The organism is Limosilactobacillus urinaemulieris, assembly GCF_932750685.1.
Lineage (GTDB): Bacteria > Bacillota > Bacilli > Lactobacillales > Lactobacillaceae > Limosilactobacillus > Limosilactobacillus urinaemulieris.
On sequence record NZ_CAKOBX010000003.1, the window covers coordinates 1 to 115,343 of the forward strand.

The following is a 115,343-nucleotide window of genomic DNA, read 5'->3' on the forward strand; positions in this document are numbered from 1 at the left end:
ATTTAAATTAAAGAAAAGTGGGATTACCAACACTAAAACAGTTAATGTCGGTAATCCCACTTGACTAAGCGTAGAAAGAAGTAGATCAACCAGATATTATAATTCTGTTCTTACTTAGTTCGTCCTTTGCGACTAGCTGACTGATTAAACAAGAGATAAACTGCCTTAGTGGCAATCGTTTGGACAATGAGAACCATTGCCGAACGGACTAAATTCTGTTGCCATTTGCGCATTATTATTCAGCTCCTTTATTATTCCCTGATTAACGGTTGTTGAGCACTTAGCCGTAATTCATAAGCTAGATGCTTCGGATCGGTTTGATCTTTGATATAGACGATTCCACGTTTAACGAACCCCATCTTTTCACCTAATTTTTGCATTGGAACATTTTTTAAATGCGTATCATAACGAAAATTGCGGATTCCCTGAAGAATTCCTACCGAGATAAGATTGGCCAAAAATAATTTACCTAAATGGCGGTCGCTTACTCGTCGATCAATTGTTAACCGATGAATAATTGCATACGGTTCATCCGGACCCTTCCATTGTCCTGCGGTAATTTCATCATAACTTTGTTCGGCTTGAAACTGAAGAACCGCGGTGCCAACAATATGATCATCATCAATCAATAACCAGTTATTGCCATTTTGGATATCATTCTTAAGGGTTGCTAACTCGGGGTGTCCATCCTGCCATTGCGGGTTATCATGTAACTTTAATACCTGTTTTGCGTCTTCAATCAGAGCTTCAACATTAAATAAATCCGCTTCTTGTGCTCGACGAATGTAAGTTGCCATTATTCATCCCTTCTTTCCAGTATGACCACGTGTTCTGACTAATAAAAATGAGAATACAATCAGCATTTCAATATCCGCAGTATAGCATGAAGGCTGTGAAGAATATGTGAAGTTACCGTCTCCACAACCATTCTTTAGAAAAAGAAAAGACTTTTGACAACGGTTTAATCTAATAATTTAAAATTAAGAATTGACAAATTAAAATGAGAATGTTTTAATAAAAGCATCATTTAACGAAGGGGAATAATAATATGACTACTCATACATTAAATACTAAGTATTATAACTATGCTCGTCAGCTTTAATGTCTGCATTGTAATGGTGCGGACAAGCTTGTTCGCACCTCAGCATGGTTGTATTTAATGTACCATTGCTAGGTGATCGTCTAGCAATGGTGGTCATTAGGATTATCTCATCTTTCTCAAAAAGCCACTAATCTAGGTTGAGCATTGCTTGTCTGCTAGGTAGTGGCTTTTTATATTGAAAGGGAGAAAAATAATGAGTTTATTGAAGAAAAAGAATGACAATACCGAGCCCCAATTTAGCTTTGGGGAAAGCATCCTCGTCCTTGTTGGTATTCTATGCATTCTCGGTTACTTAATTATTATTAAGAAACAGGAACCGCAAGCACCACTATTTATATCATTTATGGTATTGGCACTTTACGGTCACCTCAGAGGTTTTAAGTGGCAAACCGTCATGGACGGAATGCGGGAAGGTCTACGTGCCGGAGTTGATCCACTAGTAATTTTCCTGTCAATCGGGGTTCTGATTGCCACCTGGATTTTTTCTGGAACCATCCCCACAATCATGTACTTCGGCTTTAAAATCATCTCGGTGAAATTCTTCTTACCAACCGTCTTTATCGTCTGTACCTTAGTCGGAGTTGCTTGCGGAAGTTCATTCACGACTGTTTCCACAATGGGGATTGCCTTTATCGGGATCGGTGCTACATTACAAATTAATCCTGGCCTCACCGCCGGAGTAATCGTTTCCGGTGCCTTCTGCGGTTCTAATATTTCTCCGCTTTCTGGGACCACTAACCTCGCTGCGAGTGTCGGTGAAATTAGTATTTACAAGCATATCCAATCGTTACTAACGACTGATATTCCTGCTTGGGCAGTCTGCTTAGTCCTTTACACATTTCTTGGCTGGAATTCTAAAAATGTCAGCCTGAATACGGTTCATCAAATGATGAATGGGCTCGCTAATGGCTTCTGGATCTCCGGATGGGCATTACTCCCCGTCCTGCTCCTGGTTATTCTAGCCATTTTTCAGGTTCCGGCGATTCCGTCACTTGGTTTTGGCTCCCTCTTTGCCATTGTCCTTGGATGGTTGCACGCTCCAAGTACGAATATCTCTTTAATCACTAAGACAATTATGACCGGTTTCGTCTCCCATACCGGGAACAAGACCATTGATACCCTGCTTTCCAAGGGTGGAATCTCCAGTATGCTGACTTCACTAGCTTTGATTGTCTTTGCTCTTGCCCTCGGTGGTCTCCTGATCAAGTTCAATATTATCAGCACGATTATTAACCACCTTACCGGAATCGTTAAGACTCCTGGTCGGTTATCACTCGCAACAGCAATCACCTGTATCGGCGTTAACCTCATGGTTGGTGAGCACTACCTGGCAATCATCCTTCCTGGACAATCATTCTTACCGTCATTTGATCGGCTTGGTCTAAAGCGGGTTGACCTAACCCGGATCCTTAATGATGCTGGAGCCGCGGTCAACGCAATTGTCCCTTGGAGTGTTTCCGGCGTCTTTATTGCAACGACCCTGCAGGTTAACCCGCTTCAGTTTATTCCTTGGGCTTTCTTCCCCTTCCTGGTAACAATCTTTACGGTAGTTGCCGGAATGTTAGTCAAGGTTCCCCAAAAGCAGAGCGTTATCGTTCCCGAATAATAAATACTCATTAGAAATAATAAAATTGAGGTATAAAAAGCACCTCCTAGTACTCGGATTAACGAATACTAGGAGGCGTTTATTTTTGAAGGGATATGAACCCGATCCTAAATTTTAGTGTTTCTTCTTTCTGTATCCAGCCAAGCCAAAGATACTTGCAAGACCCGCGAAGAGGAAGCCAAGTGTAGATGCCTTCTCGTTTTCTCCATTACCAGTTTGTGGTAATTGACGAGCCTGAGTAGTTCCATTGACATGGTGAGCAATCTGAGAAGAAAGCGATTGATCATTAGCGATGTGTCCAGAAACGTGGTTATTAGCCGCCGGAACAGCATTGTTCTCACCTGAATTACCAGGTTGAGCAGGCTGATCTGGAGTAGTCGGCTGACCAGGTTTTTCTGGGTGATCAGGTGTTACCGGATGATCTGGATTTACTGGATGATCCGGATTATCTGGATGATCAGAACTCTCAGCTTCTACATAAATCGTTACTGTACCATTGCTGATTACAATCTGGGTTGGGAGACTTTGCCCTTTTGCCAGTTTGTAACCCGCTGGTACCTTAAGACTTACCGGCTGCGTTTGATTGAGTTTACCCTTGTAAAGTTGACTAACAACTACTTTACCAGTTGCCTGGTCAACGAACCGAACAGTTTCAGTGGCGTCTTCCGTTACAGGTGGGGTCACTGAGTTTGGCTTGTAAGTGATCGTGATGCTTACTGGTTGAGTTTGATCAGTTACCGTCACTTCATCAATCGAACTAATTGGTTGATCGTCTTGTTCAATCTGAGCAGTGTAACCAGCTGGAACATCAACTGGGTATGCATCCCAATTACCTGTCGTCCAATCACTCAAATTAGTCAACTCACCAGTTACTTCATTGTAAGTTGCCGTCCGAGTAATTGTTGCAGACTGGTTAATCGTCTTAGTTCCACCAGGCAACTTATCAACGATTTCCCGGTTAATGGTCTTACTCAAATCGTGATCCTTAAACCAATTTAGATTCTTAGGATCTGGGTTAGTATCCGGCTTTGTTGGATCAACTGTGATTGTCTTTTCAACCAAGTGAATGACAATGTCGTTATTTCCATCAGCCTTAAATGTGTAGCTAGTAGGTAGCTTTTGACCTGGAGCTAATTCGTAATGAGCTGGAACTTCAACATTAGTAATGCTGATAGTTCGACCAGTTACACCAGTTTCAGTAATGGTTGGACCAACTTGACTGCCATCCTTGTCATCATCAACAAACTTGATGTTTACTCGTTGCTCGTTAGCAGTGTAAGTAACAGTGATTGTCCTGTCCCTATCCTTATCAGTTACCGTAACTTCTGGCACAGCACCCGGATTTGCAGTGTACCCAGCAAAGGCCTTTGGAGTAAATCCGGCAAAAGTATCTTTGCCATCAACTGCTGTCCAGGCACCTTCACTCTTAGCAACGATCTTGCCAGTAACTAGATCGTATTTGGCGGTTCTCGTGAATTCAACAGTTTGTTGCTTTTGATCTGCTGGAATCTGAGCCAATTGTTCAGCGCTTAAGCCTTCGTAATTAATCGTTCTCGTTACGTCCTTAACCAAAACATTATCCTTGAACCAGTTTGGATTCTTTGGATCCGGATTAGTTGCTGGGTCAAGCGGATTAATCTCCGCAGTCTTGTGGACTAACTTAATGTACAAGCTTTGATTCAAAGCTTTACCGAAAGTATAGCTCGTAGGTAACGTTTGGTCTGGAGCTAATTCATAGATCGTAGGAATAGTTAAATTCAAATCTATTTCAGAACCGGCTACTCCAGTCTTAGTAGTTACATCACCGACTTGCTTATTGCCTTCATCAGTATCTTCAAACACAATTTTTACAGTTGCGTCTAACGTAAACTCAGCGGTTGAAGAAATCTTCAACTTGTAATTTGGATTTGCTTTTTCAAGAGCAGTTAAGCTGTCTGGCGTCAAGCTAATTAAGTAAACGCCTGACTGATCTGGGGTAGTGCCAGAAGCAAATTGATAAGTCATCCCTGCTGGAACTGTAATGCCGCTTGGAACATTAACTTTAAAGTCTGCACCATCAATTTTAGCTTCAGTACTTTCCTGACTACCAGTAATTGTAACGTTAGCTTGTGCCGGACTAATTACATACTTGAACTGGCCACTTTCAGAAATTGCATAGTTTGGATTATTACTTTGCAGTTTTGCTAAACCAGACTTGTTCAATGCGATATAGTAAGTTCCAGCATTAGTTGGTGCTGGGACTGCATTACCATCTGCATCTACCCATTCATAGTCGGCATTAGTTAAGTTGGCGGTATTAAGAACTTCCCCATTTACCAAGCCATTAGCAGTGAATACGCCAAAATTAGTATCTTGGGTATTAATTGCTGCTGGTTTGCCATCATAAACCTTGCCGTCTGTGCCGCGAGTATTGTCACCTAATGTAACTTCAAGAGCCTTTTGCTTAATCATGAACTTAGCTGAACCTGAAAGATCACTAGCATCAAGAATTACGTTGCCGTTTCCTGCATACTTATCAAGTGCTGCTTGTAAGTGAGCCAAACCTTGATCGCTTAACTTCAAAGTGTAAGTGCCAGCATTAACTGGTGCCTGCCCCTTTTCAGTTTCCCACGTGTAATCACCATCTTGCAAAGTATAAGTACTTTGAGCAGTTGAACCTGGGAAAGTAAGGTGAACAACGATGTTACCGTTAGTACTATCTACTTCGGCAGGTGTTACCGCTTGACCATCATAAGTCTTAGAAGCTTGACCACTAAGCGTGGCTTGACCTGCAACAGGATTGATTGTGTAAGTAAACTCACCACCGATTGCATTATCAGCAAACTTGTAATTTGGATTGTCCTTTTGAAGCAGACTGATCGCATTGTCGGTCAATCTCAAGTAGTAAGTACCAGCGTTAACCGGATTACCAGTCATTGCGTGGTAGTTGCCGTCGCTATCCTTGGTGTACCAAGCATAACTATTAGCAGTAATGCCAGCTGTATTAAGAGTTTGACCTTCAATTAAACCAGTTGAGCTCCAAGTTACGTCATTTACTACATCAGCAATTGAAGTGGTTTGACCGTTGTAAGTGCGACTATCACTACCACCAATTGTTGCAGTTGCCGTCGCTGGAGTAATCGTGTAGTTGATTACACCACTGACTGAACTAAACGTGTAGTTTGGATTTGCTTTCTGCAGTGCAGCTAACGCATTGGCCTTCAAACGAGCTTGATAAGTACCTACATTAACCGGTGCAGCATCAAGCTTATTGCCATCTGCATCGTACCAGTCAAAGTCACTAGCCTTAATGCCTGGATTTACTAATGGCGTATCAGTTAAGGTGCCATTTGCAGAAATTGTTAAGCCACTGACATCAAGATCAGCTGCTTGACCATTGTAAGTCTTGCTTTGATCACTGCCAGAAATAGTGACATTACTAATTTCCTTTGGCGTAATGTTAAAGCTGGCTTGTCCTGATAAATCATCTGCTGCAATTGTTACGTTGCCACTACCTGCTTGACTATTCAAGGCTGCTTGCAAGTGAGCTAAGATAGCATTCTTATTCAAGCTAATTGTGTAGTTACCAACAGCAGTAGGCGCCTTGCCATCCTTAGTATTCCAAGTGTAATCACCGTCTTGCAAAGTGTAAGTACTTTGAGCGTTCGAACCTGGGTAAGTAAAGTGAACTAAGATTTGACCATTGCTATTAACTTCAACTGGAGTTACGGCTGAACCATCAAAGGTCTTTTCATTAGATCCGCTGAGTTCAGCTGTAGCAGTTGCCGCCGTAATCTTGTAGTCCGCATTTGTCTTAAACGTCCACTTGTAGTTAGCACCGTTATTACCAGTCAACTGTTCAAGTTTTGCTTGACCTGCTGGTGATAGTTCAACTTGGTAAGTACCGGCATTTGTAGCATTGCCAACAATTTGCAAATCATTAGCTGTCAAAGTAAGCGTTTGAACCTTACCGTCTGCTGAGTAAACAGGAGCTGAGTAAGTAACATTGTATTTACTTAAATCAAGGTTACCTGGCAAAGTCTCATTAGCGTCGTAAGTCTTGCCATCACTACCATTAAGGGTAACGGTAACCTTACCTTGGTTAACTGTCAATGTTCCCTTAGTAGTTACATCAGCGGCTGATTGTGGATATGCGTAGTTAGTACCAAGCGCCTTTTCGATGTTAGCTAAGCCTTGTGCAGACAATTCAACTTGGTAAGTACCGACATTGCCTGGAGTTTGGTTAAATACTAAGTCACCGTCTTTAGCAGTGTAACTTAAGTTGGTACCATTTTCAGTCGTGACCGTCAAAGTGTAGCCAGCTGGGTTAGCCTTAATTGCGTTTAACCAATCTTGCGTACCATAAGTTACACTTGATTGACCAGAAACAGCAATCGTGACTGGCATTTGATCAACATAGAAACTTGCTCGTGCATTACTTGCTTGCTTCCAGTCATAGTTACTTGAACCAGTTAAATCCTGCAACTTCTTTAAGCCTTGTGCTGATAACTTAACTTGATAATGACCAACATCACCTGGCTGGGTAACAAATTCAAGATCACCATCACTTAAAGTTACATTAGTGTAAATTGGCTCAGCATCATTATCCACGCTGCCATTATGCACTGGAGCAGTGATTGAAATTGAGTAGCCATTATTACCACCATAATTAATAGTGGCATTTTCACCATATTTAATATGTTCAGCGCCATTAATCGTGACTGTTGTTTGCGCCGGCGTAATGACATAGGAAGCTGGGGTATGACTTGATTCAACCACGTCTTTTTCACTAAGAACGACGTTGCCATCAGTGGTAGTAGTTTTACCAACATTGCCTGAGAAGTCATAGTCTGGGAACAACTGACGCAGTTTATCAGTCAATTGCTTAGAAATCTTGACACGATAAGTCCCGACATTAGTTGGCACACCACCATTCGGGTAGCCTTCAACATATAAGTCACCAGCAGTCCATGTAAGCCCAGTATCTTTGCCATTATTTAAAAGCTTACCGTCTTTCCAAGTAAGATTTGGAACTGGTTTATCAGTATTCAACCAATTAGTAAAGTCCAATTCATATGCACTTGGATCAAATGGCATTGCGGTTCCATAAACAGTAGTCTGATTACCAGTCAGGGTTAATTCAGCCTTATGTTCATAAATGAAGTATTCCCCGCTCTCAGCTGATTGGCTAATTGCGTAGTTACTTGCACCAGTTAATTGTTTAATCTTTTCAAGACCACTAGCAGTTAAACGAACAACATAAGGTGTGCCCTTAATAGGATTCCCATCAACACCATAACCAGCATTAGCATGAAGCGCTGGCTTACCTTGAGCATCTACTACTTCAAGATCATCTGGCGTTAAATTGAACTTACCTAAGTCAGTAGGTTCACTATCTGAGTTGCCCCAGACAAGTTTGATATCGCCCTTATTAATCTGCTCTTGCGTAATTGCTGCATTCTTATCATCAAATACCTTCGAAGCACTACCAGCAACTTCAACTACAAGTTCGGCCGGATTTACTACATAGGTAATTTGACCGCTAATTGTGCTCTTGCCCTGATCTTCAAAAGTGTAGTTTGGATTTGCATTTGCAAATGCCTGTTCACCAGCAGCATTCAACTTCAAGTAGTAAGTTCCTGCATTAGTTGGCGTAGAAATCACATTACCATTTGCATCGTACCAAGTGAAATCACTTGTAGACAAAGTAGGAAGGGTTAAGTTTTCAACATTGTGGAAGCCAAAATTCTTAGCCGTTTCACTATTAGTTGGATCGAAGACAACTGCTTGACCATTATATGTTGATTGTTCATTACCATATAATTGAACATTTGAAGCCACTGCTTGTTTAATCTCAAAGTTTGCAGTACCCGCCTTATCAGCAGTTGTAGTTAGAGCAACGTTGCCTTGACCAACAGCTTGGTTAATTTGAGCTTGGATATGGTTAATCCCTGCTTCAGTCAACTTAATAATGTAATTACCAGCATTTACAGGTGCTTTACCATCTTCAGTTGACCAAGTATAGTCGCCATCGCTCAAAGTAAAGCTAGTTGGCAAGTTAGCAATTCCGGTACCGGTAATTGCAACCTTAATTGTTGAACCCTTAGTATACAAATCACCAGTAGTTACAGCTGAGCCGTTGTAGGTCATTGAATTGTTACCACTAAGATCAGCAGTAACTTTAGCTTGATTAATAGTATAAGTACCAGTTCCCGCAGATGCAGTAGCAGACCACTCAACATTAGCGCTATTAATGGCCTTGATATTATTCCAGCCCTGTTGCGATAACCGAACCTGGTATTGACCAGCATTCACTGGTGCCTTAGTTGTCCAAGAACCATTAACATTAAATTCAATGTCACCAGCTACCAATTTGTAAGTTGGATTATTTGGCTCATTGAGTTTAATTGAGTATTGACTTAAGTACTCATCTGGACTAATTGCTACGCCAGTATAAGGGTATTCTGGATCACCACTAAATTCAGCACTTGCTTTAGCCTTATTAATGACTAAATTGCCAGTTGAATTGCCGAGACTAATACTATAATTCTTGCCAAGTGCTTGCTGAATCTTAGCTAAACCGTCAGCAGTTAATTGGACTTCATAGCTACCAACATTTTCAGCTGGACCATTAACAATTGTAAAGTCGCCTGAATCAAGGGTTACGTTCGTCAAACTTGCCAATGCACCAGTAGTATTGCCATCAGCTTTAGCAATTGAAACGACTACGCTATTGCTACCGTTAGCGTTATAGACAACATTAATTGCCGATCCGTTATAAGTTTCGGTTTGCGTACCACTAACACTAATTACATTAGCTGAAGGGGTAATTTCAAAACTAGCTTGGCCACTAATTGCGTTGTTTGCGAATTGGACATTGCTTTGATCGTTTTGACCACTGCCAGCTAATGACTTGATGTAGTTTTCAACATTAGTAATCCCTGCTTGAGTTAAAGTGATGGTGTAACTACCAGCATCCGTTGCGTTGCCACTAATCGTGTAGTCGCCTTGCTTTAAAGTGTATGTTTGACCATTTACACCTGGGAAGTTAAGGCTGACTTTGATTTTACCATTTGAGTTAAGTTGAGCATCGCTAACTGCCTGGCTGTCATAAACCTTACTATTAGAACCACTTAAAGTTCCAGTTGCCGCAGCTGGCGTAATTGTGTAAACACCTAAGCCAGTGTTAGTTAAAGTAAAGTTTGGATTCTGAGCTTGAAGAGCACTAAACGCTGCATCGGTTAATTTAACGTAGTAAGTACCAACATTCTTTGGATTTTCAGTTAAGGCATTACCACTAGCATCAACCCATTCATAGCTGTTACCAGTAAGCGATTGAGTATCTAGCGTTACTTTCTTACCATTAACCATCACAGTAACTTGGAATTTAGCTGGATCAATTTGGTTAGTAGCTTGGGCATCATAGACCTTAGTGTAATTGCCTTCACTAATGTTAGCTAATGTAGCATCAGTATTTAATGGCGTAATCTTGTAATTTGCAGTGCCAGTAATTGCACCATTTGCAAACTTCACATTACTTACGCCGTTTTGACCAGTACCAACAGCTTTTTCAATAATCTTTTGGATAGCTGCTGGATTAATCGTAATTGTGTAAGCTTGACTGCTTGCATTCACTGGAGCTTGACCATTTGGTGTATTCCAAGTAAAGTCATTAGCCGTTAACTTAACCGTAGTTGAGTAATTGCTATTACCGTCTTTTGGATAATGCAAGGTCAAAGTAACGTTGTTATTATCATTACTTACGTTTAAATCATCAACGCTAACAGCATTACCATTGTATGGACGCGTGCCACTACCTGAAAGTGTAGCTGAAGCATCCGCTTGATTAATGGTGAAGGTCCCGTTGCCAGCATTAGTTAAAGTAAAGTTTGGATTGTTCTTTTGCAGTTGTGCTAAACCAGCTGCGTTTAACTTAACTTGGTAAGTACCAACGTTTACTGGAGCTGCACCATCAGCCCAATCAAAGTCGCTACTGGTTAAGCCGGTTGCATTTAAGACAACGCTTTGACCATTCACAATAGCCGTAAATTGGAACTTAGCTGGATCAATTGTATTTTGAGCTTCACCATTGTATGTCATCTCGTAATTGCCAGCTTGCGCGTTAGCCATTGTTGCAGCACTAGCAAGCTTGTTAATCGTGTAAGTTGCGTTGCTGGTAATTGTTGATTGACCATCATGGGTCCAGACAATACTGTTGTTGCCAAATTGATTCTTGATGCCATTTTCACCTTGTGTGGTTAAACGAACCTGGTACTTGCCAGCATTAATTGGCATGTTTGTTGACCAATTTGCGCCGTCAGTTGAAAATTCAACGTCCCCATTTTGCAAAGTATAAGTCCCTGAACTTGCAGTAGGTCCAGTAATGGTTACTTTCAAGCCATCATTAAGTTCACCATTAGTAATCGCTTGACCATTGTATGTGCTTTCGCCATTACCCGTTAAGGTTGCTGTAGCTACAGCGCCCCAAGCGACATTAATAGTTGTATTTTGCGTAGTATCGGTTACTGTTTCAGCTGGAACTTGACCATTCACAAGCGTAAATGGAGTAGTCACCCCATTTACTGTTTTGGTAGCTGACATAGTGTAGCCTTCATGAGTTGGAACCTTTTGTGCAGACCAGGTGCCAGTATTCCACCCACTCCCTGCAAAGCCATCGAATACTACACCAGTGTCATCATCATTGACTTTCACTTGACGATTTAGCGCAGCTATGTCAGTAGAAAAAGTTCGAGTTGCTTCCCCTGGTTCAGTAATTGTAATTGTACGAGTTACTGTCTTATTTACTAAAGATTTAGGAACATAGTACGTGATTAATTCATTCCGCATAAACCATTGATTTGCAGTTGAATTAGTAAAAGTAGTATTTGAATTATAGCCTGGTGCTCCAAAAGTAACGGTACTATAGGAACCTGCAGAATTAATATTAGCGATTACATAATCTGCACCAGCACCAGGAGTATTTACACTCCAGCTTTGAGTTGATGCCGTAGGAAGATTCCACGATCCAGAAAGCACTTTAAATCCAGGAGTAGTTGAATTGCCAGCGGTATTATCCCATTGCCAATTACCATAAGTAATGGTGTCATTGTTAACGTTTAAGCTACCAGTTCGATTGTAAAAGATTTGCACTTGAGATGCTGGAGCAAATTTTTGACCATCTTTGTTACCACCGGCAATGATAAATTTAGCAGTTACCAATCTTGATTGAGTTTGAATTGGAACATACAAAACAGTATGAACAGGCTGAGCTTCATATGCAGTAGCATCTTTAGTATATGCTTGTGAAGCTTGAGCTGGATCCGTATTACCATCTGTACCAGCAGTATTCCAAGTTGGGAAAACAAACTCATTTGCCGGTTTGTCAGACTTATCAGTAATTACAGCAGCAGTATAACCATCTACAGTTGGCACATCAGCCACAACGGCTCCCCAACTTGTTGGTAGACTTGTCCAATTTCCAGATACAACATGATAACCATTTTGCCCCCGTGTAGTATCCCAGAGCCATGGAGAATAAGTTACATTCTTAGTAACCTGATCTTGATACTTATTGCGACTGTAGTAGATATCAAGAACTGCTGATTGTGCAGCACTACCGTCTTGGGTGTAGGTACCGTCAGCATTAACCTTGGCTTTGACATAGTTAAGTGTTGCAGTCCGCGTTTGTTGTTCTTGAGTAGTATTAATCTTGTGCTTAAGATTAATGGTCATCGTTGCGCCAGTTAACGCCTTTTCAACAGCCTCAGTCTTCTCCCACTTATAGTTTGGGATATACCAAGTAGTATCAGGATTAGTCAATGGTGCAAAGTAAGGGCCCGCTAAGGTAACACCTTTGGGAACACCAGAAGTTGAAACCGAATAATAATTACCTACGCTTACACCTTCTGGTAATTTCAATTGTGCTGCAGCGTTCGGATCATATCCTCCATTTCCAGCAGTGAATCCGAATATATCCACTGTACCTAGATCAGTGTTTGAATCTTCATCATGGAAAGTAATGTTAAAGTGCATCTTTTGGTGGATTGGCACTTGTACAACTACTGGAGTTTGCGTAAAGGCAGGCAAAGTGTATTGCGTTGGAATTGAAGTACCATTTGCTAATTCATAACCATAGCCTTGTGGATCAGTTGGAATGGTCATATTAAAGTTAAGGTTAGCTTGAACGCCAGGAATAAATTCTTGTGAATAAGTTTGACCTACAACTGCATTATTGTTGTATTGGTCTACAAATTCAAATGTCACTTTTTGAGCAACATTAACGTTGGCATTCAGTTCGTAGTAATAATACTTACCAGCTGCATCATACTTAGCACCAACAGTATTGGCAGGAACAGTAACGCGAATAGTAGCAGTTTGCAGGCCACTCACTAAGCCATCAGCATTGGTTTGCAAACCGGAAATAATATAGTTTGGCTGATAACTGTCGGTGCCTTGAGTGAAAGTAGTTTGCTGTCCTGGATTGCCACTCTTATTGTAAGCACTGTAAGAAACTTCCCTAGTACCGTTTGAAGTTAAAACTGTACTGGTAGTTGTACCGTTAGCAATATTGCCAGCTTGACCATTATAGAGATTACCGTTAGTGAAGAAGGTTTGCCCATTAACCGCACTCTGCTTTGGAATTACTGAAACATAAACTTTAATAATCTGATCAAGACCACTATCTGTGTAGTGCACAGTAATTTCGCCCTGATTAGTGGCATTACTGTTAATTGGCGTAGTCCATGTAGCAGTGTGAGCTGGCCAAGTACTTGGCAAATTGAGCACTTCGTCAGCACTTGGTACAGTACTACCAATTAAAATATTGATACCACGAGCATCGTTGATTGCAACTGCACCCGTCCCTGGACTAGTAACAACCTCTTTGCCATCAGCATCCTTATAAGTAGCAGTAATCTGGACATTACTATAAGAACCTGGTATTTGCCAGGTTGGCTCATTATTAACAAATTTGAATACGGTTCCTTCTGGGAAAACATCCGCATTTTTAACCAGCTGAGCGGCTGTCAACGTGGTTCCGTAGTCAACGGTTTCGCTGTTTACTTCAACATTAGCTTTAGTAACAATTGTAAATGGCACTTCGCATGATGAACCACTAGGAAGAATAACTTTAATGGTGCCGCTCTTCTTTTCACCAGCCTTATCTAAAACTAAGGTGGTCTTGCCATCGCTGCTCAGCCATTCAAACGTAGTGCCCTTAGGCCAAGTAGTGTTGTTATCTAGTATCGGGTTAGGGTGAGTTACTCCAGACCAACCTTTTATATAAGCTGGGTTCTTAACTAAAGTACTTAGTGAAGTTTCCCCGCTTCCTACACCAAAAGTTATCGGACCTGCACTGATATCTTTTTCTGTTATCCCAGTATATGGCGTATTAATGGCATATGGTTCAGTAGCACTAGCTGAAATAGTTGGCGCTAAAGCAACTGCATGATATGGAACTTGGACCCATTGAACTGCCGTCTGCGCCTCACTTACATTTACTGGGTTAGTATTATTTGTTACTTGATACTCATGCCCTAACTGGCTAATGAAATCGCTTGTACCGGTAATACCCTTATTATAAAAAGCATTATTTGTGAAAATAACTGGCTGACCAGCTTTGTTATAACCACCACTATAATTAATGGTCATCGTGCCTTTATATTTACCGGAAAAGATGTTCCCATCCATATCTGCATCAGATGATTGCAAACTTGTTGGGTGGTAAACTTGATCGCCAACATTGATATCGATTGCATCCTTTTCTGAACCGCTAGTAATTTGCTTATTAACTTCGTTCTGATTAGCAATCCGGTTAACTCGATAACCAGCCTTACCTTGATTATAAATATAAATAGTATCTAGCTTAGGCGTAGCAACATAGTTTACTTGCACTGTTTGAGCTGGTGCATCTGGTAAATTTTGCAAAGTAAACTTAAATAAGTTAGTCTTTGTACCTTCTGCAGCAGTTGGCGTCCAGTCAGTCACATTAGTAGCGATTCCTAAAGCATAGGCTAAGGCATAGTCTTGATAGAAGTATTGTCCCAAGGTGCCCGTATTAACACCCTGATTAGTATTAGGATCAATAATCTGACCAACTGAATTTGTGTTCATAAATGCAGGCTGCCCATTGTCTGATAACTGAGCATTGATTACCGGGTTGCCTGCACTATCCACTGGGATATCAGTTCTCAACGGAATTGTATTCACAACATAAGGAAGCTTAACAGTATAGGACGCTCCTGGGATTGGGAAAGGCTCACCCGTATTGGCGTTAGTCCACACGTTTTGATCAGTAAATTGAAATTCTGCCCAGTGAATACCAATTGTGCTGGTATCAAGTGGCGTGAGTAACTTAACGTCAATGTTAGGCCCTATAACACCAATACTCCTACCGGAAGTAACACTATGGTTAGGATCATCAAAATTAAAAATCGTATTTCCGTTAGCATCAGGCGTAGTGATTGGATCAACGTTATCGCCTACATGACTAACATAGTAAAACTTGTTTGGAGCAAGCTGCACTTGTGGCTCAGCTATGAAGCTAACATCCACATTAACCTTCGTGCCATCAGCATATGTAACCGTAACACTACCTGAGTATTCTGTACCGTTTTTCGAACCCTCTTGTGTAGGATTTTCTGGTAACACATTCCAAGTAATTTTGGCACCGGCTTTTTCTAAGGCAGCACCATTTTCTAATAAATCAGCTGGATCTATTTCAGCCATATTACTGCCTGCTACTACTGTTGCCCCATTATCAAAAGTATATGGAGCCGGAGCGATATTAGCTGCAGCCTTGCTTGCAGCTAATTGCTGAGTATTACTAGACTTACCATTTTGATTGATGGCCAAAGTAGTACTATCTTGCTTACTTTTATCTTTATCTGATGAAACAGGCTGGTTAACAGAATTATCGCTGCTTGTTGATTCTTTATCGACTGCTACCTTTGTTTTAGTAGCTACAGTATCGTCAGTTACAGTAGTTTTTGCACTGTCCTTATCGTTAGTTACCTGTTCAGTATCTCCATGTTTAGTATTCTCACTGTCCACAGCTTTCTTGACCGAATCAGTTGGAGTATCTTGAGTGACCTGATTTTTATCAGCCTTATTCGCATTATCTTCTTGAGAATTCTTTATGTCTTCCTCAGCCGACTTATTAGTAGTCACTGTTGATGGATCCGCTTGGTTTGATGACTGACCATCATGTTGTGTCGTTAAACTATCAGCTGAAACCGGCTTCCCTGCATTTTGGGATACGGGTGCAGAATTAGGATCAGTTTGGTTAACTGTTGTCGTAGCTTTATCTTGACGCGCATTCCCAGATTGTACTGTTGCCACCGCTTCCTTAGTCACCGGCTCGGTTAAAGTAGAATTAGGGTCTGCATTAGCACTCGCGTTAACAAATGCGGTTGCTCCAAGAGTGACTAAAACAGTAGCACATGCTGTTACCCACTGCTTCTTGGCCTTATATAATTTGAAATTTTTTCGTTCTAAAACCATTCTCGGTTGTTGGTTATTTTTGCTCATTAGTGACTCCTCCATGGCTTCCTTTAACTTCAGTATAGCGCTTTTACTTCATTACGTTCCCTATTTTAATTAACGCGGTTAATTTATAATTCAATAAATGGTATTAACTAATTATACCATCGTTATTATAGTTCGATAAATACAAGCAATTCGTAATTGATAAACTTAAAGCAAAATTACTAATTTTATAAGCAAATAAATGATGCAGAGAAAGCCAGACTTAATCTCTACATCATTTTTATTAGTATTTAAAAATATCAAGTTTTAGTTCTTGACTAATCATTTCCAATAGTGCTAATCCAGCAACACTATTACCCGCCGGATCAAGTGCCGGACTAAAAATTCCGATCCCATACTTTGGTGCACTAGCAACTAGACCACCACCAACACCACTTTTGGTCGGGATTCCAATCTTAACCGAATAAGTTCCTGATTCATTATACAATCCCGTTGTCATCATTACCGATTTAGCATAGGTCGCGGCAGCACTTGAAATTAAACGTTCTTCACTCCAGGGAGCAATTCCGTCATTAGCGAGAACCGCGCCTAAATTGGCCAAGCTTTCACAGGTAACCATCATTGAGCACTGCTTAAAGTAGGTCTCAAGACTAGTTGTGACATCATTTGCTAAGGTTTCTTTAGCCTTTAAGTAGTAAGCAAGTGAACGGTTCATATCCCCCGTCCGTAACTCAGATTGGTAGATTTCTTCATTTAGGGTAATTTGCGGATCATGACAAATTTCTCGAGTAAAGTCAAGAATTTGGTCAAATGGTGAGCGGTGATCCTCCTCTTCAATCAGTGATGAAACCAGGATTGCTCCACTATTAACGAACGGGTTTAGCGGTTTAGTTTCCTTCGTGATCTCCATGTTCAAAATTGTGTCAAAGGCAAAACCAGTTTGTCGGGTGCCTACCTGCTCTTCCACTGTGGCAAGCCCTAATCGTTCAATCGCATAAAGGAGAGCGATCACTTTAGAAACACTCTCAATCGCAAACCGAACCTCGGATGCACCAGCGCAGTTTTTCTTTCCACTATCGACGTCATAGAGGCACACCCCTAACTGGTAAGGATCGACCTTCGCTAAAGCAGGGATATAGGTTGCCACCTGTCCCTCATCAATTCGTTTCCAGCATGCTTGAATTGCATCGTTTAAATTTAACACCATTTAATCATCCCCGTCCTGCAACTTTCATTAATTATCATACACCAAGAGGGTTCAATTACTATTGTTTTTTCACTGGTAAACGGAGAATCGTTTTCAAATTAGCCGGTTTGGTCCCCCGTGGATCGGATAGGTAAATTTCATGATGATGGCGGTGATCATTAATATCTAGTTGAAGGTCGTTGTCAGTAATAAACTCATGCAGTTTTTCAACGGTGGCTGGTTCGTCATCATATGGGCCAACGTGTAACGCTTGAACGCACAAGCCCTCATCAATGAAGCGCAACTTAACTTTAGAAAAGTCAGTCTGCTTCTTTTCGGTAGCCGTCTTTACCGCCCAATCAAAAATCTCAGGAGTAACAAAGTCCGGCATCCGAATCAGCGAAATGAAGTTAAATTGCTCCTTATGCTGGTAATCAACGCCCTTAATCCCCGGTTGCCACCACATCCCTTCCAGTGGCGGAACAACAAAGTCAAAGTAGCCAGGAATTTTATAATCACCCTTTTTGCTCATCTTAATTGTGTAGGCAATCCCATAGAGAAGCTGAAGCGCTTGACTATATTCGCCATCTTCAGCATTTGGATCGCCTTTTCCCTGCACTGCAAGGTAATTCATTGGCGGAACCTTTATTACCGCTGGCCGTTTCCCTGGACGATATAGTTCCGGTTGTTCTTTCTTAAAGTCGTATGTCATTGTTTCATCCCTTAGTTTTATATCTGTTTATATCTTCAAAGTTAATAAAAAATGCCCAATACCGTTTACTGGACATTGAGCACTATTTCTCTTTCTGGTTACCTAACTCCCAAAAGGCCAATGCCGAGGCAGCGGCTACATTTAAGGAGTCGACGCCCGGTGCCATTGGGATCTTAATTGTAAAATCGCTCTGCGCAATCGTTTTTTCTCTTAACCCCGGACCTTCTGAGCCAAGAATAATGGCAAGCTTATCCACTTGATCCAGTTGCGGATCGTCAATATTAACGGTGTTGTGCCGTAATGCCATTGCTGCGGTTCGGTAACCCAACCGATGAAGGAGGCTAATTCCCTCTGTTTGCCAGAGTTTGGCATCAACATAGGTCCATGGTACTTGGAAAACCGTCCCCATTGATACACGAGAAGCCCGCCGGTAAAACGGGTCGGCAGAATCACTCGTCACGATTACGCCATCGATTCCAAGAGCAGCTGCCGAACGAAAAATTGCCCCAATATTAGTTGGATTGACTACCCTTTCAAGGACCGCAATTCTTGGGTGTTCTTTCGGCATTGTTGCTAAAAAGCTCGCTAAATCTGGTCTTTTTACCCGGTACATTGCGGCTAATGCTCCCCGTAAAAGATTGTACCCGGATAACTGGCTAAGCAACTCGCTACCAACCACATAAATTGGTGTTTGCCCTAAGCCACTCGTTTGGTTAGCTGCCATTTCGTGATCCAAGTCGGCTAGATCACGGTCTAACGCCTTTTCTTCAACCAAAAGCGAGGCTGGCTGATACCCTGCCCGTAAAGCTCGTTCAATCACCTTCGGACTTTCCGCAATAAATAATCCCGGTTGCGGTTCTAAGGCGTGGAAGAGCTGGGCTTCATTCAGGCGGACGTAAGGATCCAAATCGGGCCTTGCTAAATCTGTAAGAAAAATTAAATTATGCATGCTGAATCTACCTTATTATTGTTATTGCTGTGACGAGTATTTATTCTAACGCTTTTTGCACGAACTACCAATTCATTTTCATACCAAAAAGGGCACTGCATAATAGAATTTACACAGTACCTGCTCCGGATTGTTTAAAGTAATCAGATTGATTATCCAACTAAAATTCTTACTTTCGAGTAACAGGCTTTATTTAACTTCTTTGCGGTGTGAACCTGGTCCCGACGTCACTAAGAAGGTCGCAATCGGAAATCCTAAATAGAGGATCATTGATAAGTAGGGATTGATGAAAGAAATTCCAATTAATAATATATTTACCACAATCGTGCCGGCCATCCGAAAAGCTGACATTGCCTCTAGTCGTTTTTTATCCACCCAAAATGACTTTTTAAATCCCCAAATTTGAAGTCCGGACATGAATAAGTTGGCCATTAAGAAGACAAGCCCATAATTAGCAATTGACATTGTGCTGGGCTCTAGCATTACCCACTTTGCCATTACTGGTACCAGGGAAATAAAAGCTAACAATAAAAGATCTAGCACCGCAATTGCTTTGCTCGGTCGTTCAATAAAGTAAGTATAAACTTTATGAAGGTCATACCAGAACTTGCTAACAATCAAAAAGGTGATCAAAAAACACCAATGTCATGAATAAAGTCAACATAGTGGGCCATGTTTGCTGGCGGTTGAATTTCAAGGACAATGATTGTCATCACAATTGCCAATACTCCAGTATTAATTTCCGATAGGCGGCTATATAAAATATTAGGCTCTTCAGCAAATTTCTTCTGCATTTTTTTGCTCTGTTGATCATTACTTTGTTCCCACGGTTCCCGACGAGGCAATCGTGACGATTGACGCTTATTCATTATTATTTATCACCTTGTTTATAATAAAATTCCTTTTTATTATAAGTAAACTTAAAGTAAAAATAAATATATAAAAATCCTCTTTCTTAGAGCAGCCGTACTTTCAAGAATTAACTAATCCCCTTTTTATACTCAAATTTCCATTTCTATAGTAAAAGCACCCAGCTTTGACACTGGATGCTTCCTTCATATGGCAAACACTTTGGCAAACAAACATGTAGATTTAAGTGAGTTGGCCAAGTTTTAACACTGCCAAAATGCTGTTATATCGCGGTTCCAACTCTATCTTACATTGCCATTCTATTCGTATTCGATCGTCGAAGGTGGCTTACTCGTGACATCGTAAAGGATCCGGTTAACGTGATCTACTTCATTAACGATCCGCACGGAAATCTTTTGAAGAACGTCCCATGGAATCTTCGCAAAGTCAGCAGTCATCCCGTCAATTGAGGTTACGGCACGGATAGCAACGGCATAATCATATGTCCGGCCATCACCCATGACACCAACTGAACGAATTCCTGGCAAGACGGTGAAGTATTGCCAAATTTTTTCATCCAGTCCGGCTTTCTTAATCTCTTCACGCAAGATTGCGTCTGATTCACGGACAATTTCCAGCTTTTCTGGAGTAATTTCACCGATAACCCGGATACCAAGACCTGGACCTGGGAACGGTTGCCGCCAAACTAATTCGTGCGGGATCCCAAGCTTTTCACCCAATTCACGGGTTTCATCCTTAAAGAGCTTCCGTAATGGTTCGATCAGCTTAAAGCCGAGCTTCTTTGGCAAGCCTCCAACATTGTGATGGGACTTGATTGTTTGGGCAGTGTCAGTTCCTGATTCGATCACATCAGTGTAAAGGGTCCCTTGAGCGAGGAAGTCAGCGTCAGGAATCTTCTTTGCTTCTTCGTTGAAGACTTCGATAAATTCCTTACCAATAATCTTTCGCTTTGTTTCGGGATCAGTAACACCCTCTAACTTGCCGAGGAAGCGATCAGCAGCGTCAACCTTGATAATATTTACCCCAAGATCCTTATTCAAGGCTTTCATTACTTGATCGGCTTCGTTCTTCCGTAACAGGCCGTGGTCAACAAAGATACAAGTTAATTGGTCACCAATTGCCTTGTGAATCAGTACGGCAGTAACACTAGAATCAACCCCACCGGAAAGACCTAAGATCACCTTCTTGTCACCAACTTCTTGGCGAATATGGTCGACTTGAAGATCGATAAAGTCATCCATTGTCCAGTTGTCCTTGACGCCACAAACGTCAAAGGCAAACCGCCGAAGAATGTCTAGTCCATATTCGGAGTTTCGTACTTCAGCGTGGAACTGAATTCCATAGAACTTCCGCTTGTTATCAGCGATTGCGGAAATTGGGCAATTCTTGCTGGTTGCGGTAACTTCAAAGCCTTCAGGAGCCTTGGTTACTAAGTCACCGTGACTCATCCAAACATATTGCTTCTTTGGCAAGCCCTTGAACAATACCGCGTCATCTTTTAAGACTTCAATATCAGCACGACCATATTCGGAATTATCGGCCTTTTCAACCTTACCGCCAAGATCGTATGACATTAATTGCATCCCATAACAAATCCCTAAAATTGGAATACCTAACTTAAAGATTTCAGAATCAACCTTAAAGGCATCCTTGTCGTAGACACTGTTTGGACCACCAGAGAAAATAATACCTTTCGGGTTAATTTTCTTGATTTCATCAGCCGTAATCTTGTGTGAAAGGAGTTCAGAATATACCCCAAAGTCACGCAAACGTCGGGTAATCAATTGATTATACTGACTACCAAAATCAAGCACGATAATCTTATCAAAAGCATCCAAGTTTAATTTTGCCACGTTGCCACTTCCCTTTTCTGAATTTCTTATTTCTTAACAACTAAGTTTACAAGCTAAACGTTTAATGGTCAATGATCATTATTAGTTCGTTTTTTAAACTAGACAACTCTTGGAGCACCGTTTAAAGAGTAATGCATCAAGAGTCGACTTTTAACCGCGTTTCAAGTAAATTCGATCCACCACGTGATTAGCAGTTTTATGAAGAATGATATTTGCCCGATTACGGGTTGGCAAAATATAGTCAGTGAGGTTCGGCAAATCAATTGTTTGCCAAACGTTCTTTGCCATCTTAAATGCTTCTTCTCGTGGTCCCTGAGAATATGAATAGTAATAATTATTCGGATCGGTAAGTGCCGTGTCTAACAGCATCCCAAACCGTTGCAGGTACCATTTTTCAATCTGCTCAGCATCCGCGTCAACATAAATGGAAGTATCAAAATAGTCACTAACATAGATCTGCTGACTAGATGGCAGCTGAAGGGTATTAATTCCTTCCACAATTAAAACGTCCGGTTGCCGGATAACTAACGGTTGGTCTGGCATTACATCATACACCTGATGTGAGTACGTCGGTGCTTTTACTACCGCCTTGCCAGCCTCGATATCATTCATAAAGCGCAGCAGTTTCTCCATATCGTACGATTCAGGAAACCCTTTCCGATCCAGAATCCCCCGCCGTTTCAATTCGGCATTTGGATAAAGAAAACCATCCGTGGTCATTAATTCGACCCGCTTATCTGGGAGAAGCTTATTTAGCAAAATACTTAAAAGCCGAGCAATTGTACTCTTACCGACCGCAACCGATCCCGCAATCCCGATAATATACGGGACCCGTTCACTTTTCTGGTGGAGAAAATTAGCCTTTTGCATCTGCCATTCCAGATGGTTTTGAAAGCGCAATTGAAGCAGCTTGATTAGTGGCAAATAGATATCCTGGACATCTTCAATTGAAATTCGATCATTAAGTGATTTAATCTCATCAAGGTTATCCTGGCTCAAGCGAACCGTATCAGTCGGAAAAAAGCTATGCCACTCCTGCCGATCAAACTGCTCATAATTCATCCATTCATTCATAGTTACTGATTCCTTCATTAATTAATGTAAGCGATTAACAATAATCATACCATAGTTTAGTGTGACTAGATCAGAAAGTGTTCTTGGTTATATTTATCAACAAATGCAGCAAAGAATGGTAATGACAATTGAACGAAGCCACGACGAGGAACCGTAATCAATTGATCGGCTATAACATCCCTGTTTATATTTGTTTTATATTTCGATCAAATAAAAAAACTGTCAGTTTTTACTGACAGTTTTTTCCACCCTAATCTGGGAAACTAGGATTCTGATCCTTTAATTCCGGTGCGTCAGTCGAGTAATCATCGTAAGTGCTCTGATTATTATTCTCTGCCTTCACACTCGTCTTGTGTTTCTTCTGATCCTTCTTCAGGTTCTTCAGACTCTTCTTCATATTATAAGTGTAGTCCTTCTTGTTGACCTTCTTGAATCCTGGAAGATTGTAGAAGCGAATCAGGTCACCATTCATTACCTTATCGGCTAATCCCAGCTCAGTTGTGACGTACTTTTGAATCTTGTCAAACTGCTTCTGTTCCTTTGCCGTTGGGCTCTTAATCTGCTTTCCAGTAGCAGTGTGGTAGTAATCACCATTATATTTCGTGTATTTTGGCGTTACCCAGTCACCATTCCGGAATGGCACAATTTGGTTCCGATCCTTAGAAAGAAGATCTTGTCCGAATTGAATATACTTGTCTGAACTAATTCCTAACAAGTCCTCGATGGTTGGCAGAACATCAATTTCACCACCGTAAGTATGATCAATTCCACCCTTAAGGCCAGGAGCATTGATCATGAATGGAACCTTTTGGAACATTGCCAAGTCGTAGTTGGTAACCTTCTTTTTACCTAAAATCTGAGCAATTGCTGGCCGGTGGTTGTTTGAAATTCCGTAGTGGTCACCATATAAAATAATGACACTATTTTGCCGTAAGCCAGATTTATCAAGGTAATCTAAGAATTCGCCAATTGATTGATCAAGGTAATGGGCGGTTTGGATATAGTGATCAACCGTGTCATCCCCGGTCTTCCAAGCATCAATTGAAGTATTCTTCTTATCAATAATGTATGGGTAGTGGTTAGTAACGGTGATCAACTTAGCATAGAATGGTTGCGGCAACTGCTCTATGTAGTGCATTGATTCCTTCATGAAGATCTTATCCTTCAACCCGTAACCCAATTCTTGATCCTTAACCTTTGGGTAGTAGCTCTTACTAAAGAAGTACTGGTAGCCAAAGGACTTATAAGCATTGTCACGGTTCCAGAAACTCGGCACATCCCCGTGGAAGGAGGCTGTCGTGTAACCCAGTTTTTGGTGCAGCAAAGCAGGGGCTGATTGGAACGTGTTATTCGTCCCGTCAGTAACCATTGCTGAACCTTCTGGCAACCCATAAAGGGAGTTTTCCAACATCATTTCGGCATCAGCAGTCTTCCCTTGACCGACCTGATGGAAGAAATTATCAAACGCCAAAGTATTAGATGAGTGGTATAGCTTGTTTAAGTTTGGCATTACTTCCTGACCATTTTGCTTATAGTCAATCATAAATTGCTGCAAACTTTCCAAGTGGATAACGAAGATATTCTTTCCCCGCATCGTCCCTTCGTACTCAACATTTGGACCAGCATAGTTCTTCTTTAAGAACTTTTGCACTGGCTTTAGCTGTTCCTTATTTGCTTTAGCCTTAACCACACTGTTATGAGTTGTCTTTACCCCATCATAAATAGTGTAAGCTTGCAGACCGAGGTACTTAACGATGTAGTTATTATCAAATGTCCGGGTTAACAATTGCGAACGGTTTGATTCGGCCATCCCCAAGTTAACACCAAACAAGACAAAACCTAACGCGGTAATCGTCATTGCATAACGAATCTTAAAGTACCGCATATCGATCCGAATAACATGGAACAGGAGTACTAATGCAAGAATAATCACATCAGCGTAGACCAAGAAATCCTCTGGGCGAATAATTCCGAGAATACTCGTCCCTAGGTTATTAGAGGCTGCTCCTGACCCCTTAATAATGTTAAATGTAATAAAATCGGAAAATTCACGGTAGTACAGGATATTAGCGAACAGCCAGGTTGAGAGTAATGCATTAATAATCAGCATTAACCAGTACGATAACCGTCCCCTAAAATATAACGCAATCCCCAGAAAAACTAAGGCACCTGGAATGGTATTAAATGCCAAGAGAAAGTGCTGAACGCTTCCCTTAACGCCCAAGTTAAACTCAGTGCTATATGCCCAGTAACTTTTAATTGCAAACAGGAGTACTACTAGCAGAAAAAAGCCAAGCTTGGTATTCAAGCCGTGCCAGAGCTTCTGCAACGCTGTCTTCATAATCGTTCCTCCATTAAAAAATATCAATACCTACAATATTACAACAATTTAGAGTGAGCAACCTTTAAAAACTTATTTCAAAAAAAATTAAGAATAAGACAGAGTGCGAGCACGTTAAAACCTTCCGGTGGCTAACGATTTCTCCACCGAACGGCGTCTCGTCGTCGGAGGTGGAGGTCGTTAGCTCGAGGAAGGTTAGTGCGAGCCGATCTTGACTATGTTGCCTAGGAAGAAGGTCCTTAACCCTGCTACCAAAAACAGTCCCCCCTCTTCTTTTTCTTTGTTGTATTTGCAACAAAATATCATATACTAGGATAGTAAATATTTTGGGGAGGAATCTTAATGTCAAAACGTAAGGCTAATTTACTCTTACTAACCGTCGCCATTCTCTGGGGTGCAAGTTATATTTTCGTCCGAATGGCAATCAATGCTGGAATGCAGTCAAGAATGATTAATGCTGTCCGGGGGACGATGTGTGTGGTCGGCTGCCTGATTGTCTTTAATAAAAGTATCCGGCAAATGACTTGGTTTGATTTCAAGGCAGGCCTATTAATGGGGATTACTAACTTTGTCGCCTATTACTTACAAACTGACGGTCTCCGTTTTACCACGCCAGCCAAAAACGCCTTTATCACTACCATGTATGTTGCCCTTTCACCACTTCTCTTATGGATTTTTTGGCACGAACGGCCACGACGAAAAACCTACTTTGTTATTCCGTTAGCGTTAATTGGGATGGGCATTTTAACCAACGTTACGGCTACTGGATTAGCCTTAAACTACGGTGATCTTCTAACTCTCATTTCTTCAATCTTCTGGGCCCTCCAGTTAATCTTCTTTGGTAAAATTGCCTCGAAAGCTTCAAGTCCTTGGGTAATTATCTTTATGATCGGATTAATCCAGGGGGCTGCCGGATGGGGTGTTTCCTTTGCAACCGAAACCCAAACTTTCTCCCGCATCCACTGGCTACAAGCGCTCATCCCTGTTGCCCTGCTTGCCATTCTCGTTACTTTCATTGCTCAGGGAATGCAAATTACCGCTCAAAAATATACCGATGCTACATCAGCCGGGTTACTCCTGATGCTTGAATCTTTCTTTGCCAGTGTCCTGTCAGTAATTTTAGGCTATGATTCATTAACCCATTCACTAATCATTGGTGGCGCAATCTTACTCCTCGCAAACGCGATTATGCAAACTGATCTCCACCGTCTTCCATTCTTAAAACGAACTAATTAATTGCATTTTGGATCAACAATTGGTACTCTGCAATTATCTTTTAGCCAGGAATTTTCTGGAAGTTGAAAGGAGCACGCTGATGAAGCTTTACAAAACAGCCGCTAACCTCCTTCTTGTTTTTGTAACCATTCTTTGGGGGAGCACCTATATTTTCAATAAAGTGGTGGTCAATGCCGGAATGCAATCGGGGACCATCAATGCGGTTCGTGGTGCTATGTGTGTAGTTGGTGGGATTATCCTCTTTCACCGCCAACTAAAACAAGCTACCCGGTTTGACATCAAAGTAGGCTTAATCGTTGGTCTGGTTAACTTTTGCGGTTATTATCTAAGAACGCTCGGTCTTCGTTCCACAACACCGGCTAAGAGTTCCTTTATTACCGTGACTTACGTTATCTTGACGCCACTAATTTTATGGATTTTTTGGCATGAGCGCCCACAACTCAAGATCATTTTTGCAATTCCGCTCTCGCTTGCTGGAATGGCAATTCTAACGGGCATTACCGGAAGTACCTGGTCTCTTCAGTCAGGCGACCTAATCACTTTCTTCTCTGCCTTCTTCTGGGCGTTGCAAATTATCATTTTTGGTAAGTACGCGAGTCGGGCATCTAATCCGTGGATTATCATTACATTAATTGGATTTGTCCAAGTAATCTGCGGTACCCCATTAGCACTAACCACGGAACGAGCATCACTTACACATATTCATTGGCTCCAAGCACTTCTCCCGCTAGCAATCATTGCCATAGTGATTACCTTTGCAGCTCGGGGAATCCAAATTAGGGCACAAAAGTACACTGATGCCACTTCTGCCAGTTTGATTTTGATGAGCGAATCATTCTTTGCAACCGTCATTTCCGTTCTTCTCGGCTATGACCAACTTTCACCACGATTAGTTATTGGTGGTCTACTAATTATTATGGCTAACGTGATTATGCAGTTTAACTTCCGCAAGTCAAAGCTAAGAGTGCAAGATTAAGCTACCTTTAAAACAAAGACCTAAGTTCCCGTCAAACGGAGACTTAGGTCTTTGTTTTAATTAATTATTCTTATCGCGCTTCACAAATGAATAAAGTTCATCTGGTACATCCTTAAGTAACGGCGTCACCTTGCCTACGGAAATCATCGTTAACGCGTGCATTGCCCGAGAAGCAATCGTATACAGCAGCTGGCGCTCACTATCATCAGGGTATTCTTGCTCGTTAATGTTCCAAGCAATTACCGCATCAAATTCTAGCCCTTTAGCTAAGAAAGACGGCACAATAATAACCCCATCAACTAAGCGCTGGTTTTCTGTCCGAATAAGCGTTGTCTTGACATTCCGCTGTTTTAATTCGTCATAAAGCTTTTCACAATCATCAAGCGTCTTGCCGATAATCGCCACTGCATCATGCTCCTGCTGGTACTTCTTTAGCGTTTCAACGACACTATCAACACCGGCAGAATAATTATCAGCTTCAATCACGGTTGGTAAATCACCATTTCGGTCAAAGGCTTCAATTGCCTCACCATTCATTAAGAAATGCTTCGTAAAGTCCGTGATCTGTTTAGTTGACCGGTAAGACTTAGTCAGTTGAACAACCTTTGTCTTTTCCGGATCAAACATTGTCCCCAATTGTCGTAAGAGCGAACGACTATTCTCATGGGTAAAGATTGCCTGATTCAAATCACCAAGAAGAGTAAACCGAGCATTAGGAAAACGGAACTTTAAGTATGCTAACTGATAGGCATCATAATCCTGAACTTCGTCAATGAAGACATATCGAATATCCCGTTGGCCCTTCTTCCCGGTCATTAAATCGTAGAGGTAGAGATAAATGGTAATCCCGTTGGCACTAATGTTTCCTTGACGGAGATCATCCTTTGTTTTTTCAACGTACGCTTCCCATTCAGCAGTGCTAATGCCAAATTTGTTCAGGTCCATGAGCTTAGGGGTTGCTCGGAGGAGGTGGATAAATTGGGCGTTAATGTTTAGCCATAAATTATGATCAATCGCCCGTTTCACTGGTGTGAGCGCCTTCATTACAATCTGGCGGGCGAGAAACTTGAACTGTTGATTTTCATCCGCAAATTCTCGTGGCTGGTTGTCCATCAAGTCATCAATTTGTTCCTTGCTCAGGTTTTGCACAGCCTCTTCAGCCCACTTACTGCGCATTTCAACACTAACCCGGTGATTGAGGTACTTAATTAATGCCTCTTTAGTTCCGTCAAGCCGGTTACCAAGATTGTAGTTGCTATTAAATGAGTAGTAAATTTCTTTGATCTTCTCTTTACTAATGAAGACTTTCCCGCGGAACATTAAATTACGAAAACGCATATTGGCCTTTCCAAGATGCTTAGCATAACGTCCGGTTGCCTTAAAGTAAGCTAAACTCGTTGTTAATTGAACCGCCTTCTTGACTGCCGGATCCTGGCTGCTGGTAAAGCGTTGGGCGAGCGTTTCTACATGCAATCGCGGAACCCGCCGATTAGCAAATTGGTAATAAGTCATCTGAACCATGTTATGTTCCCCTAATTCTGGGAGCACTTGATCAATGTAATCATTAAATAATTGGTTGGGCGAGAAGAGAACCACTTGAGAAGAACTTAGGTTGCCCCGGTAACGGTACAAAAGCCACGCAACCCGTTGAAGAACTGCGGCTGTTTTACCGGAACCAGCAGCTCCCTGGACGAAGAGAAGTTCATCCTTTGTGTCCCGAATAATTTCATTTTGGGTTCGCTGAATTGTTGTAACGATACTCTTCATCTTAGTACTGGAATGAGTCCCCAAAGCTTCCAAAAGCATTTGATCACCGACCTGCTCGTCAGTATCAAAAATCGTTACAATTGTCCCATCATCAATCTGAAATTGACGTTTGAGGGTCATGTTAACTTCCTGAGTTCCAACCGGCGTCTCGTAACTAACCTTTCCTAGCTTTCCCTCATAGTAGATCGAAGAAATTGGTGCCCGCCAATCGTATACCAGAAAATGATCTGGCTGGTCACTAAATGATGCTAAGCCAATATAAACGGTTTCGGGTTTTTCAGCCCCCTTTTCTTGGAAGTCAATTCGGGCAAAGTAAGGTTTCTTTTCTAAGCGTTTCAAGGTTGAAAGGCGATCCGCAGCGTGTTGCCAGCTATTTTGTCGTTCATCCAGCATCTGCTGCTGGGCACGAAATGACATTGCCGTATCCATCATCCCTGAATAGGTCGCCGTGTTTAGGTGAATATCATCAATCTGTTTATTAATTCCCTTAATATCATGTCGGGCGGTATGGATCTTTTCTTCGGCTCTTTCCTTAGCCTGTTTGATCTCATCAATAACGTGATCTAAATGCTGCTGTTCAAATTCTTGTACTGACTGTTCGGTCACTCTTTCTACCTCCATTCGTGAAATCGTCTTACTATTATATCATTGATGAAGCGGTGACCGAAACAATATCACCCTGCTATCGTGAATGCTAAATTATCTTTAAATATCACTGCTACCCTAACTTTTAAGTCCAGAATAACGGTAAAATAGTATAATAACTCGATTCAGAAAGGAGCCTTGTCGATTGGCCAACTTATTTTATATCTTGACTCACATTGCTGAAGTGATCATTCCAATGTTTGAATGGTTGGGACCCTGGAGTTATGTTCTATTGTTTACAATCATCTTCATGGAAACCGGACTGGTCATCTTTCCGTGGCTCCCGGGAGAATCACTGATTTTCCTTACCGCCTCGTTTATTGCATTTCACCCTGTCCTGAAAATGGAAATTGTGATTCCCGTTTTCTTTTTAGCCGCTTTTATTGGTGATACGGTCAATTACTTTATTGGTCGCTCCCTTTCGCGCTGGCAATGGCTTTCAAAACGAGTTAATGGTCCCGGAATGGTTAAAGCCCATCAGTTACTAGAAAAGCACGGGATTAAAACCGTTGCGTTTGGTCGCTTTGTCCCGCTGATCCGGACGTTTGTGCCGTTAATCGCCGGAACAATGCACTTTGACTTTCGCCGATTCATGATCGGAAACCTTCTTGGGGTTATAATATGGGTTCTCCTTGCCAGTGTCGTCGGTTACTACTTTGGTAGCATTCCCTTTGTTAAGGAACACTTCTCGTTAATTATCCTGATTTTTGTTGCTGGCGCTCTGCTGGTTATCGCCACCCTTGCTCTTATTCGTCATATTAGGCGAAAGATCCTTAAGCGGAATAACATGCTGTAACATTAGGCCGCTACAGTTCCCACTTACCATTAAAGCATGGTAAAATAGTAGATAATTGTTATTACGTAATAAAGGAGCTGATCAAGTTGGCAATTACTGTCTACTTTGTTCGTCATGGTCAAACCTACCTCAACCGTTATAATCGGATGCAGGGCTGGTCTGACGCTCCCCTGACCGAAAAGGGGATTGAAGATGCTAAGCGTGTAGGAAAGGCACTATCGAAGGTTAAGTTTGATTACATTTTCAGTAGTGATCTTTCACGGGCAGTTAATACCGCACGGTTGCTCCTTGCTGCTGATCCGAATACTGACCTTAAGGAGCCAATTCAAGAACCAGCATTTCGCGAAATCTTCTTTGGCTTTTTTGAAGGAGCAAATGGTGGTGCAGTTGCTGACATCGTTGGCGGCAAATACGGCTACCATACATTCTCCCAAATGGCTGCCGGCTGGGGCACAGATGAACTCAAAAATCGAATTGCAAAGGCAGATCAATATGGGGACGCTGAAGATGCCAAACGTTTTTGGCAACGAATGGATAAGGGCTTTGATCGGTTGCGTAACCTGCCAGATAACTCTGTTGCGGTTGTCGTTTCACACGGCGCTGCGATCCGTTCAATCGCTGATCGCTACCTTGAAGGGGTCGACCAAAATGTTTCGCCACGAAACGGCAGCATTATGAAAATGACATTAACTGATACTGATACTCATGTGGACTTTTATAACCAACTCCACATTCCTGATAAATAAAAATAATTGAACTTAAAAGGGGGAACACTATCTTTCAATGGATAACATACAAACTGAAGAGCCAGTATTAATCACTGGGTTAAACACCGAACAAGAAGACTTTGATTATTCCATGACCGAACTTGCTGAATTAGCCCAGGCAAATCACATGAAGGCAATCGACCGGATTGATCAGTCAATTGACCGGCCTAATCCAGCTACCTACTTCGGAAGTGGTAAGGTTGATGAAATTAAAGAAGCAGTTTTAGCTGAAAATGTTTCAACCGTGATCACTAATGATGAGTTAACTCCTAGTCAGTTACGAAATCTTGAGGACGAACTTGGCTGTCGTGTTCTTGACCGTACTGCACTGATCCTTGAAATCTTCGCTGAACGGGCACAGTCCAAGGAAGCCAAACTCCAAGTTCAAATTGCAGAATTACAATACCGACTGCCACGATTACAGACTAGTGCTAACCAACGACTTGATCAGCAAACCGGTGGCGGTAGCGGCTTCACTAACCGGGGATCCGGTGAAACCAAGTTGGAAATGAACCGCCGGACAATTCAGAATTCAATCAGCCACCTGCGAAAAGAACTGCGGGTAATTGATCGTTCCGAAGAAGTTAAACGAAAGCAACGGGACAAGAGTGCCATTCCAACGGCCGCCCTCGTTGGTTATACTAACGCTGGTAAGTCTACGATCATGAATGGCCTCGTTGAAAAATATGGTGCCGGCGAAGACAAGACTGTTTTTGAAAAGGACATGCTATTTGCTACTTTGGATACCAGTGTTCGTCAATTAACATTACCGGATCAAAAACGGTTCTTACTTAGTGATACGGTCGGCTTTGTTAGCAAGTTGCCAACCCACCTGGTTGAATCATTCAAGTCAACGTTGGCAGAAGCAGCTAATGCTGACCTATTAATTCAGGTCATTGATGCTTCAGATCCACATTACGAAGACATGATGAAAACCACCCAAAAGACACTCAAGCAGATTGGAATTGAAAATATCCCAATGCTGTATGTCTTTAACAAGGCCGATAAGACCGACATGGAATATCCAGTGCTTGAAGGTGACGATCAAATCGTGATTTCTGCTAAGGATGATGAATCACTTGATCTCCTCGTTTCAACCATTCGAAAGCACCTGTTCCAAGACTATGTTGAAGCCAAAATGTTGATCCCGTTTGCGGACGGGAATGTTGTTTCGTACCTTAACGAAAACACCAACATCTTGAATACTGAATACCAAAATAGCGGAACCGTTCTAACCGTTGAACTTTCGCAAAAAGATTACGATAAGTATCAAAAATACGTTATTCAATAAATAGGAAGCTGGGAATTAACCCATTTAAGAGCCTGGTGGGCTAACCTAGAACGATGAATGATGATGAATTCATCAGAGTCGTTCGTAGTTAGACTCGAAGGCTCGGGTTAATTTCCGCAATTAGACTCTGTAAGTTCGGAGATAACTAAATATAGATAGAGGGTGAGAAAAACTTTTATTTTTCTCACCCTCTATCTATATTTATATAAATGATACTACGCTGCCCTGCGATTAATCATCCCCATAATCCAGGAAACAATTAATACCAGAATTACTGCACCGATAATCGAAGGGACGATTGCCATTCCGGCAACTTGTGGTCCCCAGTCACCGAGGACTGCTTCACCTAGTGATGAACCTACTAGTCCGGCAATGATATTACTGATGACTCCCATGGAACCACCACGACGAGTAATCGCTCCGGCAATCAATCCAATGACACCACCGACAATTAATACCCAAATCCAATGAAGCATTTACATCCCCTCCTTTTATTCAGCTAATTCTTCTTTTTTCTTATCTGCTTTCTTTTTCAACTCATCTGCTTTTGCTTGCGCCTTACCGTGAGTTTCTTGTGCTTTACCTTCTGCCTCACGAACTTTATCCTTAGTTATTTTTCCTTCAACCTGTTTCAGCTTACCGACAACCTTGTTCTTAATGCTCTTTTTGCTAGTCATAGTCTGCTCCTTTCTCTATCTAAGTGACTGTGTGCTAGTAACTTTCTTTGATGGTTTGATCATAACAATAAGCGATTTCATTAGCGACCCTTTACCAGTTTGCTTACGAAAGTATTAATATTAATTATCTTTTCCTTAAATTAACAAAAGACGTGAAGATGCTATTTCACCAGCATTCTCACGTCTTTTAACGGCTGCTCACTTATTAATTATGAATTAAAAACGAATTTCGTTCTTAACATTTTTTCCTTTAATAATCGCGACAATATCATTCAAACTAACCTGAACCATATTGCGAACAGCAGTAGTCGTCATGAAGGCAACGTGTGGCGTCACTACCACGTTTGGCATTTCCACTAATTCCTTGAAGTCAGCTGGAACGTCTTCTGGCGAAACCTTCTTACTAAAGTAAGTTGTTTCATCACCAAGAGTATCAAGCCCAGCTCCCGCAATTTCATGGTTCTTCAGAGCTGCAATCAGGTCATTCGTATTAACAACTTTTCCCCGTGCCATATTAATCAAGATTGCATTATTCTTCATTTGCTTAAATTGCGGAGCAGCAAACATGTTTTCTGTACTGGAAGTCAACGGAACATGGAGGGTAATAATGTCAGCCTCCGTTAACGCGGTTTCTAGATCAACAAAAGCGTCAACATACGGTGCATAAATAACGCTCGCTTCCCGCGTAACCGCAATTACCCGTGCACCCAACGCCTTATAAATCTGTGCGGTTGCTCCGCCAATATGACCGAGACCGACAATCGCAACGGTTTGGTTGTAGATTTCATTGCTAACTAGATCTTTACTCCAGCGGAAATCAGCGTCATTTACCATCCGTTCCTTAAATTCTCCGATCCGGCGCAAAAGGTACATTGCGTGGGTCAATCCCATTTCCGCAATTGCCCGTGGAGAATAGATAGAAACATTCGTGATCTTCAGACCATTGCTCTTTGCTAAATCAAGATCAAACATGTCAAATCCTGCTGTCCGGGTTGATAGCTGCTTAATCCCAAATTGCTTTAACTTAGCATAGATCGCTGGATCATCAATCTTACTGGTCTGAAGAACTGAAATTCCATCAAAACCCTCTACTAAATCAATTGTTGAGGCGGTTAGTTGTTCCTTAACTAATTTAACCTCATTGCCGGTTTTAGCAGCCCACTCCTTAGCGTAAGGTACTTCTTTATCGTCTACGCCAAACATAATTAGTTTCATTTGTAATCCCATCCTTTTATGTATCTGTAAGTCTTTGTGTGCAAAAAATCGCTTACAATCCTTATTATACTAGATTGATGAACAAACTAAAAACAACCTAAGATTAGTTCAGAACGAAGATAATCTTAGGTTGTTTATTTATAAAGTCATTTTTAATTTAAGCAGTCTTAGTTTCTCGACGAGTGACAAAATCACGCTGAATCCAAACGGAGACAACCATTGCTAAGGCATCAATAATAACAAAGACAATCAAAGTTACATAGTAATTATGGAGTACTTGGTGAGTATAGGAAAGAAGGATTGGCCCAACCATTCCCGCTGCAGCCCAGGCGGTTAAGATGTAACCATGAATGGCGCCTAATTCCTTTGTTCCAAAGACATCGCCGAGGTAGGCTGGAATTACTGAGAATCCAGCACCGTAGCAAGACATTAACAAGCAAAGTGCTAACGCAAAGATAAATGGTGTCTTAAAGAAAAGAAGAACGAAGAGCATTAAAATATCGAGCACGAAGATCAAACTATACGTAAGCGGTCGACCAATAAAGTCAGATAATGTTGCCCAGGCAAGCCGACCAAACCCATTGAATAAGCCAATAATCCCGACCATTACCGCGGCAGCACTGGCAGTCATTGTCGTCATATTCTGCGCCATTGGAGAAGCTGCCGAAACGAGACCAATGCCAGTGGTAATGTTGATAAAGAACATAAACCATAAGAATGCGAAAGTCCGGGTCTTTAATGCTTGGTTGGCGGTTAATTCTTGGTTAGTTAAACTTACCCGTTGAGCATTTTCAGCGATTGCTTGCGGTAATTCATGAGGACGTGGCTTTTTAATAAATTGAGCAGCCACAATCATTACAACAAAGTAAAATGCTCCTAAAACATAAAAGGTATTCGCAATCCCCACAAGTGCCATCAGGTGTTGAGCAACTGGACCAGTAAGCATTGCTGCAAAACCGAATCCCATAATTGCTAACCCAGTAGCTAATCCCCGCTTGTCAGGGAACCAACGCACAATCGTTGATACTGGTGTAACATAGCCAGAGCCTAATCCTAAGCCGCCAATAACACCATAAGCTAAGTAAAGCAACCATAAGTGGTGTGATTGGATCGCTAATCCAGTCAATGCAATTCCGCTTCCGTAACAAATACTTGAGATCGTTCCAGTAACAGTTGGGCCAAACTTTTCAACTAACCGTCCCATAAATGCAGCTGACATCCCTAAAAAGAAGATTGCCAAACTAAACGCAAATGATACTGATGTTTCCTTCCAACCAGTATAGGCAGAAATTGGCTTGGTAAACACACTCCAAGCATATACCCCACCAATCATTAAGTGGAGGATTACCCCCGCAATTGCAACTCCATACCGATTCCTCGTCTTTGCCATTCTCGATACTTCCTTTGCTGTTATTTCCGAACTTTATTTTTAAATAAGTTATATTAGTTCGGTGTTTAAAAAATAACACAGGAGTTTCTATTAAACAATAAGCAAAACACGAACTTTGCTATTGTAAGCGATTAAATAATAAATTATTAAAAGAGCCGGAAAAGTTAATGCTTTTCCAGCTCTTATTAATAATAATTAATTTCTATTTATTATCTTGACCATTTGATGTAAAGCCATCGCCCTTACCCATTGGACCATGTTCGTTAGCTTTTAAGCTTTCAACAGTTGGGGCACGGAAGTCGTGTGATGCAATTCCCTTCATCGTTAACAAGAGTAACAAGTTGAAGACAACCGCGATTCCGAGAAGGACCAGGTTACAGAACAATGTGTAGTGAGTACCAAGACCACCACTGATTGAATCACGAAGACCAAGGATTGAGTAGGTCATTGGCAAGTACCAGTGAATAACATTGTAGAACTTCATGGTAACTTCCATTGGGAATGTCCCACCGGAACCACCAAGTTGTAACATCAGAAGAACCATGGCAACAAACCGTCCAGGGTTATCAAAGGTCATCGATAAGAACATTACGACGGCCATTGAAGCGAGCCCAAAGAGAATTGTTGTTGCAAAGAATGACGGAACATGATCGACTGTTAAGCCACACATCATCATGATTCCACATTCAACAACGGCCATGGCAATTGCGGCTACCGCACCAACGATAACTTTACTGAACCACCAAGCAGTTGCAGAAGCATCTGGATCCGCAACCCGTCGAATTGGATAAACAAAGTTGAAGACCAGCATCCCAACATAGAGGGCAACTGACAGAACATAAGGTGCCAGTGCGTGACCATAGTTTGGTACGTAACTGTAATTAGAGTGCTTTTCAACTGAAGGTTCAGCAATCATCTTAGCAGTCCGTGGTGAAGTCTTAATACCATTAATTGTCTTCGCACCCTTGCCAAGAGCAGTTGAGAGCTTAGCAGCACCAACATTTAACTTGGTAATTCCCTGAACAAGGGCAGGTGAATTATCAACTAATTGCTGGGTACCAGCGGCTAATTGGTTAACCCCCGCAGTCAATGCAGGAACCTGACCATTCAGTTGACCAAGAGCACCAGCAAGTTGACCAGCACCAGCATTTAATGCACCAGAGTTAGCCGTTAATTGACCAATCCCAGCACCTGCTTGCGCAACCCCAGCGGTGTATTGACCAATCCCAGATGTTAACGCCCCGGCACCAGCGGCAGCAGTATCTACTCCGTTAGTGTATTGGTTGACACCGGCATTCAACGTGTTGGCACCAGAAGAGATTTGGCCAGTAGCTTCTTTTAACTTATTAACGGCATCTGGCATTGACGATAAAGTACCCTTATAACCATTTAAAGTATTAAGTAATGTATTAGCTTGCTTGATTGTGCCATCAGCATTATCAAGGATTGTTGACATTTGAGAAAGCTGACCAAGTTGCGATTGCATATCACTTAGAGAACTCCCCAAACTATTTAAACTAGTCAATGTCTCACCCACACTGGCAATAGTTTTAGCACTATCTTCAGCAGTTTTAGCATTTGCTCCAGCTTGTGCAGCTAATGCACCTAATTGGCTCTTAATATTATTATCACTAGTTGAACCTGCAAGTTCTTGTAATTTACCAGCGATCTCAGCATCACTTTTGGCAACACTACCGGCTCCGCTTGCAGCACTCGTTAATTGTCCTTTAACCTGACTGACACCAGCAAGAGCACCAGAAGCCTGTTGAAGCTTACCCGCACTTTCTTGAACACCAGCTAAAGCAGCCTTAGCAGTCGTTAAACCAGCTTGTAATTGGGTTAATCCCTTTTGAAGGTCCTGGGCTTGATTCATTGCCCCCATAATACCGTTAAAGTCAATATTGCCTAGCTGACTATTAACAGTACTATTTAACTGACTTGCACCAGTTGCTAATCGACCAGATCCACTTCGTAACTGACCAGAATTACCGCTCAATGTATTCAAGCCGCCTTGCAACTGGCTCGCACCAGAGTTCAACGCACCAGAATTAGCATTCAATTGACCCAATCCAGCAGCAAGCTGACCGACACCACCAGTGTACTGACGAATACCGTTAGCAAGCGTTTGACTACCAGATGCCAACTGTTGAGCACCGGCAGCTAATGGAGCGACGCTTACCCGCAATGTTTGAACACCGTTGTTTACTTGAGAAACCCCGGCAACGTACTGGTTCATTCCGCTTTGCAGGGTAACCAATCCGGTATCCAATTGCTTTGCCCCGTTAGCAGCGGTACTCATTCCTTTACCAACGGTGTGCAAGGCCTTAAACATTGCTGTAGCATATGCCCGGGTAACTTGTGCCCGAATTTTTTCGTTCAGCTTGGTCATTCCGAGTTGACTAATTACTTCACCAATGTAGTTAAGGGAACCATTAGTCTCGTACTTCAACTGCATTTGTTTAGGATGCTTATCCAATACAGTTGTGGCGTTTTTCGAAAAGTCCTTTGGGATCGTCACTACTGTGTAATATTTCCGGTGGGTTAAACCGTAATGTGCCTTTTCTGGTGAAACGATTTCCCACTTTAATTGCTTATTCTTCTTTAATTCTTTAACCATCCGGTGTCCAATATCCATCGTTTGTCCACGATATTCAACTGGAACATCCTTATTGACAACCGCTACTGGTAAGTTTTCTGTACTCCCATATGGATCCCAAACAGACTTCAGGAAAAAGATACTGTAAAGGAACGGGATGATACAAATAACAGTAGTGGAAATCAATAATAGTCGATTGTGCAGGATATTCTTAAATTCTGCTTTAATCGCATTCCACATTTCTATTCTCCTCTTATCCCCTAAATATTTTTATTAATAGTTTCATCGTCTTTGTTCCAATTGACGACCAATTGATAACGACTGCATCGTTCGTTTGGCAAATTCAATCACATGCTCAATTGAAACATCATAGTTTTTCTCCTGCCACCAATAAAATGTGCCGATCAGTGCGCCACTCAAAACATAAGCCAGCATCTCCGGATCATCGGTTTGTTGTAATAATTGGATAACAGAATCATTGCTCTTTTCACGCCGACGTTCCAACATAATCTGGCTTAAGATATGCATCATTTCAGCATACAGCGAACTATGAGCACTTTCAGATGCTAAGTGCCGAAAAACGTTCTTATGATCGTTGACGTAGTAAATTAACTGCTTAATTAGATCATCTTCAGAATCACTACTATCAACCAAGTGGTTTATTTGTGTTCCCAGAGTTTGTTCAAGGAGGTCATATTTATCACGGAAATAGCGGTAAAAACTGCTCCGGTGTAATAACGCTTCTTGACAAATCTGGTCAACGGTTAAGTGCTCAAAGGAATACTCTTCAAGCAACGTCAACAATGCATTTTGAAAATCACGCACGGTTCTCGTGACTCGCACAACTTTCCCCTCCTTTTCGCCGATTTTGCAATGAATATTGTAAACCGTGTCAAAAATAGACAACAGAGTTAATTTGGCACATCTGCATTAAAATGAGACGAAAATAAACTATTGTCTCATTAAATTGGGACAATAGTTTTACTATCCAATATTTTATTCAATTGTAGTTCTTCGATTTGAAGTTCGTTGACGATAAGCAACCTGAGCTTTCAGGCCATAATCAGCAGTTGTCATGATTGTGGTTCCGCTTCGACCGGGAATCTTATTTGGTCCATCGACCACGACCAAGTTAGCTAAATAAATTCGGTACTTCTGGTGGGCCTCCCGAACATCAGTCAACCCAATCTTAGAAATATGACCAACTGGTCGCCGTTCCATTTGGTTCATCCCCATGTAAATCTCAAGACGGTGACGAATCGGATCATGAACCAGTTCAAAGAATGGCGGAATTGATTCCACATTTAGTGCTTGAACTGGTTTATGAGTCTCTTGGTACTGGCGGATAATCTCCCGTTCACTCATCCCGTTAAAATCATTAACAAAGATCTTTTCCGTTAAAAGGCGGTCAACCACTTTTTGGAGGTTTTCTTGTTCTGTATGATCGATCTCAACGGTTGCGGGGATTGTATCCGCCCCATCAAAAAGACCGTTCGACTGGTTAGCCAGACCTGTTGAGTACCGGCTAGCTCCCCGTCTTACTTGTGACTGATTATTATCTGCAAATTTTTGCCCCGTAATTTTAGCAATTCGCGGTGACAAGAAGTCAAATTGTGATGTCTTTCCTAAAAAGTAGAAAACAAAGTTAACGTAAATAAAGTACGTAATTGCAATCATCGCTAAGCAATACAAAAAGCCTCGCAACCAGGCTTGGTTAATGAATAAGCGGAAAGTCACGTATACCAAATAAATATCACCCAGAGTTGCCAGAATAATATAAATCCGGTTCTTTAATTTAACGTCCAAGTTAAAGTAACTTAGCGATGAGTTAATCATATCGAGAAAACTAAACATTAGTTAGGTTCACCCCGCTTATTGATTATCAGTCGTGGTCTGATTATTAGTATTTTGACCACTATTTGATTGACCTGTCTGGTTTTCATTGCCAGTCGAAGTATTGCCACCACTATTCTGCTTATTTGTGGTAGTGGTCGATGATGAACGCTCAGTATCATTCCTCGTATTATTCTGATTTTCCTGAGTAGTCGAATTATTATTACTACGAGTACTAGAAGATTGCTGTTCGCTTTCATCCTGTTGTGAAGATGACCGGCTAATTGAGCTACTATCATCAGAGTCCATGCGCCGACTAACTGATGAAGTAGAACTTACTCGTGCACCTTCAGATGTATGCGTTGCGTGATTAACCACAACGTTAGTAGCCCCCAGTGCTAATACGATTGAAAACAATGCAAAGGGAGTTACGAAAGGTGGGATTTTATTTGCCATAAATAAATGCTCCTTTTCTACAACCTATCATACTCGCTTTTTTCCTCCATAAATATTAAGGAAAGTTGAAGTTATTTTGTCTTTTCCTTTTTTGCCTGACAATTGGCACAAATACCGTGCAGTTCAAACGTGTGACCATTAATTTTAGCCCCCGGCAACTGCTTGGCAAAAAAAGCATAATCAATCGGTGGCATCTGGATCTCCTGCACCCTGCCACAAACATCACAAATAAAATGATGGTGATGGTTAGAATCACAACAAACCTTAACCTGCATCCGTTCACCAGCTTGCCTGGTTTCAACGATCCCCAAGCTTTCAAAATCCTTCAAGTTCCGATATACAGTACCATGGCTAAGTCCCGGATTATCTCTCCGCAAGCGTTGATCAACATCCGTGAAATCAATGTAATGATCAGGATGCTCAGCTAGGATCTCAATCATTTGCTGACGCTGCTTAGTCCACCGTGAGCCATTATCCTTTAATACCTTACGAGCTTGTTCTACAAGAGTACTCATCTAATGCCACCTCCCCAATGAGAAAAATATTCTACCATAAATTAGTCATTTTCTGAACTGATTTGTCTTATTATTCGGTCAACCTGAGTAGTTGTTTGCGACCAGGAATCATTAACAACAACATTTGCAATTCCTTTAAGCGCATTCGGTAAATGAAGGTCCCGGTGATACTCAGGGCTCTTCAGTCTTGACTGAACTGCCGGCAATTCATCTCCCCGTTTAACCATCCGGTGAGCCAACGATGCGACATGGCTCACCGTTAGAAAGATAATTACCGCGCGATCGCCTAGCTTCTGGTGATAGGTAATTGCGCCCTTGGTATCCAGCACAATCACATCATCGCGCCTCATTCGCCATCCCGTAATCAAACTTTCTAATGAAGAGCCGTAAAGGTGGTGATCATATTCAACGGATTCCAGCAAATGAAGTCTGTTCATTGAAGCCGGCGTCTCAAAATGGTAATCAACCCCATCCCGTTCATTCGGGCGTGGTGCTCGTGTTGTGTGGGTAATAACCCGTGCCATCTTGTAACGATCATGAAGATACTTAGCAACCGTTGTTTTCCCTGAACCAGCTGCACCGACAATTACAAATACCCTCCCAGAATTCATATTACTTTGTTAAGTGGTCGTTAACTTGATCGAGTAATTGTTTGAGGTTGTCGTAAGTTAACCGTTCTCGAGCATCAGCATAGTTAAACCAACCACAGTTTTTGATTTCTTCTGCTTGTAAATGAATGTCTTCACTTTGCGTTAAGTCAGCGGTATACAGCGTCATCTGCTTCCGGTTACCGTTTGGCAAGTCATATTCTGTATATACGTGAAAACTAGTGTCGATTGGTAATACTAGCTGCGTTTCTTCTTTAATTTCGCGTTTAGCAGTCTCTTCTAAGGCTTCATTCCCTTCGACATGCCCCTTAGGGAATCCCCAAAAATGACCCTTATTCTGGCTCTCTAAGAGTAAGTATTCAATTTCACCATTATTCTTCCGGTAAACAACCGCACCACTAGTAATTTCAATTGCCATAGTTATTTGACTCCCTTTAAAATAATCTAATGTTTCTAATTGACTTTTAATGTTAATCAAATGTATTATATTTAGTATCCGCGACAGGAATTGCTCCCTGCCGCTAAATTTATTATAGCAAAGGTGGGTTAAAGATGGGCTTAAACATTTTCCGAAAAGAAAGTCTCGATCGTTATCTCGGAGCTGATAGACTCTTCGTTAAAACGATGAATGCTCGCGATCTGATGGCTATCGGAATCGGAACCGTTATTGGTACCGGGATCTTCATTCTTCCCGGTACTATTGCAGCTAAGCAAGCTGGACCGGGGGTTTCTCTCTCCTTCTTACTTTCCGCAATCGTTTGTGCATTTGCCGCAATGTGTTATGCCGAATTCGCTTCAGCGTTACCCGTTGCCGGTAGTGCTTATTCTTATGGTAACGTGGTGTTCGGCGAATTCTTTGGTTGGCTCCTTGGATGGGCATTGATCCTGGAATACATGCTTGCCGTAGCATCAGTCTCAACGGGGTGGGCAGCCTACTTTAATTCATTTATCGAAAGTTTTGGGCTAAAGATCCCTCATGCCTTATCGGGGCCATTTGATCCCGCACACGGAACATATATTAATATCGTTGCGGTCGTCATTGTCCTTTTAATCACCGTGATGTTATCTCGTGGCCTGCAATCTTCTGTTCGGGTTAACAACATTGCGGTCGTGATTAAAGTTGCCATTATTTTAATTTTTATTGTTGCTGGGTTGTTCTTCATTAAACCGAAGAATTACCATCCATTCTTGCCTTACCACATGAGCGGGGTTATTCATGGGGCAACGATCGGTTTCTTTGCTTACTTAGGATTTGACTGTGTTTCTAGTTCAGCTGCCGAAGTGAAGAATCCAAAGCGCAACATGCCTCTTGGAATCATCGGTACTTTAGGCATCGTTACCCTGCTCTATATGGGGGTTGCGGTTGTCCTTACAGGAATGGTGAAGTATACCCGACTGGATGTTGCTAATCCGGTATCATACGCTCTTCAGCTAGTTCACCAAGATTGGCTGGCAGAACTACTTTCAATCGGAGCTCTAGTTGGAATGTTCACCATGATGGTTGCCATGATCTACTCAAGTTCACGATTAATTTACGCGATTGGTCGTGACGGGTTACTGCCGGCATTCCTGGGAAAGCTAGATCAGAAGAGTCACTCTCCACAAATTGCCCTCTGGATTGTTGCGGTGATTATCGCTACTATGGGTGGCTTAGTTTCACTTGATCAATTAACTAGTTTAGTTAACATTGGAACTTTATTTGCCTTTACACTGGTTTCATTTGGGATCATTCCTCTTCGTCGTCGAAAGGACATTGGTAACCGTGGCGGGTTCAAGGTCCCTCTTTACCCAGTTATTCCGATTCTCTCTGGGCTCCTTTGTCTAGCCATGATGACTCAACTGCAACTTGAGACCTACATTGGTGCTGGAATTTGGTTCTCACTCGGAATCATTATCTACTTCACTTACGGCTACTGGCACAGTAAGCTAAATGACAAACAAAATTAAATTTAAAGCTCTGCGGATTGGCTTCGTTTCAGAAGCTAATCCGCTTTCTTATTCCCCGATAAATGTTTGACAGTCCGTTTTTACTTTTGTTAGTGTTTTTAACAATCCGTTTTAAAATTTATTGTTAATTTCAAGGAGGAATCAATTAATAGGCACTCTCAAATGACTGTCTAATATTTATGGAATATACAAAAAAGAATTATAAAAAAGCACCACTAAAAGCTGTTCACTTTCGCGTCTTCTTTGCAATTGTTCTTGGTCAAATTGCCTGTGGTTACGCCCTCGGTATTAGTGGTACCGGGCTTACTCAAGCACAGCATTATATCTCCATCAATGATTTTTGGGTTGGCTTAATCGGTGCTGGTAGCTTACTGGGACTCATGGGAAGCGCATTGATGGGGCGAATTGCTGATCAATTTGGGCGTCGCCGAATGTTACTGGTTGACATGTACCTTTTTGCGGTTTTTTCACTCCTTCAGCTTGCGACTACTAACCTATTCTTATTGTTTATTCTGCGCTTCCTTATCGGTCTAATGATTGCTATCGACTACACGGTAGGAAATTCGCTGCTTGTTGAATGGCTGCCCGCAAACGAAAGCGGTAAGCGTCAAAGTCAATTAATCATTTACTGGACAATTGGCTTTATTCTTTCCTACATTACCGGGATCATGATTAGTGGTTTTGGTAGACATAATTGGCAAGTTATCCTTGCTTCTTCCGCCGTTCCTGGACTAATCGCTGGAATTTTTCGTTCCGTATCCAAACTCCCTGCTTCACCTAGCTGGCTTGCTAGTCAGGGTGAAAATAAAAAGGCCCAGAAGCTAATTCAAAAGCATATTGGTAAACGCTGGGGACTCCCTCTCCACCTCCTCAAAGCGAAACCCGTTGATAATATTTCCTGGACGACCTTATTTAGTAAGAAGTATTGCCAACGAACACTTGTTGGTGGATTATTTTATGCCTGCCAGGCGTTTGCATTCTTCGGTATCAGTATTTTCTTACCGATCTTGTTAAAGAGTATGCACATGGGCGATAGTGATCTATCAGGAATAATCTATAACGGTTGTATGTTGATTGGCGTGCTAGCCGGTGCTTGGGTTTTCAAAAGGATCAGTCGGCGGGCGTTTCTAATTGGAACTTTCTTCCTATCTGCGATTAGTTTGGTTGGGATGATCATCGGCCCTCAGTCATCTTTCGGCTTTCAGATTGGGATCTTTGCATTATTCTCAATTATCCTTTCTTCAGGGCTAACCCTAGACTATCCTTACCCAACCGAACTCTTTGATATTAAGGTTCGGGCTACCGGAGTCGGAACTTGTATCACAATTAGTCGAATCGGTGCTGCTAGCGGAACCTTTCTCTTGCCAATATTGACTAACATTGGTGGTGCTCATCTCGCAATGCTCGTTTGTACCATTGTTCTAATCATCGGTGGTTTGATTTGCCTTTTCTGGGCTCCAGAAACATCACCACGGTTTATGAAGAAAGCAGAAAACAAATAACTACCTATTAGTCTAGGTTTCGGTACTTTAATAGCCGCTAAGTCTAGACTTTTTAATTGTGAATTTTCATTGAACTCTTGTCTAAGAATCCTTTAATAGCGCCTTCTCACCTTCATCAGAATGGTATAATATTCTTACAAAAAACAAGAAAAGGACTGATTAAAGCAACTTAACTCAAAGCGAACAACCGACTGTTAATCATGGGGACGGGATCCCATGGGATTGTTGCTTTATAGTAAATATTTGAGGAGCAAAATGAAAGAACAATATCAATTAACTACTGATGAACTAAAGAAAGAATTCAACTTAACGGACTTCACTCAGGGATTATCCAGCGCGGAAGTAAAGCAAAAACTTGCTAGCGATGGTCAAAACGTCCTTGAAGTAAAACCGACTCCTAAGTGGAAAATCTTCCTTCGTCAATTTAACAACATTGTGATCTACATTCTATTAGTTGCAACGTTATTAACAATTATTATTGGGCACTATACTGACGCCATCGTTATTGGGGCTGTGGTTATCTTAAATTCCTTGATCGGGTACTTCCAAGAAACTAGTGCTGCCAATGCCCTTGCCAAAATTAAGGAAATGATGGCTAATCAGGCAACCGTCTACCGAGACGGTAAACGTCAGGACATCGATGCTGCTGATCTAGTTGTTGGTGACGTGGTTTTCCTTGAGGCTGGTGACAATGTTCCGGCCGACTTGAGGATTGTTTCTGCAGATAATTTACGGATTGAAGAATCTGCGTTGACTGGGGAAACGAACTCTGTCATTAAAACAGACCAAGCATTGACTGATACTGATATTCCGTTAGCAGAACGCGTAAACATGGCATATGCTTCCACTTCCGTAACAAGCGGAAGCGGTCTGGGTGTCGTAATTGCTACTGCTGAGCAGACTGAAATTGGGAAAATTTCCCAAGAAGTTGCCCACATTAAGCCAAAGAAGACCCCGCTTACCCGGGAAATTGATCATGTTGGAACAGTGGTTTCATACATCACGATTACAACTTCAATCATTGTCTTTATCGTCGGGTTTATGCTTAAGATCTACTCACTTCCTGCATTAGCCCTCGCGGTTGTTGCAATGCTTGTAGGGGCGATTCCTGAAGGGTTACCGGCAATTACTTCCGTGATCCTAGCCTTTGGAATCAGTAAAATGGCCAAATTGTACAAGACAATTATTAAATCGATGCCTGCCGTAGAAACTCTCGGTTCGGTTGACGTGATTGCAACTGATAAAACTGGGACATTGACCAAAAATGAAATGACAGCGACTGAACTGTGGGTTGGCGATCAACTCTACCAGGTTTCAGGAACTGGATACGCACCAACCGGTGAAATTAAACTTAACGGTAAAAGAGCACCACTTACTGACCAACTCAAACTCTTTGTTGAAGCTGGTTATCAAGCCAACGATACCGTGTTAAGCGAAAACGATGGTGCTTGGCACATTAATGGTGAGCCTACTGACGGTGCCTTCTTAACGCTCTATCACAAGGCATATGGTCCTAAGCACCAATCACAGTATGCCGAAATTGACCTGTTGCCATTTGACTCTGATTACCGGTACATTGCCGAACTAACAGAGAACCAAGAAAGCCACGAAAAAGTAATCTTCATCAAGGGTTCTCCTGATAAGTTATTTGAAATGGCTCAAAAAGAAGATCCAAGCTTTGACCTTGCCAAGTGGCAACAACGGGTTAACAACTGGTCAAGTGCTGGTAAGCGGGTGATTGCCGTTGGTTATCAGCCAGTACCAAGCAACGAAAACTTAACTGAGATAGAACACGAGCACCTTTACCGGGGAATTAAGTTCCTTGGTCTCGCTGCACTACTTGATGCACCACGAGAAGAAGTCATCGTTGCCTTAAAGAAAATGAATACTGCTGGAGTTCACGTTAAGATGATTACCGGTGATGATCCGCAAACCGCTCGGGCAATTGGTAAGGAGTTAGGATTAACTAATGGTCCGATCAATGCCATTACTGGTGCAGAATGGGATAAGTTATCCGCCAAAGAACGAGAAAGTGCTGCAATGGATAACCAGGTTTTTGCCCGAACAACCCCGCAAAATAAGCTTGAAATTGTTGAAGCCCTTCAAAATCAACAGCAGGTCACTGCCATGGTTGGTGACGGGGTAAACGACGCTCCGGCCTTGAAGAAGGCTGACATTGGGGTTGCAATGGGAATCAAGGGAACGGACGTGGCGAAGGACGCCGCTGACATGATCCTCGGTGACGATAACTTTGCTACTATGGCAGCAGTAATTAAAGAAGGTCGCCGAATCTACGATAACATTAAGAAGAGTATTCTCTTCCTCCTGCCGACATCCTTTGCGGAAGGACTTGTCGTTGCTTTCTCGATTTTGACTGGTCAGCAAGTTCCCCTTCAACCAGCTCAATTGCTATGGATCAACCTGATTGCCGCTATTACAATCCAATTTGCCTTTGTCTTTGAAAAGGCTGAGGATGGGATTATGGAACGCTCACCGCGACCAATTACTCAGCGGTTGATGAATCGTCATGATCTCTTCCAAATGGGTTATGTATCTGCATTAATGGCAATCTTTGCCTTAATTGGATACGAATGGTTCATCCGGGGTGGTGCAAGCGAAATAAACGCCACAACAATGATGGTAAACACAATTGTTATCAGTAAGATCTTCTACTTCTTCAGTATTAGAACTGAACAGTATGGATTAACTCAAATTAACGACATTGGCAAAAATGCCTGGGGCGTAATTGGGTTGATGATTATCTTCCAACTCTTCTTGACTTACGTACCGTTTATGCAAACTGCTTTCCACGTTACTGGAATCAGCCTTGCTGAATGGGGTGCCGTAATCCTCTTCTCCTGCTTGATTATGATTTTCACTGAAGGAGATAAGTGGATTCGGTCGAGGATGAAGAAAGCTTAATATACAAAGATAAATAAGGTATCGAAACTATATTGATTCGATGCCTTATTTTTTATAATTATTGATTTTAATCATTACTACTGGATTTGATCAAATTATACATTTGACCCCATTTTTCCATTTCAATAATAATTGGTGTTAATGTTTTTCCAAAACTAGTTAATCTGTATTCTGTTCTAGGAGGGACAACCGGATATACCTTTTTCTCTATAATCTTATCCTTCTCTAATCCGTTAAGCTGCAATGACAACATTCTTCGAGAACAGTTTGGCATTTTCTTTTGCAGTTCACTAAACCTACACACGTCATTTTTTATAAGGTGATACAAAATAACACTTTTCCATTTACCAGAAATTATCTGTAAAGTACTTTCAACAGGGCAACCTTTACTACAGTCAAAAATATGCCTTTGCAAGATGAGCACTCCTTTCAAAGGATATACTTACTCCATAATACATTGATTCTATTTACGTTACTATTAGGGAAATAATTGTTACATAGAAAAATTAAATTCTCCTCTTTTTTATTTTTCCGGTCGAGTTACTATTTGTAAGTACAAAGTAGAAAAGAGGATTTATTATGAAAGCTATTGGTTTTACACAACATTTAGACATTAATGACCCAAAAAGTCTATTTGAGTTTGAAGAACCTATTCCTTCTCCTAAAGGACATGATCTATTAGTAAAAATTAACGCTGTTTCTGTTAATCCTGTTGATATTGGTGTACGACGCAGTGGACGGAAAAAATTAATGACACCTAAGATTATCGGCTGGGACGCTTGTGGTATTGTTGAAAAAGTTGGTACTCACGTATCACTCTTTAAGCCCGGCGACAGAGTATTTTACGCTGGCTCCTTTAAGCGTCCCGGAAGTAACAGTGAATATCAATTAGTTGATGAACGAATTGTCGGCCACGCACCAAAGACATTAAGTGATGACGAAGCAGCTGCAATGCCTCTTACATCATTAACTGCATATGAAGCATTATTTGAACAGTTATCATTATCAACTACTAGTTCAAAAAATAAGGATAAAACTCTGCTTATTATCAACGGTGCTGGGGGAGTAGGCTCAGTTGCAACTCAATTAGCAGCCAATGCAGGTTTAACTGTTATTGCTTCTGCCTCACGTCCTGAAAGCATTAAGTGGGTTAAAGCACATGGTGCCAAGTATACTGTAAACCACAGGAATAATTTAGTTGATGAAGTACGGAAGCTTGGCCATAAATATGTAGATTATATTTTAGAACTTAAAGACATTGATAGTCACTGGAAAGAAATGTGTGAGTTAATCAAACCTGAAGGAACAATTACCTCAATCACCGAAAATAGACGGCCAATCAATCTGCGCCTCTTAACTCCGAAAAAAGCCACTTTTGCCTGGGAATGGATGTACACAAAATCTTATTACCATACAGACAATATGCAGACTCAACATATTATTTTGGACAAAATTGCACAGCTTCTTGATGAGGGTAAGTTAAAAGGAACATTAACGCAGTCACTTTCTCCTCTAAATGCAGATAATCTCCGAAAGGCACATAGTTTAGTAGAGAGTGGTCACATGATTGGGAAAGTAGTTGTTTCTAAATGGGAAAATTAGGTTTGTAATTAAAATAATAGGACTTAATAACACACATTTTAAAATTAAGTCTTGCCAAATTAAATTTCTAATGGTATTCTAAGAAACATCAAGTACACGAAAGGAGAAAGATCAATGTTAGTGTTCAATAACCAATTACAACAATCTTCCTCCTCAGCCTCTAGCTCTATTCGAGGCTGAGTGATTTTAGTGTACCTATAGAACGGTTTAATGAATTGCCGGGTTCACTTAATCATTTGGCACTTTCCAGATGATTAAGCGTGGACCCGGTTTTTATTATGCCGATTTTGAATTGGAGGAATGGCGATGAATAATCAACCAAAAGAAGAATTAAAACGGTCGTTAGGTTTTTGGTCGGCAATCTCGATTGTCGTGGGGACAATTATTGGTTCAGGGATCTTCTTCAAACAGGGTTCCGTGCTTGATAGTGCCGGTTCATCAACTTTAGCCATTGCTGCCTGGGTATTTGGTGGGATTATTACCCTAACTGGTGGTTTAACTGTTGCCGAAATTGGGGCCCAAATGCCATACACTGGAGGTCTTTACGTCTACATTGAAAATCTCTATGGCCGGATTCTTGGTTTTCTTGCCGGATGGATGCAAGTAATCGTCTATGGCCCCGCAATCATCGCTTCGGTTGCCGGCTTTATGAGTATCTTAATGGCCAATTTCTTTGGTCTTGGTACTGAATGGCGAATTCCACTGGCTGTTATCACTGTTCTGGCAATCGGTGTGATGAACCTTTTTGAAAATAAGGTCGGAGCAATCTTTGCCATTATTACAACGGCAGGGAAAATGATCCCAATCGCAGCAATTATTATCTTCGGTCTCCTCTTTGGTAACCAACATGCATTTGGTCAAACCGTTACCGAAGTTCAACACGCTACTGGTGGCTTTGGTGTCGCAGTTTTAGCCACCCTCTTCGGTTATGATGGTTGGATCCTAATCGCTAACCTTGGTGGTGAAATGAAGAATCCACAAAAATTACTACCAAAGGCAATTATCTTGGGAATTACAGCTGTCTTAGTAATCTATACCCTAATTACTATCGGAATCCTCAAGTTCCTGCCAGCTAACTTAATCCACCGTCTTGGTGAAAACGCCACTGCATACTTAGCAACTAAGGCATTTGGTGCTATTGGGGGAAAGCTTCTCTCAGCCGGAATTATTATCTCAATGATGGGAACCCTTAACGGGAAGATGATTACCTTCCCTCGGATCGTTTACGCAATGGCGCGTCGTGGTGATCTCCCATTCTCGCGTTTTCTCTCGTTCGTTACACCAAAGGGAAAGTCGCCGGTCGTTGCCACATTGTTTATCGTGGCTCTTGCAACCGTGATGATGTTCTTCTTTGATCCTGACCACCTCTCGGATCTTTGTGTCTTCACGGTTTACTGCTTCTATCTTTTAGCGTTTTTTGGCATTTTCATCCTAAGAAAGAAAAATAATGGTCCCCGTCCCTTCAGCACCCCACTCTACCCACTCGTGCCAATTATTGCAATTGCCGGTGGAATCTTCGTTCTTGTCAGTGAAGTCTTCAACGATCCTGCCGGTGTCCTTCTCTTCATCGGAATCGTCATTGTCGGCCTCCCAATCTTCTATGCCGTTAAAAGAATGGATGCAAAGAGAATGTAGTAGAGTGTGAAGCCGTAAAAAGCTCCCGGATGATAACGATTTCTCTCGACGAAGGCGACTCGCGCCTAGGAGAGAGGTCGTTATCTTGAGGGAGCTTAGGCTGAGCACGTTTGGTCTATGCTGCAGTAGAAACAATTTCTCCCGACTGGATGCTGAAAGCATCTGGGAGGGAGGTTGTTAGCTCTAGCAAGTTCCTGGCGAGCAGTTCTTGACTCTGTCGCATAGAACCTGTCAAATAAACCTACAAGCCTAATAAAGGCCGAGAAAAGCAGTTTGCTTTTCTCGGCCTTTATCGATCTTAAATTTACTTAGTCTAATCGCGGTAAAGATCCTTCTTTACTTCTTAAACATCTTAAACTCCAAAAACAAATCATTATACTCACCCAGAACACGTCGAGGAAGATCCTTATACGTTTGCAGGTGTTCCATTGTTGATTCTGGCGGGTAGAATTGCTGATCATCAGTAACAGACCGTGGCAATAGTTTCTTTGCAGCGCGGTTAGGGGTCGCGTAACCAACGTATTCAGCATTTTTGGCTGCATTTTCTGGTTGAAGCATAAAGTTAATGAACTGGTAGGCAGCCTGCTTATTTTTTGCTGACTTAGGAATTACCATATTATCAAACCAAATATTGCTTCCCTCACTAGGGACAACATAGTGTAAGTGATGGTTAACACTCATCATCTCCCGAGCATCCCCGGAATAAGTTACCCCGACAGCTGCCTCGTCCTGTTCCATATACATTTTCATCTCATCCGCGATAATTGCCTTTACGTTTGGCGTTAAAGCTTGCAGGTGGTGTTGAGCTTGCTTTAATTGCGAATAATTTGTCGTATTAACTGACTTTCCTTGAGTAATTAATGCCACCGCAAAAACATCCCGTGCGCTATCAATTAATAATAAATTATTCTCTAGTCGTGGGCTCCAAAGCTGTTCCCAGTGTTGCACCTCTTGCCCGGTAATTTTTTGATCATTATAGATGATTCCTAACGTTCCCCAAAAATACGGAACTGAATATTGATTTCCTGGATCAAAATCCTGATTAAGAAAACGGGCGTCAATATAACGCAGATTGCTGAGCTTCCGATGATCCAATGGCGCTAAAAGGTGTTCTTTTTTCATCCGTTGAACCGTATACTCACTCGGGACTACAACATCATAGTTTGTCCCGCCTTGCCGGATCTTCGTTAACATTGATTCATTACTATCAAAGGTTTCGTAGTCAACGTGATAGCCCGTTTGGCGTTCAAACTTTTTGATCAGCGCCGGATCAATATAATCTCCCCAGTTATAAACGGTCACGGTCTTTCCACCACTACCATTATTCTGCCGGTTCATGAAGTAATCACCCAATGCTAGCAAGCAGCATAGTGCGATGATTCCCAGGAGGGCGCCCCAAAGTTTTTTCATTGAGCATCCCCCTCCTTAACTGTAACAACGCGTTGACGACGGCCAGCATGTTTACTAACAAAGTAATATCCAATTACTAACGCCAAGGACACAATGAACATCAAGGTTGATAAAGCGTTAATTTCAAGGTTAACCCCCTGACGTGCCCGAGAATAAATCTCTACTGATAACGTTGAAAAGCCATTTCCAGTAACAAAGAAAGTAACCGCAAAGTCATCAAGCGAATAAGTCAGAGCCATAAAGTAGCCTGCCATAATTCCTGGTGAAATCGCTGGTAAGATTACCCGGGATAGCGCCTGCCACCTTGATGCGCCCAGATCATAGGCGGCATCGACCAAGGTTGGCGACAATTCATTAATCTTTGGCAGCACCATCAAAACCACAATCGGGATTGAAAATGCAATATGACTTAAAAGCACTGAAACAAAGCCCAGGCGAATGCCAAGAACAGTGAAAAAGATCAAAAAACTTGCCCCAATAATGACATCTGGCGAAACCATTAAGACATTATTTAATGACAACAAACTATTTCGCCAGGTTCCGTGCGTTTCTTTAATTGCCAAGGCCCCCAGCGTTCCAATAATCGTCGCAATTAAAGACGACAACACTGCAACCAACACGGTATTAATTACGATCGTAATCATCCGGGAATCCGCGAATAAGTCGGCATAGTGCTGAAGGGAAAAGCCATGATAACGTTCCATCGTTTTTCCAGAACTAAAAGAGAAAATCATTAAATACAGGATCGGTGCATACAAGATAATAAACACTAACCCTAAATATAACTTGCCCCACGCGATCTTTTGTTTCATCTTAATGCCGACCTCCTTTCTCACGCGTATCACCAGTAACAAACATTACAATAAACATTGCGAGGATCAAAACAACCCCAATTGTTGACCCCATCCCCCAGTTTTGGGTTGTTAAGAAGTGCTCTTCAATCGCAGTCCCTAAAGTAATTACCCGGTTACCACCGATTAACCGTGTGATCATGAAGAGTGAGAGTGAGGGAATGAAAACTGCTTGAATTCCTGCTTTTACCCCGGGCATCGATAACGGAAAAACGATTCGCCGAAATGTTTGCCAAGAAGTCGCCCCGAGATCCTTGCTAGCATTTAATAATGAAGGATTAATCTCGATCAGTGCATTATAGATTGGTAAAACCATAAACGGAATTTCAATGTAGGCCGCAACAAACATAAAACTAGCGTCAGTAAATAGGAGCTGGTGGCTCCCCAAACCAACAAATTGTAAAAAGTGGTTAATTGATCCCGTCCGTGAAAAGAGACCAATAAAAGCATAGGTTTTCAATAACAAATTAATCCACGTTGGCAGGATAACAATCAGCAGCCAAAACTGGCGATTCTGCAATTGAGTAAGAATATAAGCGGTCGGGTAGCTAATCACGAGGGTTACCACTGTAATCAGGGCCGCGTACCAAACGGAATTCAGGGTCATCTTTAAGTATGTTGGCGATGTTAGGTAATCTTGGTAATTGGCCAATGTAAAATGACTATTAATATCAAAAAATGATTGATAAAAAATCAATGCTAATGGTGCCACCACAAAGAGGATGATCCATAAAGCATAGGGAACAATGAACATTACTTTTTGCCGCATTAATTCTCATCCTCCTCGTAACTATCAAGACGAGCATCAAAGTCTTCTTCGGATTCGTTGTACCGCATTACGTGGATATCTTCGGGATCGAACGTTAAGCCTACCTGGGCCCCGACCCTTGTTTTATGGATTGAATTAATCTTCCACTCATGGTTCCGCTGATCGTGAGCGGTAATTTGGTAGTCAACTCCCCTAAAGAGCTGCGTATCAACAGTTGCCTTCAACTTCCCCTGATCAACCGTAGTGATGTCTAAGTCTTCTGGTCGAATTACAACTTCAACCTTTTCGTTAGGCCTCATCCCGGCATCTACACACTCAAAGTCTTGACCATTAATATTAACAACGTAGTCCTTCTTCATTACTCCAGGAACAATATTACTTTCGCCAATGAAATCAGCAACAAAATGATTTAACGGTTCATCATAAATATCCACCGGAGTTCCCGTTTGCTGAATCTTCCCGTCATTAATAATCATGATTTGGTCACTCATCGCCAACGCTTCTTCCTGATCATGGGTGACAAAGATAAAAGTAATTCCCAATTGTCGCTGCAACTGACGTAATTCTCGTTGCATATCAACCCGCAGTTTATGATCAAGGGCTGATAAGGCTTCATCAAGAAGAAGAACTTTCGGGCGGTTAACAATTGCGCGGGCGATCGCTACCCGTTGACGCTGACCACCAGACATCGCAGTAATTTCCCGATTACCATAACCATCCAACCGAACAAGGTGCAGGGCTTCCTTTACCCGTTGTTGGATCGCCGGCTTTTTTACTCCCTTAATTTGAAGCCCAAATGCCACGTTTTCAGCAACATTCATGTGCGGAAATAAAGCATAATCTTGAAAAACAGTATTTACTTGTCGTTTGTTGGCGGGCACGTTATTGATCGGCTGCCCATCAAAAAGAATTTCACCACTGCTAGCTTGATCAAATCCGGCAATGATCCGCAGAATTGTTGTTTTTCCCGAACCAGATGGCCCAAGCAGGGTATAAAATTTCCCCGCTTCAACCTCAAAGTCAATGTCACGAAGAACAACATTATCATCGTAACGCTTACCAACATGTTTAAATTCCAAGATATTTTTTGCCATAATCTTCCCTCACGGTTTATTTACTTCATCGTCCATAGTTAGCCAATTAATTATACTCTTTATTTATTTCCCCGGTAGTTACAATGCAATGACAATTTGGATTTATAATGAAGAGTGTGAGCCAGCAGAGGACTTGCGGAAAGCCAGCAGAGCGTGAAGCCTCGCAAGGATGACTAGAACTTTATGGATATAAGGTTCAATCAGCTACTGCGGGGAGAGGTCGTTATCTTGAGAAAGCTTAGGCTGAACGCGTTTAGGCTATGTTGCAGTAGAATGATATATAGTTAAGTGTTACAAGCATTTTACTGTAACATAGCCAGTTTCTACTGCAACAAAGTCAAAACGTGTTCCCTCGGAACTCGCTAGAGCTAACGACCTCCGAGAAGTGGTGCAAGACACCACTCCCCGGAGAAATCGTTAGCTTTCCGCGAGTTCTTTGCGAGGTCACACTCTATCAACCCTGCTCACACTCTATCATAATGAGGTGCTCTTCATGAAAATTAACCAATTTAGTATTACTAAGACAAGTTCTGAACAAAAATTACGTGAATTAAAGAAACTCCATTTACTGAGAGCTAATGAATCAACGGAGCTAGATCCAACCCAAATGTGGCTCACTCTCCTTGCCCGTACTCACATGGCAAGCGATCAGCCAATTGCAGTTCGCCAGTGGCTTCATGATCTCCTTGCCACCTCAACCCTTGCAATTGACGAATGGCTTGAACATGATCAGCCGTTAACAACTGATGTTTTTTATCTAGTTGCACTTCAGCTCCTTCATTTCGAGCCAGAAATTGACTTTGATCTTAACCATCCCCTTGAAGACTGGGCACACATTGGTCTCCCGTTTGCCCAACACACTAGCTGGTCAACGTTAGATGTCCTAGAGGCCTTTTACCTGCTTCTCAATACCCGCAATAAGGATGGTCAGTCATTTATTGATCAACTAACGAGCGAAGGCTTCCTCACCTGGTCGTACCAATTACCGGCGTATAAAAAGCCACTGTACCTTAATGGCAAGCCGCTTGCCTCCTTTGATCCAGCCAAGTTTATTCATGAAGTAGTTTACGTTGAAACCGATATGGACACCGATTACGATGGACAAGCTGATCTTGTTAAAGTTGAAATTCTCAGGCCAGTCGATAGCAATAATGGTTTAAAGGTGCCGGCCGTCTTTACCGCTAGTCCCTATAATCAGGGAACTAATGATGAATGGGGAGAAAAGGTAACCCACCATGTTAATCATCCGTTAACCCATAAGGTTGCCGGAGAAAATTCTCCTACCGAACCAACCTTTCCAAAGCAATTCACCCATCGTGAAATTAAGGGCGAAAGTAAACGCGCCACAGAGAGTTTTGCGGAAACACCAGCTTATACCTTGAATAATTATCTGGCGGCACGCGGTTATGCAATTATCTACTCTGCGGGGATTGGAACTAAGGATTCTGATGGACTGCAAACATGTGGCTCACCTGAACAAACTGACTCAATGAAGGCAGTTGTCGAATGGCTCCATGGTGACCGAATTGCATTTACCGATCGACATAGTGGGATCAAAATCAAGGCATGGTGGTGTAACGGCAATGTTGCAATGACTGGACGATCCTATCTTGGAACCCTGGCCACCGCTGTTGCGACAACTGCCGTTCCCGGATTAAAGGCAATCATTAGCGAAGCGGCAATCTCATCATGGTATGACTACTACCGTGAAAACGGTCTTGTTCGTGCTCCAGGTGGCTTCCAGGGTGAAGATGCCGACGTTCTGGCTGATGAAACATTCAGTCGAACAAAGCGGCCAGCTGACTACCAACGAATTAAGGAAACAAATGATAAATATATTGACGAGCTTGCACAAGCAATGGACAGAAAGACCGGAAACTATAATCAATTCTGGGCTAACCGTAATTATCGACCAGCGATCAAAAAGATTAAGGCAGCCGTCATGATGGTTCATGGGCTAAATGATACCAACGTCAAACCAAGCAACGTTAAGACCCTCTATGACGAATTACAAAAGCTTCCCGTAACCAGCAAGCTAGTCTTACATCAAGGCCAACACATCTATATCAACGCCTTTCAGTCCTTAGACTTTTCTGAAATGGTTAATTTATGGCTAGCCAATAAACTTTGGGAAAAGGACAACCATGCAGACGAAACTCTACCAAAAGTGTTAGTTCAAGATAATACGCAACCTGAAACTTGGTGGAAATATAATGAATGGACTGCCGGGAACGCAAGAAGACTCTATTTTAATAAGACGGAATTAACCGCTAATGATCCGCAACTTTCTTTGGAATATCAGTTTAATGATCAGCAACCTACTGAAACTTTTGAAAAATGGTGTCGGAATATTAATGACTGGCAAAATTCATTAATCAAGGACCACGGAAAGTTCTCCTATAAATTAACGACAGCACCAGCAAAAGAAGATCTTTTGCTTCGGGGAACGCCTGAAGTTACCGTTACCGTTGCTTCTTCGACTGATCACGGGATGCTTAGTGCTCAATTAGTTGATTTGGGCACTGCTAAACGCTTAACGAGCTCGCCAGTTTTAATGAACCGCAACGGCCTTCAGTTAGGTTTTCATTGGGCAAGCGATGATCTCCGGGAATTTCGTTTACAAGCAAAGACTAGTGACTACAAGGTAATTGCTGACGGTCATATCAACCTGCAAAATCGTCATAGTGCCAGCCAAGTTGATGATTTAGCAGCAAATCAGTTTGTGAAAGTTCACTTTGAACTTCAACCGCTTTTTCATCACCTGCTTAAGGGTCACCGCCTCGGTCTGGTTATTTATAGCACTGACTTTGGCGCCACTCTTCGCGGTAATGAAGAGATTACCTATACTGTTAAAACGGCCGATAGTTCCTTGTTGATTCCGGGAGTAATGACGCTCTAGTTTCCCACACCAATCACTTATTTTTCACAAGTAAACTTATCCTGTGCTAGAATAGTTTGTATACTGTATCAATATGCAGGCAAAGGAGAGATTGAGAATGCAAACAGGAACAAAGATTATTACCCTAGATAACGGTTATCACCTGTGGACAAACACTCAAGGCGAGGGTGACATTCACTTGTTAGCTCTTCATGGTGGTCCTGGTGGAAACCATGAATACTGGGAAGATGCCGCGGAACAACTGAAAAAGCAAGGACTAAACGTTCAAGTTACAATGTACGACCAACTGGGCTCGCTCTATTCTGATCAGCCCAACTACTCAGATCCTGAAATTGCCAAGAAATACTTAACCTATGAATATTTCTTAGATGAAGTTGATGAAGTTCGTGAGAAATTAGGACTTGATAACTTCTATCTCATTGGTCAAAGCTGGGGCGGTCTCCTTGTTCAAGAATATGCTGTTAAATATGGTCAACACTTAAAGGGTGCCATCATTTCATCCATGGTCGACGAAATTGATGATTACGTTAAGCACGTCAATGCACTTCGGGAAAAGACGCTTTCTAAGGAAGCCGTTGACTTTATGAAGGATTGTGAAGCGAAAAATGATTACAGCAATCCGAAATATCAAGAGTATGTTCAGGTAATGAACGAAAACTACATTGACCGGAAACAACCTTCTAAGCTTTACCACCTTAAAGATCTTGGTGGCGATGCGGTCTACAACGCCTTCCAAGGTGATAACGAATTTGTAATTACCGGAAAACTAAAAGATTGGCATTTCCGTAACCAGCTTAAGAATATTAAGGTTCCAACCCTGATTACCTTTGGTGAACATGAATCAATGCCACTCGCTACCGGGAAAAAGATGGCCGAATTAATTCCAAATGCTAAGTTTGTTACCACGCCAAACGGTGGTCACCACCACATGGTTGATAATCCAGATGTTTACTACAAGCATCTCGCTGATTTCATTCGGGATTGCGAACAAAACTAAAGATAATTCAGAAGCTGAGAAAATTCGAATTGGTTTTCTTGGCTTTTCTTATTCTTTGCATTACAGATATTGATATTAGTTAATTCCTAACCATAATTGGTATACAATAAGAATGGAATACTTAAGATTGCGAGGTTTACTTTATGGCACACCAAATTACAAATTTCATTTTTGATATTGATGGGACACTCATTAATACTTATGAGAAATACATGCCACCAATGATTGATGTAATGGAAAAGCATGGCTACCATGTTCCTGCAGACCAAGTTGATTCTCTCAAGCGAAAGCTCTTCGGTATCACCGGTGCTGATTCTTTACGTCAGGGCGGTGTCAAAGAAGAGGATATCCCCGAAATGGTCGATGAATGGCGCGCATTATCTTTCCAACGCGAAGATTTAGTAACGGTCTTCCCCGGAATCAAAGAAATGATTATGGGACTAGCTGCTCGTCCTGACACAAAATTGGCAATTGCAACATCTAAAGTTCGCGAAGATTATCAAGAACACTTTGTCAATGATTATGACTGGACGAAATATTTTGATGTTGCCGTAACTGAAGAGTTAACTAGCAACCACAAACCGGATCCTGACCCAATCTTGCTGGCAATGGACGAGCTTGGTGCCCGTCCCGAAAATTCAGTTTACGTTGGTGATACGATCAACGATCTGAAAGCTGCTCATAATGCTGGCATTAAATTTGCTGGTGCACTATATGGATCATCACAGCCACAGAACATTCAGGACGCCGATTACCCACTCCAAGAGCCACAAGACTTATTGAAGATTGATTAGAAATAATCGAAGCTGAGAATCAAGTAGACTCGGTAAGGTTAAAAACTAACAATTATAGAAAGGTGACATAACAGAGGTTGTAAATAGCTTCTGTTATGTCACCTTTACTCCATTAAATTAGTAGTTTCCTTACTTCTTAAATAATTGCGCCATCTTGGCTGCAACCTCAGGATCAAGATTGTCAGCAAGGGTTCCGGTATTATCAGTTGCTGTTGTTTGCTGACTGTTCTTAATTATTTCGGCTAGGTTATCAGCAACAGCTTGTTCACCAATCTCAATCGGGTTAATAGTAAGTCGCCCACCGGCAGCATCAGCATGACCGCCACCATTAAAGTATTTCTCAGCGAACTTAGCAACATCAAGTTTCCCGTTGCTTCGTAAGGAAACACTGACCGGGCTAATTACCAATGCGGCATCGACATCAGGATGCTGGATCAGCAATTCATGAGCGATTTCCGACTTATAATCGTCAGCGTAAACAAATCCTAGTTGGTGTCCAGCAATCTTTGTAATTAAGGTATCCTTCAAATGGCTCTTTAGGTATTTTGCCCGCCGTTCATTAAGTGTCTTAATCAAAAGCTGATTTTGCTTTGCATATTCTTCCCAGCCAACACTAAAGACATTCGCAACGAATGATGCCGAGTCTTGCAGAGGATAAAACCAGAATAATTGGTCAAAGTTATCAGCAGCAACTCGTTCTTCTTCACTAATATTTGGATCATTTTGCCAATCCCATGTGTCATAAGCCCGAATAAGTTCTACAAGATATTCAAGCTGTTGTCGTCGTTCTTCACTTAATTCTGCGAAATGCGGCTGTCTTGTCAACCAATCCCAGACAAGACTCGTTGCACTAGGATTTACTTGCGGATTTGTCGGTCGAATACTGTTAGCTGAATGCTGTTCTCGTAATTCAGCCTCGGTTTCATGATGATCAAATACCAACCAGTGGTTAGCAAAATTAGCGTTTAGTTGCTTAAACGTATAATCACTATCTGGTGTCATATCCATAATATAAACATCTGTGGCACGACTTGCTTCTGGAGTCTGCAGCCATTTAGCAAATTCTTCATCAATCCGGCCTGCACCACAATTGGTAAGATCGAATTCACAATGAGAAAACATCGTTTCTTTGACCGTTTCTAATAATAGCGGTGCGCCAAAACCATCTAAGTCGTTGTGTGAGAAAATTTTAATTACCTGATTTGCCATGCTTAATACCATTTCCTTTGCTTAATCCTAACCAATTATACCAAGAAGCTTATTCATATGTCCTGACACTTTCAAAACTTCTTGGTATGATTATTATTAGTAAGCATTTAGAAAGGATAAAGTACTATGCAAATATACGATTATCGTCATGAGTTGATCGAATTACTAGAAAATACCAGTAGCGACCAGCAAAGTTTAAGGCAAACACTCCAAAGTTTAAACACCGTAATTAATATTTTAAATCATTACGAAGAACCGAAATCATCATTCCGGAAGCCAAAGCAATTTTTCCAACCTGAAAATCAGGCAACCCGACCAGCCCCGCGGATTAGGCAGGCAAGTCATTCTTCTCTGCTTACCGGTCCGGCACACGAGGTAACAGCCAGTCCTCTCAAGCGGCCAGTTACTCCCGAACCAGTTACGGTCGAAAAAGTTTCTCAAGAAGAGCGACTAGCAGCAGATGATCTTTACCTTGTTCACCGAAAATTAAGTGGTGCTGAGATTAATCACCATTATTACAACGAAGCATTGATTCATTCACTTCACTTTCCGCTTGAAGACGGTGACATTGTTCAACTCGATCCCCAACAAACGGTTCGTGGTCTGCCCGCAATTCGCCGAGTGACTGCTGACCACTTAGATGATTACGAACCAGAAAAGATTGAAGTAATTGAATATGCCGAGCTTAGCAGTGTTCCCGGTTCAGATGTCTTGCAAATTAATGCTACGCTAAAGGGTAATTCAATCTTGGATGAGAATTCGGCTAATACGATCGTTATTGATCCCTTTAAGTTCCCTGAGCGGAGTCTTAAGGCCGGAATGGTGGTCGACTACGCTTACTTTGACCATGGAAACGGTCTTGAAGACGCTAAGAATGGATCGATTCGCTGGATCCACGAAAAGCAGGACTTCGACACAACCAAACAACCTGCCAAGCCTAAGCAAGTGAAGAAACCTGTCCATCCGCGACACGATTACGAAAAGAAGTTGGACTATGATCTAAAGCAACGCATTGTTCTCTTAATTACCGGTGATCGGGAGCGTTCACAAGAATTAAAGGCAGTTGTTGATAAGCACCACGGGATTTATCATGCCCTTGATGCTTCCATGGAAGATAAGGTTTCGAGTAGCAAAATGAAACGCGAAATTCGTGAGGCTGACTTCGTTGTGGTCTGCATTGATAAAATTCATCACCGAATTAGTCAACTGGCAAATCACCATGCTAAGCGTTACGAGAAACCGTTGGCAATCGCGAACACAACAACCAACACCGCTGTCGAACGGGCAATTGCACGGGCTTTGAATGGTGACCCTGCCTATGCACAGACAAGCGAAGACATGGCTAATTATCAGAAAAAATAAAAAAATTCTAAAAAACTTGTTGACTTTTATTAAAAACTAGTTAGAATAATAAACAACAATTTAATTATTCGATCGCAATGAGAAAGAAGAGTAAATTAGCGATATCCATTAGCGAGTCTCGTTAGGTGGAAGGAGACAGGTTCAACGTTAATCGAAAATCACTTTCGAGCTTAAGTCTTAACTCATAGTAAGACTTAATGGTAGCACCCATTAACGTGCCAGCGTATCGCCCAGTCCCGGGCTGTACGTGTAAGGTATTATCAGTAATGATAATACAAAGATAGGGTGGTACCACGCTCGAGCGTCCCTTAACCAAAGTAATTTTGGTTAAGGGACTTTTTTGTTGGGATCAAAGCAATTATTTAACGTTTTTCCTAGGAGGGAATTGGTTATGCAGGATTTAACAACAAAAAAGTTAACATTTAAGCAATACTTAGTTGTTGCTTCGTTACTATTCGGGCTATTCTTTGGTGCCGGGAACTTGATTTTCCCGCTTCACCTTGGACAGTTAGCTGGTGCGAATTGGGGCCCAGCTGCTCTTGGTTTCTTAGTTACCGGGGTCTTACTCCCATTACTTTCCGTTCTTGCCATTGCTGTTACCCGTGCTGAAGGGGTTTACGATGTTGGTCGACCACTTGGTGCAGCATTTGCTCTGGTCTTTATGGTCTTGATTCACGCTACCATCGGTCCTTTATTCGGAACTCCCCGGACAGCAACCGTTTCATTTACCGTTGGGGTTGCACCATTCGTACCAAAAGCTGCTCAAGGCTGGTCACTATTACTTTTCTCAGCAGTATTCTTTGTCTTAGCATTTGCCTTTTCTTACAAGGAAAACAGCATCCTTTCAAACGTTGGTAAAGTTTTGAACCCTGTCTTCTTGGCACTTTTATTCTTAGTCTTCGTGGTTGCCTTCGCTAATCCGTTGGGAAACCCAGCTACTGCACCAGTAACTAGTGCTTACGTTCACAGTGCCGTTACTAATGGTTTCCTTGAAGGGTACAACACAATGGATGCTCTAGCAGGGCTTGCCTTTGGGGTTACTGTTGTTACCGCAATTAAAGGGATGGGCGTTCGTCGTCCAGGTGCTGTTTCAAAGGTTGTTACAAAGTCTGGTGTGCTCGCAGTTGGTGCCATCGGTTTCATCTACCTTCTCCTAATCGTCCTTGGTGCAATGTCACTTGGTCGCTTTAAGGTTTCACCTGATGGCGGTGTTGCTTTCAACCAATTAGTTAACGCTTATGCAGGTGCATTTGGTCAAGTTGTTTTAGCATTCCTATTAACTGTTACTTGTTTAACTACTGCTGTTGGTTTAGTTGCTGCCTTTGCTCAAGACTTCCACAAGCACTTCCCAAAGGTTAGCTACCATACTTGGCTAGCACTTAGTTGCCTTGCTTCATTCTTAACTGCTAACTTCGGTTTGGATCAAATCATCGCTTGGTCAACACCAATGTTAATGTTCCTTTACCCACTATCAATGGTCTTAATCGTTCTTTCAGTTGCTTCACCACTCTTCCATCGCGATGGCGTTGTTTACTTCTTCGTTGTCCTGTTGACTGTGGTTCCAGCACTTGGTGATATGGTTGTTGCTTTCCCAGCTGTTGTAAGTCAAAGTTCATTTGGTCTCTGGGTAGCCGGTGTACGGAAGATGATGCCACTCGCCTCAATGGGTCTCTCATGGGTTGTTCCAGCACTTGTCGGTTTAGTTGTAGGACTCGCATTCCACTTCTTCCGCCACAACCAAGTTAACGTTAAGCAGACAGAAGTTGATTAGTTTAATCTAGTAATCGCCATTAATTAAAAACTCCGATCTAAAAACTCAGTTCAGGATGTCACCATTCTGAACTGAGTTTTTTTACATGATAAATGTGGTTATTCTAACGTTCTAGGCTGCATAGGCGAAATATGCGCGCTGTGACCTTCCGTTTACTGCAGCAGAGTCAAAATGCAACCTCCTTCCACAGTAGCTGACTGAACTTTACATCCCAACAAGTTGGTTATAAAGTCCTAGTCAGCCTTGCGAGGGTTCACAGACGAAAACAAGTTTTCTGGTTCACCGCTTAGGCGCGAGTCGCCTTCGTCGAGAGAAATTGCTGGCTTCTACTGCAACAAAGCCAAAACGTGTTCGCAGGGAAGCCCCTATAGACAACAAACTCCCTCCCAGATGCTTTCAGCATCCAGTCGGGAGAAATTGTTGTCTTACGGGCCTTCTTTACCTGCTCACACTCTATTTGTCATACTTCTCCAATCCAAATTTTTGGATGGCGTAGATGAGTTTGTTGGCGTAGTTGGGGTCGGTAGCATAGCCGTTCTTTTGGAGTTCTTGAGCGGCTTTTCGGTAATTAGTATTGGTGCGGACACCATCGAAGCGGTGATGGTTATCACTGGTTCCATTAACAATAATGTTAGTATGCGCCTTAATTGAATCATCCCATGTTTGGTAAACCGCAAAGTATTGAGGAATGTACCGTTGCTTACCATTAATGTTTTCAATGGTATACATCCGTACCTTATCTTCACCCTTACTTGCCTTCATGCCGAACAAGTTGTTGTATTTATTACCGAGCCGACTATTTCCCCACTGGGACTCTAATCCAGCTTGCGCAATTGTAATACTTGCTGGAATGCCATACTTCTTCTGTTCACGCTGTGCTGCTGGCGCTACCTGAGAGACAAATTGTTGGACAGTCATGTTTTGATCGTGAATTTGTCGCGGGTACCCCGACAATGGACTATTCTTAATGGTTAGCCCACAAATTGTAAAGACGACAACAAGAAAAACGATTGTAATTGCAGAAATAATTTTAGTTTCTTTTTTCATATATATTCCTCTTTGACTTTGACTAAGTATTCGCGCTTATTATAAACAATCATTTACTATAAAGCGAGAAGTTTTAAGACTTCTTTAATAAGTCCTTTTTGACATCATTAAAGTGCTTGACATCGGTAACCTTCATCTTTGGGAAGTTCCTAATCAGCCGACGTTGGTTCCAAGAAAGGTGCTGGTTAAACCGTCGCGTATCTTCACTATTAATGATCTCTGCCCGCCAATTAGCCAGCCGCTGCTTTAAGCGATGTTCTTCCGCAGGCTTGGCTTCTTGGATCAGTTCATGTAAGTGTTCAAACCGTTGATTAATCCGGTTATCCCATTGTTTAGTAGATGTGTGAAGCCGGTGGACACTGAACATCGTCAAAATCGTATCAGTACCCATTACAAGAACGATTATGATTGCTAGCCAACCATGCGTCCGCGCTTCTTCCCAATTAATTATTCGCTGGATAAAAGGTTGGATGTACTTAACTAAGAAAACAACACCGATCCCCCAGAACAATGATATTTCTGGAGCGACTCTTCCTTGGATGTTTCCTTTCAGTTTAGAATAATCCCAGAGCTTCATATGAAAGACTTTCTCCAAAAAGAGACTCGCAAAATATTCAAAGATGCTAGCAACAATAAAGCCAACAATAAATAGGAGAATTAAATTATTTTTAACGGGCTCCGCTGTAATTAAAATCGTGGTAACAGCAAATCCATAAACTGGGCAATATGGACCAAAAAGGAATCCACGGTAGGCGTAGTGATGATCCTTAATCGAACAATAAAAGGTTTCCCATAACCAGCCAACTACCGAATAGGTAAAAAATAAGATAATAATTTCTGAAATTGGGTAATGCATGGTCCGACACCCTCCCTTCATCAATTATTGTCTCATATTTTCTACTTTAAGCTAAGTTTTTCAACATTAAGGATCTTATCAAGCCAGCCTTCATAGAAACTTTGTTCGTGACTAACTAAAATTAAATTTCCCGGGAAATTTTGTAATGCCGTTTTCAGCCCTTCCTTGGTTTCATCATCAAGGTGATTTGTTGGTTCATCCATTATCAAAAAGTTGGACGGGGTTAACTCTAAAATCGCCAACTTAACTTTCGTTTGCTCGCCACCTGAAAGCAAGTGTAACGGCTTCATTGTATTTGCCGCATTAATTCCTGCCCGAGCTAGCTTTTGCCGAATAGTTTTGGGCTGCATCGTTGGAAACATATTTTGAATTGTCTGTAATGGGGTTAATGACGGGTCATCCCATTCAAGATCCTGATCAAAGTAGTTAACCTTAGCGGATGGTGAAAAAGTTGCCGTTCCGCCAAGCGCAGGAATTTTCTTTAAGATCGACTTGATCAACGTTGACTTCCCAACACCGTTAAATCCTGTAAAAAGCAACTTTTCTCCCATCGTCATTGAAAATGTCACGGGCGCTAACAACGGGTGGCCGTAACCAACAGAAAGGTTTTCTACCCGAAGTGCATTCGCGGATCCGGTATTTTCATACGGAAACTTAAAAGTGGCCTTTAAATTATCTGCCGGTGGATCAATCCGCTTCATTCTGGCCAGCATCTTTTCCCGTGACTTAGCCATCGTTGACTTTGAGCCCGCCTTATTTTTTCGAATAAACCGCTCAGCCTTTTCAATAACAACTTGTTGCTTTTCGTATTCTCGTTCTTGGGTTTCCTTCCGCTCTTCCTTTTGGCGCATTGCCTGTTCAAAACTTCCGCGGTACTTAGTAATTTTACCGAAAGCAACATCACAGATCGTATTCGTTACCTGTTCCAAAAAATCATAATCGTGAGAGATGATCATCGCTGCCCCATCGAAGTCATTCAAGTAGTCAATCAGCCACTCAATGTGAGCTGTATCAAGGTAGTTAGTTGGTTCATCAAGCAGGATTACGTCAGGCTTCTCAAGTAACATTTTCGCCAGGATAATTTTAGAACGCTGACCACCACTCATTTCGGAGACAACGTGGTCCTTCCCGATTTCGGTCAATCCTAACCCATTCATTACTCGCTCAACTTCGGTCTCAATATCATAGAAATCATGGGCATCCAATTGTTCTTGGAGCCGACTAGCCTTAGTTAACAGCTCATCATCCATCTTTTGAGCATATTCTTCGTACAGCTTATTCATCCGGTCATTAATTTCATAAAGATCAGCAAAGGCGGTGTGAAGAAACTTGATCAGGGTCATCCCCTTAGGAATATCAACATACTGATCCAAGTAGCCGATCTTGACGTTTTTGGCCCAAGTTACCGTTCCAGAAACCGGGAGAACTTTCCCAATCAAAATCTTAATTAAGGTACTTTTACCAGCACCGTTTTGACCGACAATTCCCATATGCTCATGTTTTTCAAGTTGAAAGCTAGCGTCATCGTAGAGTTGCTTATCCGCATAACTCATTGTCAATCCCTTGACATCTAATACTGCCATGTATTCTCTCCTCATTTTTCCGTTTAAACTGCTTAATATGGTAACACAAATCAAATTTCTCTCCAAACTGATTATTAAAGGAATCTCATTTTTACCTTGACATCCAAATCATCCTTCGCTAAACTATAAGCAATCTTAAATGAACGGAGAATGTTAAATGATTATGTCTCACACTTACAAGTTAAATACTTGGCAAAGCCGGTAATTCGGGTTGAGTTCGTCATGGATGCAACCTGAGATAACAGATTGCATCTGTGCCGGCTGAGAAGTGATCATTTATTCAGTCTGCATGGATCCAACATGCAGGCTTTTCTTTTTCCAAAAAGCGGAGAGCCCCTTGCATGTGGTTCCCCGTTTTTTCTTTAGGGAAGGAGTATTATCTTTATGAAAAGAATGTCCGCAGTCATTATCCTGCTGCTTGGTTTTCTCGGGATTGCCTTTTTCACCGAAAACGGTGGTGTTGTTAAGCAACGAGTTCCAAAAGTCGGGGTATTGACCTTGATGCACCACCCTGCCTTAGATCAAATCTACAAGGGGTATGTCGATGAGCTGGCGAAGGAAGGCTACCACAACGGGAAGAACATTAAAATAGAATACGAGAATGCCAACGGTGACCAGAGTAATCTTAAAACGATGGCCAATACATTGACTAATAATAATCCAACGGTTCTCTTTGGAATTACTACCCCCGCTGCTCAAGCGCTCGCCAATTCTACCACTAAGACGCCAATCATTCTCGGTGGGGTTTCTAACCCTCAAGGAGCCGGCTTAGTGAAGAATAACCAACACCCTGGTGGCAACATTAGCGGTGTCTCCGATTTAGCACCAGTTCACCAGCAACTAACCTTAATCAAGCAATTCGTTCCTAACCTTAAAACTCTCGGGGTAATTTACACTTCCAATGACAGCTCTGGTGTTACTGGCTACCACCAAATTGCCCGTGAATGCAAGAAGATGAACATTAAGCTAAAAGCATACTCGATCTCGAACAGTAACGATTTAAACCAGGTTTCCCAACAAATGGTAAGTCAGGTCGACGCGGTGATTGTGCCAACCGATAACACGGTTGCTGGTGCAATGCAGACACTGGTAAAAAACGCGGACGCTGCTAATAAGCCTGTCTTCCCCGCTACTGACACCATGGTTAAGCAAGGCGGGGTTGCTACATACAGCGTTAACCAATACAAGCTTGGTGTAATGGGAGCAAAAATGACCGTAAAAGTCCTTAAGGGAAAGAAAGTTGGTAACCTCCCAGTTGAGTACGTTCGTCGCGGCGAACCAGTTCTTAACCTTAAGCAGGCACAAAAACTCCACTTACAAATTCCTGCCCAGTTCGAACACGAAGCACAAACAAAGGGGGAAGTATACAAATGAATCTAATCGTCTCATCTATCGGTCAAGGATTATTGTGGGCATTACTCGGTCTTGGCCTCTACCTTACATTCCGAATCCTTGATTTTTGTGATATGACAGTTGAAGGAACTTTCCCTCTTGGTGCCGCCACCGCAGTTACCGCCATCGCAAACGGCATTAACCCGTTTTTAGCAACGTTATTGGCGATCGGTGCTGGAATGATTGCTGGCCTAATTACCGGTCTTCTTTATACTAAGGGAAAGATCCCAAGCCTCCTAGCTGGAATCCTGACCATGACCGCAATTTACTCCGTTGATTTACGGATCATGGGGAAATCTAACATCTCATTATTGGGAAAACCAACACTTTTTAATGGTAATTTTCTTCGTCAACTTCCCCAATTCTTTGATAGTGTAACTGTCGGCTTAATTGTGATCATCATCGTAACGATCCTAATGATGATCTTTCTCGCTACCGATTATGGGCAAGCATTCATTGCAACTGGGGATAACCCCACAATGGCAAAGTCGTTAGGAATTCACACCGACAAAATGATTAATGTTGGCTTAATGGTTTCCAACGGGATGGTTGCTCTCTGCGGTGCCCTCGTTGCCCAAAGCAATGGCTATGCTGACGTTAATATGGGGATTGGAACCATCGTTATTGCTTTAGCTTCAATTATTATTGGTGAAGTGGCCTTTGGTGATCTCACCCTTAATCAACGACTTGTTGCAGTGACCCTTGGTTCAATCATCTATCGCCTAATTTTATTGGCAGTATTACAACTCGGCTTCTCCGCTAACGACCTCAACTTAATTTCTTCAATTGTCCTTGCAATCTGCATGATGCTACCGCAATTGGAAAAGGTTGTTAATTTAAAAAAGCCAATCCTGAAGGGAGTGCAACCACATGAGTAAGCCCATTTTAGAATTAAAAAATGTCAAGACAGTTGTTAATAAGGGAACTGCAAACGAAACCACGATCCTCAAAGGAATTAATTTAAAAATTAACGAAGGTGACTTTATTACCATTGTCGGCACTAACGGGGCCGGTAAGTCAACCCTCTTCAATGTTATTGGCGGGAACCTCCATGCTGACAGCGGACAGATCCTTCATAATGGCAAGGACATCACCCGTTCAACCGAAGAACAACGAACGTCCTTTCTTGCCCGCGTCTTTCAGGATCCAAAGCTTGGAACAGCTCCCCGGATGACCGTTGCTGAAAATATGCTTCTCGCAACAAAGCGTGGTGAAAAGCGTCACCTGGTTTTGCGAAAACTAAAGCAAAACATGGAACGGTTTACTAAATTAGCTGCCACGATGAATAACGGGTTAGAAAACCGAATGACCACCGCAACCGGAGCCCTTTCTGGCGGTCAACGGCAAGCGCTTAGCTTTTTAATGGCTACTCTTAAGCGCCCTGATATTCTTTTATTGGATGAACATACCGCTGCTCTTGATCCGCATACGAGTTTAAACCTCCTCCATGCCACCGATGAGCGGATCAATCAGGATCACCTAACGGCTCTGATGATTACTCATCACCTAGAAGATGCCTTAACATACGGTAATCGGTTAATTGTCCTAAAAGATGGCCAAATTAAAGCCGATTTTAAGGGCGAAGCAAAACAACAGCTTACCACTGACAAACTCTACACCTACTTTGAAGATTAACCTTGTAAATATTCCGAAAATGATATATATTAAGCCTTCAATATATCGTTTTCGGAATATTGAAGGTTTAAATCATGAATTATTGGCTTCTTTTTGTTACCTTTATTGCTGTTAATCTAGACTTCTTCTTTATCTTGCTTTGTCTGGTCAATAAATATCCATTGCGCGACGTTATCATCGGTTACATGATTGGGGTCGCACTCCTAGTTACTGCTAGTTTTGCTGCTGGAAAGATACTTGCACTCTTCCTTCCTGAATAGCTCCTTGGCTTCCTTGGAATTTTACCAATTTACATGGCACTCCATGATAACGATGAAGATTCTAACCAACAATCAGCCACTCGATCACCAATTCTGATCGTTCTCATAACATACCTTGCAGTTTGTTCTGGTTGTAACCTCTCGATCTTCTTACCAATCCTCACGGGAATCTCACTCAATCATTTTGGCTTGGCTTTAAGTTTCATTCTTACCCTCACCATTCTCGTTGTAATTTTGATTAAGGAAATTGGTAAACTATCACCAGTCGCCCGGTTCATGGATAAATATAGCGAACTGCTAATGAAAATTATCTACATTGGAGTCGGAATATATGTTTTCTTCGATAGCAGACTGATTCGTCACTTGGCACAGTGGGTCGGTCTGGTATAATATTCACCAAAAAGCGATGGAGGCCTTCACCTGCGGAACAACCAGATGCCTTAATTAACGAAGCGGCAAAGATTTACAAAGTATTAAGCAATAGCACAAGAATCAAAATCCTCTACTATCTCCGTCACCAGACTGATGAGGTTGATGTAAAAACAATTGTTAATGATCTTGGTCTTGCCCAACCAGTGGTTTCTAAACAACTCGGAATCCTCCGGCGTTACCAACTGGTTTGTTCCCGGCGCTCTGGCACCCGTGTCTTCTACATTCTTGACGATCCCCACATTATGGAATTAACGGATGACATGATTGCTCACGTTAAACACGAAATCAAAGGCGAACCTCACCCGAAGAATTTGTATTAGGGAGAGAGAGTGCGAACCGCGACGGACTAGCCACCGAGTACTAAGGAATCCCGGACGATGATTGTCTTGCAATCAAGGACGGGATAGTTAGACGGAGGTGGCGGTCGCGGTGAGCAGTTCTTTGCTATGTTGCAGTGGAAACGATTAGCTCGAGGAAGGTTAGGCTGAGCACGTTTGAGAGAAAGTACGAGCTTCCTTGCACTACAATATCAATATCCTTTAAGATAATAAGAGGCTAAGAGTATTCTTGGTCTCTTTAATAATTTAAACAATTTTTAACGGGAGGATTATTTGTGAATAACCTATTTGAGCGTACTTCGATTAAAAAGGCCTATTTTACTCTTGCACTACCGGTAGTGTTAAGCATGGCTGTAACGCTTATTTATAATCTGGTTGATACTTTCTTTGTTTCTAAGACTGGTAACCCTGACCTAGTTGCTGGAGTATCTCAGGGAGCGCCAATTTTTACCTTGATGATTGCGATTGGTGATATTTTCGGTCTTGGTGGCAGTTCATTAATTTCACGGCTTTTCGGTGAGCGTAAGGATCAACTTGCAAGAAACGTTTCCGGCTACGCTTTCTATTACTCAATAGCCTGTGGAATTGTTGTTACAATCATCCTATTAGTCTTTCAAAATCCAATCCTTCACCTACTCGGTGCCTCACCTAGTACCTGGAAATACGCCCGTGAATATTACCTGGTAATCGCTTGGGGAGCGGCATTTATCATCTTCGGGTTGTCACCAACCAATATTCTTCGAACGGAAGGCCTCGCGATCCAGTCAATGATTGCCTCAATAGCTGGAACAATCATTAACATCTTCTTAAACCCGATCTTTATTTTCACCTGTGGATTAGGAGCTGCCGGCTCTGCCCTGGCAACGGTCACTTCAAGTGTGATTGCAGATATTATCATGATCTACTATCTCAGAACGAAGAGCAAGAAACTGACGACCTCAATTCATGAAACGAAAATTAGCCGGCATTACCAACTTCAGATCTACGCCATCGGGATTCCCGCATCGATTACCAATATCATGGTCTCCTTTGCCACTGCAATGACTAACCGCTACTTAATTTCATATGGAGCTAATAGCGTTGCTGCAATGGGGATTGCGATGAAAGCTAATTCAATCATTATTATGATCATGGTTGGCTTTGCTTTCGGTGCCCAACCATTAATTGGTTATGCCTACGGTGCCCGAAACGAAAAACGTTTTTACGAAATTATTCATTTTGATTTATTTGTTATTTCTTCAATTAACATTGTCTTAACAATACTTCTTCTTATTTTTGCTCCTGAAGTAATTCGTATCTTTATGAACGATCCGGTAATCGTTAAAGAAGGAGCCTTGATGCTTCGCTGGTTATCTATAACAACTACTTTAGCTGGGATAATCCTGGTATTTACCACCGCTTTCCAGTCAATGGGAAAGGCTGTCCCGGCTTTTTGGTTATCATTCAGTCGTCAAGGGTTAATCTTTGGCCTAGCTATCGTTATTTTGGCTCATTTCTTTGGTTATACGGGAATCCTAGCTGCTCAAGCATGTTCAGACGTGCTAACTTTGATTTTGGGACTAATCTTCTACAAAGTCTATGAACCACACTTTGATAGAAAGGAAAGCTAAATAATAAAGCTGTTGGAGAGCCTAATTGATTCGTCATAAAAGAAAACTAAAAAAGGGATTGTGACATAAGTACTTTTACCAAGTTCAAATACGAACAGCGCGGTACGCAAATGGGTTCCAGTATCCGGTATAACCGAACTCTGGAACCCTATTTGCGCTCGCGGGGGCGTGAAAACGAAGTCATAAATGACTTCTGTCACGCTCCCTTTTTAGATTTTCCTTGAAAAGTAATGATCCAACTTTGCTTCAGGGTAGAAGCCCGTTACCTTTTCTTTAGCAACGCCATCGCGAAAAAGGATCAGGGTTGGGATGCTCATTACTTTGAATTTAGCAGCCATTTCTTTATTATCATCAACATTCAATTTCAAAAACTTAATTTTACCGGCATACTTTTTTTCGAGGTTTTCCAATGCCGGAGCCATCATCTTGCAGGGACCACACCAGGGAGCCCAGAAGTCAACCACCACCACTGGAGCAGAGCTAGTCAACTCAGCAAAAGTCTGGTCAGTCACAACTGTTGCCATTGCTATTCTTCCTTTCGTTTTGGTTGACGAAGATAGTGAATGATCATCGTAACGACAAAGACAATAAGGACAAATGCCCCAAAGTAACCGGATGGTATTTCAATGTCAATTGCCGGAATAGTTAAGAAGAGCTTAATTGCAATAATGAAAATTAAGACATACGCCATTGGTTCCAGTTCTGGAATCTTCCGCATTAACTTCATAATAATTTCAGCGACACCACGCATACATGCAATCCCAATAATACCCCCGATTAAAACGATTACTGGATTATTTGAAATTGCCAAAGATGCCAATACGGAGTCAATCGAGAAGATAATGTCCATCATTTCAATCTGGGCAACTACCGACCAAAATAGCTTTCTTCCCGTTAAGTTTCCGCCTAAACGATGAATTAACGGTTTTTTCTCTTTCTTTTGCTTATGAGAAAACTTGGCACTGAAGAATCGGTATACTAAGTACATTAGGTAAACAGAACCAAGAACCTTAATTTCCCAAAAGTGGATCAAGTAGGTTCCTAACCCAATAACCAGGAACCGGAAAATATACGAACCCCAAATCCCGTAAAAAAGTGATTCTTCCTGTTCCTTTAGCGTTGGTAAGACTCGTGTTTGGGCGGCCAACACAATCGCATTATCGACCGAAAGCAAACACTCAATTAATACTAAGGAAAGGATAATCAACCAATCCTGTCCTGAAGTAATTACCATTGCCCAATTATGACCATCAAAGAATGGACCATAAAGCTTTTCTAAAAGTGACAATCAATGTCCTCCTTTAATTTCTCTATTCTAAATGGTATTTTACCAGATCTTGACTAAAATAGTCAGGAAGCGGCGCGGTAATTGTAATCTTCTGATTACTAAACGGCACCACTAACCGTTGCTTGTACCCGTGTAAGTACATTTTAGCTGACGAAGAAGGATTATAAATCGGATCTCCCACAATCGGATGACCGCTATATTCAAGATGAACTCTTAATTGGTGAGTTCTTCCCGTTCCTAACCTCAAATCAACCAGCGAATACTCCGAATTACTCTTAATCGTTTGATAAAAGGTTTGTGCCCGTTGTGAATGCTCGCCATTAACCTTTCTTTTCCGAATGTCACTCGGGTCATTTCCAATTGGCCAATCCCACTCACCACTACCTTTAATTTGCCCTTCAACTAATGCTAGGTATTCCCGATGAATTCTCCCCTGACTAATTAATCGGTCTAAGATTGGCACCACAACCGGATTTTTTGCCACAATTACTGCCCCACTAGTTTGCAGATCAATTCGGTGAACCATGTATGCTTGATGGCGTAAATATCCGGCAACATCGTTCATTAGTGTTCCGGTTTCTCCCATCTCATTGGGGTGGCTCTTTTGCCCCCGTGGTTTATTAACAACTAGTAAATCACGATTTTCATACAGGACAGCCAACTTCGGCCTCCGTGTCGGAATGTACTGGTTATTGCCCGGATGCCGGAACTCATCTCCTCTAAATTGCAACATCACCTGATCTCCAGGGTGAACTGCTGTATTCATTGGATGGTACTTACCATTTACTAACACTTGACGACGACTACGCAGATAGTGAACAAAACGGTTTGGCAGGAGCCATTGTCGCTGCAATAGTTCACGAATGGAAATCGCTGGCTGATTAGCGGTTAACTGTTCCCGGATTTGCCATTGATAGTTAGTCATTACTTAACCTCCCGAACGGTTAATTGGTCAGGAACGTGATAAACTTTTGGCTTATCCCAATTGAGCATTTCTGAAGTCAACTGTAATTTTGTAATGTCACCCCGGTGGTACGGCTGAAAGTAATAACTGCAACTCTCAGCCACAGTCACTGCCCGATATACGGAATAGGTACTCTGGTGACGGGTATTTTGCGGTACCGTCACACTATCTAAAAGGTGCCATTCGCTAACCACCCCATGTTTTTCATCTTGCGGAACATCCGATCGTTCCTTTAAGTAAGCTGCACGAACAAACCTGGCACTTGGTGAATAATAACCTGGTGGATTGGTTTTCCCTGAAAGTCGGCCAGTTGTTACTCGTGGTGTGTTGAGTGGGACACGGTGTTCATTAAACTCGGGTGTAAATTCAACATACTTTTCCATTTGGTGAAGCTGCTTTTCAAAATTAGGACTGTTAGTTACTACACCTAGGGGATTCTCAATTATTCTTAACGGGTTCTGGGTTGGCTCAATCACGACAATTCTTCCCGTTCGATCAGCAACCGCAAAATGAAGTTCCGGATTGCCATATTTGGTATCACTATTCTTTTCGCTCATTAATTCCACTTCATTAAGGTGCTCTTCAATTTCAGCGACGGTTCGAAAGTTGCCGAGAAGCCAAAAGATAAATTCATACGCTGCAAGATGAACTTTCTCCTGGTTACGCTCATCTACGTAGTGTGCCCCGTTAGCAAATGTCAGCTTCTGCGCCATTAATCCATACTCATTAACCCCATCTGATACATCGATCCGGGTTGCAGAAAGGCTTCCCCCGCCAACCATTGCATATTTATTTGTATAAATCCGGTGATCGAATGCGGTGGCCCATTTAAATTGCCGAGGAACAAATAATGGTGAGACGGCCAAGAGCGGCCAATCCATTGTTCGTGCCAATAAGTGAGTGTGGTCCAATGTTACCTGATAAATACTGGTACACATGATCGTTTACCTCCCATTTTTTATCTTAAGTTTATCTGATTTCCCGGGAAATAGTTATCATTTTGTTTCCAGACTGCTTTACTTTTCTCTGTTAAAATAGTTGAATAGGATTATAAGCGATTTACGCAAGGGGGATGAACGGCAATGTTAAGTACGGAGAGAATCAACGCTCATAGCTGGTGGATCAGTGTGTTTGAACCACTCCCCCATGAGCGACAGGATCTTATCCAAAAGTACGAGGTTACCAAGGAACTGCTTGACTATGCCATCGACCCCTATGAAAAAGCCCGGGTTGAAGTTGATCCAGATGCTGGAGTTACCTTGCTGATCTTCGATGTTTATGTCCCAACTCACGAGGTCACTGCTCCACAGACCGCACCGATCGGTATTATGTTAACGAATAACAATCTAATCACATTTACAAATGCCAAGACTAACTTTGTTAACGGGATTATCGCTAACCAACTCAAACGTTTACAGAACCGCGATACCGTTGTTGAAAAATTAAATCTGGTTCTTGCCGTCCTGTACCGCTTGTCAACCGATTACTTTGGTCCGTTACGCCGGGTTGACCAAAAGCGGCAACAAATCCAGCGCTCGCTTCAAGGACGTACCGGACGAAAAGCTATTACTGAATTTATGGAAATTGAAACTGGCTTGGTCTACATGCTTACCTCATTAAAAGGAAATGTTTCACTACTGGAAGAATTCGAACGCCGAATGAACCCGATCATGTCGACCCGGCAAAGAAATGACCTTGATGATGTCATTGTCGAAGCCCAGCAAGGACTTGAAATGGCACAGATGACTTCTGATGTTTCTGCCCGGGTTTCCAATGCATACAGCAAGGTCCTGGATAGTGATCTAAACCAAACAATGAAGTTTTTAACAATCTATTCAATCCTCCTTTCCATCCCCACCATTGTCGCCGGCTTTTATGGTGAAAACGTTGCCCTACCACTAGCTAACAAGAGCTATTCCTGGATCATTACCATTGTAATTGCAATCCTCTTAATGATCCTCTGCGCCGTCTTCCTAATTAGAAAGGATTGGTGGAAGTAATAGAGCGTGAGCAGGCTAAGAAGTCCCGTAAGACAACAATTTCTCCCGACTGGATGCTAAAAGCATCTGGGAGGGAGGTTGTTGTCTATAGGGGCTTCCCTGTGAACGCGTTTTGACTCGGTTGAAATAGAAGCTAGGAAGCGCAGACGAAGCACGTTATTACTATGTAGAAAGCTGTTGTCTATAGGGGCTTTCCTGTGAACGCGTTTTGGCTCGGTTGCATTCAAAAAGCCTAAGTACATAAGCTTGAATGGCTATGTACTTAGGCCTTGTTTTTTGTGTGGTTAGAGCTAGCGTTCTAGGTAACAAAGTAGAGATCTGCTCACCAGGAACTTGCTAGAGCTAACGTTCTAGGCAACTGAGTCTAAACGTGCTTTGCCCGAGTTTCCTAGAGCCAGTGTTCTACTGCAACTGAGTCAAGATCTGTTCACCGTGACCGCAATCTCCGTCTAACTATCCCGTCCTTGATTGTAAAACAATTATCGTCCGAGATTCCTTAGTACTCGATTGCTAGTCCGTCACGGCTCACACTCTAACTGAAACGTGCTCAGCCTAACCTTCCTCAAGCTAACGACCTCCACCTCCGACGGCAAGACGCCGTTCGGTGGAGAAATCGTTAGCCACCGGAAGGTTTTAACGGCTTCGCACTCTCCTAATAATTATCCCCTCTCTCGAACTGGAATTTGGAGTTGAGGAGAGATTGGTGGATGAGACTGTTGAGGAGATCCCTAGTGGCATCCATGGCGTGGGTGGCGGTCTTTTCGTTCCGCTTGGTAAGGAAGTCGGTAACGGCATCCCCCTGCTTGGTCTTGGCAATCGCGGTAATCATATCAATTCGCTTAACGGCATAGCTTTGTGAAGCATCACGGAAAGCATTTACTTCGTTAATAAACTCGTGGTAACGTGGTTCAACGATGACCTCAAGTTGCTTTTGTAGCCAGTATGCACTGTCATCAACCTTGTTACCAGCATGGTCATATGATGCTGGCGTTGCGTTAATGTTGGTAAAGAATGGAACATATGGGCTGTATGCAAAGAAGCCGAAGTTAATCCATTGAATTGCGGCACATTCAGCTGGGACATTATTCCGAATTTGCAAAATGCATGAGCTTTGGTTCCGGTCTAAAGCAATCGAACGGAACTTCTTTTGATCCTTTTCATCACCAGAAGCGTATGAGCCAGTTGGATCATATGGCGTACCATTGTAGTGTGATGACAAGAAGTATTCAACATCTTCAACAGCCAGCTTCTTCTCTGCCCGTTGGATAAACGGAATATCTAAGCTGGTTGGTTCTTGTTCAACTGATGGGGTAAATAGCTTTTGACCATACCATGAACGCGGTGTGTTGTAGTATTGGTCAGCTTCATCATTAGTCCCGAAAATCTTCCGGAAATTGAAGCCGCCTGGGTATGGATTTAGGTTATTATCTTGAACAAATTGTTGGATTGTTGGGGCAAACATAAAGTTGTCTGGGTCTTCAAAGTTAACCTCTTCAATGCACATAATGTTAGGACAAATTGCATAAGCATCATCTGGAATCCGCTGAGCAACCCACTGGTGACCACCAGCAGTTTCAAAGTACCAGACTTCATTGTTATCACTAAATGCAATTCCGTTACTTTCACCAGTCCCGTAAGTTTCAATTAGATGACCAAGATGTTGAACCCCTTCACGGGCACTCTTGATAAATGGCAGAACAAGGTAAACCATTGAGTCTTCGTCGACACCCTTTTCAACAAGCGGGTCGTGACCCAGTACTCGTGGATTAGTCATTTCGGTTTCGGATGCACTCATCGCAACGTTATATTCGTTGATCCCTTGTTCATCCCACCGGCCGTTATTAATATCACCATTTGTTGTGGCGGTAAAACGACAACCTTGACCATCCAAGTCAACTTCTAACCCATTGTAGGTTGACTTAAAGTGTTCTCCAGTATAGTCCTTAGCAGGATAGACTTGGAAAGTCTTGGGGTTAACACCGTCGTAATAATCTTCATTCCGTGCAATCATGGTTGAACCATCAATTGACGCGTTTTTACCAACTAACATTGCAGTACAACTGCTCATTTTCTTGACGCTCATTTTGTCCCGTCCTTTCGGTTGCGTTTACTAATATAATAACACTTTTAGCCCAATCAACTTGCTTGCTTTTTCAAGTCGTGGTAGGATAACAACACTATATGCCTATATAATACCGTAATATGGTCGGTGAGTCTCTACCCAAAGCCTTAAACTTTGGACTATAAGCAATCATACTAGTTTATGTGTAGGGACTGAGAAGTAACGTAACTCAGTCTCTTTTCTGTTTTAAAGGGAGGATTAATCGTGGACGAAACAGGTTCAGTAAATAACGCTCACCAACGAAAAGTTTTATTTTCGCCTAAAGACCTGGTACTTGGTTTTCAACACTTATTAGCAATGTATTCAGGGGACGTTCTTGTCCCGTTACTCATTGGTAGCTACTTGCATTTTTCGACCATCCAAATGACTTACCTGGTCTCAATTGATATTTTCATGTGTGGAATTGCGACCTTGCTCCAATTGAAGCGAACGCCACTGACTGGGATTGGTCTTCCTGTTGTTCTGGGATGTGCTGTTCAATCAGTAACCCCATTGGAATCAATCGGGAGTAAGCTAGGAATCACCTATATGTACGGGGCAATTATTGCTGCCGGAATCTTTGTTTTCCTGATTGCTGGTGTATTTTCCCGACTAAAAAAGCTTTTTCCCCCCGTCGTTACTGGTTCCTTAATCACTATCATTGGCTTTACCTTAGTTCCGGTCGGTTTCCAGGATCTCGGTGGTGGTACACCGACCGCCCATTCATTTGGTGATCCAAAAAACCTCTTCATTGGGTTCGTCACAATTGCGGTGATCCTCCTTCTTAATGCTTGGGCAAAAGGTTTCTTGAAGTCAATTGCCATTTTACTAGGAATCTTGATTGGATCCTTTGTTGCTGGTGCAATGGGGATGGTTTCGTTAAAGCCGGTTTCTGAAGCTGCTTGGCTCCATACTCCACAACTATTCTTCTTTGGTGTTCCTCACTTTAACGGAAGTGCCATGATTACAATGATTCTGGTTTCATTAACAACGATGATTGAGTCTACCGGGGTTTTCTTTGCCCTGAGCGAAGTTACCGGACAAAAGCTTACAAGCGATGACATCAAACGGGGGTACCGTGCTGAAGGAATTGCCGCAATTCTTGGTGGCCTCTTTAATACCTTTCCCTACTCAACATTCTCCGAAAACGTTGGTGTTATCCGGATGTCTGGAGTTAAGACCCGTCGACCAGTGTACTACGCCGCCTTCATGCTGTTGCTTCTAGGATTGCTTCCCAAGGCCGGTGCACTTGCGACCGTTATTCCCGATCCGGTTCTTGGTGGTGCCATGATTGTTATGTTCGGGATCGTTGGGGTTCAAGGGATTCAAATTCTACATAAGGTTGACTTTACTGATAACGGAAATATCCTGGTTGCCTCAGTTTCTGTTGGTTTAGGGTTAGGTGTAACCATGTATCCACATATTTTTCAATTCCTACCAACCGAATTTCAGATTATGATGGGAAACGGTGTGGTTGTCGGTAGTGTTGCTGCTGTTGTTCTTAACCTACTCTTCAACGGTTACGGAAAAGAAAAGCCAGCCAAAGATTAATCTCATTAAATTTTAATAATAGTATTGACAATTTAATTTGGTCACGCTAGAATAATTTCAACAATTATCGTTTCAGTAATTGCTTCGTTCGGTGTCAGAGAGCCGGTGGGGATGTGCGAACCGGTCAGGCGGAGTTAATGAATTATCGCGAGTTTAAGATTGCTCGGCCATAGTCAGTGCCGTTACCACCTGATACGAGAGCGTATTAGATCAATACGTATGTGGGTGGTACCGCGGTTAATAAATCGTCCCGTTGATGAATCATTTCATCAGCGGGATTTTTTATGCAAGCAGTTCATTAAGGAGGAGCAAAAAATGAAAAATTGTGGTGGCATTATCCGTTATCAACTTCAATTCAAACACTAACCAATCAATTATTTTATAAGGGAGATTTGAATTATGAAGTCAATTAAGTTCGGTGAAGCAGTTAGTATCCTACTAATTATGTTAATTATTTTAGGGACAGCCGTTATTAAGTTTGGGCTCTCCCCACAAATTCCGGTCCTCTTCGTCATTGCCTTAATCATGCTTTGGGCAAAACTGCGGGGAGCTTCTTGGGACGACCTTCATAAGGGAATCCAAGATGGAATTGGTACAGCAATCATTCCTATTTTTATCTTTATCCTGATTGGGGCATTAATTGCCGTTTGGATTAAAGCCGGGATTATTCCATCAATTATGGTAATCGGCTTTAAGATTATCAGCGCACGGTGGTTCGTTCCTTCTACTTTCCTCGTCTGTTCACTAGTTGGGGTTTCAATTGGGAGTGGCTTTACAACGATTTCAACAATCGGGTTAGCACTTTTCGCTGTCGGTCACGCAATGGGAATTAACCCAGCCTTAGTTGCCGGTTCAATTATCTCCGGTGCAGTTTTCGGTGATAAGATGTCGCCACTATCCGATTCCACTAACCTGGCCTCCGCAATTGCCGGTAGTGATTTATTCGCTCACATTAAGAACATGATGTGGTCCACCATCCCATCTTTCATTGTTTCATTTATTCTTTTCTGGATTATTGGTCAAAGCGGTAGCGGGATGAACTCTAGTAAGATCGTTCACACTACGCAAGCATTAGTGAACAACTTTAGTATTAGCTGGTGGGCCTTGCTGCCAATCGCATTACTCTTCATCTGCGCTTGGCGTCACATTCCAGCTATTCCAACCCTATTTATCAACATCATTGTGACCGTAATCATGATTTTTGTTCAGGATCCACACACATCCCTTAAATCATTAACTAACTTGATTAGTGAGGGATTCGTCGCCCATACTAATGATGCTTCAGTTAATGCTCTTCTTTCTCGTGGTGGAATTACCAGTATGATGGGAACAGTCTCCTTGATTATTGTGACCCTTTCTCTGGGGGGCATCTTAATGCAATTTAACGTTATCCAATCTGCAATGGATCCCCTTGTTAAGCACCTTAAGACTCCAGGAAGCTTAATTCTGACTACAATTCTTTCCGGAATTGGGGTGAACCTCTTCGTTGGTGAACAATACCTTTCAGTAATTCTTCCAGGACGAGCCTTTAAGACCGCCTTTAAAGATATGAAGCTTTCTCCATTAGCCCTTAGTCGGGTTCTTGAAGATGGTGGTAGTGTTATTAACTACCTGATTCCATGGGGAGTTGCCGGGATGTTCGCCGCCTCCACTCTTGGCGTACCAGTTCTTCACTTCTTACCATTCGCATTCTTCAGCCTTTTCTCACCAGTCTTCTCCGTTATTAGCGGATTTACTGGGATTGGATTAAAACGTGCTAAAAATTAAATACTAAATAATAGAAGAAAACTGCTAGTGTCTCATCGGACGTTAGCAGTTTTCTTCATTGATTTCCCAGGCAATTTTTTACCGTCAATAATCTCCCTTAGCAACAGACTTGGAAAAGCGAGCCAATGTTTTGCTTAACCTGGCGGGCAGTATCCGAGTGATTCATTGTGTAAAGGTGGATTCCGGAGACATCATTGGTCACTAAATCAACAATTTGATCAATTGCATAGGTGATTCCAGCTTGTTTCAATGCTTGGGGATGGTTATGATATTTTGCCAGAATATCCTTAAACTTCTCCGGAACTGTCACCGCACTAGTTTGCAAAATTCGGTTAGCTTGTCGTTCATTAACGACTGGCATAATTCCTGCAATAATTGGTACATCAATCCCGCCAATGGCACACAACTCACGGAACCGATAATAACTGTGATTATCCAAGAAAAGCTGGGTAATTATTTGGTCACACCCTGCTTCAACCTTTAATCTTAAATGTTGAATTTCATCTACCATACTCAGTGACTCGGGATGTTTCTCCGGGTAGCAAGCTCCGGTAATTTGGAAGTCAGGATAGTTTTGTTTGATATAAGCAATCAGATCACTAGCATGAGCAAAGTCAGTTTTCTTTTCCAGGTTTGGTCGTTCATCGCCCCGCAGCACCAGTACCCGGTCGACATGGCATACTCGCAATTGCTCCAAGATTCGATCAACGTCTTCCCGACTGAGATACCAAGCAGGAAGATGGGCCATTGCTGGCACTTGACAACCATTCTCAACGTAATCAGCTACCCTAACCGTTTCATGAGCAAGCTGTTTTGTATTGCTGTTACAAGTGACACTGATGAAATCCGGGGAAAGATCACGCAAAGATGTTAGTACCTGGTTAAGATGATTGATCCCCATCGTCGAATTAGGCGGAAAAACTTCGTACGATAAAGTTGTCATTTAATCACCCTCTCCTAACTGACGACGAACTTCACGAGTTGCTTCAATTACATTGGCTAAACTAGCCCTTGTTTCCTCAACACCACGGGTTTTTAGACCACAGTCTGGATTAATCCAGACCTTTGGAGCAGCAATCTTAGCAAGGATCCGGTTGATTGTTGTCTTCACCTCGTCAACGGATGGAATTCGTGGTGAGTGAATATCATAAACTCCAGGTCCCACTTCCGTTTCAAAATGTTGTTTTTTCAGTGTATCAAGGATTTCCAAATTAGAACGTGAGGCCTCAAAGGAAATAACGTCGGCATCCATCGCATCAATTGCTGGAACAATATCGGAAAACTCGCTGTAACACATATGGGTATGGATCTGGGTTTCTGGTTTGACCTTGCTATGGACTAAGCGGAAAGCTGGAATGGCCCAGTTCAAGTATTCAGAATACCAATCAGATTTCCTCAGCGGCAGTTTTTCTCTCAAGGCCGCTTCATCAATCTGAATGATCTTAATCCCGTTAGCTTCTAGGTCAAGAACTTCCTTTTGGATAGCCAAAGCTAACTGAAGAGTTGATTCCTTTAAGCTAATATCTTCACGGGGGAATGACCAGTTCAGGATGGTTACCGGTCCTGTCAGCATCCCCTTAACCAGCTTTTTGGTTTGGCTTTGAGCGTACTTGGACCACTTAATGGTAATTGGCTGTTGTCGTTTAACATCACCCCAAATAATTGGCGGCTTAACACAGCGGGTTCCATATGATTGAACCCATGCATTTTTGGAGAAAAGATACCCCGAAAGGTGCTGACCGAAATATTCAACCATATCATTTCGTTCAAACTCCCCATGTACCAGGACATCCAGTCCGATCTTCTCTTGCCACTTTAACCAATCGTCAATCTTTCCCTTAATAAAGTCGTCGTATTGTTTTTGATCAATTTCATGGCGACGGAACTGACGACGAGTCTGTCGAACTTCCTTAGTTTGTGGGAAGGAGCCGATCGTTGTGGTTGGTAAAAGTGGTAGGTGAAATTCTGCTTTCTGGATCTTTTCTCGCACCTGACGAGCTGGTTGACGAACAAAGTCTTCATCCTTCAGGTTTGCAATTTGCTCATGTAATTCAGCATCCTCCTGAACTCGCTGCTTCGCAAACAATTCCTGGTTAGCACGAAGCTTTTCTTTAGCAGAACCTTCGTAGATTGCTGCAAGCTCTTTAAGCTCAGCTAACTTTTCTACAGCAAATGCAAAGTGCTCTTTAACAGCTGGCTCAAAGTTTTCATTTTCAACTGTAATTGGCACATGGAGTAACGAGCAAGAGGTGCTAACTATAAGATTTTTCACTCCAGCTTTTTTGAGTTGCGTCAAACTCTTATCATAATGGTTTCGCCAAATATTTTTTCCGTTGACGATTCCTGCAAAAAGAGTCTTATCTTCTGGAAAATGATGACGAACTAATTGAAGTGTCTGCTTTCCTTCAACAAAGTCAAGGCCAAGGCCGTCAAACGGTAATTCGATCAAGTCGTCATAAATATCCCGAACGTCACCAAAGTAAGTCTGCAGGAGAACCTTTAATTTTCCTTTAGCCTTCAATAGTGGCTGGTAGAGTTCATTGAATAGTTGACGATCTTCAGTAGTTAAATCCTTAACGAGGGCCGGTTCATCAAGTTGAATCCATTGCGCCCCACTGTCTGCAAGTTTATTAAAAACTTCTTTATAGGCAGTTACAGCGTCATTAATAAAGTCACGAGCAGTCACATTTTGATATTCACTTAGCTTCAGTAATGTAAAGGGACCAATCAATACGGGGCGGGTAATGATCCCTAATTCTTTTGCTTCTTCAAACTCTGCAAAAATTTTATTTCCAGTTAGCTTAAATTGGGTATCCTGATTAAGCTGCGGAACAAGGTAGTGATAATTGGTGTTAAACCACTTCTTCATTGGCCAAGCCAGAACATTCCCTTCTTCACCCTGGTAACCACGTGCTAGGGCAAAGTACTTATCTAACTCAGAAAACGGTAAGTCTTGAACATCCTGTGGAACCAGGTTAAATAGGAAGGCAGCGTCTAAAGTTTGATCGTAGTATGAAAAGTCATTGCTCGGAATTGCATCGATCCCTGCCTGTTGAAGAAGTTTCCAGTTGTTTTTTCTCAGTTTCTTTGCCGTTGTCCGTAATTCTTCTTGACTAATCTTATTCTTAAAGTATTTTTCAGTAGCAAATTTTAATTCACGCTTCTCACCTATCCGGGGGAAGCCGATAATCGTAGTAGTTGTTGTCATTACTTATTCATCTCTTTCGCCTTTTTATTTGTCTAATAATCTACCATGGATTCTTGCTATTGAATAACTGTTAAATATTTGAACTGGATATAGGCAAAGGCTATAATGCAAATAAAAAAGGATCAGATCAATGAGAATTAAACAATTAGAATATTTAGAAGCCGTGATTGAAACTGGCTCAATTAACGAAGCGGCTAAACGACTTTACCTTACCCAACCCAGTCTCTCAAGTGCGATCAAGGATTTAGAAAAAGAAATGGGAATCACGATCTTTCAAAGAAGTAACTCGGGAGTCCGTTTGACTGCTGATGGACGTGAATTCATGAATTATGCTAAGCAAATCTTGGATCAGGTTCGCCTGCTCGATGATCGTTTCAAACATCAGCAAGCGCTTCACCAATCCTTCGCTGTTTCCGCACAACACTACGCTTTCGTTGTTAATGCCTTTGTAGAACTAATCAAGAAAATTAATTCGCCAACCTATAAGTTCACTCTCCGCGAGACAGAAACCGAAAATATTTTTAATGATCTGCGAACTTTTAAGAGTGAGTTAGGTGTACTCTATATCAATAATTTTAACCGGCGAATTATCAATAAATTGTTAACGGAAAACGGCCTCAAATTCACGCCACTCTTTGTTGCTAAGCCACACGTCTTTTTGAGCCGTTATAATCCACTTGCAAAACGACACTCAATCAGCCTTGATGATCTGACTGAGCTTCCCTACCTCTCTTTTGAACAAGGTGAAAATAATTCCTTTTACTTTTCCGAGGAGATTCAGTCAACTCTGAGCCATAAAAAGGAGATTAAGGTTAGTGACCGAGCAACCATTTTCAATTTAATGGTTGGTCTGAATGGCTATACCATCAGTTCAGGAATCATTAGCAGTAAGCTTAATGATGACAAGATTGTCGCTATTCCTTTGGAGCTTGACGATCCCATAACAATCGGAATTGCTCAACATCAGCATACTGTGCCAAGCCAGTTAAGTCTGAAATTTATTCAGTTGCTTAAAAATCATATTCGTGATTACGGATTTCAAATTATTGGAGAGAATGACGACAAGGCGTGAACCGTTTAATTATGGTCCACGCCTCTTTTATGTTTAAATGATGTTTCTCGGCAGCAGAGCCAAGATCTGCGTAGTAGCTGATTGACTTCTTTCATCAACAAGTTGATAGTAAGAAGTCTAATCAACCTTGCGAGGGTTCACAAACGAAAACAAGTTTTCTGGTTCACTCCTTCGCCAGGAGCTTGCTAGAGATAACACCCTCCCTCCTAGGCGCAAGACGCCTTTGTCGGGAGTTCGTGTTATCTTTCCGCAAGTTCTCTGCTGACTCGCACTCTTACCCATTTTATAATAGAATAAAGGTGAGCGCTTCCTTTACAAGGAGGAATTTTCTATGCCTAAAGCTAAGACACTTCAGCTAAAATGGTTAGCTTTAGCAAGTTTATTAAATAGTACAGGTGCAGCATTTCTTTGGCCGTTAACAACGGTTTTCATCAATAAGCACCTCGGAGAATCACTAACTGTTGCTGGGATTGTCCTTTTTATTATGTCCATTACCATGATATTGGGGAACTATATTGGCGGTTATTTATTTGATCATTGGAATGAATATCTCACTAGCGTTTGGGGCGCTACTATTGCTACTATCGCAATCATTTTAATGATTTTTTATCATAATTGGCCTGCTTTTCCAATTCTAATCTGTTTTGTTAGCTTTGGGGACGGCATTTGTGCTTCCGTCATTAATTCATATGGTAATTTTATTTCCAGCAAAGATGCCCGGTTTGTTTATAACATGGTATATCTCGCATTTAATGTTGGGGTTGTTTTAGGGACATTACTGGTAGGAATCTTATATCCAATCAGCATTAAGCTGACTTTTGTTGTTGCTTCTTGTTTTTACATTATTTTCCTATTAACAGTTCTCCTTTGCTTTAATGTACCGCTTCACAAACAAATAAAGAGGAAACAAGTATCAACTTCTCATGAAGATACTAGCCATCAATTTCTTAGAGAAGTTATGGTCTATGCAATTTTTCTTCATCTAATTATGATTTACTTAGCCTATGCTCTTTGGGAAAGTATTATGTCCGTTCATATAACCAATCTGGGTATTCCTTTTGTAGCATATAGTCTGCTTTGGACCTTGAATGGGGCAATTATTATTGTAGGTCAACCAATCATTAGTTATTTTGCTCCTTATATTAAACTACATATTCAGATCTATATTGGTTTACTCCTTTTTACGTTTTCTTTCCTTTTCCTACCACTTATCCACACATTACTAGGTTTTACCATTGATTTTATCGTTTTAACCATTGGTGACATGCTTAGTATTCCGGGAATTCCTGCCTGGATCTCTGAGATAACGCCGGTTAGTAAATCTGGTAAATATCAAAGTCTCATTAGCAGTACCGTTTCTATCGGTCGAGCAATCGGTCCTCTTCTTGGGGGAATTATCATTGAGGCCTATTCATATAACGTCCTATTTATTATTGCCTTCCTATTAATGTTAGTCACATTTATACCGATTGTGATTACTAATCATCTCTACCTCAAATTTAAATAGCTCTATTAAATCTGTAAGAAGAGCAATGACCAAGTGTCCGTCTTGATCATTGCTCTTCTTACTGTCCATTTATTTCATTGCTATTGTATAGTAATTAATATTACTTTAAATACTTTTTTGGATCACTCAAAAGTTCATCAATAGATACTTTCTGTCCTTTCTCACTGCTGTCCGCTTCAGTGAGATTTAACTCGATCTTCTTTGACGAAACTTCATTGTCACCAATAACAGCAAAGTACTTACTATTTCGTCGACTTGCTTCCTTAATTTGAGTACCAACTTTCAAGCCTTGATAATCCTTATCGACTTTGATTCCCATATTACGAAGCGGTTCCATCAATTCAAAGGCAAATTCATCTGCTTCCTTACCAACGGTAGCAAAGAATAAATCAAGTCCTGGTTGTGGAACAAAGCTCTTATTTTCTTGTCTTAATAGAAGAAGTAATCGTTCAACTCCAATACCATAACCAATGCCGCCCTCATCAGGACCACCAATTTGCGAAATCAATCCATTATAGCGACCACCACCACAAATTGTCGTGTAACCACCACCAAACACTGGTGAGTTAGACATAATTTCAAAAATGGTGTGAGTGTAATAATCTAATCCCCTAACCATTTCATTATCAACTACATAGTCAACATTAAATTTATCAAGGATCCTCTTTACTGAATCAAAGTACTTGGCAGAGTAATCACTCAATGAATCCAGGATTGAAGGGGCATTCGCAACAATCTTCTTATCAGTCTCATCCTTACTATCAAGGACACGTAATGGGTTCTTATATAGACGTTCCTTAGAATCGTCACTAAGTTCATCATAATGTGGCTTTAAGTAGTCAATCAAAGCTTGACGGTAGTTATCCCGGGTTTCTTTATCACCAAGTGTATTGATGGCAACCCGTAACCCTGAAATTCCAAGCCGCTTAAAGAACATTAATGCTTCAAGAATAACTTCCGCATCAATTTGTGGGGACTCGCTATTTAAGGCTTCACAACCAATTTGAGTAAATTGACGTTGGCGTCCTGACTCTGGTCGTTCATAACGGAACATTGGCCCCATGTAATAAACCTTGTATGGCTTAGCATATTCAGGGCCAAATAACTTGTTCTGTACATAAGCCCGAACAACTCCAGCAGTTCCTTCTGGTCGTAAAGCAATGTGACGATCACCCTTATCGTGAAAGTCATACATTTGCTTTTCAACAATATCAGAGGTGTCACCGACATTTCGTGCAAAGACGTTATAGTCTTCAAACATCGGTGTTCGAATTTCTGAATAACCAAATTCCGCGAATGTATTCCGTGCAATATTTTCAACTTTTTGCCATAGTTCACTTTCACCAGGCAAAATATCAACAGTACCACGTGGCCGTTGATAATTAACTTTAGCTTTTGCCATATTATAGAACCCACCTTTTCAAACAAAAAGGCTCCTCAGTAAGTCTACCGACTTATGAAGAGCCTTCATATACTACCTTAATTCACACTTACCATCAAGGTAAAGTGTTCCACCGGGTAAATGGTATAACCACCCGCCGGGGTAATAACGCTCCCCATCACGAAATATTTTTAGTATTCACATAAGCAAAATGTGAATTAAAGATGTTTCTCAAATCAATAAAAAGAATTAGTCGACTAATCTTTTTGAAGAACAAGTATTAAATTAATACTGCTCTTGAATTAAATGATAAACGATCATATGAATTTGTCAATATGCATTTATCACGTTTTACTTTCCAGCTTTTGGGTAAACTGGGTTAGCATCATCATATTCGTAATGACTAATATGTCCATCTTGCATCCAGCGTCGTAACCGATCAATTTCTTCGGCATGATCAGGATCAAGTAATTGAGGGAACTCACCGCGAATCGTATTATCATATCCTGCATGGTTAATTTCTCGTGGCTTAATATCCTGAATAAAATCAAATGCTCGACCACTAGTAATATCGTCTAATTGAAGGCGACTGGAATCAAGAAAATTAATCACTACTTTCCCGTGTGGAGTTCCTTTAATAAATTCCACACTTTTAACTTCATCCTTTTTAAATGAAGTAATTTTACCATCAGCATACCGATAAAAATTATGGATCGATGTCATCAAAATTTCTTTACTGCCATGATTATCATTCACAATTACTTGTGACATCCGATCGTTTATCCTTTCTATCGTTTGTTTAAATTCACTGGTAATAAGTGAAGCAGGAACTACTTTCTCAATCCGCTGAACACTTACGTTATAATTATCTGTCATAAATCAACACAACCTAACCGATAAAAGGAAGAGGGATATAATTGAATACCCTCTTCCTATCAAAAAGACTAGAAGACATTCTGGAAGGGAATTTAAAAACTGCTGTTAATAGATAGCTGACTAAAAAGACTTATATTGTTTACTATTAGTACTTAACAGCACCATTAGCAGTTAGTGACTTGTAACCCATCTTGTCGAGCCATTCTGGCATGGTTAAGTCTTCCATAATTTCCATATCCTTATCTGGTGTCAAGATAGAGCCACCAGGAATGGAATCAACTGGCATTGAAACATAAGGAGCAACCGTAATTGCGTTACCGATTTGTCCTGGTTCCATCATAGTGTGAGCAAAGCCAATCCATGAACTCTTGAATGAAGTATTAGCATCTTGACCACACTCTGCAATTGACTTAGCGATTGCCTTCCGACGACCCTTAAGGTATTCAATCAGTTCGTCTTCGTTAGGAGTTTCCCAAACACCAGCATCTTCAATAAACATACTGGAGTCCTTTGAAGGATCCTTAGCAAAGGAAAGAGCAATTGCTGACCATACACCATATCCTTGACCAGGCTTCATGTCTGAATCATTCATTGGCCGTTCTGCAGTAACACCCTTGTTAGCACAAACAATGAATGAACCTGGAGCTGGGTAGTGACGACGATCATCGTTTACACCGAAGTATTCAACTAAAGCATCTTGTAATGGCTTAGCATCGTAAATTGGTAATTCACTGCCATCCCATTGCTTTTCAGTAAAGAGTGGTTCAGCTTTATCAACTTCAGGGTTTCTCAATAGGTCATAACCAATACAGTGACCTTGAGGACCAGTAAATGATGAAGCAGTAGTCATGTTGATTTGACCAATGTAAGCATTCTTAGTTTCAGCACGGTCGTATGAAACAATACCATCTAAGACATCATCATCGGTCTTATCACGGACACCAGCATCAACCTTCAAACCCGTTACATAACCGTTACCAAGGTTCCCTGGTTCCATGTAACCACGACTCCATTGTTTGTATGGACTAATAGCAATACGGTCAACGCCAAGCTTATTAAGTTTCGTATCTAATTCGGACATAATTAGACCTCCATTAATTAAAACAAAAGTTACAACAATAGCAACGAACGAAAGCGCTTCCTATTCCTTACAAGCCTCAGTATATATATATATATATATGTCAATAGGAAACGGGAAATTTGTTGAAAAAATTGCAATTTTTAAAATAATTAACCTCAAAATTTAAAAGAAAAAAGGCGCCAAAATTTTAATTTTGACGCCTTTTACAGCCATATTATTGTTTTCTATTTTTGAATTAAGCACACAAATTTAATCTTTAAGAGTTAGTGAACCAGATCGTAGATCCCATAAACAGCTACTACTAAAATAACTATTGCAAAAATCAATTCACCCTTAGTAAAAATTTTCTTACCATGTTGGTGACGAGCCCACATATACAGTGGGATACCAACAGCGTAGAAAATAAATGAAATCAAAGTATATTTAATGTTAGCAGAATATGCCATAAAAATAATGTACAGGAATGCTAGGATCCCAATTGCCATTCCCGCTCCACGATGATGTTTTGTATTCGTAGGGAAGTCACCGTTTTCCTTACGACTAATCTTAATCAAGTACATTGAGGATAACAAGTAAGGTGGAACAGTCATAACTCCCACAATTGTTAGCAACATTTGATATGCACTTTCATCAAAGTGAGCAATTAAAATAATAATTTCAATCAAAACAGTCGCAATGATAATTGAAAATACTGGTTCACCCTTCTTCGAAACTTTAGCAAAAGCTCGTGGGAAAGAACCATCTTCCGCTGCTGCATGTTGTGGCAATTCAGCCAACATTTGAATCCAAGAAATCCAACTTGAGAAGACAGCAACTAGCAATGCGATTGCGATCACATCACGACCAATATTATTATGCCAAATGTTAGTCAAGATGTAAGCAGTTGAAGGAGAGGTCATCTTTGCTAATTGACCATATGAATAAGCACCTAATGATAGCATCCCAACAAGTGCATACATCACTAAACAAATAACGAAACCAATAACGGTCGCAGGAGCAACCTGCTTAACATTCTTGGCCTTACCAGACATAACGACGGCCCCTTCAATTCCTCCAAAGAGCCACAGGGTTACCATCATTGTGTTCATTAACTGATGCATCACACTACCCATTGGTTTATCACTAACGGATGGGACACTGTGAGTAGCGTTCATATTAGTGGTAAATGTATGGATATTAAAGTGAAATAGCACAGAAACAAGGAAAACGATAACAACTGCTAGCATAATTGCAGTAGCAATCTTTTGAACACCACTTGATACTTCAACCCCACGGAGAACTAGAGCGGTTATTGCCCAGGTAATAATTGAAGCACCAATAACTGATGGCCAATTATTACCACCTGTAAAGGTTCCCGGGAAGAAGTAGTCTAAGGTACTCATAACCAAGACAGCATATGCAGCATTAGCAGCACACTCACAAACAAAGTATGCCCATGCACTAAAGAATCCGGTAAAAGAGCCGAAACCAACTTGAGCATATTTATAAAGACCGGCAGTTAAATCTGGTTTAACATCACTTAAAATAACAAACATTTCAGCAATGAACCAAATACCAATACCAGTAATAATCCAGGAAAGAAACTGAGCAGTAACCCCAGCTTCCATTGACATATTCTTTGGTAAGTCAAAAACTCCTGAACCGACCATTGCACTAACACAAAGTGCAATCAAACCAACAAGCCCCATCTTTTCAGCTTGTTTATTTCCATCGGCCATTTTGTACACATCCCTCACATCGTATTTGTAAGGAATAGGAATATGCACAATGTTCAAATTCAATATATCACTTGTATATTGATTGTTCAATAAAATATTAACCGCTATCATAAGTTAATAATAGTATTAACAACCACGATCCTGTTCAAACATAATTATTCATTTTTCGGAAAGTATGCTACACTTATTACTGTTATTTCATGGCGGTATTGGTGAAGTTTGGTTAACACACCGGTTTGTGGGTCCGGCACGCGTGGGTTCGAATCCCACATACCGCCCTTTAATAAAAAATGGTATTCAGAATTTTCTGAATACCATTTTTTGAATTATAAAGTTTTCGACAACGGAGTAGAAATGTGCTCGTCAGGAACTTGCTAGATATCTAGTATTTCTCGGCAACATAGCCGAAACGTGTTCGCCCTAACCTTCCTTGAGCTAACGACCTCCGACTCCGACGGCAAGACGCCGTTCGTCGGAGAAATCGTTAGCCACCGGAAGGTCTTAACGGGCTCACACTCTAGCCTATCAGTACCTCTGTTACCAAGATTCCACCACCGAAGATGAGGACAAAGGCAACGACTGGCCAAACAAAGCGAACCCAGTGAGAGTACTTCATATCAAGCATTTGCAGAGTTGCCATAACTAGTCCGGTTGGTGCAAGGAAGAGCATTGCGTATTGACCGAACTGGTAGGCGGTAACAACGATGTACCGTGGAATATGAACAGTATCAGCCAACGGTGCCATGATTGGCATGGCAAGAACTGCCAAACCAGAGGAAGATGGCACAATAAAACCAAGGACGAAGAAGATCAGCATCATCATGATGATGAAGACAGATCCTGACATATGACGAACTAATTCTGAAGATTGGTAAAGGATCGTATCAGAAATATAACCATCATTCAAGATGTTGTTAATTCCTCGTGCTAACCCAATGATCAATGATACCCCAACTAAGCTGGCAGCACCGTTAGAGAACGCCTCGGTTGTTTGGTATTCACCAAGGCCATCCTTATGACCAAAGCAGGTTAAGAACATGATGATTACCGCGATCAGTAAGAATGATGAAGCCATTTCTGGGAAAGCCCAGCCCTTAGCCATCACACCCCAAATCATAATGATAAATGAAGCGGCAAAGAGAATTAAAATAATCCGTTTCTTAATTGTAAATGTAAGATCCTTTTCTTCTGAAGAATCCATTGACCACATTTCATCAAACTTCTCCTTATCCTCATAAGTGTATGAGAATGATGGATCTTTTTGAACCTTCCGGGCATACCAATGGAGGTAGAAGAGCAGGCAAATAACAGCCACGGTAAAACCAACAATTCGCCCGGTCATCCCCTGGGTAAATTGAGTTCCGGCGGCATTAGAAGCAATAACAACCTGGAATGGGTTAATAATTGAGAAAGTTGTCCCGATTGACGAAGCCAGGAAGATTGCCCCAACAACGACAATTGAGTCATAGCCCATTGCAATAAATACCGGTGCTAAAATTGGGTAAAAAGCCACCGCTTCTTCCTCAATTCCACAAAGCGTTCCCCCAAATGCCAACAGAACGGCAACCATAAAGACAAGAATAAATTCTTTACCCTTTGACTTCTTCGTCAATGCTTCAAGCCCTGACTCAAAAGCCCCACTTGCCTTAACAACCCCAATCAGGCCACCAAGGACAAAGATAAAGATCATAATATCAACAGCCTGCATCGTTCCGTTAACCATGCTGGTAAAAATTGAATACAGACTCATTGGGTGTTGCTTAAGCCGCTTGTAGGTTCCCGGAACTGAAACCGGCTTACTAATTGCCCCAGATTTGAACTGATCGACATCAATTTTTACATTGAGCTTCTTCAGTGTCGCCTGTGTTGCCGGATAAACCGTCTTCTTTCCACTTGGCGCTACAACTTGAAGATGATCATTGCTATACGAAAGTTTAGAATAACTCCCCGCTGGTACAAACCATGTTAAAAATACTGAAATGACCGTCAGAAAGAACAGAATTGTGAAGGCGCCAGGCATCTTCAGTTTCCATTTTTTCTTTGGCTGATTAGCAGTTGCATCCATAACCCTAAACTCCTCACTATAATAAAATAATTGCATTTACCACTACTCCCGTCCGTTATTCGGATAGTTGTATAATAGTAGTTAATATGATTAACAGTTATTAACTGATTAATCAGTTACAATCAAAATTTTAGTAAGCGCTTTCCGTGATCATCAAAAATAATCACAATTAATCATGAATAAAATTAAGGAATTCACATGTTAAAAAATCTCAACTTTTTACGTTACCGGAAATACCAACGAATTATCATCGCTGCCATTTGTGTTGCTCTCGCGTCTCAAATCGGTACCAGCGCCTTTACCACGGGGAATACAATTGCTCTTTCTGCGTTTCTTTTACCAGTCTTTCTCTACTTCAACCAGGACTTAAACCCGCTTCAATTAGGTCTGGCAATTGCCATTGCCTCCCCGGTTTTTCGGGGCTTCATTTTACTGGTCAGTAATGGTGCAACGGCATCAAACGCCCTCACCTATACGATCGCGGACATCATCTTTTTTACCTGCTACGTCCTCCTTTACTATTTAATTTATTGGCTCCGTAGTTTTCAAAATAATGTTGCCTTTTACTTTACGATTATCATCTGTGACTATTTTGCCAACATGACCGAGATTGCCTTCCTAAATCACTTTAGTTCGTTCTCCTTTAACACCCTTCAAGGACTATTTATTCTTGCCTTTGCCCGGTCGACACTAGCATTCCTAATTGCTTTTCCAATTCGTTATTTTCAATTTTTAACGGTGAACAGTGAAAGCCACGAACGGCAATATTATCACTTTATCTGGGTCGCATCAGCGGTCAAGAGTGAGGTTTACTTCATGAAAAAAACGATCAATGAGATTGAGCAGGTAACCAAGAACGCCTACCAACTTAACCAACGCCTAAAAGAGAAGGGGCTTCCTGAGGAGCAGGCAATGGCATATAAAATTGCTCAAAACGTTCATGAAATCAAGCATTCCTACCAAAATCTTATTAAAGGGCTAGGAGATTATTTTGATGATCAAAGCAACGCGCCGATGACAATGACCGATATTTTGAAAATCGTTGTTGACTATTCACAAATGATCATCCGTGAGAAACAAGCTCATATTAACCTCGTTGTTCAAAATCACGTTGACATTACGATCCCGCGTCATTTCTACTTAGTTACCATCCTGTCAAACCTCATCATCAACGGGATTGATGCGATCGGAACCAAGCGAAATGGAGAACTGCTAATTAAAGTGACCGCGGACAATCGGCACGTCTATTTTTCTGTCACCGACAACGGAAGTGGGATCCCGAAAAATCTTCTCCCACTGATCTTCAAATCAGGGTTCTCAACTAAGTTTGATCAATTTGGGGACATCTATCGGGGGATCGGCCTTTCAAACGTTAAGGCAATTGCAGAAGAACAATTTGCGGGAAAGATCACTGTTGATTCGACTCCAAATGTCGGGACAACGTTTTTCGTAACATTAGATCGGCAAAAGTTAATTAGTTAGGGGGAGCAAAAATGAAATTTTATATTGTAGATGACGACCAATCAATCCTCTATGTTCTGCAGAATATTATTGAGCAAAATTTTAACGATGAAGTTGTCGGGATGACTAGTTCTTCAACTGGCGCATTGCAGGAATTGATGGTTAAAGATGTCGATATTGCCCTTGTTGATCTTCTAATGCCCGAATTATCGGGAATCGATCTAGTCCGAAAAATTAAGGAATTAAAACCAAATATCCGCTTTGTTATGATCTCCAAAGTTCAGAACAGCGAAATGCGTGCTGAAGCGTATAAAGCCGGAATTGAATTTTTCATTAATAAACCAATTAATTTAATCGAGGTTCAAGCAGTTCTCAAAAACGTTAAGCAAAGTCTTCAAATGGCGTCTCAGCTATCTTCAATTTCAAAGATGGTTAACAATTTCACTCCCCGATCGCAACCAAAATCAGTTAAAGCTCATCACCAAGCAACTGCTACCCTTAGCTATCTCGGGATGACCTCAGAAAAGGGAACTAGCGATATTCTTAAGATCGCTTCGTTAATGGAAGCGCAGAATGAGAATTACCGGAACCTTGACTTGGAACAATTGATGGACCTTTCTGAGCATGAACGGCGAATAATCGAGCAACGAATTCGCCGGGCAATTAAGGTTGGCTTAGCAAACATCGCTAACCGCTTGATTGACAACCCCTATGACGAGCAGCTATCTGATATTTCTAACCTGCTCTTTGGCTATGAAAGCGTCCATAGCGAAATGTTATATCAGCAAGGTAAACGCTCTTCTGGTGGTCGAATTTCTATTCAAAAATTCTTAGATGGACTTGTTAGTAAAGAGTAAAAGTAAAAAAGAGCTGGAGAATAATTTTCTAGCTCTTTTTTACTAATCCCATTGATGAAGGTAACTTGATAGTCGCTTAAGTCCTTCTTTTAAGGTATCTTCAGGAGCACAGTATCCTAAACGAACGTGCTTAGGTGTATCAAAGGCATCTCCCGGAACGAGTAAGACCCCTTCATCCTTTAGCAGATTTTCACAGAAGGTATGAATATCAATTGGAACATCTAACTTGGGGAATGAAGTTGACACCGCTTGGGGCATTACTACTGAAGCCCGATCTTCATTTTCAATCCATTCTTGATAAATCTTCAAGTTACCGAGAACCAGCTTTCGATTACGTGCCAACACCTGGTCGCGGTGACGAAGAACATAGGTGGCAAGCAAATCATTAAAGACACCACCACAAATCATTGTATAATCACGGAACTTTCGGAAAAGATCTGCGAGTTCACTATTGGTTGCAGTCCAGCCAATCCGGATTCCTGGTACCGAGTAGGTCTTAGAAAGTGAATTAGTGGCAATTCCTTTATCATAAAGGTCAATAATTGATGTAAACTTTGTTGGATCGTCTAACGGCAAATAAACTTCATCTACCAAGACATACGCACCAACCGACTTAGCAATTTCGACGACCTGCTCTAAGAATTGCTTATCCAAAATTGTCCCAGTCGGGTTATTAGCATTGTTTAAGCAAATCATCTTCGTATCAGGGCGAATTAGTTTTTTCAACTCGTTAATGTCTGGATACCAGTTAGCTTCTTCATGAATATGCCAAAAGTCAACCTTGGCCCCAAGCGACTTAGGAATATCGTATAGCTGCTGATACGACGGGTATTCTGCAATAACATGATCGCCAGGTTGAATCAAACTATATAGGGCTAAGATATTGGCCCCGGTTGCCCCGTTAGTCTGTAACACATTTTCCGGTTCTACATGTTGGTACAACTTAGCGACTTCCTGCTTAAATTCAGGTGAGCCCTCAATCCAGCCATAGTTCATCTTTTGTTGATCTAGCATTGAATAAAACTCTTGACCATTATTACCGTCAAGGTTTAACACCTCATGCATTGTTAACGAAGCAATTGTGCTTTGGGAAATATCATATTTAGCACTCTTTTCCCGTTTATTCAGCCACGCCTCAACACCAAATGGAGCAATTTCAACCATAAGTAATAACCTCCTAATTATTAATCGAAATGGTACCGTTACCGATTAAGACTAGCGAAACTACCGCAAAGATAACAATTACGGCCATGACAACCTTTTCCTTAGTAGTAACAGCATGCTTAAACTCTTTACATGCCTGTAAGTAGAAAATAAAGCCAGGGATAAAGCCGACAGAAACTACCATCACTTGCTTCCAGCCAGACAAAATCATTGCCATTAGTTCAAACAAGGTTGCGATTAACCCAATAATAAACTGACCCCATTCATTATTTTGACCGCTGTATTCCATTTGGTAAACCCCTACCAAGAAATAACAAATCAGAATTGCAGCCGTACATAAGGTATATGCAAAATTATACGCATAATTAGTGAATAACAAAGAGAACAAGAAAATTGATTGTAGCACTCCGGTGATGATTAATGCTCGAGTTGGCGCCTTCTTACTGTTTAACTTTCCCCAAGAGGTTGGCAGAGTTTTATCATCTGCCATTAACATCAATGATTCAGCTGGCAACATCGTCCATGAAAGCCATGAAACTAGTACTGAAATGATTAACCCAATACTAATTAATGCGGCACCCCAACCGCCAACTAGGTGTTGCATAATTGCTCCAAGAGCTGGTTGACCACCAGCAGCTAACTGTGCCCGAGTCATTACTCCATAAGGCAAGATTGAAACGACAATGTAGATTGTCAGTAAACTAGCAAGGCCAAGAATTGAAGCCCGTTCTGCATCAGTCCGTGTTCGTGCCCGGCTTGAAAGTACTGATGCCCCTTCAACACCAACGAACAGCCACATCATAACAATAATCGATGACCGAACCTGGGTAAATAATGACGTTTGTTTTAGTCCGTGAACGTTTTGGGCAACGTTACCCCAAAAATCAGCCGTAAACATCCTTGCTTTGAAAGCGATAATTACACAAATAACGAAGACAATCAGCGGAATAATTTTGCATATTGTTCCAATTGAATTTATAAAAGCTGCTGATTCAATCCCCCGGTTAACCAAAAGCGTCAAAATCCAGGTTAAAATAATTGCTACAATAATGGATACTAGATTTTGACCATTTGCAAATACCTTAGGAAAGAATGTCCCGAACGCACTCATTGTAATCGTGGCAAACGCAATGTTACCAAGCCAAGCCGATAACCAATACGCCCAGCCAGAAATGAACTCGCCAAGCGGCCCAAATGCAGCCCCTGCATAACTGAAGATTCCTGAATCCAGATCTGGTCGTTTTTGCGAAAGGTTATTTAGCGATAATACTAGGGTTAAAACCCCAATTCCGACAATAATCCAGGCTAGAATCGCCGGCCCAGGCGCAGCCGCTGTTGCTAAGTCACTTGTTATTCCAAAAACTCCTGAGCCAATCGTTGAACCGATAATCAACAACGTTAGCTCGGTTGTATTAATTCCTTTTTTCTCATCCATTAGCATTAACTCCAATCCATCCTCAAGTAACACTCAATATTTGTTATTCAAAATAATGAATATTTATTAATTGACGGTAATTATAACAGGGTTAGGTAATCCTTTCAAATGGAATTGATAAATTGGCTAAATTTGAATCCTAAATCAAAAAACTGAGAGATTAACAGATCATTAGTCTCCCAGTATTTAATAATATTCACGTTAAGATTACAAGCTACCTAATGTTAGGCAGCATTGTCAAAATGTGTTCGTCAGGGACTTGCTAGAGCTAACAAACTCCCTCCCAGATGCTTTCAGCATCCAGTCGGGAGAAATTGTTCCTACTGCAACATAGACCAAACGTGTTCGCCAGAGACTTGCTAAAGCTAACGTGTCCTACTGCAACTTAGTCGAAACGCGTTCAGCCTAAGCTCCCTCAAGATAACGACCTCTCTCCTAGGCGCAGGTCGCCCTCGTCGAGAGAAATCGTTATCATCCGGGAGCTCTTTACGGCTTCACGCTCTGCTGGCTCACACTCTACTTTAAACGTGCTTCGCCCGAGTTTCCTAGAGCTAGCGACCTCCTTCTTAGGCGCAAGTCGCCTTCGTCAGGAGAAATCGCTAGCTTTCCGGAAACTCTTTGGAGCGAAGGCACTCTATTTATCATACTCCTCAATCTTGAAATCGTGGTCGGTGAGGGTGGCGGTAGTGAGGCTACCGTTCTTTGGACGGACGGTGACATCGTATTTACCGCCACCAAATTTTTCGACAAGGCTTAAGAGGGTATTTCCATGGCTTACCCACAGAACGTTGGCATCTTCCGGAAGGTCGGCATGCCGGATCAATTCAAGTCCCTTATTCATTCGCTCCCAGTATTCCTGGTTATTTTCCGCATCATGGAATGGATCGGCATCCTTCAGCCAGTCCTTCGCTTGACCAATGGAACTAGCAAGGACGATCTCCTTAAATGTATTGTAGCCATGTGGAGCACCAGCATTATACCAAGCCAAGTCCATATTTGTTCCTTCATAAGAACCATAAAATTCCTCACGGAAATATGGGGCAACGACCGGTGAATGTACAGAATCTGCTTGGTTTAAGTCGAGGATCTCTTGAATAGTTTCCATTGCCCGCGTTGTGTCACTACAAAAAGCCGCGTCAAAGTGAATCTCTTTCAGTCGCTCGCCAGCTTTTTTTGCGTCCTGTTTTCCCTTTTCAGTCAACGGCGAATTACTCCATCCCTGAAGTTTATTGTAGATGTTGTAATATGTTTGACCATGTCGTACTAAGTAGATATTTAATTTTGTCATGACCCATCCTCCGTTCTTCTGTAATCTCCTTAATTATAGCGCTACCATTAGCGATTTAGAAGCGGAACCAATTCTTTGAAATTGCTTATCCTCGTTTTCACAGCTTCTTCATACTTTCCCATTATTCTTAAAGCCAAGATGAAGGAAGGGATTATTAATGACATTAAAAGAAACTACTTCTCAACCTAATATTGTCGCGGCTAAAATCATTGCCATGAGTGCCAGAAAAGTTACCGTAGTGACGGAAGAAGGCCACTTATTGGTAATTCCATTGACCAAGGAATACCGGCAGGACAAAACGATGCTTGAATCCTTAAAAGATATTCTTCGTGCTGGAATTTGGATTCCTGTCAACAAGAAGTTACGCAAGTTATTCAGTCATGACTGGTTAGTAGAACCTGAACCGGCTCCGGTTAAGGTAAATAAATAATTAAATTTTGACAACAATCTTTCTTAGATAAATGTTTCTCAATTAATCTGTGATAGAATGGCTATTGATTTGCTAGTTTTGCTAGCACTAAATAACTATTAAATCTCGATTGCGAGGAACATTCCTAATGAAAAAACTAAGCAAATTCGTGGACACTAGGATCGGGTTCTTCACCCTTCTAGTAGTCCTTTTTTGGTTAAAGACATTATTTGCTTACTTTACTGACTTTAAATTAGGAGCAGAAGGCATTTTTCAATACCTGATTCTGCTAATTAATCCGTTACCAATTACCGCATTAATTTACAGTATTGCCTTTTACTTTAAGCGGTCCCGCTTCTTTTACCCAGTTTTAATGGGATTAGATATTGCTAACACGCTTTTACTGTACCTAAACGTCATCTATTATCGTGAATTTACTGATTTTATGACAATTGCAACCATGACTGGTTACTCAAAGGTTAATCAGGGACTAAGTGGCAGTTCACTAGCCCTCACTAACATTCACGATCTTTTTTATTGGCTTGATATTGTCGTTATTATTATTCTAATGCTGTTGCACAAGATCCATTTTGATCCTCGTGCCATCAGCACTAAATTAGCCTTTGCGTTTACTTCAATGGCATTGACTCTTTTTGGCGTTAACCTTTCATTTGCCGAAATGAGCCGGCCACAATTACTTACCCGGACATTCGACCGAACTTATATTGTTAAGTATCTCGGAATTGATGCATTTACCGGGTATGATGTTTTGAAATCACAACATATTAACAAAATGCGTCAAAGCGCCACAAAGTCAGAGCTACTAAAAGTTAAGAAGTTTACTGACAAGCACTATGCATCCCCAAATCCCAAAATGTATGGGATCGCTAAGGGACGTAACGTTATTGTTATCCACCTTGAAAGTTTCCAACAATTCTTAATTGATAAAAAAGTTAACGGGCAAGAAGTGACCCCATTCCTAAACTCTTTGTATCACGGCAATGATACTTACGCATTCGATAACTTCTTCCACCAAGTTGGTCAAGGAAAGACCAGTGATGCTGAAAACATGCTTGAAACTAGTACATTTGGGCTTCCCCAAGGGTCACTTTTTGCCACTCTTGGTAGCGATAATACTTTCCAGGGAGCGCCAGCAATTTTAAATCAACGGGCTGGTTATACTAGCGCAGTCTTTCATGGTAACGTAGCCAGTTTCTGGAACCGGAACAACGTTTACAAGAACTTAGGGTACCAATACTTCTTCGATGCAAGCTACTACGATACTTCTGGTGATAAGGCAACGGGATATGGTCTTAAGGATAAGCTACTTTTTAAGAACTCCATTAACTACTTACAAAACTTACAGCAGCCGTTCTATACTAAGTTCATCACTGTTACTAACCACTTCCCATACAGCTTGGACGATGAGGATAAGGATCCTAACTTCCAAACTACCAATACTGGGAATACTACCGTTGATAACTACTTCGTGACAGCCCATTACCTCGATCAATCACTCGCTGAATTCTTTGCTTACCTGCAAAAGACAGGGTTAGATAAAAACTCGGTGATCATGATTTATGGTGACCATTACGGAATTTCAAATTCTGAAAACAAGGCTTTAGCATCTGCCCTTGATCGTAATCCAGATGAGTGGACGGACTTTGATAATACTCAACTTCAGCGAGTACCATTAATGTTTGTTATCCCTGGTTCTGGCGGTCACGGTGGAATTTATCACCAATATGGCGGTGAAGTTGATGTCTTACCAACCCTGCTTCACCTCCTTGGGATTAGCACCAAGCGGTATATCCAGTTTGGTACCGACCTCTTCTCCAGTCAGCACAGTCAAGTTGTTGCTTTCCGTAATCACGATTTCGTGACCCCTCATTTCTCTAGCATTAGCGGAACAATTTATGATAATAAGACCGGTAAAATTGCTAAGTTAACTGCAAAACAAAAGAAACAGTTAAAGAAGGATCGCAAACTTGTTAATACCGAATTATCACTTTCCGATTCCTTAAACGAAAAGAACCTTCTTCGTTTCTACCATCCAAAAGGCTTCAAGAAAGTTAACCCTGCGGACTACAATTATTCTAATGGTTTGAAGCGGGAGAAACAGATCGAAAAGAAATTAGGCGATAAGTCAACCAGTATCTTCTCGAAGAACGGCGATCGTTCAACCGTTGACGATTACTCAACCGATGCTCCTGAGCAAAACCACTCTTCAACTGATTCTAACCGAATTAAAATTACTAACCCGGATGGGAATAATAAATAGAGTGTCTTCGCCCCAAAGAGTTTCCGGAAAGCTAGCAATTTCTCCTGACGAAGGCGACTTGCGCCTAGGAAGGAGGGTGCTAGCTCTAGGAAACTCGGACGAAGCACGTTTAAAGTAGAGTGTAAGCCAGCAGAGCGTGAAGCCGTAAAGAGCTCCCGGATGATAACGATTTCTCTCGACGAGGGCGACTTACGCCTAAGCGGTGAACCAGAAAACTTGTTTTCGTTTGTGAACCCTAGCAAGGATGACTAGAACTTTATGAATATAAAGTTCAGTCAGCTACTGCGGAGAGAGGTCGTTATCTTGAGGGAGCTTAGGCTGAACGCGTTTCGACTAAGTTGCAGTAGGACACGTTAGCTCTAGCAAGTCCCTGGCGAACACGTTTTGACCATGTTACCCAAGGCGGAAGTTGCAGTCACAACGAGTACGTTTCTACTCTGTTACTAGATTCAAAAACCACCGAACTACAACCTAAATTGTAGTCCGGTGGTTTTTTACTTTGTTTGTGGTTCGCAATATAGTTGAACCGCGCTCGCCCTAACCTTCCTCAAGCTATCCCGGACTTGATTGTAAACAATCATCGTCCGAGATTTTCTAGTGCTCAGCTGCTAGTTCGTCACGGCTCACCCTCTAATTAATTCCAAATTCTCTGCCAAAGGTTTCCGCGGTTAATTGTCTCGGTACTCCGTAATGGAATAGCGAGAGGCTTATTATCAACTGTTCTGATATCAGAACCAGTAACTGCGATAGTCCCGATTCGTTCACCCTTCTTAACCGGAGCGTCCAACCTTGCTTTATGGTTAGTCAAATGCTTGTAATAACGAGGCTGAATAGTATACTGGGCTGTCTTTTGCATCTGCCATACCGTAAACGAATGTGGTCCAACGGTTAGCATCCGTTTGGTCCCATTGGAAACCCGCTTTTGCGATTGCTTTTTATTCAACGTTAACACTTGTTGGTGGGCGTTCTGAATAAAGTACTGATACAGCTTTTGCGTTTGCGTAAATCGAGCATCCTTATCCTTACCGTTAGCATGAAGAACAACGGTGATCAGCCGATGCCCCTGGTAAATCCCTGTACTAGCGAAACAAGCCCCGGCAGCATCAGAAGTACCAGTCTTCAAGCCATCAATTTGCACACCGTCAACGGTATATTTACCACCAGGAAGCATTTTATTAAGGTTTTCAACTTCCTTTGTCTTCCCCTTGGCAATCATAAATTGAGCTTTAGGCTGACTTGTAACTTTTAGAACGCTTGGGTAGTGTTTAACCAAGTACCGTGACAGCAAGGCAACATCACGTGCAGTCATGGAGTTTTCAGCGTTATTACTGATTCCTGTTTGTTTTAATCCTTTCAGATCACCATTCTTTAACCCAACCGGATTAACAATCGTAGCATCAGTAATTCCTATTTGCCGAGCCTTCTTTTGCATTTTTTCGTTAAACTGTTTTATGGTGCTTCCGTCAGCAGTTGCTAATGCTAAAGCCGCCCCATCAGCGGACTTAATCAGAGTTGCATTGAAAAGCTCACGAACCGTGTATGATTGTCCAGCTTGCAAACCAATTGCAGAATAGTTTGAATCATTAGAAACCTCAGCGATCTTTTTACTGATCTTTACTTTGGTATTCCATGAAAGTTGGTGATGATTAATCTCATCTTCAATCACACTTACCGTTAACAACTTACTAACTGAAGCAATCGGCAGCTTTTCCTCACTATTTTGTTGATAAATAATCTGCCCCGTATCAGCGTCGATCATAATTGCAGAGCGACTGTCAATCAGCTGGGCAGCGGATGCTGTTTGTGGTCTAGCAACCACAAAACAAATCATCAGTAATAATGTCGAAAGAAAAGCGATAACCTTTTTCATTTTTATTCTCCAATCAGTTGCTTTTAACCAACTATTTCAACTTTTGTTCCTACTGGTAAATTCTCTTCCATCCATTTAGCATCTGCCACTGACAACCGAATACAACCATGTGAGCCTGTGGATTTTCCTAACTTAGCAGCTTCCTTTTTATTATATGACCCGTCTGCATTTGTTGGAACACTGTGGAACAAATATTCTCCATGGTTTAACCAGGAAGTATAGTAGTTAGCGCCTTCTTTTAATCGCGCGTTATAAAAACTATTTCCCCGTTCCTGTTGAACATAAAAAGTACCCGTTGGTGTCATACTTTTCATTTTACCTGTTTTAGGATCTTTTTTATAAATCCCACCAGTTGAATACATTGTGTAGATCACGTGATTACCATCATACAAATAGGTGCGGTTAGTCTTTAAATTGACCTTGATCCATAAGTGCTTAACCTTGCTCAAATTAGGATATACCTTGGTTTCAGAAGACTTTTGCCAATCAATTGGTGTCCGCATCTGACTGCTAGAATTAGAAGATGCTGCTGACTTTTGTGCAATCGTTTTTGTAACGGTAGTAGCTGCCGTGCTCCCCTGATCGTTTGCACTAGTCTTTAAGCTTGAATGAACACCAAAAATGGCAATAATTAGGCAGAATAACGCATAAATAACGTATCTACTTTTTTTCATTGATTTTACCTTACCCCTTTTAATTCAACTACCAATAAAATCATTTCTATTATATTATAGACTATTAGATAATCAATCGTATTTTAAATGAGTAATCAAGAGGTAACAAAATGCGTCAAAATTTGAAGCTCAGCTATCTTACCGCAATTTTCTTTTTTATCGTTGCGGTGATTTGTGCTAACTTAATTTAATTGGAGATCAGCCCTATGCAAAATATTAGTAGTCTTTTTAGCAATTTTTGGACATACATCGTCACCCATAAATGGTCAAAGGATATCCTGCGAGGAAACATCCTCTTTATTTCTCTCGTGATCATCTATGATCTTTGCCATTTTCAATTAGCAATCATCACATGGGGGATCTTCTTTAAATTTTGGATTATTCTAAACATCTGTTACCTTTTCAAATTACTTCTTGACCTATTTTAACGCCTCTAAAATTGCGGGACAGGGAAAAACAAAATGTTTTTCCCTGTCTTTATTTTTCAACATTTTCTAAACTTACAGAGTCTAATCGCAGAAATTAACCAATCTTCATTGATGAACTGTGAGTTGCTAACCGTTTAGTCGGGTAAAGTTTCTTGGCAAGAGCCGTAATTGCGGTCGGCGCTTCACCAAAAGCAGTTGCAATTAGTGCGGTCTTCCCAGGATAGGTAATCCCATCCCCAATCGCATAAACATTTTCAATATTTGTCTGCATCGTTGAATCAACCTTAATCAGGTTTCGCTCAGCGGCTAAATTAAGCGACCATTGATCAAGTGCCGCATTGTTTGACGTAAACCCATAGTTAACCACAAGCCGATCAACGTTCAGACTTGCCATTTCATCGCTCCGCATCTTCTTTAATTTCAACGTAACGGATTGATCGTCCTCCACTCGAAGTCCCTTCGGCAAAAATGGTGTAACCAAATCCACGCTTGACTTCTTTAAGAGCGCAACAGAATGTTCCATTCCCCGGAACTGATCTCGACGGTGAACTAGTGAAACCTGTTTAGCTACGGGTTCAAGCATTAATGCAATGTCAATGGCTGAATTACCGCCACCCAGAACCGCTACTCGTTTGTCAGTAAAGTCATCGCGATGAGTAACAAAGTAGTGAAGCTGGTGTCCCTCAATTTCATCCGCCCCATCAAGAGCTAACTTTCGGGGCTTAAATGCACCATTTCCTAATGCGATCACAATCGCGCGGGAATGCGAAATGCGACCTGCACTCTTAACCGTAAACGTTCCGTCTGCTTCCTTTACAACATCCTCAACGGTCTCATCCGTAAACTGGTCGACCGGAGCTACAGCAAGTTGCTTTTGGAGCTGACTTATTAATTCGTGCCCCGTAACTCCTGGAAGTCCTGCAACGTCCCAGATTTGTTTTTCCGGATAGAGGGCATTAACTTGGCCACCAAGTTGAGGTAGGCTTTCGATCAATTGGGCATTTAATTCATGGAGTCCACAATAAAAGGCCGCAAACATTCCTGCGGGGCCGCCACCAATAATTGTAATGTCATACATTTTTGCCATTCGTAATGGCTCCTCTCTGTTCTTTTTTCTTATTGTAATTGATTTTCACTGAAATTAAAATTGCGGGGCCGCTATCATTTAGCTATTATTAACATAAATAACTAACTGGAGGAAAATATCATGGCCACCAAAAAAATGATCTTAGATCTAGATACGGGGGTTGATGATGCGTTAGCTCTTGCATATGCAATTGCTGACCCAAACATTGACCTAATCGGGGTTGTCGCCTCTTATGGTAATAACTTGCTAGAGCAAACCGCTAAAAACTCATTACAGCTTCTTGAATTACTCGGCCAAGATGTCCCCGTTTTTAAGGGACTTAGCCATTCAAGCACTACTGACCATTTTACAGTCATGCAGGTTAGTAAGGAGATCCATGGAAGCAACGGGATTGGTGATATTTCACTTCCCAAACCATCCCACCGAGTTCAACCTAAAGATGGTGTCGACTTTATTATTGAAGCAACCCATCAATATAATAAAGACCTCATTATCGTTCCTACCGGTCCATTGACGAATCTTGCTGCTGCACTACATCGCGATCCACAGATCAGCCAATTAATCGGTAACGTTACTCTAATGGGCGGGGCGCTGACAGTTGAAGGAAACGTTAGCGATGTTGCTGAGGCAAATATCAATCAAGATGCTGAAGCAGCTAATGAGGTCTTTACTAGTCCATTACCAATTACAATGGTTGGTCTTGACGTTACTTTACGGACCCTTCTCACAAAAAAAGAAACTCAACAGTGGCGCAATTTGGGAACACCAGCTGGCACTGCCTATGCTGACCTTACTGACTTCTACATTGACGCCTATTACCGGTTAGGAATTGATAAGCACGGCTGCGCAATTCACGATCCACTGGCAGTTGGTGTGGCAATTGACCCATCATTTGTAACCACTCTTGCCCTGCCAATGAAGGTTATTACTAACAAGCACAACTATGCCCGAACAATCGGCGATAAAGCACGGCTGAATGCTCGCCACCCAAATGTCAAGGTGGCAATTAACGTTAACCAAGAACGATTTGTCCCTGTCTTTATGAACCACCTGATTAATCTTTTAGCTAATCACTAAATTAACTGTCGAAGAACCTGTTTTTGTTGTATGATGATAACAACAAAAGAAATTTATATGTCTGGGGTGCCACTTGGCTGAGATTAGACCCATTGAACCTGTCTAGATAATGCTAGCGAAGGAAGCGCGTTTTCAATCAACCATTTAAGGGACCATGACATTTTTGTCACGGTTCTTTTTCTTTCCCCAAGAAAGGAATTATTATGTTTCATCAATTTCACTTAAAGGATATTATTCTCTTAGCAATCATCGGAATCGTTTTTGGAGTGATCTACTTAGCAACCGGTCTGCTTTATAACGGCTTAACAATTGCCCTGACTCCCTTTGGCTATGGGCCAATGGCTAACGATATTACATTAGGCATTTGGTGTATGGCTGGCCCGTTAGCTGGTTTTATGCTCCGACTTCCCGGTGCCTCATTTCTCGGTGAATTTCTCAGTGCCGTTGTGGAGATGCTCCTTGGTGATCAATGGGGCGTAACCACTCTGCTCTCGGGACTGGTTCAAGGGGCCGGGACTGAGCTTGGTTTTACCTTAACGCTTTATAAAATATACAATTGGGTGACCTTGCTTCTCTCCGCAACCACTACCACGATCCTGACATTTGTTTGGGACTGGTTCCGGAATGGTTACAGCCATTTCCCATTTTCAATGTTAATTGTGATGTTAATTGTTCGCTGGTTATCAATGTTTTTCTTCACCGGTGTTCTCGTTAAGCTCATTATTAACCTGTTAAACAGAAGTCACGTCCTTCCGAGGTAAAATAAATGGAATCAATCGCTATTCAACACCTGACATTCTCATATGACGGTGATCAGCCAATTCTTAACGATGTCTCCCTTGAGTTACCACTTCATACTTCAATCATCTTTAGTGGACCCGTTGGTAGCGGAAAAACAACCCTGCTAAAAGTGATTGCTGGCTTACTTCCAAAATATGGTGGCAAGTGTTCAGGAAAAGTCGCCATTCCCCACGGACAACGAGTTGGAATGCTCTTTCAAGATCCGGCAATGCAATTCACAATGGATACGCCACAACATGAATTAGAATTTACCCTAGAAAATCTTCAAGTTCCCCACGAAGAGATCAATAAACAGGTAAAAAGTGCGTTAACTTTTGTCGGCTTAGAAAAGCTCGCCCAGCAGAAACTAACTACCCTTTCTGGCGGTCAACTACAGCGGGTTGCGTTGGCAATTACAATTGCAATGAAGGCAGAGATTATTTTACTAGACGAACCTTTTTCAAGTATTGATGAAGCTAACCGGCAGTTTCTCCTTCAAAAGCTAACCCAACTGCAAAATGAAAAGGGTACAACGATCATTATCAGCGATCATGATCTCCACAATTACCAAAAATTTAGTCAGCTTGTTGTCCAGTTTCACAATTCTGAAGCCTCACTGCTTTCACCTCATGATAGCTCGACACTGTTAAACAATGCTGATCACCAACATAGTACCAATCTCATCACCAAGATACCGCCACTAACTGCCAATGTCGTCATGAAATTAAAAGACTATGCCGTAAGTCGTAATCAAACTCCCCTTATTAACCCTACCAGCTTTAATATCATTCAGAATAAGGTTACCTTATTAACTGGGTCTAGCGGTGCGGGAAAGTCAACTTTCCTTAAGTCAATCGCTAAACTAACTCCTTATCAGGGAGAAATAACGTATAAGGGGCAAAATATCAAAAAAATATTCCCCGGGAAATATTATTCTAAAGTTGGTCTAATTTTCCAAGAAACTAATCAGCAGTTCTTAAACGTTACTGTCAGTGAAGAATTAATGTTAAGCATCAAGAACGGTCGTAATCCGTTTTTAACTCAAAAAACGACAAAAGAGCTTTTAGCAATGGTCGGTTTACCTGACATTAGTCAAAGAATTATTTATTCACTGAGTGGTGGTCAGCGAAAACTCATCCAAAACCTTGTCATGTTGGTAATGGGGCAGGAAATTTTGCTAATGGACGAGCCCTTTGCTGGTCTTGATCATCAATCATTACAAAAGTTACTGGCACTTATTGAACAAAGTAAGCAATCCTTTCCGCAAACCTTGCTAATTGTGAGTCACCAATTGGATTACTTAGCTGGCGTAGTTGATTATCACCTCAACCTTACTAATCAGCAGCTTTCATACCAAGGAGGATCACAAAATGAATCCCATTATTAAACTTCTCCTCCTTCTCCTCATTTCACTTGAGATTAGCTTTACAAATCAGCTTTATGTAAACCTAATCCTGATCGTCTGTCTTTTGATCGTTCTCCTCTGTCACCACCTAACATGGCGTCGCTTTATGTGGCTAATGCTGATCCCCTTAATTCCTGGAGTTGCTGTTCTGATCACTATTGGTGGATATGGTCCAGGGCATAGCTGGCTTACTGGATGGAGTATGGTAAGCCGCTTTTACGTTTATGTTTTTGCTGGCGGAGTAATGACTTTTACAACCTCAACTCTTGCCCTAGCGCGATCATTAGAACAGAACTGCCATCTTCCCAGTAAATTCGCTTATGGTACTTTAGCAGCATTAAACATTTTGCCACGAATTAAGCGAACCGTTATTTCAATTAGGGTTGCCGGAAAAATGCGTGGAATTAACCTTCACTGGTGGTCACCACCCCTTTACTTCAAAGCAATTCTTTCAGCTATTAGGTGGTCAGATCAACTAGCCCAGGCAATGGAGACTCACGGTTTTCGTGAAGGACAGCCACGGACTCACACTGTTCAAATCCCTATTTCTTGGTCTGATTGGGCAATATTAATAATTAGCATCACCGTTCTCCAATTCCTGCTAATTGCACTCCCGTAATAGATCAGGCATAATGAAGAAAAATGATTGGAGATTTTCACTATGAATAACGATATTAGTTTATCAAAACGAATCATTGGGGCTCTTTCGTACCTCAGTATTCTTTTCCTTCCGGTAATTTTCCCACTAATTGTCTGGATTGTTGCCGGAAGCGATAATCCCTGGGTTAAGCACCAAGCTAAGTTAGCCTTTTGGACGCAAATTTTCCCATTACTATACATTATCTTCTGCTTCCTTTTCATTAGCGTAGCAGCTTGGCATTCAATAGTTACCAACCTGGGCGCATTCAGCGGGATCCTATTAACTTTTGCCCTGTTAATTGCATTAATCCTTTATATTTACAATATTGCAATGGCAGTGAAAGTTCTTCTTGGTCGTGAATAATTTAGCAGTCTTTTAGAAGGAGTTGAGTAAGTAAATGAATACGATTTTTACAATCTTTCTATTATTGACTGCCGTTGTTATCGCTAATATTATTCACCTAATTTATCCGAAAATCCCGTTATCAATCTACCAGATTGTGGCCGGAATTTTGATGGCATCCCTACCAACCACCGCCACTGATTTTACAATGCATCCAGAATTATTCATGATGGCGGTTATTGCTCCATTAATGTTTAATGACGGTCAAAATCAGTCGTTTAGAGTTTTATCAAAAAACGTTAGAAATATCCTGTCGTTAAGTGTCGGCTTTGCACTTGTTGCTGTAATTATTATCGGGGCAACCCTTCATTTAGCTTTCCCTAAGCTGTTTACTCTGCCCCTTGCCTTTATGCTAGCGGCAATTATTACGCCAACCGATGCCGTCGCCGTAAAGTCGTTAACCACTAACGTAATGATGCCTGAAAATGTTAATACGACTTTGGAGGTTGAGTCCCTCTTTAACGATGCTTCAGGAATCGTTCTGTTGGACCTTGCGCTTGCTGCTTTTACCTCCGGAACTTTTTCACTTGCTCACGGGATTTGGTACTTCTCTTACGTTTTCTTCGGTGGAATCATCTTCGGGGCAATTCTGGGTAACCTCCTGATTACTCTGCGAATGAAATTAATGAGTCGGCACGTTGATATCGGTTCAATTGTGATCCCGATTAACGTTATGACTCCAGTTGTTATTTACTGGTTAGCTGAAGAGTGTCACTTTTCTGGGATCTTAGCGGTTGTTTCCGCAGGAGTTGTTCATAGTATTCTCTATGATCGGTTACGCTTGACTTCTGCCAAGGTTCAAATGGCAACAAAGACAATCTGGTCAATTATTAGTGATGCACTAAACGGAATTGTCTTCGTTCTCCTGGGATTATTAATTCCTCAAGTAATTGGTCGAACAACACCCGCTAACCTCTTAAAACTAATTAGTCTCTCGGTAATGCTTTTCCTAATAATGTTAGTTCTTCGGTATGCCTGGGCTCGTTGGCGGTTAGTTAACCTGCATTCACCAAAGGAAGAGCTTAACCGTGATAGTTGGTTGCTTGCTTTAGGAGGAGTTCACGGAACCATTACGCTTTCTTTAGCGTTCTCCCTGCCGATTATTGTTAGCGGTCATCAATTTGCTTTCCGTAATTCAATTATCCTCATCTCGGCATTGGTAATTCTAACCAGTATCATTGTTGGCGCAATTGCCTTTCCGATGATTCTTCCACGAAAAGCTAATGACTACAGTGCAGCGGAATTTCATAGTGCCTTAGTAAAAACAGTTCAACATGCAATCAATGAACTAAAATCAAATACTGAGGATCGCGCTGAAAAAGCGATCATTATGGATCAGTTAAGCAGTCAGATGACCCAGTACCACCGTATCAATACTGATGTTTTCGAGAAAATTGCTCGTAAGTCTCACCAATTAGAACTAGCGGTCATCGAGCAACTCGCTGAAGAGGAAAAAATTTCTGAACGACAAGCAGAATGGTATTCCCGAATTGTTGCTCGTTCAATTTACAACACCGGAAATCATACTTTCATGTCCTTTATTTCCACTGTTATTCACCGCATTAAGTGGCGAATTATCCGGCACCGTAACGGCAAAGTCCAAGCGCAACATCGTCGTCAGCTTGAACAGCACCAACTTCATCCTGACCAGTTTTTATCATTTA

At 41.6% G+C, this 115,343-nt stretch carries 86 protein-coding genes, 1 tRNA gene, 1 pseudogene, 2 riboswitches and 1 other annotated feature (1 of these 91 running past the window's edge); of the genes and pseudogenes, 38 read left to right on the top strand and 50 right to left on the bottom strand.

The window, feature by feature from the left end; genetic code table 11:
- Positions 1–110 precede the first annotated feature (110 nt).
- Complete coding sequence (locus MR181_RS08745; protein ID WP_277956481.1) at positions 111–233, bottom strand: hypothetical protein; 123 nt, start codon at positions 231–233, stop codon at positions 111–113.
- Positions 234–251: 18 nt separating this feature from the next.
- On the bottom strand, positions 252–797 hold the full coding sequence (locus MR181_RS02710; RefSeq protein ID WP_242334559.1) for a GNAT family N-acetyltransferase: 546 nt from the start codon (positions 795–797) through the stop codon (positions 252–254).
- 498 nt (positions 798–1,295) lie between these two features.
- On the opposite strand from MR181_RS02710, the gene MR181_RS02715 reads away from it, so the two are divergent.
- Positions 1,296–2,708, top strand: coding sequence for a Na+/H+ antiporter NhaC family protein (locus MR181_RS02715; RefSeq protein WP_242334562.1), 1,413 nt, complete (start codon positions 1,296–1,298; stop codon positions 2,706–2,708).
- 114 nt (positions 2,709–2,822) lie between these two features.
- On the opposite strand, the gene MR181_RS02720 is transcribed toward MR181_RS02715, so the two are convergent.
- The 9 genes from MR181_RS02720 to MR181_RS02760 form a co-directional block, all read right to left on the bottom strand.
- Positions 2,823–16,214 (bottom strand): MBG domain-containing protein, encoded by a 13,392-nt coding sequence (locus MR181_RS02720; protein WP_242334565.1) that lies wholly within the window; start codon positions 16,212–16,214, stop codon positions 2,823–2,825.
- Between the two features lie 241 nt (positions 16,215–16,455).
- Positions 16,456–17,379, bottom strand: coding sequence for a glutaminase A (gene glsA / locus MR181_RS02725; RefSeq protein WP_242334568.1), 924 nt, complete (start codon positions 17,377–17,379; stop codon positions 16,456–16,458).
- 58 nt (positions 17,380–17,437) lie between these two features.
- On the bottom strand, positions 17,438–18,070 hold the full coding sequence (locus MR181_RS02730; RefSeq protein ID WP_242334571.1) for a GyrI-like domain-containing protein: 633 nt from the start codon (positions 18,068–18,070) through the stop codon (positions 17,438–17,440).
- A gap of 82 nt (positions 18,071–18,152) precedes the next feature.
- Positions 18,153–19,019 (bottom strand): TrmH family RNA methyltransferase, encoded by an 867-nt coding sequence (locus MR181_RS02735; RefSeq protein WP_242334574.1) that lies wholly within the window; start codon positions 19,017–19,019, stop codon positions 18,153–18,155.
- A 189-nt stretch (positions 19,020–19,208) separates the two neighbouring features.
- Positions 19,209–19,652: a TMEM175 family protein gene (locus MR181_RS02740; RefSeq protein ID WP_242334577.1), complete on the bottom strand. Its 444-nt coding sequence runs from the start codon at positions 19,650–19,652 to the stop codon at positions 19,209–19,211.
- Complete coding sequence (locus MR181_RS02745; protein WP_242334580.1) at positions 19,649–19,888, bottom strand: DUF1211 domain-containing protein; 240 nt, start codon at positions 19,886–19,888, stop codon at positions 19,649–19,651. Before MR181_RS02745 ends, MR181_RS02740 begins: the two co-directional genes overlap by 4 nt.
- Positions 19,889–20,188: 300 nt before the next feature.
- A complete protein-coding gene (gene guaA, locus MR181_RS02750) occupies positions 20,189–21,742 on the bottom strand; it encodes a glutamine-hydrolyzing GMP synthase (RefSeq protein WP_242334583.1) in 1,554 nt (517 codons plus the stop codon).
- 150 nt (positions 21,743–21,892) lie between these two features.
- A complete protein-coding gene (coaA, locus tag MR181_RS02755; protein ID WP_242334586.1) occupies positions 21,893–22,816 on the bottom strand; it encodes a type I pantothenate kinase in 924 nt (307 codons plus the stop codon).
- Between the two features lie 250 nt (positions 22,817–23,066).
- Positions 23,067–25,157 carry an LTA synthase family protein gene (locus tag MR181_RS02760; protein WP_242334589.1) on the bottom strand — a complete coding sequence of 697 codons (2,091 nt, stop codon included), beginning with the start codon at positions 25,155–25,157 and terminating at the stop codon, positions 23,067–23,069.
- 342 nt (positions 25,158–25,499) lie between these two features.
- Between MR181_RS02760 and MR181_RS02765 the strand changes: the two genes are divergently transcribed.
- Together MR181_RS02765 and MR181_RS02770 are read left to right on the top strand one after the other, a co-directional pair.
- On the top strand, positions 25,500–26,393 hold the full coding sequence (locus MR181_RS02765) for a DMT family transporter (RefSeq protein WP_242334591.1): 894 nt from the start codon (positions 25,500–25,502) through the stop codon (positions 26,391–26,393).
- A gap of 79 nt (positions 26,394–26,472) precedes the next feature.
- Entirely contained in the window at positions 26,473–27,369 is an 897-nt protein-coding gene (locus MR181_RS02770; protein WP_242334594.1) for a DMT family transporter, read from the top strand.
- 60 nt (positions 27,370–27,429) lie between these two features.
- On the opposite strand, the gene helD is transcribed toward MR181_RS02770, so the two are convergent.
- Positions 27,430–29,757: an RNA polymerase recycling motor HelD gene (gene helD, locus MR181_RS02775; RefSeq protein ID WP_242334596.1), complete on the bottom strand. Its 2,328-nt coding sequence runs from the start codon at positions 29,755–29,757 to the stop codon at positions 27,430–27,432.
- Between the two features lie 169 nt (positions 29,758–29,926).
- On the opposite strand from helD, the gene MR181_RS02780 reads away from it, so the two are divergent.
- The 3 genes from MR181_RS02780 to hflX all read left to right on the top strand — a co-directional run bounded on the left by MR181_RS02780 (position 29,927) and on the right by hflX (position 32,635).
- Positions 29,927–30,577, top strand: a complete 651-nt coding sequence (locus MR181_RS02780; protein WP_191911026.1) for a DedA family protein — start codon at positions 29,927–29,929, stop codon at positions 30,575–30,577.
- 86 nt (positions 30,578–30,663) lie between these two features.
- Entirely contained in the window at positions 30,664–31,323 is a 660-nt protein-coding gene (locus MR181_RS02785; protein ID WP_242334599.1) for a histidine phosphatase family protein, read from the top strand.
- Between the two features lie 37 nt (positions 31,324–31,360).
- The gene (hflX, locus tag MR181_RS02790; RefSeq protein ID WP_242334602.1) at positions 31,361–32,635 is read left to right on the top strand and encodes a GTPase HflX; all 1,275 of its coding nucleotides are present in this window, start codon (positions 31,361–31,363) and stop codon (positions 32,633–32,635) included.
- A 215-nt stretch (positions 32,636–32,850) separates the two neighbouring features.
- Here hflX and MR181_RS02795 read toward each other — a convergent pair whose 3' ends face one another.
- The 11 genes from MR181_RS02795 to MR181_RS02845 form a co-directional block, all read right to left on the bottom strand.
- Entirely contained in the window at positions 32,851–33,111 is a 261-nt protein-coding gene (locus MR181_RS02795) for a GlsB/YeaQ/YmgE family stress response membrane protein (protein WP_191911029.1), read from the bottom strand.
- A 15-nt stretch (positions 33,112–33,126) separates the two neighbouring features.
- On the bottom strand, positions 33,127–33,312 hold the full coding sequence (locus tag MR181_RS02800; RefSeq protein WP_098044541.1) for a CsbD family protein: 186 nt from the start codon (positions 33,310–33,312) through the stop codon (positions 33,127–33,129).
- A 216-nt stretch (positions 33,313–33,528) separates the two neighbouring features.
- A complete protein-coding gene (locus MR181_RS02805; RefSeq protein ID WP_242334605.1) occupies positions 33,529–34,527 on the bottom strand; it encodes a D-2-hydroxyacid dehydrogenase in 999 nt (332 codons plus the stop codon).
- Positions 34,528–34,684: 157 nt separating this feature from the next.
- Entirely contained in the window at positions 34,685–35,917 is a 1,233-nt protein-coding gene (locus MR181_RS02810) for an L-lactate MFS transporter (RefSeq protein WP_242334608.1), read from the bottom strand.
- A gap of 202 nt (positions 35,918–36,119) precedes the next feature.
- Positions 36,120–38,753 (bottom strand): YhgE/Pip domain-containing protein, encoded by a 2,634-nt coding sequence (locus MR181_RS02815; RefSeq protein ID WP_242334610.1) that lies wholly within the window; start codon positions 38,751–38,753, stop codon positions 36,120–36,122.
- Between the two features lie 42 nt (positions 38,754–38,795).
- A complete protein-coding gene (locus MR181_RS02820) occupies positions 38,796–39,356 on the bottom strand; it encodes a TetR/AcrR family transcriptional regulator (RefSeq protein ID WP_242334613.1) in 561 nt (186 codons plus the stop codon).
- Between the two features lie 153 nt (positions 39,357–39,509).
- A complete protein-coding gene (locus MR181_RS02825) occupies positions 39,510–40,367 on the bottom strand; it encodes a DUF6681 family protein (RefSeq protein ID WP_191911033.1) in 858 nt (285 codons plus the stop codon).
- 18 nt (positions 40,368–40,385) lie between these two features.
- A complete protein-coding gene (locus MR181_RS02830; protein WP_242334616.1) occupies positions 40,386–40,802 on the bottom strand; it encodes a hypothetical protein in 417 nt (138 codons plus the stop codon).
- Between the two features lie 71 nt (positions 40,803–40,873).
- A complete protein-coding gene (locus MR181_RS02835; RefSeq protein ID WP_242334619.1) occupies positions 40,874–41,317 on the bottom strand; it encodes a Fur family transcriptional regulator in 444 nt (147 codons plus the stop codon).
- Positions 41,318–41,358: 41 nt separating this feature from the next.
- Positions 41,359–41,928 (bottom strand): guanylate kinase, encoded by a 570-nt coding sequence (locus MR181_RS02840; protein WP_242334623.1) that lies wholly within the window; start codon positions 41,926–41,928, stop codon positions 41,359–41,361.
- A gap of 1 nt (position 41,929) precedes the next feature.
- Positions 41,930–42,343 carry a bis(5'-nucleosyl)-tetraphosphatase gene (locus MR181_RS02845; RefSeq protein WP_242334626.1) on the bottom strand — a complete coding sequence of 138 codons (414 nt, stop codon included), beginning with the start codon at positions 42,341–42,343 and terminating at the stop codon, positions 41,930–41,932.
- A 134-nt stretch (positions 42,344–42,477) separates the two neighbouring features.
- Between MR181_RS02845 and MR181_RS02850 the strand changes: the two genes are divergently transcribed.
- The 3 genes from MR181_RS02850 to MR181_RS02860 all read left to right on the top strand — a co-directional run bounded on the left by MR181_RS02850 (position 42,478) and on the right by MR181_RS02860 (position 48,296).
- Positions 42,478–43,872, top strand: a complete 1,395-nt coding sequence (locus MR181_RS02850; protein WP_242334629.1) for an APC family permease — start codon at positions 42,478–42,480, stop codon at positions 43,870–43,872.
- 179 nt (positions 43,873–44,051) lie between these two features.
- Entirely contained in the window at positions 44,052–45,374 is a 1,323-nt protein-coding gene (locus MR181_RS02855; protein WP_242334632.1) for an MFS transporter, read from the top strand.
- Between the two features lie 255 nt (positions 45,375–45,629).
- Positions 45,630–48,296 (top strand): HAD-IC family P-type ATPase, encoded by a 2,667-nt coding sequence (locus tag MR181_RS02860; protein WP_242334635.1) that lies wholly within the window; start codon positions 45,630–45,632, stop codon positions 48,294–48,296.
- A 67-nt stretch (positions 48,297–48,363) separates the two neighbouring features.
- On the opposite strand, the gene MR181_RS02865 is transcribed toward MR181_RS02860, so the two are convergent.
- Positions 48,364–48,711: a winged helix-turn-helix transcriptional regulator gene (locus MR181_RS02865; protein WP_242334639.1), complete on the bottom strand. Its 348-nt coding sequence runs from the start codon at positions 48,709–48,711 to the stop codon at positions 48,364–48,366.
- Between the two features lie 164 nt (positions 48,712–48,875).
- Here MR181_RS02865 and MR181_RS02870 point away from each other — a divergent pair, with 164 nt between their 5' ends.
- Complete coding sequence (locus tag MR181_RS02870; protein ID WP_242334642.1) at positions 48,876–49,898, top strand: zinc-binding alcohol dehydrogenase family protein; 1,023 nt, start codon at positions 48,876–48,878, stop codon at positions 49,896–49,898.
- Between the two features lie 306 nt (positions 49,899–50,204).
- A complete protein-coding gene (locus tag MR181_RS02875) occupies positions 50,205–51,533 on the top strand; it encodes an APC family permease (protein WP_191912501.1) in 1,329 nt (442 codons plus the stop codon).
- Between the two features lie 336 nt (positions 51,534–51,869).
- Here the strand turns inward: MR181_RS02875 and MR181_RS02880 are convergent, their stop codons facing one another.
- From MR181_RS02880 to MR181_RS02895, 4 genes are read right to left on the bottom strand one after another with little or no spacing between them, the layout of a single operon-like run.
- Positions 51,870–52,943, bottom strand: coding sequence for an ABC transporter substrate-binding protein (locus tag MR181_RS02880; protein ID WP_242334645.1), 1,074 nt, complete (start codon positions 52,941–52,943; stop codon positions 51,870–51,872).
- Positions 52,940–53,755: an ABC transporter permease gene (locus MR181_RS02885; protein WP_191911041.1), complete on the bottom strand. Its 816-nt coding sequence runs from the start codon at positions 53,753–53,755 to the stop codon at positions 52,940–52,942. The genes MR181_RS02880 and MR181_RS02885 overlap by 4 nt, the downstream gene beginning before the upstream one ends.
- 1 nt (position 53,756) lies before the next feature.
- On the bottom strand, positions 53,757–54,563 hold the full coding sequence (locus MR181_RS02890; protein ID WP_242334649.1) for an ABC transporter permease: 807 nt from the start codon (positions 54,561–54,563) through the stop codon (positions 53,757–53,759).
- Positions 54,563–55,657, bottom strand: coding sequence for an ABC transporter ATP-binding protein (locus MR181_RS02895; protein WP_242334652.1), 1,095 nt, complete (start codon positions 55,655–55,657; stop codon positions 54,563–54,565). Before MR181_RS02895 ends, MR181_RS02890 begins: the two co-directional genes overlap by 1 nt.
- Positions 55,658–56,150: 493 nt before the next feature.
- On the opposite strand from MR181_RS02895, the gene MR181_RS02900 reads away from it, so the two are divergent.
- From MR181_RS02900 to MR181_RS02910, 3 genes are all read left to right on the top strand, one after another.
- Positions 56,151–58,556, top strand: coding sequence for a Xaa-Pro dipeptidyl-peptidase (locus MR181_RS02900; RefSeq protein ID WP_242334655.1), 2,406 nt, complete (start codon positions 56,151–56,153; stop codon positions 58,554–58,556).
- 97 nt (positions 58,557–58,653) lie between these two features.
- Complete coding sequence (locus MR181_RS02905; RefSeq protein WP_242334658.1) at positions 58,654–59,553, top strand: proline-specific peptidase family protein; 900 nt, start codon at positions 58,654–58,656, stop codon at positions 59,551–59,553.
- A gap of 143 nt (positions 59,554–59,696) precedes the next feature.
- Entirely contained in the window at positions 59,697–60,347 is a 651-nt protein-coding gene (locus MR181_RS02910) for an HAD family hydrolase (protein ID WP_242334660.1), read from the top strand.
- 129 nt (positions 60,348–60,476) lie between these two features.
- On the opposite strand, the gene MR181_RS02915 is transcribed toward MR181_RS02910, so the two are convergent.
- Positions 60,477–61,556: a DHHA1 domain-containing protein gene (locus tag MR181_RS02915; protein ID WP_242334663.1), complete on the bottom strand. Its 1,080-nt coding sequence runs from the start codon at positions 61,554–61,556 to the stop codon at positions 60,477–60,479.
- Positions 61,557–61,682: 126 nt separating this feature from the next.
- Between MR181_RS02915 and MR181_RS02920 the strand changes: the two genes are divergently transcribed.
- Both MR181_RS02920 and brnQ read left to right on the top strand, forming a co-directional pair.
- The gene (locus MR181_RS02920) at positions 61,683–62,918 is read left to right on the top strand and encodes a DUF2325 domain-containing protein (protein ID WP_242334665.1); all 1,236 of its coding nucleotides are present in this window, start codon (positions 61,683–61,685) and stop codon (positions 62,916–62,918) included.
- 68 nt (positions 62,919–62,986) lie between these two features.
- Positions 62,987–63,230, top strand: a binding site (T-box leader).
- Positions 63,231–63,309: 79 nt separating this feature from the next.
- Entirely contained in the window at positions 63,310–64,689 is a 1,380-nt protein-coding gene (gene brnQ / locus MR181_RS02925) for a branched-chain amino acid transport system II carrier protein (RefSeq protein WP_242334668.1), read from the top strand.
- Positions 64,690–65,142: 453 nt separating this feature from the next.
- Here the strand turns inward: brnQ and MR181_RS02930 are convergent, their stop codons facing one another.
- The 3 genes from MR181_RS02930 to MR181_RS02940 form a co-directional block, all read right to left on the bottom strand.
- Positions 65,143–65,736, bottom strand: a complete 594-nt coding sequence (locus MR181_RS02930; RefSeq protein ID WP_242334671.1) for a glycoside hydrolase family 73 protein — start codon at positions 65,734–65,736, stop codon at positions 65,143–65,145.
- Positions 65,737–65,809: 73 nt separating this feature from the next.
- Positions 65,810–66,592, bottom strand: coding sequence for a putative ABC transporter permease (locus MR181_RS02935; protein WP_242334675.1), 783 nt, complete (start codon positions 66,590–66,592; stop codon positions 65,810–65,812).
- A gap of 41 nt (positions 66,593–66,633) precedes the next feature.
- Positions 66,634–68,175, bottom strand: a complete 1,542-nt coding sequence (locus MR181_RS02940) for an ABC-F family ATP-binding cassette domain-containing protein (RefSeq protein WP_242334678.1) — start codon at positions 68,173–68,175, stop codon at positions 66,634–66,636.
- Positions 68,176–68,559: 384 nt separating this feature from the next.
- On the opposite strand from MR181_RS02940, the gene trpX reads away from it, so the two are divergent.
- The 6 genes and pseudogenes from trpX to MR181_RS02970 all read left to right on the top strand — a co-directional run bounded on the left by trpX (position 68,560) and on the right by MR181_RS02970 (position 73,842).
- Positions 68,560–69,549, top strand: coding sequence for a tryptophan ABC transporter substrate-binding protein (trpX, locus tag MR181_RS02945; RefSeq protein WP_242334681.1), 990 nt, complete (start codon positions 68,560–68,562; stop codon positions 69,547–69,549).
- Positions 69,546–70,445, top strand: a complete 900-nt coding sequence (locus MR181_RS02950) for an ABC transporter permease (RefSeq protein ID WP_003716517.1) — start codon at positions 69,546–69,548, stop codon at positions 70,443–70,445. Before trpX ends, MR181_RS02950 begins: the two co-directional genes overlap by 4 nt.
- Positions 70,438–71,202 (top strand): ABC transporter ATP-binding protein, encoded by a 765-nt coding sequence (locus MR181_RS02955; RefSeq protein ID WP_191912517.1) that lies wholly within the window; start codon positions 70,438–70,440, stop codon positions 71,200–71,202. Before MR181_RS02950 ends, MR181_RS02955 begins: the two co-directional genes overlap by 8 nt.
- Before the next feature lie 74 nt (positions 71,203–71,276).
- Positions 71,277–71,852, top strand: a pseudogene (locus tag MR181_RS02960) (cadmium resistance transporter).
- Positions 71,852–72,214, top strand: coding sequence for an ArsR/SmtB family transcription factor (locus MR181_RS02965; protein ID WP_242334964.1), 363 nt, complete (start codon positions 71,852–71,854; stop codon positions 72,212–72,214). The pseudogene MR181_RS02960 and the gene MR181_RS02965 overlap by 1 nt, the downstream one beginning before the upstream one ends.
- A 293-nt stretch (positions 72,215–72,507) precedes the next feature.
- Positions 72,508–73,842 (top strand): MATE family efflux transporter, encoded by a 1,335-nt coding sequence (locus MR181_RS02970; protein ID WP_242334684.1) that lies wholly within the window; start codon positions 72,508–72,510, stop codon positions 73,840–73,842.
- A 209-nt stretch (positions 73,843–74,051) separates the two neighbouring features.
- Here MR181_RS02970 and trxA read toward each other — a convergent pair whose 3' ends face one another.
- Genes trxA through MR181_RS02990 form a run of 4 tightly spaced genes read right to left on the bottom strand, consistent with a single transcriptional unit; the run spans position 74,052 to position 77,032 of the window.
- Positions 74,052–74,366, bottom strand: a complete 315-nt coding sequence (gene trxA / locus MR181_RS02975; protein WP_242334687.1) for a thioredoxin — start codon at positions 74,364–74,366, stop codon at positions 74,052–74,054.
- Positions 74,367–74,368: 2 nt separating this feature from the next.
- Positions 74,369–75,130: a DUF475 domain-containing protein gene (locus tag MR181_RS02980; RefSeq protein ID WP_098044522.1), complete on the bottom strand. Its 762-nt coding sequence runs from the start codon at positions 75,128–75,130 to the stop codon at positions 74,369–74,371.
- A gap of 22 nt (positions 75,131–75,152) precedes the next feature.
- On the bottom strand, positions 75,153–76,055 hold the full coding sequence (locus MR181_RS02985) for an RluA family pseudouridine synthase (RefSeq protein WP_242334690.1): 903 nt from the start codon (positions 76,053–76,055) through the stop codon (positions 75,153–75,155).
- Positions 76,055–77,032, bottom strand: a complete 978-nt coding sequence (locus MR181_RS02990) for a choloylglycine hydrolase family protein (RefSeq protein WP_242334693.1) — start codon at positions 77,030–77,032, stop codon at positions 76,055–76,057. The genes MR181_RS02985 and MR181_RS02990 overlap by 1 nt, the downstream gene beginning before the upstream one ends.
- A gap of 144 nt (positions 77,033–77,176) precedes the next feature.
- Here MR181_RS02990 and MR181_RS02995 point away from each other — a divergent pair, with 144 nt between their 5' ends.
- The gene (locus MR181_RS02995; RefSeq protein ID WP_242334696.1) at positions 77,177–78,094 is read left to right on the top strand and encodes a magnesium transporter CorA family protein; all 918 of its coding nucleotides are present in this window, start codon (positions 77,177–77,179) and stop codon (positions 78,092–78,094) included.
- 652 nt (positions 78,095–78,746) lie between these two features.
- Here MR181_RS02995 and MR181_RS03000 read toward each other — a convergent pair.
- Positions 78,747–80,177, bottom strand: a complete 1,431-nt coding sequence (locus MR181_RS03000; RefSeq protein WP_242334699.1) for a C69 family dipeptidase — start codon at positions 80,175–80,177, stop codon at positions 78,747–78,749.
- Positions 80,178–80,259: 82 nt separating this feature from the next.
- A riboswitch (purine riboswitch) is annotated at positions 80,260–80,358 on the top strand.
- A 62-nt stretch (positions 80,359–80,420) separates the two neighbouring features.
- Between MR181_RS03000 and MR181_RS03005 the strand changes: the two genes are divergently transcribed.
- Both MR181_RS03005 and nhaC read left to right on the top strand, forming a co-directional pair.
- On the top strand, positions 80,421–81,746 hold the full coding sequence (locus MR181_RS03005) for a nucleobase:cation symporter-2 family protein (protein WP_277956483.1): 1,326 nt from the start codon (positions 80,421–80,423) through the stop codon (positions 81,744–81,746).
- A 399-nt stretch (positions 81,747–82,145) separates the two neighbouring features.
- Positions 82,146–83,513 carry a Na+/H+ antiporter NhaC gene (gene nhaC, locus MR181_RS03010; RefSeq protein ID WP_191911060.1) on the top strand — a complete coding sequence of 456 codons (1,368 nt, stop codon included), beginning with the start codon at positions 82,146–82,148 and terminating at the stop codon, positions 83,511–83,513.
- Positions 83,514–83,610: 97 nt separating this feature from the next.
- Here nhaC and metF read toward each other — a convergent pair whose 3' ends face one another.
- Positions 83,611–84,456, bottom strand: coding sequence for a methylenetetrahydrofolate reductase [NAD(P)H] (gene metF / locus MR181_RS03015; RefSeq protein ID WP_242334702.1), 846 nt, complete (start codon positions 84,454–84,456; stop codon positions 83,611–83,613).
- Positions 84,457–86,721: a 5-methyltetrahydropteroyltriglutamate--homocysteine S-methyltransferase gene (gene metE, locus MR181_RS03020; protein WP_242334705.1), complete on the bottom strand. Its 2,265-nt coding sequence runs from the start codon at positions 86,719–86,721 to the stop codon at positions 84,457–84,459.
- Positions 86,722–86,851: 130 nt separating this feature from the next.
- On the opposite strand from metE, the gene MR181_RS03025 reads away from it, so the two are divergent.
- Positions 86,852–87,793 (top strand): LysR family transcriptional regulator, encoded by a 942-nt coding sequence (locus MR181_RS03025; protein WP_242334708.1) that lies wholly within the window; start codon positions 86,852–86,854, stop codon positions 87,791–87,793.
- 331 nt (positions 87,794–88,124) lie between these two features.
- On the top strand, positions 88,125–89,300 hold the full coding sequence (locus tag MR181_RS03030; protein WP_242334711.1) for an MFS transporter: 1,176 nt from the start codon (positions 88,125–88,127) through the stop codon (positions 89,298–89,300).
- Between the two features lie 100 nt (positions 89,301–89,400).
- On the opposite strand, the gene hisS is transcribed toward MR181_RS03030, so the two are convergent.
- From hisS to hdcC, 4 genes are all read right to left on the bottom strand, one after another.
- On the bottom strand, positions 89,401–90,702 hold the full coding sequence (gene hisS, locus MR181_RS03035) for a histidine--tRNA ligase (protein ID WP_242334713.1): 1,302 nt from the start codon (positions 90,700–90,702) through the stop codon (positions 89,401–89,403).
- 330 nt (positions 90,703–91,032) lie between these two features.
- Positions 91,033–91,557 (bottom strand): histidine decarboxylase maturation protein HdcB, encoded by a 525-nt coding sequence (hdcB, locus tag MR181_RS03040; protein WP_191911066.1) that lies wholly within the window; start codon positions 91,555–91,557, stop codon positions 91,033–91,035.
- Between the two features lie 145 nt (positions 91,558–91,702).
- Positions 91,703–92,638 (bottom strand): histidine decarboxylase, pyruvoyl type, encoded by a 936-nt coding sequence (gene hdcA / locus MR181_RS03045; RefSeq protein WP_102168373.1) that lies wholly within the window; start codon positions 92,636–92,638, stop codon positions 91,703–91,705.
- Positions 92,639–92,901: 263 nt separating this feature from the next.
- Positions 92,902–94,356: a histidine-histamine antiporter gene (gene hdcC / locus MR181_RS03050; RefSeq protein WP_191911068.1), complete on the bottom strand. Its 1,455-nt coding sequence runs from the start codon at positions 94,354–94,356 to the stop codon at positions 92,902–92,904.
- A 203-nt stretch (positions 94,357–94,559) separates the two neighbouring features.
- On the opposite strand from hdcC, the gene MR181_RS03055 reads away from it, so the two are divergent.
- A tRNA-His gene (locus tag MR181_RS03055) sits at positions 94,560–94,634 on the top strand.
- Positions 94,635–94,873: 239 nt separating this feature from the next.
- Here the strand turns inward: MR181_RS03055 and MR181_RS03060 are convergent.
- Positions 94,874–96,421 carry a YfcC family protein gene (locus MR181_RS03060; protein WP_191912564.1) on the bottom strand — a complete coding sequence of 516 codons (1,548 nt, stop codon included), beginning with the start codon at positions 96,419–96,421 and terminating at the stop codon, positions 94,874–94,876.
- Positions 96,422–96,619: 198 nt separating this feature from the next.
- On the opposite strand from MR181_RS03060, the gene MR181_RS03065 reads away from it, so the two are divergent.
- On the top strand, positions 96,620–97,903 hold the full coding sequence (locus MR181_RS03065; protein WP_242334716.1) for an ATP-binding protein: 1,284 nt from the start codon (positions 96,620–96,622) through the stop codon (positions 97,901–97,903).
- Positions 97,904–97,914: 11 nt separating this feature from the next.
- Positions 97,915–98,739, top strand: coding sequence for a response regulator (locus tag MR181_RS03070; RefSeq protein WP_242334719.1), 825 nt, complete (start codon positions 97,915–97,917; stop codon positions 98,737–98,739).
- A 42-nt stretch (positions 98,740–98,781) separates the two neighbouring features.
- Here the strand turns inward: MR181_RS03070 and MR181_RS03075 are convergent, their stop codons facing one another.
- The 3 genes from MR181_RS03075 to MR181_RS03085 form a co-directional block, all read right to left on the bottom strand.
- On the bottom strand, positions 98,782–99,903 hold the full coding sequence (locus MR181_RS03075) for an aminotransferase (protein WP_242334722.1): 1,122 nt from the start codon (positions 99,901–99,903) through the stop codon (positions 98,782–98,784).
- A 13-nt stretch (positions 99,904–99,916) separates the two neighbouring features.
- On the bottom strand, positions 99,917–101,338 hold the full coding sequence (locus MR181_RS03080) for a basic amino acid/polyamine antiporter (RefSeq protein ID WP_242334725.1): 1,422 nt from the start codon (positions 101,336–101,338) through the stop codon (positions 99,917–99,919).
- 634 nt (positions 101,339–101,972) lie between these two features.
- Positions 101,973–102,626 (bottom strand): histidine phosphatase family protein, encoded by a 654-nt coding sequence (locus MR181_RS03085; protein ID WP_191911073.1) that lies wholly within the window; start codon positions 102,624–102,626, stop codon positions 101,973–101,975.
- 157 nt (positions 102,627–102,783) lie between these two features.
- Here MR181_RS03085 and MR181_RS03090 point away from each other — a divergent pair, with 157 nt between their 5' ends.
- Positions 102,784–103,056, top strand: coding sequence for a hypothetical protein (locus MR181_RS03090; protein ID WP_191911074.1), 273 nt, complete (start codon positions 102,784–102,786; stop codon positions 103,054–103,056).
- A gap of 127 nt (positions 103,057–103,183) precedes the next feature.
- Positions 103,184–105,316 (top strand): LTA synthase family protein, encoded by a 2,133-nt coding sequence (locus tag MR181_RS03095; RefSeq protein WP_242334727.1) that lies wholly within the window; start codon positions 103,184–103,186, stop codon positions 105,314–105,316.
- A gap of 634 nt (positions 105,317–105,950) precedes the next feature.
- On the opposite strand, the gene MR181_RS03100 is transcribed toward MR181_RS03095, so the two are convergent.
- The 3 genes from MR181_RS03100 to MR181_RS03110 form a co-directional block, all read right to left on the bottom strand.
- Entirely contained in the window at positions 105,951–107,186 is a 1,236-nt protein-coding gene (locus MR181_RS03100; protein WP_242334730.1) for a D-alanyl-D-alanine carboxypeptidase family protein, read from the bottom strand.
- Between the two features lie 23 nt (positions 107,187–107,209).
- Complete coding sequence (locus MR181_RS03105) at positions 107,210–107,860, bottom strand: L,D-transpeptidase (protein WP_242334733.1); 651 nt, start codon at positions 107,858–107,860, stop codon at positions 107,210–107,212.
- Between the two features lie 522 nt (positions 107,861–108,382).
- Positions 108,383–109,375, bottom strand: a complete 993-nt coding sequence (locus MR181_RS03110) for an NAD(P)/FAD-dependent oxidoreductase (RefSeq protein WP_242334736.1) — start codon at positions 109,373–109,375, stop codon at positions 108,383–108,385.
- A 120-nt stretch (positions 109,376–109,495) separates the two neighbouring features.
- On the opposite strand from MR181_RS03110, the gene MR181_RS03115 reads away from it, so the two are divergent.
- The 6 genes from MR181_RS03115 to MR181_RS03140 form a co-directional block, all read left to right on the top strand.
- On the top strand, positions 109,496–110,452 hold the full coding sequence (locus tag MR181_RS03115) for a nucleoside hydrolase (RefSeq protein ID WP_242334738.1): 957 nt from the start codon (positions 109,496–109,498) through the stop codon (positions 110,450–110,452).
- A 52-nt stretch (positions 110,453–110,504) separates the two neighbouring features.
- A riboswitch (TPP riboswitch) is annotated at positions 110,505–110,594 on the top strand.
- Between the two features lie 61 nt (positions 110,595–110,655).
- Positions 110,656–111,213 carry an ECF transporter S component gene (locus MR181_RS03120; RefSeq protein ID WP_242334741.1) on the top strand — a complete coding sequence of 186 codons (558 nt, stop codon included), beginning with the start codon at positions 110,656–110,658 and terminating at the stop codon, positions 111,211–111,213.
- Positions 111,214–111,218: 5 nt separating this feature from the next.
- Entirely contained in the window at positions 111,219–112,619 is a 1,401-nt protein-coding gene (locus MR181_RS03125) for an ABC transporter ATP-binding protein (RefSeq protein ID WP_242334744.1), read from the top strand.
- Positions 112,603–113,256, top strand: coding sequence for an energy-coupling factor transporter transmembrane component T family protein (locus MR181_RS03130; protein ID WP_242334747.1), 654 nt, complete (start codon positions 112,603–112,605; stop codon positions 113,254–113,256). Before MR181_RS03125 ends, MR181_RS03130 begins: the two co-directional genes overlap by 17 nt.
- A gap of 42 nt (positions 113,257–113,298) precedes the next feature.
- Positions 113,299–113,640, top strand: a complete 342-nt coding sequence (locus tag MR181_RS03135) for a magnetosome magnetite crystal formation protein family (protein WP_191911083.1) — start codon at positions 113,299–113,301, stop codon at positions 113,638–113,640.
- A 34-nt stretch (positions 113,641–113,674) separates the two neighbouring features.
- Positions 113,675–115,343, top strand: the 5' portion of a protein-coding gene (locus MR181_RS03140; protein WP_242334750.1) for a cation:proton antiporter. The gene runs 302 nt beyond the window's last position; the window shows 1,669 of its 1,971 coding nt (coding positions 1–1,669); it begins with the start codon at positions 113,675–113,677; its stop codon lies off the right edge, out of view.

What these genes read in the sequence shown, in the direction of transcription:
- MR181_RS02860 (WP_242334635.1), top strand. Translation starts at nt 45,630, where the DNA reads ATGAAAGAACAATATCAATTAACTACTGATGAACTAAAGAAAGAATTC.
- MR181_RS03030 (WP_242334711.1), top strand. Translation starts at nt 88,125, where the DNA reads ATGCCTAAAGCTAAGACACTTCAGCTAAAATGGTTAGCTTTAGCAAGT.
- MR181_RS03060 (WP_191912564.1), bottom strand. Translation starts at nt 96,421, where the DNA reads ATGGATGCAACTGCTAATCAGCCAAAGAAAAAATGGAAACTGAAGATG.
- MR181_RS02905 (WP_242334658.1), top strand. Translation starts at nt 58,654, where the DNA reads ATGCAAACAGGAACAAAGATTATTACCCTAGATAACGGTTATCACCTG.
- MR181_RS03070 (WP_242334719.1), top strand. Translation starts at nt 97,915, where the DNA reads ATGAAATTTTATATTGTAGATGACGACCAATCAATCCTCTATGTTCTG.
- MR181_RS02715 (WP_242334562.1), top strand. Translation starts at nt 1,296, where the DNA reads ATGAGTTTATTGAAGAAAAAGAATGACAATACCGAGCCCCAATTTAGC.
- MR181_RS02940 (WP_242334678.1), bottom strand. Translation starts at nt 68,175, where the DNA reads ATGGCAGTATTAGATGTCAAGGGATTGACAATGAGTTATGCGGATAAG.
- coaA (WP_242334586.1), bottom strand. Translation starts at nt 22,816, where the DNA reads ATGAATGAATGGATGAATTATGAGCAGTTTGATCGGCAGGAGTGGCAT.
- MR181_RS02710 (WP_242334559.1), bottom strand. Translation starts at nt 797, where the DNA reads ATGGCAACTTACATTCGTCGAGCACAAGAAGCGGATTTATTTAATGTT.
- MR181_RS03025 (WP_242334708.1), top strand. Translation starts at nt 86,852, where the DNA reads ATGAGAATTAAACAATTAGAATATTTAGAAGCCGTGATTGAAACTGGC.
- MR181_RS02885 (WP_191911041.1), bottom strand. Translation starts at nt 53,755, where the DNA reads ATGAAACAAAAGATCGCGTGGGGCAAGTTATATTTAGGGTTAGTGTTT.
- brnQ (WP_242334668.1), top strand. Translation starts at nt 63,310, where the DNA reads ATGCAGGATTTAACAACAAAAAAGTTAACATTTAAGCAATACTTAGTT.
- helD (WP_242334596.1), bottom strand. Translation starts at nt 29,757, where the DNA reads ATGGAGGTAGAAAGAGTGACCGAACAGTCAGTACAAGAATTTGAACAG.
- MR181_RS02850 (WP_242334629.1), top strand. Translation starts at nt 42,478, where the DNA reads ATGGGCTTAAACATTTTCCGAAAAGAAAGTCTCGATCGTTATCTCGGA.
- MR181_RS02880 (WP_242334645.1), bottom strand. Translation starts at nt 52,943, where the DNA reads ATGAAAAAACTTTGGGGCGCCCTCCTGGGAATCATCGCACTATGCTGC.
- MR181_RS03100 (WP_242334730.1), bottom strand. Translation starts at nt 107,186, where the DNA reads ATGAAAAAGGTTATCGCTTTTCTTTCGACATTATTACTGATGATTTGT.
- MR181_RS03130 (WP_242334747.1), top strand. Translation starts at nt 112,603, where the DNA reads ATGAATCCCATTATTAAACTTCTCCTCCTTCTCCTCATTTCACTTGAG.
- MR181_RS02835 (WP_242334619.1), bottom strand. Translation starts at nt 41,317, where the DNA reads ATGAGTACTCTTGTAGAACAAGCTCGTAAGGTATTAAAGGATAATGGC.
- MR181_RS02995 (WP_242334696.1), top strand. Translation starts at nt 77,177, where the DNA reads ATGTTAAGTACGGAGAGAATCAACGCTCATAGCTGGTGGATCAGTGTG.
- hflX (WP_242334602.1), top strand. Translation starts at nt 31,361, where the DNA reads ATGGATAACATACAAACTGAAGAGCCAGTATTAATCACTGGGTTAAAC.
- nhaC (WP_191911060.1), top strand. Translation starts at nt 82,146, where the DNA reads ATGAAGTCAATTAAGTTCGGTGAAGCAGTTAGTATCCTACTAATTATG.
- MR181_RS03120 (WP_242334741.1), top strand. Translation starts at nt 110,656, where the DNA reads ATGTTTCATCAATTTCACTTAAAGGATATTATTCTCTTAGCAATCATC.
- MR181_RS02920 (WP_242334665.1), top strand. Translation starts at nt 61,683, where the DNA reads ATGCAAATATACGATTATCGTCATGAGTTGATCGAATTACTAGAAAAT.
- MR181_RS03110 (WP_242334736.1), bottom strand. Translation starts at nt 109,375, where the DNA reads ATGGCAAAAATGTATGACATTACAATTATTGGTGGCGGCCCCGCAGGA.
- MR181_RS03090 (WP_191911074.1), top strand. Translation starts at nt 102,784, where the DNA reads ATGACATTAAAAGAAACTACTTCTCAACCTAATATTGTCGCGGCTAAA.
- MR181_RS02855 (WP_242334632.1), top strand. Translation starts at nt 44,052, where the DNA reads ATGGAATATACAAAAAAGAATTATAAAAAAGCACCACTAAAAGCTGTT.
- metF (WP_242334702.1), bottom strand. Translation starts at nt 84,456, where the DNA reads ATGACAACTTTATCGTACGAAGTTTTTCCGCCTAATTCGACGATGGGG.
- MR181_RS02900 (WP_242334655.1), top strand. Translation starts at nt 56,151, where the DNA reads ATGAAAATTAACCAATTTAGTATTACTAAGACAAGTTCTGAACAAAAA.
- MR181_RS02840 (WP_242334623.1), bottom strand. Translation starts at nt 41,928, where the DNA reads ATGAATTCTGGGAGGGTATTTGTAATTGTCGGTGCAGCTGGTTCAGGG.
- MR181_RS02800 (WP_098044541.1), bottom strand. Translation starts at nt 33,312, where the DNA reads ATGACTAGCAAAAAGAGCATTAAGAACAAGGTTGTCGGTAAGCTGAAA.
- trxA (WP_242334687.1), bottom strand. Translation starts at nt 74,366, where the DNA reads ATGGCAACAGTTGTGACTGACCAGACTTTTGCTGAGTTGACTAGCTCT.
- hisS (WP_242334713.1), bottom strand. Translation starts at nt 90,702, where the DNA reads ATGGCAAAAGCTAAAGTTAATTATCAACGGCCACGTGGTACTGTTGAT.
- MR181_RS03125 (WP_242334744.1), top strand. Translation starts at nt 111,219, where the DNA reads ATGGAATCAATCGCTATTCAACACCTGACATTCTCATATGACGGTGAT.
- MR181_RS02985 (WP_242334690.1), bottom strand. Translation starts at nt 76,055, where the DNA reads ATGACTAACTATCAATGGCAAATCCGGGAACAGTTAACCGCTAATCAG.
- MR181_RS03075 (WP_242334722.1), bottom strand. Translation starts at nt 99,903, where the DNA reads ATGGTTGAAATTGCTCCATTTGGTGTTGAGGCGTGGCTGAATAAACGG.
- MR181_RS02955 (WP_191912517.1), top strand. Translation starts at nt 70,438, where the DNA reads ATGAGTAAGCCCATTTTAGAATTAAAAAATGTCAAGACAGTTGTTAAT.
- MR181_RS03135 (WP_191911083.1), top strand. Translation starts at nt 113,299, where the DNA reads ATGAATAACGATATTAGTTTATCAAAACGAATCATTGGGGCTCTTTCG.
- MR181_RS02745 (WP_242334580.1), bottom strand. Translation starts at nt 19,888, where the DNA reads ATGAATAAGCGTCAATCGTCACGATTGCCTCGTCGGGAACCGTGGGAA.
- MR181_RS02910 (WP_242334660.1), top strand. Translation starts at nt 59,697, where the DNA reads ATGGCACACCAAATTACAAATTTCATTTTTGATATTGATGGGACACTC.
- MR181_RS02730 (WP_242334571.1), bottom strand. Translation starts at nt 18,070, where the DNA reads ATGACATACGACTTTAAGAAAGAACAACCGGAACTATATCGTCCAGGG.
- MR181_RS03000 (WP_242334699.1), bottom strand. Translation starts at nt 80,177, where the DNA reads ATGAGCGTCAAGAAAATGAGCAGTTGTACTGCAATGTTAGTTGGTAAA.
- MR181_RS02990 (WP_242334693.1), bottom strand. Translation starts at nt 77,032, where the DNA reads ATGTGTACCAGTATTTATCAGGTAACATTGGACCACACTCACTTATTG.
- MR181_RS02930 (WP_242334671.1), bottom strand. Translation starts at nt 65,736, where the DNA reads ATGAAAAAAGAAACTAAAATTATTTCTGCAATTACAATCGTTTTTCTT.
- metE (WP_242334705.1), bottom strand. Translation starts at nt 86,721, where the DNA reads ATGACAACAACTACTACGATTATCGGCTTCCCCCGGATAGGTGAGAAG.
- MR181_RS02815 (WP_242334610.1), bottom strand. Translation starts at nt 38,753, where the DNA reads ATGTGGAATGCGATTAAAGCAGAATTTAAGAATATCCTGCACAATCGA.
- MR181_RS03065 (WP_242334716.1), top strand. Translation starts at nt 96,620, where the DNA reads ATGTTAAAAAATCTCAACTTTTTACGTTACCGGAAATACCAACGAATT.
- MR181_RS02830 (WP_242334616.1), bottom strand. Translation starts at nt 40,802, where the DNA reads ATGGCAAATAAAATCCCACCTTTCGTAACTCCCTTTGCATTGTTTTCA.
- MR181_RS08745 (WP_277956481.1), bottom strand. Translation starts at nt 233, where the DNA reads ATGCGCAAATGGCAACAGAATTTAGTCCGTTCGGCAATGGTTCTCATT.
- trpX (WP_242334681.1), top strand. Translation starts at nt 68,560, where the DNA reads ATGAAAAGAATGTCCGCAGTCATTATCCTGCTGCTTGGTTTTCTCGGG.
- MR181_RS03080 (WP_242334725.1), bottom strand. Translation starts at nt 101,338, where the DNA reads ATGGATGAGAAAAAAGGAATTAATACAACCGAGCTAACGTTGTTGATT.
- hdcB (WP_191911066.1), bottom strand. Translation starts at nt 91,557, where the DNA reads ATGACAGATAATTATAACGTAAGTGTTCAGCGGATTGAGAAAGTAGTT.
- MR181_RS02935 (WP_242334675.1), bottom strand. Translation starts at nt 66,592, where the DNA reads ATGCATTACCCAATTTCAGAAATTATTATCTTATTTTTTACCTATTCG.
- MR181_RS02735 (WP_242334574.1), bottom strand. Translation starts at nt 19,019, where the DNA reads ATGCATAATTTAATTTTTCTTACAGATTTAGCAAGGCCCGATTTGGAT.
- MR181_RS02760 (WP_242334589.1), bottom strand. Translation starts at nt 25,157, where the DNA reads ATGAAGACAGCGTTGCAGAAGCTCTGGCACGGCTTGAATACCAAGCTT.
- MR181_RS03085 (WP_191911073.1), bottom strand. Translation starts at nt 102,626, where the DNA reads ATGACAAAATTAAATATCTACTTAGTACGACATGGTCAAACATATTAC.
- MR181_RS02805 (WP_242334605.1), bottom strand. Translation starts at nt 34,527, where the DNA reads ATGAAACTAATTATGTTTGGCGTAGACGATAAAGAAGTACCTTACGCT.
- MR181_RS02770 (WP_242334594.1), top strand. Translation starts at nt 26,473, where the DNA reads ATGAAGCTTTACAAAACAGCCGCTAACCTCCTTCTTGTTTTTGTAACC.
- MR181_RS02895 (WP_242334652.1), bottom strand. Translation starts at nt 55,657, where the DNA reads ATGGCAAAAAATATCTTGGAATTTAAACATGTTGGTAAGCGTTACGAT.
- MR181_RS02765 (WP_242334591.1), top strand. Translation starts at nt 25,500, where the DNA reads ATGTCAAAACGTAAGGCTAATTTACTCTTACTAACCGTCGCCATTCTC.
- MR181_RS03105 (WP_242334733.1), bottom strand. Translation starts at nt 107,860, where the DNA reads ATGAAAAAAAGTAGATACGTTATTTATGCGTTATTCTGCCTAATTATT.
- glsA (WP_242334568.1), bottom strand. Translation starts at nt 17,379, where the DNA reads ATGGTGTTAAATTTAAACGATGCAATTCAAGCATGCTGGAAACGAATT.
- MR181_RS02845 (WP_242334626.1), bottom strand. Translation starts at nt 42,343, where the DNA reads ATGGCAATTGAAATTACTAGTGGTGCGGTTGTTTACCGGAAGAATAAT.
- MR181_RS03115 (WP_242334738.1), top strand. Translation starts at nt 109,496, where the DNA reads ATGGCCACCAAAAAAATGATCTTAGATCTAGATACGGGGGTTGATGAT.
- MR181_RS02890 (WP_242334649.1), bottom strand. Translation starts at nt 54,563, where the DNA reads ATGCGGCAAAAAGTAATGTTCATTGTTCCCTATGCTTTATGGATCATC.
- MR181_RS02875 (WP_191912501.1), top strand. Translation starts at nt 50,205, where the DNA reads ATGAATAATCAACCAAAAGAAGAATTAAAACGGTCGTTAGGTTTTTGG.
- MR181_RS02950 (WP_003716517.1), top strand. Translation starts at nt 69,546, where the DNA reads ATGAATCTAATCGTCTCATCTATCGGTCAAGGATTATTGTGGGCATTA.
- MR181_RS02720 (WP_242334565.1), bottom strand. Translation starts at nt 16,214, where the DNA reads ATGAGCAAAAATAACCAACAACCGAGAATGGTTTTAGAACGAAAAAAT.
- MR181_RS03095 (WP_242334727.1), top strand. Translation starts at nt 103,184, where the DNA reads ATGAAAAAACTAAGCAAATTCGTGGACACTAGGATCGGGTTCTTCACC.
- MR181_RS02825 (WP_191911033.1), bottom strand. Translation starts at nt 40,367, where the DNA reads ATGTTTAGTTTTCTCGATATGATTAACTCATCGCTAAGTTACTTTAAC.
- MR181_RS02810 (WP_242334608.1), bottom strand. Translation starts at nt 35,917, where the DNA reads ATGGCAAAGACGAGGAATCGGTATGGAGTTGCAATTGCGGGGGTAATC.
- hdcC (WP_191911068.1), bottom strand. Translation starts at nt 94,356, where the DNA reads ATGGCCGATGGAAATAAACAAGCTGAAAAGATGGGGCTTGTTGGTTTG.
- hdcA (WP_102168373.1), bottom strand. Translation starts at nt 92,638, where the DNA reads ATGTCCGAATTAGATACGAAACTTAATAAGCTTGGCGTTGACCGTATT.
- MR181_RS02795 (WP_191911029.1), bottom strand. Translation starts at nt 33,111, where the DNA reads ATGCTTCATTGGATTTGGGTATTAATTGTCGGTGGTGTCATTGGATTG.
- MR181_RS02915 (WP_242334663.1), bottom strand. Translation starts at nt 61,556, where the DNA reads ATGGCAAATCAGGTAATTAAAATTTTCTCACACAACGACTTAGATGGT.
- MR181_RS02870 (WP_242334642.1), top strand. Translation starts at nt 48,876, where the DNA reads ATGAAAGCTATTGGTTTTACACAACATTTAGACATTAATGACCCAAAA.